Source organism: Mycobacterium seoulense, from assembly GCF_010731595.1.
Classification (GTDB): domain Bacteria; phylum Actinomycetota; class Actinomycetes; order Mycobacteriales; family Mycobacteriaceae; genus Mycobacterium; species Mycobacterium seoulense.
In genome coordinates, this window is record NZ_AP022582.1 from 3,492,674 (window position 1) to 3,605,741 (window position 113,068).

Annotated in this window: 112 protein-coding genes, 5 tRNA genes and 2 pseudogenes (2 of these 119 cut by a window edge); 64 read left to right on the plus strand and 55 right to left on the minus strand. The window is 66.8% G+C overall.

Annotated features, from left to right (window positions below; genetic code table 11):
* The 4 genes in view from G6N37_RS16070 to G6N37_RS16085 are tightly spaced (at most 57 nt apart) and all read right to left on the minus strand, a layout consistent with a single transcriptional unit that may run on beyond the window.
* Nucleotides 1-666, minus strand: partial view of an enoyl-CoA hydratase/isomerase family protein gene (locus G6N37_RS16070; protein WP_163681822.1) — the 5' portion only. Its footprint begins 102 nt before the window's first position; 666 of the gene's 768 nt are visible here — the first part of the coding sequence; it begins with the start codon at nucleotides 664-666; its stop codon lies off the left edge, out of view.
* 57 nt (nucleotides 667-723) lie between these two features.
* A complete protein-coding gene (locus tag G6N37_RS16075; protein ID WP_163681824.1) occupies nucleotides 724-1,812 on the minus strand; it encodes an acyl-CoA dehydrogenase family protein in 1,089 nt (362 codons plus the stop codon).
* On the minus strand, nucleotides 1,799-2,704 hold the full coding sequence (locus G6N37_RS16080; protein ID WP_163681826.1) for an acyl-CoA dehydrogenase family protein: 906 nt from the start codon (nucleotides 2,702-2,704) through the stop codon (nucleotides 1,799-1,801). The genes G6N37_RS16075 and G6N37_RS16080 overlap by 14 nt, the downstream gene beginning before the upstream one ends.
* A complete protein-coding gene (locus G6N37_RS16085) occupies nucleotides 2,682-4,085 on the minus strand; it encodes a class I adenylate-forming enzyme family protein (RefSeq protein WP_163681828.1) in 1,404 nt (467 codons plus the stop codon). Before G6N37_RS16085 ends, G6N37_RS16080 begins: the two co-directional genes overlap by 23 nt.
* A gap of 123 nt (nucleotides 4,086-4,208) precedes the next feature.
* Between G6N37_RS16085 and G6N37_RS16090 the strand changes: the two genes are divergently transcribed.
* Genes G6N37_RS16090 through G6N37_RS16100 form a run of 3 tightly spaced genes read left to right on the plus strand, consistent with a single transcriptional unit; the run spans nucleotide 4,209 to nucleotide 6,151 of the window.
* Complete coding sequence (locus G6N37_RS16090) at nucleotides 4,209-4,544, plus strand: 2Fe-2S iron-sulfur cluster-binding protein (protein WP_163685105.1); 336 nt, start codon at nucleotides 4,209-4,211, stop codon at nucleotides 4,542-4,544.
* 23 nt (nucleotides 4,545-4,567) lie between these two features.
* A complete protein-coding gene (locus G6N37_RS16095; RefSeq protein ID WP_163681830.1) occupies nucleotides 4,568-4,882 on the plus strand; it encodes a DUF4286 family protein in 315 nt (104 codons plus the stop codon).
* A gap of 3 nt (nucleotides 4,883-4,885) precedes the next feature.
* The gene (locus tag G6N37_RS16100) at nucleotides 4,886-6,151 is read left to right on the plus strand and encodes an amidohydrolase family protein (protein WP_163681832.1); all 1,266 of its coding nucleotides are present in this window, start codon (nucleotides 4,886-4,888) and stop codon (nucleotides 6,149-6,151) included.
* A gap of 69 nt (nucleotides 6,152-6,220) precedes the next feature.
* On the opposite strand, the gene G6N37_RS16105 is transcribed toward G6N37_RS16100, so the two are convergent.
* Nucleotides 6,221-7,114 (minus strand): SDR family oxidoreductase, encoded by an 894-nt coding sequence (locus G6N37_RS16105; protein WP_163681835.1) that lies wholly within the window; start codon nucleotides 7,112-7,114, stop codon nucleotides 6,221-6,223.
* A 165-nt stretch (nucleotides 7,115-7,279) separates the two neighbouring features.
* Between G6N37_RS16105 and G6N37_RS16110 the strand changes: the two genes are divergently transcribed.
* A complete protein-coding gene (locus tag G6N37_RS16110; protein WP_163681836.1) occupies nucleotides 7,280-8,182 on the plus strand; it encodes a LysR family transcriptional regulator in 903 nt (300 codons plus the stop codon).
* 40 nt (nucleotides 8,183-8,222) lie between these two features.
* Here G6N37_RS16110 and G6N37_RS16115 read toward each other — a convergent pair whose 3' ends face one another.
* The 7 genes from G6N37_RS16115 to G6N37_RS16145 form a co-directional block, all read right to left on the minus strand.
* Nucleotides 8,223-9,263 (minus strand): CaiB/BaiF CoA transferase family protein, encoded by a 1,041-nt coding sequence (locus G6N37_RS16115; protein WP_163681838.1) that lies wholly within the window; start codon nucleotides 9,261-9,263, stop codon nucleotides 8,223-8,225.
* The gene (locus G6N37_RS16120; RefSeq protein WP_163681840.1) at nucleotides 9,260-10,216 is read right to left on the minus strand and encodes an LLM class F420-dependent oxidoreductase; all 957 of its coding nucleotides are present in this window, start codon (nucleotides 10,214-10,216) and stop codon (nucleotides 9,260-9,262) included. The genes G6N37_RS16115 and G6N37_RS16120 overlap by 4 nt, the downstream gene beginning before the upstream one ends.
* On the minus strand, nucleotides 10,201-10,632 hold the full coding sequence (locus G6N37_RS16125; RefSeq protein ID WP_163681843.1) for a cobalamin-dependent protein: 432 nt from the start codon (nucleotides 10,630-10,632) through the stop codon (nucleotides 10,201-10,203). The genes G6N37_RS16120 and G6N37_RS16125 overlap by 16 nt, the downstream gene beginning before the upstream one ends.
* Nucleotides 10,632-12,209 carry a methylmalonyl-CoA mutase family protein gene (locus tag G6N37_RS16130; protein WP_163681845.1) on the minus strand — a complete coding sequence of 526 codons (1,578 nt, stop codon included), beginning with the start codon at nucleotides 12,207-12,209 and terminating at the stop codon, nucleotides 10,632-10,634. Before G6N37_RS16130 ends, G6N37_RS16125 begins: the two co-directional genes overlap by 1 nt.
* 94 nt (nucleotides 12,210-12,303) lie before the next feature.
* Nucleotides 12,304-13,116 (minus strand): methyltransferase domain-containing protein, encoded by an 813-nt coding sequence (locus tag G6N37_RS16135; protein ID WP_163681847.1) that lies wholly within the window; start codon nucleotides 13,114-13,116, stop codon nucleotides 12,304-12,306.
* Between the two features lie 56 nt (nucleotides 13,117-13,172).
* Nucleotides 13,173-13,874 carry a M15 family metallopeptidase gene (locus G6N37_RS16140; protein WP_163681849.1) on the minus strand — a complete coding sequence of 234 codons (702 nt, stop codon included), beginning with the start codon at nucleotides 13,872-13,874 and terminating at the stop codon, nucleotides 13,173-13,175.
* Between the two features lie 42 nt (nucleotides 13,875-13,916).
* On the minus strand, nucleotides 13,917-14,516 hold the full coding sequence (locus G6N37_RS16145; RefSeq protein WP_232075041.1) for a TetR/AcrR family transcriptional regulator: 600 nt from the start codon (nucleotides 14,514-14,516) through the stop codon (nucleotides 13,917-13,919).
* Nucleotides 14,517-14,577: 61 nt separating this feature from the next.
* Between G6N37_RS16145 and G6N37_RS16150 the strand changes: the two genes are divergently transcribed.
* Nucleotides 14,578-16,287 carry a CocE/NonD family hydrolase gene (locus G6N37_RS16150; RefSeq protein ID WP_163681851.1) on the plus strand — a complete coding sequence of 570 codons (1,710 nt, stop codon included), beginning with the start codon at nucleotides 14,578-14,580 and terminating at the stop codon, nucleotides 16,285-16,287.
* Between the two features lie 37 nt (nucleotides 16,288-16,324).
* Here the strand turns inward: G6N37_RS16150 and G6N37_RS16155 are convergent.
* A tRNA-Phe gene (locus G6N37_RS16155) sits at nucleotides 16,325-16,389 on the minus strand.
* Nucleotides 16,390-16,562: 173 nt separating this feature from the next.
* On the opposite strand from G6N37_RS16155, the gene G6N37_RS26650 reads away from it, so the two are divergent.
* Complete coding sequence (locus tag G6N37_RS26650) at nucleotides 16,563-18,077, plus strand: rolling circle replication-associated protein (RefSeq protein WP_163681853.1); 1,515 nt, start codon at nucleotides 16,563-16,565, stop codon at nucleotides 18,075-18,077.
* Nucleotides 18,078-18,106: 29 nt separating this feature from the next.
* On the opposite strand, the gene G6N37_RS16165 is transcribed toward G6N37_RS26650, so the two are convergent.
* Entirely contained in the window at nucleotides 18,107-18,592 is a 486-nt protein-coding gene (locus tag G6N37_RS16165) for a hypothetical protein (RefSeq protein ID WP_232075045.1), read from the minus strand.
* Nucleotides 18,593-19,505: 913 nt separating this feature from the next.
* On the opposite strand from G6N37_RS16165, the gene G6N37_RS16170 reads away from it, so the two are divergent.
* From G6N37_RS16170 to tcmP, 5 genes are all read left to right on the plus strand, one after another.
* A complete protein-coding gene (locus G6N37_RS16170; RefSeq protein ID WP_163681855.1) occupies nucleotides 19,506-20,009 on the plus strand; it encodes a helix-turn-helix domain-containing protein in 504 nt (167 codons plus the stop codon).
* A gap of 30 nt (nucleotides 20,010-20,039) precedes the next feature.
* Complete coding sequence (locus tag G6N37_RS16175; RefSeq protein WP_163681857.1) at nucleotides 20,040-20,639, plus strand: PIN domain-containing protein; 600 nt, start codon at nucleotides 20,040-20,042, stop codon at nucleotides 20,637-20,639.
* Nucleotides 20,627-21,298, plus strand: a complete 672-nt coding sequence (locus G6N37_RS26295) for a hypothetical protein (protein WP_232075046.1) — start codon at nucleotides 20,627-20,629, stop codon at nucleotides 21,296-21,298. Before G6N37_RS16175 ends, G6N37_RS26295 begins: the two co-directional genes overlap by 13 nt.
* Nucleotides 21,270-24,494 (plus strand): N-6 DNA methylase, encoded by a 3,225-nt coding sequence (locus G6N37_RS16180; RefSeq protein ID WP_232075049.1) that lies wholly within the window; start codon nucleotides 21,270-21,272, stop codon nucleotides 24,492-24,494. Before G6N37_RS26295 ends, G6N37_RS16180 begins: the two co-directional genes overlap by 29 nt.
* Nucleotides 24,495-24,602: 108 nt before the next feature.
* Nucleotides 24,603-25,721, plus strand: a complete 1,119-nt coding sequence (gene tcmP / locus G6N37_RS16185) for a three-Cys-motif partner protein TcmP (protein ID WP_163681858.1) — start codon at nucleotides 24,603-24,605, stop codon at nucleotides 25,719-25,721.
* Here tcmP and G6N37_RS16190 read toward each other — a convergent pair.
* Nucleotides 25,718-26,464 (minus strand): DUF5131 family protein, encoded by a 747-nt coding sequence (locus G6N37_RS16190; RefSeq protein WP_163681860.1) that lies wholly within the window; start codon nucleotides 26,462-26,464, stop codon nucleotides 25,718-25,720. The two genes, tcmP and G6N37_RS16190, sit on opposite strands and share 4 nt — an antisense overlap.
* 438 nt (nucleotides 26,465-26,902) lie before the next feature.
* On the opposite strand from G6N37_RS16190, the gene G6N37_RS16195 reads away from it, so the two are divergent.
* Nucleotides 26,903-27,100 (plus strand): hypothetical protein, encoded by a 198-nt coding sequence (locus tag G6N37_RS16195; protein ID WP_163681863.1) that lies wholly within the window; start codon nucleotides 26,903-26,905, stop codon nucleotides 27,098-27,100.
* An 8-nt stretch (nucleotides 27,101-27,108) separates the two neighbouring features.
* Here G6N37_RS16195 and G6N37_RS16200 read toward each other — a convergent pair whose 3' ends face one another.
* The 3 genes from G6N37_RS16200 to G6N37_RS16210 form a co-directional block, all read right to left on the minus strand.
* Entirely contained in the window at nucleotides 27,109-28,068 is a 960-nt protein-coding gene (locus tag G6N37_RS16200) for a hypothetical protein (protein ID WP_163681866.1), read from the minus strand.
* Nucleotides 28,065-29,705 carry a hypothetical protein gene (locus tag G6N37_RS16205; protein ID WP_232075051.1) on the minus strand — a complete coding sequence of 547 codons (1,641 nt, stop codon included), beginning with the start codon at nucleotides 29,703-29,705 and terminating at the stop codon, nucleotides 28,065-28,067. Before G6N37_RS16205 ends, G6N37_RS16200 begins: the two co-directional genes overlap by 4 nt.
* A gap of 182 nt (nucleotides 29,706-29,887) precedes the next feature.
* Nucleotides 29,888-30,316: an NUDIX hydrolase gene (locus G6N37_RS16210; protein WP_163681868.1), complete on the minus strand. Its 429-nt coding sequence runs from the start codon at nucleotides 30,314-30,316 to the stop codon at nucleotides 29,888-29,890.
* A 94-nt stretch (nucleotides 30,317-30,410) separates the two neighbouring features.
* On the opposite strand from G6N37_RS16210, the gene G6N37_RS16215 reads away from it, so the two are divergent.
* The 6 genes from G6N37_RS16215 (at nucleotide 30,411) to G6N37_RS16240 (ending at nucleotide 34,740) form a co-directional block, all read left to right on the plus strand.
* Nucleotides 30,411-31,190, plus strand: a complete 780-nt coding sequence (locus tag G6N37_RS16215; protein ID WP_163681871.1) for a GntR family transcriptional regulator — start codon at nucleotides 30,411-30,413, stop codon at nucleotides 31,188-31,190.
* Nucleotides 31,191-31,290: 100 nt separating this feature from the next.
* The gene (locus tag G6N37_RS16220; RefSeq protein WP_163681873.1) at nucleotides 31,291-31,713 is read left to right on the plus strand and encodes a plasmid replication, integration and excision activator; all 423 of its coding nucleotides are present in this window, start codon (nucleotides 31,291-31,293) and stop codon (nucleotides 31,711-31,713) included.
* On the plus strand, nucleotides 31,710-33,032 hold the full coding sequence (locus G6N37_RS16225; RefSeq protein WP_163681875.1) for an FtsK/SpoIIIE domain-containing protein: 1,323 nt from the start codon (nucleotides 31,710-31,712) through the stop codon (nucleotides 33,030-33,032). Before G6N37_RS16220 ends, G6N37_RS16225 begins: the two co-directional genes overlap by 4 nt.
* Nucleotides 33,025-33,345, plus strand: coding sequence for a hypothetical protein (locus G6N37_RS16230; protein WP_163681877.1), 321 nt, complete (start codon nucleotides 33,025-33,027; stop codon nucleotides 33,343-33,345). The genes G6N37_RS16225 and G6N37_RS16230 overlap by 8 nt, the downstream gene beginning before the upstream one ends.
* A gap of 4 nt (nucleotides 33,346-33,349) precedes the next feature.
* Entirely contained in the window at nucleotides 33,350-33,586 is a 237-nt protein-coding gene (locus tag G6N37_RS16235; RefSeq protein WP_163681879.1) for a helix-turn-helix transcriptional regulator, read from the plus strand.
* A complete protein-coding gene (locus G6N37_RS16240; RefSeq protein ID WP_163681881.1) occupies nucleotides 33,586-34,740 on the plus strand; it encodes a site-specific integrase in 1,155 nt (384 codons plus the stop codon). Before G6N37_RS16235 ends, G6N37_RS16240 begins: the two co-directional genes overlap by 1 nt.
* 38 nt (nucleotides 34,741-34,778) lie before the next feature.
* Here the strand turns inward: G6N37_RS16240 and G6N37_RS16245 are convergent.
* The 3 genes from G6N37_RS16245 to G6N37_RS16255 all read right to left on the minus strand — a co-directional run bounded on the left by G6N37_RS16245 (nucleotide 34,779) and on the right by G6N37_RS16255 (nucleotide 35,060).
* Nucleotides 34,779-34,855, minus strand: a tRNA-Phe gene (locus tag G6N37_RS16245).
* A gap of 26 nt (nucleotides 34,856-34,881) precedes the next feature.
* A tRNA-Asp gene (locus tag G6N37_RS16250) sits at nucleotides 34,882-34,958 on the minus strand.
* A 29-nt stretch (nucleotides 34,959-34,987) separates the two neighbouring features.
* Nucleotides 34,988-35,060: transfer RNA gene (locus G6N37_RS16255), tRNA-Glu, on the minus strand.
* A 122-nt stretch (nucleotides 35,061-35,182) separates the two neighbouring features.
* Between G6N37_RS16255 and G6N37_RS16260 the strand changes: the two genes are divergently transcribed.
* Nucleotides 35,183-35,255 (plus strand) — tRNA-Lys (locus tag G6N37_RS16260).
* Nucleotides 35,256-35,286: 31 nt separating this feature from the next.
* On the opposite strand, the gene G6N37_RS16265 is transcribed toward G6N37_RS16260, so the two are convergent.
* Nucleotides 35,287-36,186, minus strand: a complete 900-nt coding sequence (locus G6N37_RS16265; protein ID WP_163681883.1) for a class I SAM-dependent methyltransferase — start codon at nucleotides 36,184-36,186, stop codon at nucleotides 35,287-35,289.
* A 94-nt stretch (nucleotides 36,187-36,280) separates the two neighbouring features.
* Between G6N37_RS16265 and G6N37_RS16270 the strand changes: the two genes are divergently transcribed.
* Genes G6N37_RS16270 through G6N37_RS16280 form a run of 3 tightly spaced genes read left to right on the plus strand, consistent with a single transcriptional unit; the run spans nucleotide 36,281 to nucleotide 37,466 of the window.
* Nucleotides 36,281-36,781 carry a nucleoside deaminase gene (locus tag G6N37_RS16270; protein ID WP_163681885.1) on the plus strand — a complete coding sequence of 167 codons (501 nt, stop codon included), beginning with the start codon at nucleotides 36,281-36,283 and terminating at the stop codon, nucleotides 36,779-36,781.
* Between the two features lie 44 nt (nucleotides 36,782-36,825).
* The gene (locus G6N37_RS16275; RefSeq protein ID WP_163681891.1) at nucleotides 36,826-37,221 is read left to right on the plus strand and encodes an ArsR/SmtB family transcription factor; all 396 of its coding nucleotides are present in this window, start codon (nucleotides 36,826-36,828) and stop codon (nucleotides 37,219-37,221) included.
* Nucleotides 37,222-37,265: 44 nt separating this feature from the next.
* The gene (locus G6N37_RS16280; RefSeq protein ID WP_163681893.1) at nucleotides 37,266-37,466 is read left to right on the plus strand and encodes a zinc transporter Slc39a7; all 201 of its coding nucleotides are present in this window, start codon (nucleotides 37,266-37,268) and stop codon (nucleotides 37,464-37,466) included.
* A 6-nt stretch (nucleotides 37,467-37,472) separates the two neighbouring features.
* Here G6N37_RS16280 and G6N37_RS16285 read toward each other — a convergent pair whose 3' ends face one another.
* Entirely contained in the window at nucleotides 37,473-38,522 is a 1,050-nt protein-coding gene (locus G6N37_RS16285) for an oxygenase MpaB family protein (RefSeq protein ID WP_163681895.1), read from the minus strand.
* 67 nt (nucleotides 38,523-38,589) lie between these two features.
* On the opposite strand from G6N37_RS16285, the gene G6N37_RS16290 reads away from it, so the two are divergent.
* From G6N37_RS16290 to phoU, 5 genes are all read left to right on the plus strand, one after another.
* Entirely contained in the window at nucleotides 38,590-39,195 is a 606-nt protein-coding gene (locus G6N37_RS16290; protein ID WP_163681896.1) for a TetR/AcrR family transcriptional regulator, read from the plus strand.
* Between the two features lie 151 nt (nucleotides 39,196-39,346).
* A complete protein-coding gene (locus G6N37_RS16295; RefSeq protein ID WP_163681899.1) occupies nucleotides 39,347-40,369 on the plus strand; it encodes an acyl-ACP desaturase in 1,023 nt (340 codons plus the stop codon).
* A gap of 6 nt (nucleotides 40,370-40,375) precedes the next feature.
* Nucleotides 40,376-41,509 (plus strand): tRNA dihydrouridine synthase DusB, encoded by a 1,134-nt coding sequence (gene dusB / locus G6N37_RS16300; RefSeq protein WP_163681901.1) that lies wholly within the window; start codon nucleotides 40,376-40,378, stop codon nucleotides 41,507-41,509.
* A gap of 220 nt (nucleotides 41,510-41,729) precedes the next feature.
* Nucleotides 41,730-43,760 (plus strand): LCP family protein, encoded by a 2,031-nt coding sequence (locus G6N37_RS16305; protein WP_163681903.1) that lies wholly within the window; start codon nucleotides 41,730-41,732, stop codon nucleotides 43,758-43,760.
* Between the two features lie 58 nt (nucleotides 43,761-43,818).
* Entirely contained in the window at nucleotides 43,819-44,484 is a 666-nt protein-coding gene (gene phoU, locus G6N37_RS16310) for a phosphate signaling complex protein PhoU (RefSeq protein ID WP_163681905.1), read from the plus strand.
* 19 nt (nucleotides 44,485-44,503) lie between these two features.
* On the opposite strand, the gene pstB is transcribed toward phoU, so the two are convergent.
* The 5 genes and pseudogenes from pstB to G6N37_RS16335 form a co-directional block, all read right to left on the minus strand.
* On the minus strand, nucleotides 44,504-45,280 hold the full coding sequence (pstB, locus tag G6N37_RS16315) for a phosphate ABC transporter ATP-binding protein PstB (protein WP_083168241.1): 777 nt from the start codon (nucleotides 45,278-45,280) through the stop codon (nucleotides 44,504-44,506).
* Nucleotides 45,281-45,466 (minus strand): annotated as a pseudogene (locus G6N37_RS16320) (phosphate ABC transporter permease PstA); the annotation flags it as partial.
* A 45-nt stretch (nucleotides 45,467-45,511) separates the two neighbouring features.
* On the minus strand, nucleotides 45,512-46,636 hold the full coding sequence (pstS, locus tag G6N37_RS16325) for a phosphate ABC transporter substrate-binding protein PstS (protein ID WP_372514695.1): 1,125 nt from the start codon (nucleotides 46,634-46,636) through the stop codon (nucleotides 45,512-45,514).
* Between the two features lie 166 nt (nucleotides 46,637-46,802).
* Nucleotides 46,803-47,708 (minus strand): mycothiol synthase, encoded by a 906-nt coding sequence (gene mshD / locus G6N37_RS16330; RefSeq protein ID WP_163681907.1) that lies wholly within the window; start codon nucleotides 47,706-47,708, stop codon nucleotides 46,803-46,805.
* Nucleotides 47,705-48,481: a winged helix-turn-helix transcriptional regulator gene (locus G6N37_RS16335; RefSeq protein WP_163681909.1), complete on the minus strand. Its 777-nt coding sequence runs from the start codon at nucleotides 48,479-48,481 to the stop codon at nucleotides 47,705-47,707. The genes mshD and G6N37_RS16335 overlap by 4 nt, the downstream gene beginning before the upstream one ends.
* 176 nt (nucleotides 48,482-48,657) lie before the next feature.
* Here G6N37_RS16335 and lmeA point away from each other — a divergent pair, with 176 nt between their 5' ends.
* The 8 genes from lmeA (at nucleotide 48,658) to G6N37_RS16370 (ending at nucleotide 56,359) form a co-directional block, all read left to right on the plus strand.
* Complete coding sequence (lmeA, locus tag G6N37_RS16340) at nucleotides 48,658-49,470, plus strand: mannan chain length control protein LmeA (protein WP_163681911.1); 813 nt, start codon at nucleotides 48,658-48,660, stop codon at nucleotides 49,468-49,470.
* Nucleotides 49,471-49,555: 85 nt separating this feature from the next.
* On the plus strand, nucleotides 49,556-49,645 hold the full coding sequence (locus G6N37_RS26655) for an Ms5788A family Cys-rich leader peptide (protein ID WP_368730642.1): 90 nt from the start codon (nucleotides 49,556-49,558) through the stop codon (nucleotides 49,643-49,645).
* A gap of 112 nt (nucleotides 49,646-49,757) precedes the next feature.
* A complete protein-coding gene (locus tag G6N37_RS16345; protein ID WP_163681914.1) occupies nucleotides 49,758-50,228 on the plus strand; it encodes a DUF4395 domain-containing protein in 471 nt (156 codons plus the stop codon).
* Nucleotides 50,229-50,262: 34 nt separating this feature from the next.
* A complete protein-coding gene (locus tag G6N37_RS16350; protein WP_163681916.1) occupies nucleotides 50,263-51,096 on the plus strand; it encodes a sulfurtransferase in 834 nt (277 codons plus the stop codon).
* A 1-nt stretch (nucleotide 51,097) separates the two neighbouring features.
* Nucleotides 51,098-51,400, plus strand: coding sequence for a DUF1416 domain-containing protein (locus tag G6N37_RS16355; protein ID WP_003877205.1), 303 nt, complete (start codon nucleotides 51,098-51,100; stop codon nucleotides 51,398-51,400).
* A 144-nt stretch (nucleotides 51,401-51,544) separates the two neighbouring features.
* On the plus strand, nucleotides 51,545-52,201 hold the full coding sequence (locus tag G6N37_RS16360) for an FABP family protein (RefSeq protein ID WP_163681919.1): 657 nt from the start codon (nucleotides 51,545-51,547) through the stop codon (nucleotides 52,199-52,201).
* 83 nt (nucleotides 52,202-52,284) lie between these two features.
* Entirely contained in the window at nucleotides 52,285-54,657 is a 2,373-nt protein-coding gene (locus G6N37_RS16365) for a hypothetical protein (protein ID WP_163681921.1), read from the plus strand.
* A 145-nt stretch (nucleotides 54,658-54,802) separates the two neighbouring features.
* Nucleotides 54,803-56,359, plus strand: coding sequence for a sensor domain-containing protein (locus G6N37_RS16370; RefSeq protein WP_163681923.1), 1,557 nt, complete (start codon nucleotides 54,803-54,805; stop codon nucleotides 56,357-56,359).
* 260 nt (nucleotides 56,360-56,619) lie between these two features.
* Here the strand turns inward: G6N37_RS16370 and G6N37_RS16375 are convergent, their stop codons facing one another.
* On the minus strand, nucleotides 56,620-57,492 hold the full coding sequence (locus tag G6N37_RS16375; RefSeq protein WP_163685112.1) for an aminodeoxychorismate lyase: 873 nt from the start codon (nucleotides 57,490-57,492) through the stop codon (nucleotides 56,620-56,622).
* 95 nt (nucleotides 57,493-57,587) lie between these two features.
* On the opposite strand from G6N37_RS16375, the gene ygfZ reads away from it, so the two are divergent.
* Both ygfZ and G6N37_RS16385 read left to right on the plus strand, forming a co-directional pair.
* Nucleotides 57,588-58,682, plus strand: a complete 1,095-nt coding sequence (gene ygfZ, locus G6N37_RS16380) for a CAF17-like 4Fe-4S cluster assembly/insertion protein YgfZ (RefSeq protein ID WP_163681925.1) — start codon at nucleotides 57,588-57,590, stop codon at nucleotides 58,680-58,682.
* Between the two features lie 144 nt (nucleotides 58,683-58,826).
* Nucleotides 58,827-59,012: a DUF3073 domain-containing protein gene (locus G6N37_RS16385; protein WP_163681927.1), complete on the plus strand. Its 186-nt coding sequence runs from the start codon at nucleotides 58,827-58,829 to the stop codon at nucleotides 59,010-59,012.
* A gap of 55 nt (nucleotides 59,013-59,067) precedes the next feature.
* On the opposite strand, the gene purM is transcribed toward G6N37_RS16385, so the two are convergent.
* The 3 genes from purM to G6N37_RS16400 all read right to left on the minus strand — a co-directional run bounded on the left by purM (nucleotide 59,068) and on the right by G6N37_RS16400 (nucleotide 62,288).
* Entirely contained in the window at nucleotides 59,068-60,162 is a 1,095-nt protein-coding gene (purM, locus tag G6N37_RS16390) for a phosphoribosylformylglycinamidine cyclo-ligase (RefSeq protein WP_163681929.1), read from the minus strand.
* 71 nt (nucleotides 60,163-60,233) lie between these two features.
* Entirely contained in the window at nucleotides 60,234-61,760 is a 1,527-nt protein-coding gene (gene purF / locus G6N37_RS16395) for an amidophosphoribosyltransferase (RefSeq protein WP_163681931.1), read from the minus strand.
* Between the two features lie 138 nt (nucleotides 61,761-61,898).
* Nucleotides 61,899-62,288 (minus strand): sterol carrier family protein, encoded by a 390-nt coding sequence (locus tag G6N37_RS16400; protein ID WP_163681933.1) that lies wholly within the window; start codon nucleotides 62,286-62,288, stop codon nucleotides 61,899-61,901.
* A gap of 19 nt (nucleotides 62,289-62,307) precedes the next feature.
* Between G6N37_RS16400 and G6N37_RS16405 the strand changes: the two genes are divergently transcribed.
* Entirely contained in the window at nucleotides 62,308-63,522 is a 1,215-nt protein-coding gene (locus G6N37_RS16405; RefSeq protein WP_163681935.1) for an MCE family protein, read from the plus strand.
* On the opposite strand, the gene G6N37_RS16410 is transcribed toward G6N37_RS16405, so the two are convergent.
* From G6N37_RS16410 to G6N37_RS16420, 3 genes are read right to left on the minus strand one after another with little or no spacing between them, the layout of a single operon-like run.
* On the minus strand, nucleotides 63,504-64,139 hold the full coding sequence (locus G6N37_RS16410) for an Rv0804 family intramembrane glutamic endopeptidase (protein WP_163681937.1): 636 nt from the start codon (nucleotides 64,137-64,139) through the stop codon (nucleotides 63,504-63,506). The genes G6N37_RS16405 and G6N37_RS16410 overlap by 19 nt on opposite strands.
* Before the next feature lie 18 nt (nucleotides 64,140-64,157).
* Nucleotides 64,158-66,455: a phosphoribosylformylglycinamidine synthase subunit PurL gene (purL, locus tag G6N37_RS16415; protein ID WP_163681939.1), complete on the minus strand. Its 2,298-nt coding sequence runs from the start codon at nucleotides 66,453-66,455 to the stop codon at nucleotides 64,158-64,160.
* 49 nt (nucleotides 66,456-66,504) lie between these two features.
* The gene (locus G6N37_RS16420) at nucleotides 66,505-66,852 is read right to left on the minus strand and encodes a VOC family protein (protein ID WP_163681941.1); all 348 of its coding nucleotides are present in this window, start codon (nucleotides 66,850-66,852) and stop codon (nucleotides 66,505-66,507) included.
* A gap of 251 nt (nucleotides 66,853-67,103) precedes the next feature.
* Between G6N37_RS16420 and G6N37_RS16425 the strand changes: the two genes are divergently transcribed.
* A complete protein-coding gene (locus G6N37_RS16425; RefSeq protein ID WP_163681943.1) occupies nucleotides 67,104-67,553 on the plus strand; it encodes a nitroreductase family deazaflavin-dependent oxidoreductase in 450 nt (149 codons plus the stop codon).
* Nucleotides 67,554-67,621: 68 nt separating this feature from the next.
* Nucleotides 67,622-67,969 carry a DoxX family protein gene (locus tag G6N37_RS16430; protein WP_232075053.1) on the plus strand — a complete coding sequence of 116 codons (348 nt, stop codon included), beginning with the start codon at nucleotides 67,622-67,624 and terminating at the stop codon, nucleotides 67,967-67,969.
* A 14-nt stretch (nucleotides 67,970-67,983) separates the two neighbouring features.
* Here G6N37_RS16430 and G6N37_RS16435 read toward each other — a convergent pair whose 3' ends face one another.
* Nucleotides 67,984-69,243 (minus strand): M18 family aminopeptidase, encoded by a 1,260-nt coding sequence (locus G6N37_RS16435; protein ID WP_163681947.1) that lies wholly within the window; start codon nucleotides 69,241-69,243, stop codon nucleotides 67,984-67,986.
* 166 nt (nucleotides 69,244-69,409) lie between these two features.
* Here G6N37_RS16435 and G6N37_RS16440 point away from each other — a divergent pair, with 166 nt between their 5' ends.
* From G6N37_RS16440 to G6N37_RS16450, 3 genes are all read left to right on the plus strand, one after another.
* Nucleotides 69,410-70,420, plus strand: a complete 1,011-nt coding sequence (locus G6N37_RS16440; RefSeq protein ID WP_163681949.1) for a Dyp-type peroxidase — start codon at nucleotides 69,410-69,412, stop codon at nucleotides 70,418-70,420.
* Nucleotides 70,417-71,214: a family 1 encapsulin nanocompartment shell protein gene (locus G6N37_RS16445; RefSeq protein ID WP_163681951.1), complete on the plus strand. Its 798-nt coding sequence runs from the start codon at nucleotides 70,417-70,419 to the stop codon at nucleotides 71,212-71,214. Before G6N37_RS16440 ends, G6N37_RS16445 begins: the two co-directional genes overlap by 4 nt.
* Nucleotides 71,215-71,281: 67 nt before the next feature.
* On the plus strand, nucleotides 71,282-72,022 hold the full coding sequence (locus G6N37_RS16450) for an SDR family NAD(P)-dependent oxidoreductase (protein ID WP_163681953.1): 741 nt from the start codon (nucleotides 71,282-71,284) through the stop codon (nucleotides 72,020-72,022).
* A 14-nt stretch (nucleotides 72,023-72,036) separates the two neighbouring features.
* Here G6N37_RS16450 and G6N37_RS16455 read toward each other — a convergent pair whose 3' ends face one another.
* Nucleotides 72,037-73,740, minus strand: a complete 1,704-nt coding sequence (locus G6N37_RS16455) for an MOSC and FAD-binding oxidoreductase domain-containing protein (protein ID WP_163681955.1) — start codon at nucleotides 73,738-73,740, stop codon at nucleotides 72,037-72,039.
* A gap of 202 nt (nucleotides 73,741-73,942) precedes the next feature.
* Between G6N37_RS16455 and G6N37_RS16460 the strand changes: the two genes are divergently transcribed.
* The 5 genes from G6N37_RS16460 (at nucleotide 73,943) to G6N37_RS16480 (ending at nucleotide 78,644) form a co-directional block, all read left to right on the plus strand.
* A complete protein-coding gene (locus G6N37_RS16460; protein ID WP_163681957.1) occupies nucleotides 73,943-74,815 on the plus strand; it encodes an alpha/beta fold hydrolase in 873 nt (290 codons plus the stop codon).
* A 79-nt stretch (nucleotides 74,816-74,894) separates the two neighbouring features.
* Complete coding sequence (locus G6N37_RS16465) at nucleotides 74,895-76,256, plus strand: TetR/AcrR family transcriptional regulator (protein WP_163681959.1); 1,362 nt, start codon at nucleotides 74,895-74,897, stop codon at nucleotides 76,254-76,256.
* A gap of 139 nt (nucleotides 76,257-76,395) precedes the next feature.
* Entirely contained in the window at nucleotides 76,396-77,442 is a 1,047-nt protein-coding gene (locus G6N37_RS16470) for a zinc-binding alcohol dehydrogenase family protein (RefSeq protein WP_163681961.1), read from the plus strand.
* A 50-nt stretch (nucleotides 77,443-77,492) separates the two neighbouring features.
* A complete protein-coding gene (locus G6N37_RS16475) occupies nucleotides 77,493-78,185 on the plus strand; it encodes a haloacid dehalogenase type II (RefSeq protein WP_163681963.1) in 693 nt (230 codons plus the stop codon).
* Between the two features lie 3 nt (nucleotides 78,186-78,188).
* Complete coding sequence (locus G6N37_RS16480; protein ID WP_163681965.1) at nucleotides 78,189-78,644, plus strand: cupin domain-containing protein; 456 nt, start codon at nucleotides 78,189-78,191, stop codon at nucleotides 78,642-78,644.
* Here the strand turns inward: G6N37_RS16480 and G6N37_RS16485 are convergent.
* Entirely contained in the window at nucleotides 78,641-79,048 is a 408-nt protein-coding gene (locus G6N37_RS16485) for a VOC family protein (RefSeq protein ID WP_163681967.1), read from the minus strand. The genes G6N37_RS16480 and G6N37_RS16485 overlap by 4 nt on opposite strands.
* Before the next feature lie 157 nt (nucleotides 79,049-79,205).
* Between G6N37_RS16485 and G6N37_RS16490 the strand changes: the two are divergent.
* The 4 genes and pseudogenes from G6N37_RS16490 to G6N37_RS16505 all read left to right on the plus strand — a co-directional run.
* Nucleotides 79,206-79,379: pseudogene (locus G6N37_RS16490) on the plus strand (UTRA domain-containing protein); the annotation flags it as partial.
* A 114-nt stretch (nucleotides 79,380-79,493) separates the two neighbouring features.
* Nucleotides 79,494-79,961 carry a carotenoid oxygenase family protein gene (locus G6N37_RS16495; RefSeq protein ID WP_163681969.1) on the plus strand — a complete coding sequence of 156 codons (468 nt, stop codon included), beginning with the start codon at nucleotides 79,494-79,496 and terminating at the stop codon, nucleotides 79,959-79,961.
* A 162-nt stretch (nucleotides 79,962-80,123) separates the two neighbouring features.
* Nucleotides 80,124-80,939, plus strand: coding sequence for a lysophospholipid acyltransferase family protein (locus G6N37_RS16500; protein ID WP_163681972.1), 816 nt, complete (start codon nucleotides 80,124-80,126; stop codon nucleotides 80,937-80,939).
* Nucleotides 80,940-81,038: 99 nt separating this feature from the next.
* Complete coding sequence (locus G6N37_RS16505; RefSeq protein WP_174813842.1) at nucleotides 81,039-82,418, plus strand: WS/DGAT/MGAT family O-acyltransferase; 1,380 nt, start codon at nucleotides 81,039-81,041, stop codon at nucleotides 82,416-82,418.
* Here G6N37_RS16505 and purQ read toward each other — a convergent pair.
* The 3 genes from purQ to G6N37_RS16520 all read right to left on the minus strand — a co-directional run bounded on the left by purQ (nucleotide 82,415) and on the right by G6N37_RS16520 (nucleotide 84,121).
* Nucleotides 82,415-83,089 carry a phosphoribosylformylglycinamidine synthase subunit PurQ gene (purQ, locus tag G6N37_RS16510; RefSeq protein WP_163681974.1) on the minus strand — a complete coding sequence of 225 codons (675 nt, stop codon included), beginning with the start codon at nucleotides 83,087-83,089 and terminating at the stop codon, nucleotides 82,415-82,417. The two genes, G6N37_RS16505 and purQ, sit on opposite strands and share 4 nt — an antisense overlap.
* Nucleotides 83,086-83,325, minus strand: a complete 240-nt coding sequence (purS, locus tag G6N37_RS16515) for a phosphoribosylformylglycinamidine synthase subunit PurS (RefSeq protein WP_163681976.1) — start codon at nucleotides 83,323-83,325, stop codon at nucleotides 83,086-83,088. Before purS ends, purQ begins: the two co-directional genes overlap by 4 nt.
* Nucleotides 83,326-83,386: 61 nt before the next feature.
* On the minus strand, nucleotides 83,387-84,121 hold the full coding sequence (locus G6N37_RS16520; protein WP_179961851.1) for an ATPase: 735 nt from the start codon (nucleotides 84,119-84,121) through the stop codon (nucleotides 83,387-83,389).
* Between G6N37_RS16520 and G6N37_RS16525 the strand changes: the two genes are divergently transcribed.
* On the plus strand, nucleotides 84,098-84,736 hold the full coding sequence (locus G6N37_RS16525; RefSeq protein WP_163681980.1) for an MBL fold metallo-hydrolase: 639 nt from the start codon (nucleotides 84,098-84,100) through the stop codon (nucleotides 84,734-84,736). The genes G6N37_RS16520 and G6N37_RS16525 overlap by 24 nt on opposite strands.
* A gap of 11 nt (nucleotides 84,737-84,747) precedes the next feature.
* Here the strand turns inward: G6N37_RS16525 and G6N37_RS16530 are convergent, their stop codons facing one another.
* The gene (locus G6N37_RS16530) at nucleotides 84,748-86,415 is read right to left on the minus strand and encodes an FAD-binding dehydrogenase (RefSeq protein WP_163681981.1); all 1,668 of its coding nucleotides are present in this window, start codon (nucleotides 86,413-86,415) and stop codon (nucleotides 84,748-84,750) included.
* Nucleotides 86,416-86,463: 48 nt separating this feature from the next.
* Nucleotides 86,464-87,168, minus strand: a complete 705-nt coding sequence (locus tag G6N37_RS16535) for a DUF2334 domain-containing protein (protein WP_163681983.1) — start codon at nucleotides 87,166-87,168, stop codon at nucleotides 86,464-86,466.
* Nucleotides 87,169-87,313: 145 nt separating this feature from the next.
* Between G6N37_RS16535 and G6N37_RS16540 the strand changes: the two genes are divergently transcribed.
* Together G6N37_RS16540 and G6N37_RS16545 are read left to right on the plus strand one after the other, a co-directional pair.
* Nucleotides 87,314-88,933: a DHA2 family efflux MFS transporter permease subunit gene (locus tag G6N37_RS16540; RefSeq protein WP_232075054.1), complete on the plus strand. Its 1,620-nt coding sequence runs from the start codon at nucleotides 87,314-87,316 to the stop codon at nucleotides 88,931-88,933.
* A 340-nt stretch (nucleotides 88,934-89,273) separates the two neighbouring features.
* Nucleotides 89,274-90,905, plus strand: coding sequence for a DHA2 family efflux MFS transporter permease subunit (locus tag G6N37_RS16545; RefSeq protein WP_163681988.1), 1,632 nt, complete (start codon nucleotides 89,274-89,276; stop codon nucleotides 90,903-90,905).
* Between the two features lie 58 nt (nucleotides 90,906-90,963).
* On the opposite strand, the gene G6N37_RS16550 is transcribed toward G6N37_RS16545, so the two are convergent.
* Both G6N37_RS16550 and G6N37_RS16555 read right to left on the minus strand, forming a co-directional pair.
* Complete coding sequence (locus G6N37_RS16550) at nucleotides 90,964-93,138, minus strand: S9 family peptidase (protein WP_163681990.1); 2,175 nt, start codon at nucleotides 93,136-93,138, stop codon at nucleotides 90,964-90,966.
* Nucleotides 93,135-94,022 carry a phosphoribosylaminoimidazolesuccinocarboxamide synthase gene (locus tag G6N37_RS16555; RefSeq protein WP_163681993.1) on the minus strand — a complete coding sequence of 296 codons (888 nt, stop codon included), beginning with the start codon at nucleotides 94,020-94,022 and terminating at the stop codon, nucleotides 93,135-93,137. Before G6N37_RS16555 ends, G6N37_RS16550 begins: the two co-directional genes overlap by 4 nt.
* Nucleotides 94,023-94,085: 63 nt before the next feature.
* On the opposite strand from G6N37_RS16555, the gene G6N37_RS16560 reads away from it, so the two are divergent.
* Entirely contained in the window at nucleotides 94,086-94,706 is a 621-nt protein-coding gene (locus G6N37_RS16560) for a hypothetical protein (RefSeq protein WP_163681995.1), read from the plus strand.
* Here the strand turns inward: G6N37_RS16560 and G6N37_RS16565 are convergent.
* Genes G6N37_RS16565 through purB form a run of 3 tightly spaced genes read right to left on the minus strand, consistent with a single transcriptional unit; the run spans nucleotide 94,671 to nucleotide 98,349 of the window.
* Nucleotides 94,671-95,690: a tellurite resistance/C4-dicarboxylate transporter family protein gene (locus tag G6N37_RS16565; protein WP_163681997.1), complete on the minus strand. Its 1,020-nt coding sequence runs from the start codon at nucleotides 95,688-95,690 to the stop codon at nucleotides 94,671-94,673. The two genes, G6N37_RS16560 and G6N37_RS16565, sit on opposite strands and share 36 nt — an antisense overlap.
* Nucleotides 95,687-96,934 (minus strand): cytochrome P450, encoded by a 1,248-nt coding sequence (locus tag G6N37_RS16570; protein ID WP_163681998.1) that lies wholly within the window; start codon nucleotides 96,932-96,934, stop codon nucleotides 95,687-95,689. Before G6N37_RS16570 ends, G6N37_RS16565 begins: the two co-directional genes overlap by 4 nt.
* On the minus strand, nucleotides 96,931-98,349 hold the full coding sequence (gene purB / locus G6N37_RS16575; protein ID WP_163682000.1) for an adenylosuccinate lyase: 1,419 nt from the start codon (nucleotides 98,347-98,349) through the stop codon (nucleotides 96,931-96,933). Before purB ends, G6N37_RS16570 begins: the two co-directional genes overlap by 4 nt.
* 81 nt (nucleotides 98,350-98,430) lie before the next feature.
* Here purB and G6N37_RS16580 point away from each other — a divergent pair, with 81 nt between their 5' ends.
* Nucleotides 98,431-99,177 carry a DUF429 domain-containing protein gene (locus G6N37_RS16580; protein ID WP_163682003.1) on the plus strand — a complete coding sequence of 249 codons (747 nt, stop codon included), beginning with the start codon at nucleotides 98,431-98,433 and terminating at the stop codon, nucleotides 99,175-99,177.
* Here G6N37_RS16580 and G6N37_RS16585 read toward each other — a convergent pair.
* Entirely contained in the window at nucleotides 99,111-99,773 is a 663-nt protein-coding gene (locus G6N37_RS16585) for a TetR/AcrR family transcriptional regulator (protein ID WP_163682004.1), read from the minus strand. The genes G6N37_RS16580 and G6N37_RS16585 overlap by 67 nt on opposite strands.
* 73 nt (nucleotides 99,774-99,846) lie before the next feature.
* Here G6N37_RS16585 and G6N37_RS16590 point away from each other — a divergent pair, with 73 nt between their 5' ends.
* Together G6N37_RS16590 and G6N37_RS16595 are read left to right on the plus strand one after the other, a co-directional pair.
* Nucleotides 99,847-100,764, plus strand: coding sequence for an alpha/beta hydrolase-fold protein (locus tag G6N37_RS16590; protein ID WP_163682006.1), 918 nt, complete (start codon nucleotides 99,847-99,849; stop codon nucleotides 100,762-100,764).
* Nucleotides 100,765-100,936: 172 nt separating this feature from the next.
* Nucleotides 100,937-102,520, plus strand: a complete 1,584-nt coding sequence (locus G6N37_RS16595; protein WP_163682008.1) for a gamma-glutamyltransferase family protein — start codon at nucleotides 100,937-100,939, stop codon at nucleotides 102,518-102,520.
* On the opposite strand, the gene purD is transcribed toward G6N37_RS16595, so the two are convergent.
* On the minus strand, nucleotides 102,517-103,785 hold the full coding sequence (gene purD / locus G6N37_RS16600; RefSeq protein ID WP_163682010.1) for a phosphoribosylamine--glycine ligase: 1,269 nt from the start codon (nucleotides 103,783-103,785) through the stop codon (nucleotides 102,517-102,519). The genes G6N37_RS16595 and purD overlap by 4 nt on opposite strands.
* A 50-nt stretch (nucleotides 103,786-103,835) precedes the next feature.
* Complete coding sequence (locus G6N37_RS16605; protein WP_163682012.1) at nucleotides 103,836-104,267, minus strand: MarR family winged helix-turn-helix transcriptional regulator; 432 nt, start codon at nucleotides 104,265-104,267, stop codon at nucleotides 103,836-103,838.
* A 59-nt stretch (nucleotides 104,268-104,326) separates the two neighbouring features.
* Here G6N37_RS16605 and G6N37_RS16610 point away from each other — a divergent pair, with 59 nt between their 5' ends.
* Nucleotides 104,327-105,412 carry an aldo/keto reductase gene (locus G6N37_RS16610; RefSeq protein ID WP_163682015.1) on the plus strand — a complete coding sequence of 362 codons (1,086 nt, stop codon included), beginning with the start codon at nucleotides 104,327-104,329 and terminating at the stop codon, nucleotides 105,410-105,412.
* A gap of 9 nt (nucleotides 105,413-105,421) precedes the next feature.
* Here G6N37_RS16610 and G6N37_RS16615 read toward each other — a convergent pair whose 3' ends face one another.
* From G6N37_RS16615 to G6N37_RS16630, 4 genes are read right to left on the minus strand one after another with little or no spacing between them, the layout of a single operon-like run.
* Complete coding sequence (locus tag G6N37_RS16615) at nucleotides 105,422-105,856, minus strand: carboxymuconolactone decarboxylase family protein (protein ID WP_163682017.1); 435 nt, start codon at nucleotides 105,854-105,856, stop codon at nucleotides 105,422-105,424.
* Nucleotides 105,856-106,713 (minus strand): NAD(P)-dependent oxidoreductase, encoded by an 858-nt coding sequence (locus tag G6N37_RS16620; protein WP_163682019.1) that lies wholly within the window; start codon nucleotides 106,711-106,713, stop codon nucleotides 105,856-105,858. The genes G6N37_RS16615 and G6N37_RS16620 overlap by 1 nt, the downstream gene beginning before the upstream one ends.
* Nucleotides 106,710-107,459 (minus strand): SDR family oxidoreductase, encoded by a 750-nt coding sequence (locus G6N37_RS16625; protein WP_163682021.1) that lies wholly within the window; start codon nucleotides 107,457-107,459, stop codon nucleotides 106,710-106,712. Before G6N37_RS16625 ends, G6N37_RS16620 begins: the two co-directional genes overlap by 4 nt.
* 14 nt (nucleotides 107,460-107,473) lie before the next feature.
* The gene (locus G6N37_RS16630; RefSeq protein ID WP_163682022.1) at nucleotides 107,474-108,943 is read right to left on the minus strand and encodes an aldehyde dehydrogenase; all 1,470 of its coding nucleotides are present in this window, start codon (nucleotides 108,941-108,943) and stop codon (nucleotides 107,474-107,476) included.
* 223 nt (nucleotides 108,944-109,166) lie between these two features.
* Here G6N37_RS16630 and G6N37_RS16635 point away from each other — a divergent pair, with 223 nt between their 5' ends.
* The 4 genes in view from G6N37_RS16635 to G6N37_RS16650 are tightly spaced (each overlapping or abutting the next) and all read left to right on the plus strand, a layout consistent with a single transcriptional unit that may run on beyond the window.
* Nucleotides 109,167-109,805 carry a TetR/AcrR family transcriptional regulator gene (locus G6N37_RS16635; RefSeq protein ID WP_163682024.1) on the plus strand — a complete coding sequence of 213 codons (639 nt, stop codon included), beginning with the start codon at nucleotides 109,167-109,169 and terminating at the stop codon, nucleotides 109,803-109,805.
* The gene (locus G6N37_RS16640; RefSeq protein ID WP_163682026.1) at nucleotides 109,802-111,019 is read left to right on the plus strand and encodes a cytochrome P450; all 1,218 of its coding nucleotides are present in this window, start codon (nucleotides 109,802-109,804) and stop codon (nucleotides 111,017-111,019) included. The genes G6N37_RS16635 and G6N37_RS16640 overlap by 4 nt, the downstream gene beginning before the upstream one ends.
* On the plus strand, nucleotides 111,020-111,844 hold the full coding sequence (locus G6N37_RS16645) for an SDR family oxidoreductase (protein WP_163682029.1): 825 nt from the start codon (nucleotides 111,020-111,022) through the stop codon (nucleotides 111,842-111,844).
* Nucleotides 111,841-113,068, plus strand: the 5' portion of a protein-coding gene (locus G6N37_RS16650; protein WP_163682031.1) for a cytochrome P450. The gene runs 128 nt beyond the window's last position; only the first 1,228 of its 1,356 coding nucleotides appear in the window; its start codon is at nucleotides 111,841-111,843; the stop codon falls past the right edge of the window. Before G6N37_RS16645 ends, G6N37_RS16650 begins: the two co-directional genes overlap by 4 nt.

Here is a 113,068-nt window from a genome sequence, read left to right on the forward strand (position 1 = left end):
CGCCCGTTCCAGGTGGATGTTCAGCACCCGTTTGGTGCTTTCGACCGCCTGCTGCGGCAGCTCCAAGATCTTCTTGGCACAGGCGATCGCCTCCGCAAGCGGATCGGCGGCCACGTGGTTGGCCAGCCCGAGTTCGACGGCACGCTGCGCGCTGATGCGGGTGCCCGTGAGCGCGAACTCCTTGGCCAGCAGCAAACTGATGTGCAGCGGCCAGGTCAACGGGCCGCCGTCGGCGGCCACCAATCCCACCTGCACGTGCGGATCGGCGAGGTAGGCCTCCTCGGCGATGTAGACGATGTCGCTCAGCGCGACCAGGCTGCAGCCCAGCCCGACGGCCGGCCCGTTGACCGCGGCCACCACCGGAATTCGGCACCGCGCCATGCCCAGCACGATCTCACGTCCGTCCCGGATGGTCTTGGCGCGCAGATCGGCATCGGCGGACAGTTCCTTGAGATAGGAGAAATCGCCGCCGGCCGAAAACGCCCTGCCGGCCCCGGTGATGACGGCCGCGCGGGCGGTGGCGTCATCGGTCAGTCGCTGCCACAGCCGCGCCAGCCCGACGTGCAGGTCGTCGTTGACCGAGTTGAGCGACTCCGGCCGGTTCAAGGTGATGATCCGCAGTGGGCCGTCGGCTTGGACGTCGATTTCGGCAGGCATGTCGTACACGTCAGACTCCTTCTATGGTCGTGACCCGCTTCACCCGGGCTTCGCCCGCGCTCGCGATCACTCCGACAATCCCAAGATGCGTGAGGCGATGATGTTCTTTTGTATCTGTGATGTCCCGCCCATCACACTCTGCGCGCGGCTGTACAGATAGGCGCTGAGCAGGTCCGGATCGCGGGTCCCGGTGACCGCGAGTGCGGCGTGCCCGACGGATTGCTCGACCCAGGTCATCAGCAGCTTGTCGAGGGACCCCTCGGGCCCGTGTGAGACACCGTCGAGCTGTTCGGAGAGCCGGCGCCGCACGTGGTGGGTCAACATCTCCGACTGGACCGCCGCCCACGCGAGCTCTTCGGGAACCGGACCCTCGTTGCGCGCGAACAGGCTTCGGACCAGCTTGCCGTACCGGGCCGCGTAGCCGAGGGTGGAGGGTTCACGCTCGTGACCGACGACGGTCATGGCGACCGCCCAGCCGTCGCCGGGGGCTCCGACCATCCGGTCGGCCGGGATCTTCGCGTCGTCGAAGAACACCTGACCGAATTCGTTGGTCACCCCGTTGATCATGCGAAGCGGGCGCTGTTGCACGCCGGGCTGTTTCATCTCCAGCACGAAGGCCGACAGGCCGCGGTGGCGTCTGGCCCCGGGGTCGGTGCGAGCCAGCAGCAGGCACCAGTCCGCCACATCGGAGTAGCTGGTCCAGATCTTGTGCCCGTTCACCACATAGGTGTCACCCTCGAGGCGAGCGGTGGTGGTCAGCGATGCCAGGTCGGAACCGGCGCCCGGCTCGCTGAAGCCCTGACACCAACGTTCGGTGCCGTTGATGATACCCGGCAGGAAGCGTTGCCGCACTTCGTCATTGGCGTGCCGGCCGATCCCGTAGATCAGGTAGCCCACGCTGGGCCGCGGTGGGGCGCCGGCTCGGGCGAGCTCTTCGTCGATGATGACGTCGTATACCGGCGGCAACTCCTGCCCGCCGTACTCACGGGGGAACGACAGCCCGAAGAACCCTTCTCGGTACAACGCCTGGTGCCATTGCGCCTGGCGGGCCCAGTACTCGTCGCCGGACCCGGAGAATTCCGCTGCGTGCGCGGAGAGCCAGGATCGCAGCCGTTCCCGGAAGGTGGCCTCCTCTGGTGAGTCACGAAAGTCCAAGATCGATCTCCTTCAACGCGACGGGCCACAGCTCGGTCGAGGTCAGGGCGCGGCGCAGGTAGACGTGTACCAAGCAGTCCCAGGTGTTGCCGATTCCGCCGTGCACCTGGATGGCCGTTTCGCAGACGGTTCGGGCGGCGCGCGCGCAGTAGACCTTCGCGATCTGCGCGGCGCGGATGGCCTCAGCGGGGGCCAGCTCGTCGACCGCCCACGCGGCATGGCGCGACACGCTGATCGAACCTTCAATCAGCGCAAGGCTTTCGGCCAGCAGGTGGGCGATGGCTTGATAGGTACCGATCTGCTTGCCGTATTGTTCGCGGATCTTGGCGTAGTCGCAGGCGACGGCGTGCGCGCCCCGCGCGATCCCCACCAAGTCCGCCGTCGTCGCGACCAGCGCGAGCGCCCGCCACCGCGCCGCGATGTCGTCGGGCACCTCGCCCAGCGCCACCGGCGCTCCCGCGATTTTCGCATCCGCTCGGGTCAAATCCGCGCCATCGATCGGGCCCTGCACCTCGGCGGCCAACACCTTGCCATCGGAAAGGCTCAGGGCCCGCCGAGCGCCGCGCGCGTCGATGGCGCGGCCATCGACCGCCACCGTCGCGCCCGCACCGTCGGCTCCGACGTGGCGGGTCAGGTCGTCGGCGAGCGCCGGACCGAGAAATGGGGTGTCGACCAGTCGGCGTCCGAATTCCTCTGCGACGATGGCCAGTTCGACACCCGATGCCCCGTCGGAGCGCAGCGTTCTGAAGCCCGTCGCCGCAATTTGCTTGTCCAGGCGCGCGATCCGGCCCTTGTCGTCGAGGTCTTGGACGGCCGAGGGCCCGAGGTCGTCGGCCAGCTTGGCGGCGGCGTCGCGCAACTGTTGTTGTTCAGCTGTCAGACGTACATCCATAGCGCTCCTTCAGGACTCGGCGCAGCACCTTGCCCGAGGGCAGGCGGGGAATGTCGGGCACGAACACGACCCGGCTCACGCGTTTGTAAGAAGCCAGCCGCTGATCGACTCGGGCGGTGAGCTCGCCGGCATCCACGGGGGCGCATGTCGCCACCGCGGCGACCACCGCCTCCCCGTTGATTCCGTCGGGCACGCCGAACACCGCACAGTCTTTGACGGCCGGGTGGCCGTGCAGCACCGTCTCGATTTCGGCGGGCGCGACCTGGAAACCGCGCACTTTGATCATCTCCTTGAGGCGGTCGGTGATCCTCAGCCAGCCGTCGCGGTCGAGCCAGCCGACGTCGCCGGTCCGGTACCAGCCGTCGTGAATCACCTCAGCTGTCGCCGCGGCCGGCAGGTAGCCGGCCATCAGCGACGAAGAGCGGGCCTGGATCTCGCCGACCTCCCCCGGGCAAGCCGGCTCGCCCGTCTCCATCGAGACCACCCTCAGGTCGACACCCCGCACCGGGCGCCCGACGGTGTCCAGCCGGGCGCCCTCGACCGGATTGCAGGCGATGACAGGCAGTTCCGTGGTCCCGTAAGCCGGGACCCAACCGACGCCGGTGCGCCGTGTCACCGTCTCCGCGATGTCGGCGCTCACCGGCGTGGCCCCCCACATGATGTAGCGCAGCGAAGACAGGTCATAGGACTCCAGCGTGGGGTGAGAGGCGAGGGCCAGCGCGATGGGCGCAACCGCCATTTCCACTGTGATGCGGTCGCTTTCGATGTGATGCAGGATCTGGTCGACGTCGAACCGGGGATGCAGACGCACGCAGGCGCCGGTGCGCAGCGCGGTGAGAATGTTGAGCAGGCCGAGGATGTGCGAGGGCGGGGTGGCGATCTGAATCCGGTCGCGCGGCGTCAGCCGCAGCGCGTCTCGCCACTGCCGCACCGCCTCCGCCAGCGCCGCGTGGGTGTGCCGGACGGCCTTCGGCAGCCCGGTGGTGCCGGAGCTGAACACCAGCACGGCGTCCGATCGTGCTGGCGGCGCCGCGGCCGTCGGCTCCCCGGGCGCGATCGGCTCGTCGAGGTGCAGCATGGGCATCGCGCCGGCCAGCACCGGGTGGTCCCCGACGGCGTGGGCCGGTTCGGTCAGGGCGAGGGCGTGGTCGACTTCGGCACTCTTCCATGCCGGGCTGATCAGCACGGCCGTGGCGGCCAGCCGCCAGATCGCGAGCAGGGCGGCGACGAACTCCGGTCGGTTGGACGACATGACGGCGACGCGCTGACCAGCGGCGACACCGTCCTTGGCCAGGGTTGCGGCCCAGCCGTCGGCGAGCGCGTCGAGCTGAGGCAGGCTGAAACGCCGTTCCTCGAACACGACCGCAGCCGGCTCGGTCACGTCCCGTCCTTCCCTGACAGGCCGGGCTGACCTGACATCCCCACGCGCTTGAGAAGATCCTATCGCTCTGTGAGAATAGTATTCTCTATAGTGAAGAATGCAAGTACGGGAGGGGCGGTCGAGGTGTCAGTCGCCCGAAGCATCGAGGAGACCCCACGGGTGACAAATCCGTCAAACGGCTCCGGCGCGGGCACGGTGACCATCCACATGGACCGCAAGAAGGTTTCGGTGCCGCTGGTCCCCGGCGAGACGCTCTTGCAGAGCGCGCGGCGGGCCGGCCTGGAGCCGCCGTTCAGTTGCGAGGCGGGTAACTGCGGCACGTGCATGGCCAAGCTCGAAGAAGGCCATGCGACCATGCGCGTCAACGATGCCCTCGACGATGACGAGGTCGCCGAGGGCTACATTCTGACGTGCCAGGGCGTGCCGGACACCGATTCGGTCACGGTGCGCTACGAGTAGCGGCCCGAAGAGAGGTGGCGGCGATGGCCAAGGGAATCATGTTCGTCGAAAGCCGGCCCAGTTCGCCCGATCGCGAACAGGAGTACAACACCTGGTACGACGAAGTACACATACCCGAACTGCTGGCGCTAGACGGCATTGTCGCGGCACGCCGGCTGCGCCCGATTGACGGGCAGGGTCCCTATGTGGCCATCTACGAACTCGAAGGCGATGATCTGCAGGCCATCTTGGACAACATGATCGCCAACGCCGGACAACTGAACATGTCCGACGCCCTGCAGTTGGATCCCGCACCCATTCCGCGGCTGTTCGAGACGACCACCGAGCGCGTCGGCTAACTCATGAACGTCGATGACCTGATCCTGGTGAGCATTGACGACCACGTGGTCGAGCCGCCGGACATGTTCCTGCGCCACGTACCCGCCAAGTACCAGGACCAGGCACCCGTGGTCATGGTCGACGAAAGGGGCGTCGACCAGTGGATGTACCAGGGCAGGCCGCAAGGCGTGAGCGGGCTCAACGCCGTGGTGTCGTGGCCGGCCGAGGAATGGGGCCGTGACCCGGCGGGTTTCGCCGAAATGCGGCCGGGCGTCTACGACGTCCACGAACGCGTTCGGGACATGAACCGCAACGGCATCCTGGCGTCGATGTGCTTCCCCACCTTCACCGGCTTTTCGGCTCGGCACCTCAACATGACGCGCGAGGACGTCACCCTGGTGATGGTGTCGGCCTACAACGACTGGCACATCGACGAGTGGGCCGGGTCCTACCCGGATCGGTTCATCCCGATCGCCATCCTGCCGACGTGGAACCCGGAGGCCATGTGCGCCGAGATCCGCCGGGTGGCTTCGAAGGGTTGCCGGGCGGTGACGATGCCGGAATTGCCTCATCTGGAAGGGCTTCCGAGCTACCACGACGAGGACTACTGGGGCCCGGTGTTCCGCACGCTCTCGGCGGAGAACGTGGTGATGTGCCTGCACATCGGCACCGGCTTCGGGGCGATCAGCATGGCGCCGAACGCGCCGATCGACAACCTGATCATCCTGGCCACCCAGGTGTCGGCGATGTGCGCGCAGGACCTGCTGTGGGGTCCCGCCATGCGCAACTACCCGGACCTGAAGTTCGCCTTCTCCGAAGGCGGCATCGGCTGGATCCCGTTCTATTTGGACCGCTGCGACCGCCACTACACCAACCAGAAGTGGCTGCGGCGGGACTTCGGGGACAAGCTGCCCAGCGAGGTCTTCCGCGAGCACTCGCTCGCGTGTTACGTCACCGACAAGACGTCGTTGAAGCTGCGCCACGAGATCGGCATCGACATCATCGCCTGGGAATGCGACTACCCGCACTCGGATTGCTTCTGGCCGGACGCGCCCGAACGGGTGCTGGCCGAGCTGACCGCCGCGGGTGCCGACGACGCTGACATCAACAAGATCACCTGGGCCAACGCGTGCCGGTTCTTCAGCTGGGATCCGTTCGCGCACACGCCTCGCGAGCGAGCGACCGTGAAAGCACTGCGCGCCAACGCGATTGATGTGGACGTGTCCATCCGCTCGCGCGCGGAATGGGCACGGCTCTACCGGGAGCAGCAACTCGCCGGGCTGAGCTAACGCGGTATACACCCAGCGGCCCAACGCCTTTCGGGCCCACACCGACGACCGGATGAGCCATAGTGTCGCTCACTCGCCGAAGTAATGGCCGGCGTCGAGGTCCTCGAGCAACCCGGCGTGTTCCGGTTGCCAATCGAGCACCTTCTGCGTCAGCGCACTCGACGCCGGATTGTCCAAGGCGGCGAAGAGCGCGAGAAACCCGAAGTGGCCGGCATCCTCGGGGGCAATGCTGGCGGTCGGCACATTCAGGTGACGCCCGATCACGGCGGCGATGTCGCGGAACGGCACTCCCTCGTCGGCTACGCCGTGCAAACGCGATCCCGCGGGGGCATTTTCGAGCGCCAGCCGGTACAGATGCGCGGCGTCGAGAGTGTGGACCGCGGGCCAGCGGTTCGTCCCGTCGCCGAGATAGCCCGACACCCCGGTGTTGCGGGCGGTGTCGATCAGGTGGGTGGTGAAGCCGTGGTGGTCCAGGTTGCTGTGCACCAGCGGGGATAGCCGAACGACCGACGATCGCACCCCGCGCTCGGCCAGCGCGATCACGGCGTTCTCCGAGTCGGCCCGCGGTCCGCCGGCCAACGTGTCCTGTTCGGTTCCACGTCCACCCGTCCCCAACAGCGACAGCAGCAGCGTTCCCGAGGTGCTGACAAAGGGGCGGCCCGAACCGACGAGCGCCTCTCCCATGGCCTCGACAGCGCGCAGGTCCGCCTCGGCCGCGCCCACGAAGTCGTCGAAATCATGCTTGAAGGCGAGGTGGATGACGCCGTCGGACGCGGCGGCGGCGCCCCGCAGGCCGTCGGGGTCGTCCAGGTCGCCCCGGTGCACGCCCACGCCCTTGGCCACGAGCGCCGCGGCGGACTCGTCGGAGCGGGCCAGGCCGGTGACGTGATGCCCGGCTCCCAGGAGTTCGTCGATGACGGCCGAACCGATGTGTCCGGTCGCGCCGGTCACAAAGACACGCATGGGTGGTCCCTTCGCTTGCGTTGACTTTCGCGATATCCAGTCAATGACCACACCCGGCCAGGCGTCCAAGACCTATTCCGGATGACGCGATGCGAAATGCGCATCACCGCACATCAATGAGGGAACTTGCGGGCCAGCGCGCAGCTGGATGATTACACTGTGCGCATGGCCGACACTGCATCGCAGGTGATCGACCTGGACCTGCGACTGGTCGGGTATTTCGTGGCGGTGGCCGAGCACCGCCACTTCGGTCGCGCCGCGAACGCGCTGCGGATCGCGCAGCCGTCGCTGAGCCGGCAGATCCGCCGCCTCGAGCAGCAGCTCGGCGTCCGGCTGCTCGATCGCACGCCGCAGGGCACCCGGCTCACGGAGGCCGGGGAGGTGTTCCTGCCCCGCGCCAAGGCGCTGCTGCGAGCGGCCGCGCAAGCGGCCGCTCAGGCCCGGGCCGCCGCGCAGCCCAGCCGCATCACGATCGGGTACACGACGGGCATGATCGTCACCCCCGCGGTGCGCGAGATGCGCCGCGAGCACCCGGACGCCGAAGTGCAAGTCACGCACCTGGATTGGGGGCACGCTCTTGACGCGTTGCACGGCCATCGGGTGGACGCGGTGGTGACCCGGCTGCCGTTCCCCACCGACGGGCTGCACGTGACGGTCCTCTACGACGAGCCGCGGGTGCTGGCGGTCCCCATTGACCACCGCCTGGCGGGCCGGGATTTCGTCACCCTCGACGACATCGCCGACGAGCCGATGCCCCGAGTGCGCAACTCGGACCCGGCGTGGAGCGCTTATTGGCGGATCGACCCGAGGCCCGACGGACGGCGGGCGCCCGACGGTCCGTTCATCGACGCGCTCGAGGACAAGTTCGAACTCATCGCCTCGGGACAGGCCGTGGCCATCACGGCGGGTTTTCACGGCAACAGCCTGCGGCCCGACATCACCACGGTGCCGCTCAAAGGTGTCGACCCCTGCCACGTCGTTCTGGCGACGCGCGCCGGGGACCGCAGTCGGTTGGTCGCAGCCTTCCGCAAGCTCGCCGAGGCCCACCTCACCGGATCGCGTGGCTGAGCCCGCGCGTGAACCGTTTCACGGCCGGCCGCAGCCGCGGCTAGCCCTCGGGAAGCTCCGGCGGTGGCCGGTATTCGGGCTGGTAACCCGAAACGCGGATGGGACTCCCGACGAGGCGGAAGTCACCCGCGGTCACGACGACCCCCGGGGTCGCTTCGAGCGCCTCGGGCAGCGTCCTGACCGCCGCCGCCGGAACACCGAGCGGGTGCAACCGGCGTTCCCACCCCGCGGCGGTGTCGGTCGCCAGCATGGCCGAGACCACCGCCAGCACCTCATCACGGCGGGCCACTCGTTCGGCCATCGTCTCGAAGCCGCCGATACCCGCCTCGGTGGCAAACGATTTCCAGAAGCCGTCGTGCGTGATGAACAGCGCCAGATACCCTTGTGCGGTCGGGAACAGCTGGGCCGGAACGTAATACGAATGCGCCCCGAAGGGGCGGCGCTGCGGCTGGACCCCGTCGTTGAGGTACGCCGACGCGTGGTAGTTGAGCTGCGACAGCATGACGTCGCGCAGCGACACGTCCACTTGCCCGCCGGTGCCGGAGATGATCTTGGCCAACAGCCCCAGCGCCGCGGTCATTCCGGTGGAGTTGTCGGCTGAGGAGTAACCCGGCAGCGTTGGCGGTCCGTCCGGGTCGCCGGTCAAGGCGGCGGTGCCGACGCCGGCCTGGACCACGTAGTCGAAGGCCGGGTCGTCGCCGCCGTGCAGGCCGAATCCGGTGATCGCCACGCAGACGATCCGCTCGTTGTGCCGTCGCAGCCGCTCGTAGGTCAGGCCCAGTCGGCGGATGGCCGACGGCTTCAGGTTCACCAGCAGCGCATGGGATTCCGCGACCAGCTCACCCAGGCGTTGCTGTCCCGCGTCGGAGTTGAGGTCCAGGCAGATGCTCGACTTGTTGCGGTTGAGGCTGGCGAAGTAGGCGGGACCTACACCCCGCGAGATCTCCCCGCCGCGCGGCTCGATCTTGGTGACCTCGGCGCCCAGGTCGGCGAGCAGCATGGTGGCGTAGGGGCCGGCCAGCATGGTGCCGACCTCGAGGATGCGTATCCCCGCCAGCGGTCCGGCGGATGTCGCCGTCAACGCAATTCCGTTGCGAGCGACGCGATCATCTCGCGGGTGCGGCGTTTGGAGGCGACGAGCTCGTCCCGATTGTCGCCGATGGGCAGCAACCGGACCGACAGATCGGTCACGCCGGCGTCGGCGAAGCGGCGCATCCGGGCCAGAATCTGCTCCGCGTCGCCGGCCGCGCACAGATCGCCGACGTCGCGGGCGTCGCCGCGTTCGAGCAGGCGCTGGTAGTTGGGCGACACCTCGGCCTCGCCCAGGATGCGGTTGGCCCGCTCCTTGGCCTCGTCGACTTGTGCGGGCGCACAAAGGCATACGGGGATACCCGCGACGATTCGCGGGGCGGGGCGCCCGGCGTCCGCGGCGGCCTTGGTGATCTTCGGCGCGATATGGTCACCGATCGCGCGCTCGTCCGCCATCCACAGCACCGTGCCGTCGGCGAGTTCGCCGGCAAGCTGCAGCATCACCGGCCCAAGCGCGGCGACCAGAACCGGCATCGGGGTATCGGCCCCGATCGCCAGGGGATTGTGGACGCTGAACGAATCGTTCTCGACGTCAACCGGTCCCGGCCCGGCCATGGCGGCGTTGAGCACCTGCAGGTAGTCGCGGGTGTAGCCGGCCGGCTTCTCATAGGGCAAACCGAGCATGTCCCGGATGATCCAGTGGTGCGACGGCCCGACGCCCAGCGCCAGCCGTCCACCGGTGACGGCATGCACCGAGAGAGCCTGGCGGGCAAGGGCAATGGGGTGCTGGGCTTGCAGCGGAACCACCGCGGTGCCGAGCTCGATGCGCGAGCTGTGGGCGGCCATCAACGACACCATCGTCAGGCAGTCGAAGTCGTCGGGCACCTGTGGCATCCACGCGGTGTCCAGACCCGCGGATTCGGCCCATTCGATATCGGCGGCAAGCTTGTTCACCTTACGGGCCATATCGCCACGTTCGGCGCCGATCATTACTCCGACGCGCACTGTTCCTCTTTTTCTGCAACGGGTTCGGGGGTGCCGGTGAGCGCGCGGATCTCGCGCACCAAGTCGTCCAGCGATGTCCCGGTGGGGAATACCGCGGCGGCGCCGGCGGACAGCAGCTTGGGCACGTCGGCGTGCGGGATCGTGCCCCCGACCACGACGGCGATGTCGGCGGCGTCGGCGGCCCGCAACGCTTCGATGGTGCGCGCGGTGAGTGCCAGGTGGGCACCGGACAGGATGCTCAAGCCCACGACCGCCACGTCCTCCTGGACGGCGATCGAGGCGATGTCCTCGATGCGCTGCCGGATGCCGGTGTAGATCACCTCGAAGCCGGCGTCGCGCAGCGTGCGGGCGACGATTTTGGCGCCGCGGTCATGCCCGTCCAAGCCGGGCTTGGCGACCAGAATTCGGGCGGCCACTAGAACACCACCGGTTGCTGGAACTCGCCCCACACCGCCTTGAGCGCGGAGACCATTTCGCCGACCGTGCAGTACGCGTTGGCACAGTCGATCAGCTTGTGCATCAGATTGTCGTCTCCTTCGGCGGCACGCGATAGGGCCGCAAGGCTGGATTGGACTGCGGCCGAATCCCGTTCGGCCTTCACCTTGGATAGCCGCTTGAGCTGAAGGTCGCGGCCCTCGGCGTCCAGCTCGTACGTCACGACATCCGGTTCGGGTTCGTCGGTCACGAACCGGTTGACGCCGACAACCGGCCGGACGCCGGCTTCGATGTCCTGATGCACCCGGTAGGCCTCGTCAGCGATCAGGCCCTGCAGATAGCCGTCCTCGATCGCGTGCACCATGCCCCCGTGCCGCTCCAGGTCATCCATGATCTCGATGATGCGGGCTTCGGTGGCGTCGGTCAGCGCCTCCACAAAGTACGACCCGCCAAGCGGGTCGGCCACGCTGGCCACGCCGGTCTCGTGCGCGAGAATTTGCTGGGTCCGCAGGGCCAGGGTGGTGGTTTCCTCGGTGGGCAATGCGAACGGCTCGTCCCAGGCCGCGGTGAACATCGACTGCACGCCGCCCAACACCGCGGCCATGGCCTCGTAGGCCACCCGCACGATGTTGTTGTGGGCCTGCGGCGCATACAGCGACGCGCCGCCACAGACGCAGCCGAAGCGGAACATCGCCGCCTTGGCCGTTGTCGCCCCGTAGCGCTCCCGCACGATTGTGGCCCAACGGCGGCGCCCCGCACGGTATTTGGCGATCTCCTCGAAGAAGTCCCCGTGGGTGTAGAAGAAGAACGAGATCTGCGGGGCGAACTGGTCGATCGTCATCCGGCCCCGCTGCACCACGGTGTCGCAATAGGTGACCCCGTCGGCCAGGGTAAACGCCATCTCCTGCACCGCGTTCGCCCCGGCGTCGCGAAAGTGCGCACCCGCCACCGAGATCGCGTTGAACCTCGGAACCTCGGCAGCGCAGAACTCGATGGTGTCGGCGATCAGCCGCAGCGACGGCTCCGGCGGCCAGATCCACGTTCCGCGCGACGCGTACTCCTTGAGAATGTCGTTTTGGATGGTGCCGGTCAGCTTCGCCCGCGGCACGCCCTTCTTCTCGGCGGCCGCGACGTAGAACGCCAGCAGGATCGCCGCCGTCCCGTTGATCGTCATGCTCGTGCTGAGCTTGTCCAACGGAATGCCGTCGAACAGGATCTCGAAGTCGGCCAGGGTGTCCACCGCGACGCCGACCCGCCCGACCTCCTCGCCGAACTCCGCGTCGTCGGAGTCGTATCCACACTGGGTCGGCAGGTCCAGTGCCACCGACAGACCGGTGCCCCCTTGTTCGAGCAGGTAGCGATACCGGCGGTTGGATTCCTCGGCGGTGCCGAATCCCGAGTATTGGCGGAAGGTCCAGAGCTTGCCGCGGTACCCGGACGCGAAGTTACCGCGGGTGAAGGGGAACTCCCCCGGCTGCGGAGGCTCCGCGCTTACATCCGCCGGCCCGTATGCGGGCCGCAGCGGGATACCAGACGGAGTGTGGGCCGTATTATCCATCGATGAATAACGTACTTGCAAAAAAAGAGAATGCCAATACCACACGCTTGACCTGGTCGAATACCCACGCCGGCCGCGCTTGCGCCCCGAGGCGCTACGTCCGGCAGAGGATTTCGCCGTGAGGGATGGCGATCCAGCCGTCGGGCGCGGCCGCCCAGGCGCGCCACGCCGCGGAGATCTCCTCGAGCTGCGCCGGACCGGCGAGACCCAGATCCACCAGGTCGCGTGCGATCCGCGAGTGCAGGATCCGCTCGGCCCACATGTCGCCCCACCATTCGCGCGTCGCGGGCGTCGCGTAGCACCAGACGCTGCCGGTGGGCGTGACATCGGCGAAACCCGCCCGCTGGGCCCAGGACAACAACCGCCGCCCGGCATCGGGCTCGCCGCGGTTGGCACGAGCGGCCCGCCGGTAGATGTCGCGCCACAGATCCAGCGCGGGCAACTCCGGGAACCAGACGAACCCCGCGTAGTCGGCGTCCCGGGCCGCCACGACGCCGCCCGGCGCGCACACGCGTTTCATCTCCCGCAGCGCGCCGACGGGGTCGGCGACGTGTTGCAGCACTTGGTGCGCGTGCACGACGTCGAATGTGCCGTCCGGGAAGTCGAGGCGGTGCACGTCGGCCGTCGCGAACGACACGTTCGACATGCCACGTTGCTCGATCTCGGCGCGGGCCACGTCGAGGACGTCGGTCGACTGGTCGACGGCGGTCACCGGTCCCGGTGCGACACGCGCGGCCAGGTCGGCGGTGATCGTCCCGGGTCCACAGCCGATATCGAGCACAGACAACCCCGGCTTCAGGCGGGGCAGCAGGTAGGCCGCCGAGTCCTCCGCGGTGCGTCGCTGGTGACTCCGGAGCACCGATTCGTGGTGTCCGTGCGTGTAGGTGGCCCCGCGTTCGTCGGTCATCCCCGAAGCCTACCGACTGATTCACAGTATGAAACGTCCGTCTCACTATATGAGAACTAGTCGACGGGGACGTCGAGGATCGGGCGGTCGACCGCCGCGCCGGGGCCGTCGAAATGCCACCACTCCCCGGAATATGCCGACAGCCCGCCGTACGTCATGGCGTTCCGCAGGGAGGCACGGTTCGCCTGGGCGTCGGCGCTGACGCCCTGGGTTGCGAAAGCGTTTGCGCGCGACGAGAAGTCATCGAAGTCGGTGCCCATGTCGGCGAGGCAGAGCCCGTCCGCATGCTGCCCGGACGCGCACGGCTGCTGCGTCGTCGTGAACGTCACATCCACCGAGCGCCCCGATTCGTGGCTGTGCGCAAACTGGCCGGGGCGCGCGACCCACGCCGGGTTCGGGACGACGCTGAACATCTTGACCTGGACGTCGTGGGGCCGATAGCAGTCCCAGAACACCAGGAGGTGACCCTGCGGGCGTAGCGCGCTGGCGGCCGTCGCCAGCCCTGACGCCATCGACTGGTGCACCAGACAGCGGGCGTCGGACGGGTACAGCTGCGTATGGGTGAAGTTGTTGGTCGTCGCGTAGCGCAGGTCGATGATGGCGTCGGGGACCACATTGCGGACGTCGACGAACCCGGCCGCCCGCGCCGCGTCACTGACGGGCGGGACATCGGGGGCCGCCTGGGCGGTCCGGTCCCAGGAAACCGCGACCAACCCCGCGACGACCGTTAACGCAAGGGCGGGGTGCAAAAGACGCATCCGGTCATTGTCGCGGTTGGCCACGCCGAATCGCGCTATCCGCTAGGCGATGTCGCCCTCGACGTAGCGTTGCAGGTTCGGCGCGATCGCCGCCACCACCTGGTCGTCGGGCATCGACGCGATCGGTTCGATCTTCCAGACGTAGCGCAACAACGCGAAGCCGATCAACTGGGTGGCGATCAGCCCGCTGCGCCGCAGTCGTTCGTCCTCGTCGGCCCCCAGGCTGGAGCCGCCGATCAGGCCGCGCTCGACGATCAGCCGCAGCTTCTCTCGCGTCTTGTCTTCATGGGCGGCGGTCAGCACCACCGCGCGCAGGATCGGACCGACCTCCTCGTCGGCCCAGGTGCCCAGCACCGTGCGGATCAGTTGCCGACCCAGGTCGGCCTTGGGCGTCGCCCAGGTCGCGGCCACCGCGTCGAGCCACTTCTGCGGCGGCGTGGTGGCAGCATCGAGCAGGCCCTCCTTGGAGCCGAAGTAGTGGTAGATGAGGGCCGGGTCGACGTCCGCGGTCCGGGCGACGGCACGAATGGCCGTGCCGGCCCAGCCGTGTTCGGCGAATTCGTCGCGAGCGGCGGCCAGGATGCGCGCCGCCAGCACGCCGCGCTCGTCGCGCGGCCCCGGGGTGATCGGTCGCTTCGGCACCGTCTCACCATACCGGAAGTCTCAACTTGCGTTGAAACTAATTTCAACGTAGCGTGAAACTGTGACGACGCTCAACGGCCCGCAGACCACCGGCCGGGAATACCGGAACCTCAGCGAGCCGCGGTACGCGGCGCGCACCGACATCAACACCGCGATCAAAATGCGCGACGGCACAACGCTTTTGGCCGACGTGCACCGGCCCGATGCCGACGGTCGCTTCCCCGCACTGTTGGCCGCCTCACCGTATCCGCGGCAGATGCAGGATCTCGGCGCGCCGGCGGGGTTCGTCGAGGCCGGTAGGACGGACTTCTGGGTGCCGCGCGGCTACGTGCACGTCATCGCCAACCTGCGCGGGACCTGCGGCTCCGAAGGCACTTTCGACTTCTTCGACGCCCAGGAACGCCGGGACGTGCACGACCTGGTGGAGTGGGTCGCGGCCCAGCCGTGGTGCGACGGAAACGTCGGGATGATCGGCATCAGCTACTTCGCGATGACCCAGCTGGAGGCGGCCGTGGAGCGGCCGCCCCACCTCAAAGCGATATTTCCCCTTGCCGTGACGAGCGATCTGTACGAGGGCGCCAACCACCACGGGCTGTTGAGTTCGTCTTTCATCACACCATTTCTCGCCATGATGGGCCTGACCTCCGAGCGCAGCGACAAGCTGTGGCGCAGCAAGCCAGTCGGGTTGGCGCGGCGCGTGCTGAACAGTCCGGGCGTGCACAAGAAATTCGAGACCATGAACGGCGAGGCGGCGGTCACCATGCTGCGACAGCTGCTCAGGCTGCCACACAATCCCCACCCGTGGGACGAACTGTGGCAGGAGGCAGCGGTCAAGCACCCGACGCGCGACGAGTGGTGGCAAGAGCGAAACCTGTTGCCGCTGCTCACCGAAATCGACATCCCGGTCTACCTCGGGTGTGACTGGCAGAACGTGCCGTTACACCTGCCCTCGACGTTCGCCAGCTGGAGCGGGTTGTCGCACAACACACGCGTGCGGATGGGCATGCTCGGCGAGTTCGGGCTCACCTGGCCATGGGAAAGCATGCACATCGAGGCGCTGGCCTGGTACGACCATTGGCTGAAGGGCCGCGACACCGGGATCACCGACGGGCCGCCGATCCGCTACTTTTTGCCCGGCGCCGACGAGTGGCGAACCGCCGACACCTGGCCGCCGTCACAGGCCCCGCATCGCGAATTGGCCCTGCGTGCCGACGGCGGTCTGGACGCCGACGAGGGTGATCCGGGCAGCCGCGAATTCATGGTGTTGGGCTCCGGCCTGGGCCGCGTCAAACCCAGCGAGGTCGACCCACCGTCGAGACTGGCCTGGACCAGCGCGGTGCTGAGCCAGGACATCGACGTCGTCGGCGACATCGAGCTGCGCCTCGTCGCGTCGGCGACGGCGATCGACACCGCCTGGATGCCGATGCTGCAGGACGTGGCCCCCGGCGGGGGAACGACCGATGTGACCGCGGGCTGGTTGCGCGCCAGCCTGCGCGAGGTCGACGAAGCGGCCAGCCGCCCCGGCGCGCCGGTGCTGCCCTGCCGCAACCCGCAAGCGGTGCCGCTCGGAGAGGATGTCGAGTACCGAATTCCGTTGGTCCCCAACGCCCGACGGTTCAAGGCGGGCCATCGCATTCGCCTGACGCTGACCAGCGACGACCAGGACCCCTCGGTGCCGGCGATCATGAACTTCCGGCATGCCGGCGTCGGTACGTCCAGCCTGAACACGGTGCGCTCGTCGTCGCGGCTACTGTTGCCGGTGCTCGGGTAGCTAGCGCCCCAGGTGAGCAGGGAAAGCGCTTGCACGGTGGCCAGGGGCGGGATCGAACCGCCGACCTTCCGCTTTTCAGGCGGACGGGATAGCTACTGAACTGCGGTTTATTTGGGGCTGTGCGCCGTATACGCCGCATTGAGCTGCGCTGACGTATTCAGGCTGTCCGGCGAACGGACATAAACCGGACACGGTGCTTGCACTCCTGACCAGGAGCTTCAGCGCTGCCGTTTGCGTTATGGGCAGCTTCGAGGCTCCGGGGAGCAGGCACCCCAATGCCCAGAATCGCATCATCAGCCACCGGACCGACAACGTCGACGAACGGCGCGACAACCGCATCCGAACAGCCGCCATGCAGGCTCGGTTCTGCCGGCGCCTCGGAGGACGGGAGGGCGCGAACGCCCGAGGCCGTCAGGCCGCAGGGCGGGAGAGCGCCAGCGGTCGGCCGTACGTCAACCGAGGCGCCGAGCCTCAACCCGGCCACTGCCGGCGGGCTTGTTATATGTGCCGAAAATGTCCGCAAGTCGGTTGACGACGGGATCGCGACCGGCGAGCTGCGGGCGATCGACGCACTGGGGCTGCGGTTCCCGAGTCCCGAGATGGTCGCCGCGGCTGCGGCATTATTCGAGCCAGCGCCACCGTGGGCGGCTGGTCCTGGGCGTCGCGGGGTCGAACCTGAGTCCGGACGGTTCCGCATCAGTGTCGGTCCTGGCGTGGTGCGGCTCGGGTGGACCAATCCAGTCCGTGCCGAAAAGACCGCCGAACGGGCGGTGGGTCATCACCAACGCGACGTTGACGACGCCAAGTTCCATGTCCGGAATGAACTCAAACACAATGCCGGGCACGGTGGTCAGGCCGTCGTGTCTTCGACACGACGGAGTCCTGCGGACAGCGACCGAGCTGGTACCTGCGGTGTCATCACAGAGTGGTCCAGGAAATCACGATCGTCGATGTGCCGTACTTTCGCCGAGCTGGACTACAGCCCGTTGGTGGAATCTGGCCGCGTCCCCGCTATGGTCACACTCACTTATCCCGGGCACTGGGAGGTCGTCGCCCCGCATGGAGCCAGCGTCAAGCGGCACATGGTGTTGTGGCGCAAACGCTTTCAACGGGAGTATGGCGAACCCGCTCGCTACATCTGGAAATTGGAATTTCAGCGGCGCGGTGCACCCCACATTCACCTATGGATGGCACCTCCGATGTCGCCCGGTCGATCAGGCCTGGGCTTCTCTCAGTGGCTGTCCGAAGCGTGGTCTCTGGTCGTTGACCATCCCGACCCGGTGCAGAAAGCTCGCCATCGGCTCGCCGGAACCGCCATCGACGTGCGCAACGGGCTGAAAGCCTGCGACCCCAAGCGGCTCGCCGTCTACTTCACCAAGCACTCATCACCAAACCTGAACGGCGACAAGGAATACCAGCACGTAGTGCCCGAATTGTGGCGGCGGCCCGGCTGCGGCCCCGGCCGGTTCTGGGGTGTGTACGGACTCAAGAAGGCCATCGCTGTCGTCGAAGTCGCCCAGGATGCGTACCTGGCTGCTCGGCGGATCGTGCGACGCTGGTCACGTAGCCAGGCAGTGTACGGCGATTCGGCCAGCCGCTTCCCTACTGCCATGGTGCCGCGCAAGGCCACGCTCCTGGTCCCGCGCGTCAACCGCGATACCGGCACTGTGACGTACCGGCGGGTCCGCCGACGACGAACGCTCTGCAATCAAGGCGGCCTGGCCGGCGGATATGCCCTCGTGAATGACGGTCCAGCGTTCGCCGTCAAGCTTGCGCTCGCAATCACGTAGGCGCCGACCTCGTATTGGCCGCGCGATGCTTACCTCCAGCGTAAAAATGTCTGGACGACGCCTTTCAGTTCGGCGGTCTTGTCCTTGGCGGCACCGGTTAGATCGATTGCCCTGTCCTTGACCGCGTCGGCCAAATCCGTGGCCTTGCCCTTGGCTGTCGCGGCGCCCTCTGTTCCCGTTGCCCGCACTTTGTCCACGGCTTCGCCCACGGCCTGGCGCCACCGCTTCGCATCGGTGGCCGCGTCGTCCGACTCGATGCCAAGGCGGTCGCGAAAAGCCACCACACCCGTCGCAATCTCGTTGCTCGACCGCACGGCCGCAGGTGCGTCGCGTGGATTGAGCAGTACTTTGGAATTCGCGTTGCGGACCGTCTCGTTCATTTGGGTCAGTAAGCGGGCGGTGCTGCTCGAGATGAGGTCCAGCCGCTTCTGACGGGCCTCAGTCAGCCCCAGCCGGTGACTGTTGAGATCCTCGGGAGCGGAATCGAGCACCCGATCGAGTTCCAGCACGGCCACCCCCGTCGTGGAGCTGGAAGCAGCGCGCGATGACCGCCAGCCACTCGCGCACCTTGGGCTCGGCCTCCTTGCTGGCCTTGGCAATCTTGCCGAGGTCGGCCTTCTTCTCCAGAGTCTCGGCGATGGCGTCAAGTTGGCGTATTGCGTACGCCTGCGTCCGCGCGAGCACCAATGAGCCCGACTGGATCTTCGACCAAGTGATCTCCGAAACCCGCCCGACCTGGTCGCGCACGGCGAGCGCTTCCTCTATGACTAGGCCGGCGCACCCTGACGGGACGCGAACTATCAAGAAGCTACCCGCGCCGGCGTCGCTGGACGGCATTCTCATAACGCCGCGGACTCGCTGGCCACGGAATTCAGCTCAGCGCCTGTGAAACCTGATTCTTTCGGGTGTGGCGATACGGCGAGTACGGATCTTAGGGTTTGAACATGGCCTCTCCGTCACCACATTCCAGTCCACTGCAACGACGACCGCCAGCCTGGCAACGTTGGGTGCTTAATGCACTGCACGGCTTCGACAGGCGCATCATCGACGACTGGGCAGCGCTTATGAGCAACCACCTCCAACGGTCCGGTGGTGCCACCCCAATGCGGACCGCTCAATACACCGTCGATGCGCTGCTCTACGTGGACAGGCTTCGGTCAGCGACTGCGGTGCTTGCTTCACACGGCAATCCTGCAGGGCGCCACCAACTGGCCGATGCCGCTCTCGACTTGAAGTCTGCTGTCGACGGCTTATGTGAAGCACGAGACCAGCTATTGAAAGCTGCTGGCGCCGAACGGGTTACCTACGATTAGCGTCGGGAAATCGACATTGTGACGCAGACCCCGGCGCCTGCCACCTTTTCGTAACTTTCGTAACTATGCTACGATCAGTCGCGTTCCGAGGGTGAGGTGAAAGGAAGTGAGACCCATGAGCACCGCCTCCGCGGAGATTGTCAGCCCGGTTCCGGCCGATGCCGATGGGCTTGCCGATGTCCTGAGCTTCATCGAGGCGCACGAAGCCCGTCACGGGACCTCTCCTGAGCCTGCATTCTTCCTGTCCGGTGCGAGCGAACACGATCGCGTCGAACTGACCGAACAGCTTCACGAGGTCCTCAAGCGTGCCGTCCACGCCCTCAGCCACGGCCAGTCGATCAGCATCCTGACCCGTGACCAGGAAATCTCCACCCAGCAGGCCGCCGAGATCCTCGGCCTGAGCCGCCCCACGGTGGTCCGCCTCATCCAGAACGGCGAGTTAGACGCGCACGTGCCCGGCGCGGTCCGACGCAAGCTGCGGCTTGCTGATGTCCTTGCCTACCGCGAGGAACTTCACGCTCGACGCAACCAGTTCATCACCGAGAGTTCGGCGGAGTTCGCGGACGCCGACGCCGACGAGGTCGCCGAGTTACTCGCCGAGGCGAAACGCAAGCGTTGACCGTCGGCGGCGTCTGAAAGACTCGCCCACGTGTATCGCGCTGTCCTCGACACCTGCGCCCTCGTGCCGAGCCTTCAGCGTGACTTCCTGCTGCAGTTGGCCACCGAGGAGGCTTACGCGCCCATCTGGGGATCTGGGATTCTCTTCGAGCTGGACTACATACTCGCCGGCCTGCACGACAGGCGCGGGATCAGCGATAGCGCAAGGCGCCGACAGCACCTTTTCGACCAGCTGAAGCAGGCGTTTCCGGGCTCAGAGGTTCACGCACCCAAAGACCGCGAGTACAGCTACGGACTCAACGATCCCGATGACGGCCACGTCGCCCACGCGGCGATCATCGGCAAAGCCGACGCCATCGTCACCGACGATCGCCGGGCCGGGTTCAGCACAGCCGGCGTGCTCGCGGAGGCCGATATCGAGACTGTGCACCCACATCAGTTCGCAGCCAACACAGTGTCAGCGCACCCGCATGCAGGAGTACGGGCGTTGCGAGAGATGTCGAATCGCCGAACCAACCCGCCGCAGACCCCGGAACAGATCCTCGACCTGCTGGTGACACAGCACAACATGACCGAGGTCGCCGAGATCCTGCTGCCGCTGCTGGCGGAAGACACCCGGTGTCCCGGCTGACCAACCTCGATCAACTTCACACGACTGAAATTGACACGCCGAAGACCGGACAAATCAAACTATCCACCGAGTGCATGACCCGTGCCTATGCAGGTAGAACGTGTGGCCAGAGCCGGGATCGAAGCGGGTACGAACTCAAACTCGACCCGGTTGCGTCCAGCAGAGCGGTGTACCGGGACCGAACCCTGCTCACCGCCCTGCGCCAAGGCGCAGGACTTCACTACGTCAACGGCACGAACGGTGTGAAAGATCTCGACGTGTACACCTTCTACGCGGCGGACCCGAGCGTCGGGTATCCATACCGCCGCGGAGGTGTCGAGGACTTCGGAGAGTCAGAGCACGGCCGGCACCCCGACGAACACGAGTTCGTCGGACGGCGTGTGAACCTGCTCGGCCGGACCCTCCAAGGTCGGCCTTCAGCCGATCCCGTAGCCGCTGTACGCAGCTATCTCCTTGCGGGCGCCACGGCGACCGCCAAGGAGCTCGCCAAGAAGGCGGTGGTGGCGATCGATCCGGGGAGTGAGGTTCAGCCAGGTGGTGTGGCCCGTGCTATGAGAGCTACTGCTCCGGCCCCGCCAACGAACACGGTGGAGCACGGAACCGTTCCCTCGTCGGGTGCGTCTAGCAGGTATGGAGGAGTACGCAGAGGAACTGGCTGAACTGGTCTCGCCCGACGCCGCCGCGATGGAGGAGGACGATCTGGTCCAGATATCGGCGCCCCTTCCGCAACTCGCCGCTCCAGAGCAAAGCGCCGAGCTTCGTGGCCCTTACGCTGCGGAGGTGACCTCGCCACACCTGGACCAGATCGTCGCTCGACTAGCAGCGCAAACCAGCAGACCCGAAGCAACGACGCAGGCGGACATCTACGCGCTGCTCACCCAGGCCGACATCGGACTAGGAACCGATGAGGTGGCGACGATGGAGGCCCAAGTCGGCGACGGGACCCGCCGCCGGATCGATGTCGAGATCGGCCAGTGCGTCATCGAGGTCAAGAAGAACCTGCACGCCGCGGACCTCGCAGCCGCTGAAGAGCAGCTAGCCGGATATGTCGCCCAGAGGACCCAGGCGCTCGGCCGGTACGTGGGCATCCTCACTGACGGCCGCGAATGGAGGCTCTACCACCTCGACAACGGCGCGCTGGAACTGGTGTCCACCCACACGCTCAGCGTGCAGAACCCGGACAGCGATGAACTCCTCGTCTGGCTGGAATCGGTGATGTCCACACTGAGCGCCATCCAGCCCGTTCCCGAAGAGATCGAGCGGCGGCTCGGCGCCGAGTCGCCGGCACACATGCTCGACGCCGCCGAGCTGCAAGCCATCTACGATGCCAACAAGGACGACAACGAGGTCCAGCTCAAACGCCAGCTCTGGGCGAAGCTGCTCCGCGCGGCACTCGGCGAAGACTTTGTAGACAGCGAAGAGCTGTTCATCAACCACACCCTCCTGGTAACCACCGCCGAGTTGATCGCCCACGCCGTCCTCGGCTTCGATGTCGGTCCGACCGGCACACTCACCGCACGGGAGATCACCAGCGGCGCCGAGTTCGCCAACGCCCGCATTCGAGGTGTCGTGGAGGCCGACTTCTTCGACTGGGTCACCGACACCCCGACCGGCGAGTCGTTTGTCCGCAATCTGGGGCGGCGAGTATCTCGATTCGATTGGCGCACCGTCGAACACGACGTGCTCAAGGTGCTCTACCAGTCCGTCATCACCCAGGAGACCCGCGAGAGTCTCGGCGAGTACTACACCCCCGACTGGCTCGCCGACCGCATGGTGCACGCGTTCGTTACCGACGCGTTGAATTCGGTGGTTGCCGACCCCAGCTGCGGCAGCGGCACGTTCCTGTTCCACGCCGTGCGGCACTTCCTCGCCGCCGCCTCCGAAGCCGGTATCGACATCGACGACGCGGTGCAGCAGGCCACGCACCACGTTGTCGGCATCGATGTGCACCCCGTCGCTGTGACCCTTGCGCGCGTCACCTACCTGCTCGCATTGGGGCGCGAGAACATCACCTCCGGCGGTCGGAAGGACCTGACCGTGCCGGTCTATCTCGGCGACTCGATTCAGTGGCGCCAGGAAGCCGACATCTTCAGCAGCGAGGCGGTCCGAGTACGCACCGACGAGGCCGACATCGCGGGCGGCAGTGGACTGTTCACCCTGGACCTCCTGTTTCCGCGCAGCGTGCTGAAGAACGCCACCGAGTTCGATTACCTAGTTTCCGACATGGCTGATCGAGCGCTGGTTACCGAACCCTCCAATGCCGGGAAGGCGGTCCTACCCGTCCTGAAGAGTCGGGGCATCGCGCCCGATGGCAAGGACGGAAAGATGCTCGCCGAGACCTTCTCGAACCTATGCACCTTGAGAGCCCAAGGCCGCAACCATATTTGGGGCTACTACGTCCGAAACCTGATCCGTCCCCTCTGGCTGGCCGAACCCGACAACCGGGTGGACGTCCTGATCGGCAACCCACCGTGGCTGCGCTACAACAAGATGACCGGCCCGATGCAGGTACAGTTCCGTGCCCTGTCACGGGAGCGCAACCTGCTCACCGGCGCTCTGGGGGCGTCGGGCCGCGACCTTGCGACTCTCTTCGTGGTCCGCGCCGTCGAGCTGTACCTACGCCGTGGGGGCGAGTTCGCGTTCGTCATGCCTCACGGGGTCTTGAGTCGCAGCCCCCACACCGGTTTCCGGAGCGGTGACTGGCGCAGCGATACCGGCAACCACCTCACGGTCGAGTTCGGTGAAAGCTGGGATTTGAAGGGCGCCGACACCGCAACGGGCTTCCCCATCCCGTGCTGTGTCGTCCACGGGAAGCTCTCGGAGTCGATCGGCAAGATGCCCGCGACCACCCTTGCGTGGGCGGGGCGGTTGTCTCGCGCCGACGTCCCGTGGTCGGTGGCATCGGAGAAGCTCACCACCGGTCCCTCGGCGGTGCGGGTCCTCGACCACGGTGTCGTGGTGCCGGAGAGCCCGTACAAGGAGCGGTTCCGCCAGGGCGCGATCATCGTACCTAAGGTGCTGCTATTCGTTGAAGATGCACCAGCCGGACCACTCGGACCGGGTGCGGGCCGTCGCGACGTCACCTCTGCGCGCAGCCGCCTGGAGAAGTTGCCGTGGAAAGACTGCGATTCGCTTCGAGCGAACGTGGAGACGCGCTTCATCCACCCCATCTACCTCGGGGAACAGGTTTTACCCTTCCGGACGACCGAACCGAAGGAAGCAGTTCTACCGATCACCAAGACCTCAATCATGTCCGCAGATGAAATCGAGCTCCACGGAGGTTTGCAGGCGTGGTGGTCCGAAGCCGAGACGGTGTGGGAGCGGCACCGACCAGCGCGTGAGACCAAGCCGCTGCGCGAGCGAATGGACTACCACGCGCAGCTCTCCTCGCAGTTACCCATCGCGCCGACCAGAGTCGTCTACACCGCCTCCGGTAACACGATTGCGGCGGCCATCGTCCGTGATGATCGGGCGGTCATCGAGCACAAGTTGTACTGGGCTCCGTGCCTGGTCGAAGGAGAAGCCCACTACCTGACGGCGATTCTGAACTCCGCTCCGATCCTTGCCAATGTGCAGCCGCTACAAGCGGTGGGGCTGTTCGGACCCCGCGACTTCGACACGCACTTGTTCACTGCGCCGTTCCCCACATATGACGATGAGGTGAGTCTGCACGTTCAGCTGGCCGAGCTCGGTAAGCAGGCCGAGACCGAAGCCGCCACGGTTGACATCAGCGGCGCCAACACGTTCCAGCAAGCCCGGACCAAAGTCCGCGAACACCTGACGGATACCGGCACCGAGGCTGCCATCGTCGAGGCGGTGACCGAGCTCCTTCTCACAGTGGCCGCCGAATCCTGACTCACGGGATTTCCGGCCCGTGCGCGGCCGAAGAGCATCGCACGGCGCGGCTAGCTGGCCTTGTCTGCGCCGCTGGATACGCTCCACCTTGACGGGGAGGAGCATCACGTGACACGCAAGGAGGAACTGCGCAAGCAGGTGGACTACCCGTCGGACCCGCACACCCGCCTCAAGCACGCCTTCTACCGTCGGTACATCGCGTGCTGGATGGGCAAGGTTCTGCAGGGCAGGTGGGCCAAGCCGGGAACGATCATCGACGGATTCGCCGGTTCCGGGATGTACTCCGATGGCCTCGACGGCAGCGCGATCATGATTGCGAAGCTGTTCCGCGAACACATCTGCCGCCCGAACTTCGAGCCGCTCACCTACGTGACGAACGACCTGGACCCCCGCCGCTGCGAAGGCCTGGGCGGGCGCATGAAAGCTCTTCCGGCAGACGACCGGATCCATCACGTACCGGTCGGACCGAAGAAGTTCGAGGACATCGTTGCCGACGTGCGGACGCAACACGCTCCACCGGGAACACAGACTCTGTGGATTATTGACCCCTACGGACTGAAGCAGATCCCGTGGTCCATCGTCTCGGAGATCGTGAAGGTGCCCAAGAACGACGCCGTGATCACGTTCATGGCCGACGAAGCTCACCGGTACCGCACCAACCCGGCGATGGTCTCGGTGATGAACGGCCTCTACGGCGACGACTCGTGGCAGACCATTCCCGACGGTCTCAGCACAGCGCAGTCCAAGGCCGCGCTCGTAAAGCTCTATTGCGACAAGCTGGAAGCGCTCGGATGCCACGCCTCATCGTTCGACGTCGACGTCGCACGCCGGTACACCCGGTACTCGCTGATCTTCGCAACTCATCATCAGGCGGGCCTCGAATGCTGGAACTCCGCCAAGTGGTCTGCGGACCCCACGAGCGGCCGCGGGGCCAGCGCCGCTACGGCGTTTCAGCCGAGCCTGCTTGAACCCGACATAGAGCCCTTGATCGACGACTTCCGGAAGCGCGTCGGTATTCACGACTTCACCGAACTGGTCAACCAGGCGCAAATTCTCGGTCACACGGAACCGCACGTGCGCAGCGCTCTCGACGAGCTGTTCCGGGAAGGGCTTGTGGTCCGGCTGTCTCCCGCCGAGACGCCGAAAAAGGCACCGTGGCCAGCCACAAGCCGTATCCGAATCTTCGAGGCGGGACCGGATGACGGAGGAGACGTCATCGAGGCTTAACCCGTTGCCGCGCTGGGCATCTCATCCCACAGCTGCCCTTCGAGTTCTCGGCCGGCGGCCTTTGGGGTGCGGCCGCCCCACTGCTTGAAGAAGAAGGGGACCTCGGCCTCGGTGCACGCATCACGGATGCCCTGCGCCCACGACAGCTGCATAGGCCGGTACCGCAGCCCGCTCTCGCCGCCGGCGATCACCCAGCCGATGCCGGTGAGGTCGATCCCGTCGAGCGGCCCGAGCAGCGGCTCACACGACAAGAAGCGGACGGCGGCTGGCACCTCGCGGAGATGGTCGACGCGCGGTAGCGCGTCGGCGTTCTCCACCGATACGCCCATCCAGAGGTTGTCCGGCCAGTCCAGCTTGTCAGCCACCCGCCGCAGCCGCAGGCTCCGCTTCGTGAGCACCTGGTAGGTGTGCTGCGGGGTGTCACGGCAGACGTCGAACACGTCGCGGATGAAGTCGATCGGCACGCGGGCGTGGAACAGGTCGGACATCGAGTTGACGAACACGACGCGGGAGTTGCGCCAGCGCCGCGGTTCGTCGAGGGCCTGCGGGTGGACCGTGATGCCGAACCCGGGGCCGGAGGTGCGCGGGTCGCCGTCCTGCTGGTACTTCGCTGAGCCCATCGCCTTGAGGCGCTTGGCCAGGGTCATCGCGTAGCAGTGGTCGCAGCCGGCGGACACACGGTCGCAGCCGGTCACGGGGTTCCAGGTTGCCTCGGTCCACTCGATCGCCGAACGGTCCGCCATCGCACGCTCCCCTCAGCTGCGGATTCTTGCTGTCGCCGCCACTCTATGGTCAGGTACCGACGAGTCGCACAGGGCCATTGTTGCCGGTGTGTCGGGAGTGGCTCGCGCGCGGGTGTCGGCACTGTATTCGGTGGGGTTTCGAACCCAAAGGTGTGAGCGGCACGTCCGTGTCTCTCACACCTCAAGGAATCAGGAGAGCCAAGCCATGGCGATCTGCGGATACTGCAACCATCCCGGCTACCACGTCCAGTTCCTTCCACTGGGCGTTGGGCCCTCCCAGCGGTGCGGGGACTGCCCGCGCTGCCAGGAGGAACCGGACCCGAGCACGGAGCGGTAGCTGAAGGTGCTGACCCCGGGTTCGATCGATCGGTCCCGGGTTCGGCGGGCAGTCTTCGTCATGGAGGCGGCTCTGCACCCCCGCCGCGTAGCGTCCGCCACATGAACCAAAAGAAGACGAGCGGTACCGACCTCAAGACGGTGTTCCCGGAGGTGGACCGTGCGGCGCGCACCCTCATGTACACGCTGGCCTCAGCTCTCGCGTCCGACTTCGATGAGGCGCGGCGACTCGGTTGCACGGACCTCCTGCTGATGACCACCAACGTCGTCACCCACCGCGGCGGCGATCAACACCGCTGAACTCGGGCCTACTCCCCGAACAATTCCGCCGACCACGCTATGACGGTGGGTTCGAAACGCTCGGGGAGATGCGAACCTTCCGGTCGTGCGGCGCCTGGCGCACGGGACGCGGCCTCGAACAGGCACACCGCGCACTCAGCCATATTGAGCGTCACAGCGAGGGCGTCCGCGGTCAAAGGGAACACCGTGCCACTGCGGCCGTAATCCGTCATCCACTTGTAGCCGTGGATGAAGCTGGAGCCGTAGGAGTAGAACTGCCGGGCAATGTTCTCCACACCGCTGTTGGCGATCTCGCCATCGTCGTGTGCCGGTACGTGGGAGTCGACCCACTGCGCCGACTCCCGGATCATCTTCGTGAACGGCGGAGTCTTATCGAAGGTGTAGGCGGCCTTCGCCGCGTCCAGCATCGCGTTGTACTTGCGGCGGTGCTCCGCGTTCTCCACGAGCATCTGCTTCGGGTAGCGGGACGCGCGGGCGGTCTCGTCCTGTTCACCGATCACCAGGAACCGGCGCCGCTGCTCCAGCTGCTCCATCTCCTCGGCCATGCACCGGTCCCTGCGGACTTCGCGATCAGGGTCGCCCAGCAGCCAGATGGTCAGCGCCGCGCACTCCATCGCCACCCTGCAGAGTTGGAAGATCTCAGTGACGTGCGGCTGGCGGTGCGACTTGCGTCGGGCCACCAGAATCCCGACAGTGTGCAGACTCTCCGCGGCGCTCATCGCGGGGAACAACGCGTGCTCGGTGACGGCATGCGGTCCGGCCAACGTCAATGGATACGCCGCGACGAAGGCCTCGTCGTCGAGGGCGAGTTCGCTCCCCGGTTCCGCGGTACGCGGGTGCAGCCCCCACTGGAAAAGTTCACCGGCACGCTCACCTCGTTGATCGATGCGCGTCAAGACCCCGTTGTTGGCGAGGTTGAACAAGGCCTCGGCTTGCTCAGCGTTCAGGCCTAGGTTCGGGATGCTCATGCGAATACACGGTACGAGCTGCCCCGACAGCCCCGGCCGACCGACTCAAACCCGTGGAGCATTCGGCGACTGCAGCGGTCACACGTCTGGCCACGCGAACAGCGACCGGTAGAACAGTTCCCGCTCGTGGGCTCGGGTTCAGTCGCACCGGGCGGTGTCTGCACGCAGCCGAGGATCGCATGTGGAGCGGCCGCCGCCAGCAGCTTGTTCCGCAGGATCAACTCCGTGAACGCCTCGATCAGCCCCGTACCGGCGCTCATCAACGTGACCGCGGCCGTCGCCAGATCGGCGACAGTCGACTTGGCGCCGAACACCGCGGTGGGGTCGGCGCGCCAGACACCGAGACTGTCGTAGTGGTCCTGCGTCAGCTTCGGGTTGGCGCCGGGAAGCAGGTCTGGCATCGCGTCGAGGTCCAGGGCGATGTTCCTCGCACTGCCGTAGCCGCGTCCTGGATGCAGATCAACCGGCAAGATTCCGTCGTGGATGTGGTTGCGGAGCACCTTGCACACCCCGGCGTAGGCGTGCAGCCGTTCGACCTCAGCGAGAGCGTCAGCCGGGTACTCCCGCGCCAGATGTTCGGTGACGTAGCCGCCGGTGTCCAGCGAGAACCGAAAGTTCTTCGGGTTCCGGGTGGGGTCGATCAGCAGCAGGAAGCGGCGGCCGTAGATGTCGAACGCCGCGGCGAGGTAGAGCAGCTGCCGGTCGAAAGCCTCCGCCGCGGCTTCCACGACATCGGCGCCGCGCTTGCCGCCGATCGGATTCGACAGGACCGCGAGTAGTTGATCGAGGGCTCGGGTGGCGCGCGAGAGGCGGACGCGGATGGAGTTGACCGCCGCTGCGAGGTGGATGTCACCCGTCCGCGGCGCGATGATCAGGTGCAGGCAATCGAAGTACGGCATCCGAGCTCCGACGCCCCAGTCGTAGAAGTTCTTGATCGTCGCCGTCGATTCCGTCTGCTCCCACGACCCACCACCGACGAGGCCACCCCGGCGCACCTGCACCACCGGCTTGTTGGTCATGCGCAGGTGATGCCCGATCAGCGCCACCGCGTCGTCCGGGGTGACGCTCAAGACGATGTCGTTGTCCGCGACATCGCAGCGGCCGACGGTGGGAGCCGTGGTGACGATCGCGTCGATATCGACCGCGGCCGCGGCCGCCGCGTATGCCGCTGCCCGGTTCCGCTGCTCAAGGGTGAGGGGCTCCGCGTCGGGGGTGGCGAGCTGCTCGTCGAGCTGTTGGTACACGGGGAAGAAGTGCGCTGTGCTCCATCCCCACTCCCCTTCGGTCTCTGTCGTCACTCGGAACTGCACCGTGTCGAGATGGCGCGAGGCCTCCTCGACAGCGGTGAAGCCGATCTGCCGGACGATCGGATCGTTGAGGACCCGCGCCCACGCTTCGGGAACTTCGGTGCACTTGGGCACCAGCAGCTGGATGTCGAGCTCGTCCCGGCCGAGGAACGTGGAGAAGGTTCCGGCGGGTGGTTCGGGGACGGCGGTGACGTCGATCCCGAGACGCAGCGGCCGAGTGGCAGGCCTCAGCGGGTAAAGAGGTAGGTGCTTGTCGTCGTTCTTAATAGGAGGGCGCACGTACCGCATGAAGCGGTGGTTGGGCTGGCTCTCCGGGAGCGCAATCGTCACAGTCGCCAGAGTCGCATGGCGGGGTGACAACAGCCCCGGGGAACCGCTCGGCGCGTCGTCACACTGAATCCCTTCTCCGTTACGGGGAATCGGCGTTATAGAGAATCGGCGAATGTGGCGTGAGGTGCGTGGTACGTGTCCCGGTGCCGTGGAATCTGAACTCACACGCAAACAGACAGAGTTCACCGGATAATGAGATCGACCCCATCATGCGCCCGCGACTGAGGCGCTTCCTCGAAGGCATCCAACACACGCACTCCAAATGCCGGCACCATAGCTGATTGCGCTTCTTCCTTTGTCATCCAACGGATTTCACGAGCTTCTTCGGTCGCGCGCGGCTCACCCTTAGCTGGCCGACAGCGATATACCAGCGCCACGATTCCGTGGCTCAAATTCTTATAGACCCCAGTGAGGCGTTCGACAGCGACCTCCAAACCCGTCTCTTCCAGCACCTCGCGCTGGACACCCGCCTCAAACGATTCGTCGAGCTCCAGGACGCCGCCGGGCGCCTCCCAGTGGCCGTTGTCGTCCCGTTTGATGACTAGGACACGGCCGTCGTCACGGACAACGATGCCAGCGACGCTGACCGAGTGCTTCGGTGTGGTTGGCATGCGAGACTCCATCCTCCGGCCCGGACTCCGATAGTGACATGGGCGCGTTGGTTACCTAGACTAGTCGGCTAGACATGTAGGGGAAGGCGCTCAGTTGCTGCAACTTGGCCAGATCGACCGAGCGGACGATAAGCCGCCGTATCGGCAGATCGCCACCATGCTGCGCCAAGCCATCATCTCTGGCCAGCTAGAGGCAGGTGCACGCTTGCCCTCCGAGGCCGCGTTGATTGAGCATTTCGGAGTCGCCCGGATGACAGTCCGCCAGGCAGTGCAGGAACTGCGTTCCGAGGGATTGGTGATCTCCGAGCACGGTCGGGGCGTCTTCGTGCGGCCCGCTCCCCCAATTCGGCGGCTTGCATCCGATCGCTTCGCACGTCAACATCGCGCAGGCGGTAAGGCCGCATTCACCGTCGAGGTCGAAAAGTCGGGCTACATGCCACAGGTCGACAACATCACTGTGACACGCGGGAAGCCGAATCCGACTGTCGCCGAACGTCTTCGGTTGACCCCAGACAACGATGTTGTCATCCGATCACGGCGATACCTCGCCGACGGACGCCCCGTCGAAACCGCGATCTCATACATTCCCGCCGCCTTCGCCGAGGGCACCAAGATCGAACAGACCGACACCGGCCCTGGCGGCATTTACGCGCGGCTCGAAGAAGCCGGCCACACACTCGCTCGATTCACCGAGGAAGTCGGCGCACGGATGCCCACCCCCGAAGAACGCCGCGCCTTGCAACTTCCGGCAGGGGCGCCCGTCCTGACGGTGGTTCGGACGGCCTACGACACTAATGACGTGGCGGTCGAGGTGTGCGACACGGTGAAGGCGGCGTCGGCCTACCTGCTGGAATACGACTTCTCAGCGCGCTGAAACCTCGCGAAACGACCAAATGCGGCGCAACGCTTGACTTACTCCTCTAGACGACTAGGTTAAATAGTCATCTAGTCGAACACACTCGAAAGGTTTAGCGATGTCCATTCCCAAATGGCTCCAGATCGGCCACGACCAAGTCTTCTCCCTCGGCGCGTTCCTCGTATCCGAGGTGACGCCGATGATCGACTTCGACAAGTCCTCAGGCGAGAACCGCGTGCAGGCGAGGGACCGTAACACTGGTTTGCCGATGTGGCAGGTCGAAGTGCTTGACGGTGATCCGGCCGCACCGAAGCGCAGCCGAACGGTGACGGTCAAATTCGCCGCACCAACGCAGCCGTCTGCGCCCACCAATTCCAGCGGAACACCTTTCACCCCAGTGGTCTTCGAAGGCTTGATGGCTTTGCCGTATATCGAGCGGTCCGGCGATTTCTCTCGGATCGCGTGGTCGTTCCGCGCCTCGGGTATGACAGCGCCAGGCAAGCCTTCCGCTGGGTCGAACTCGGGTCGGGTGTCGGCATGAATCCTGATCCGTTCGCGCCGGTCGATCCCGACACCCCGCTGCGGTTCGACCACGTGCTGCACTTCCTCACCAGCTTCGTCTTGTACGCGGCGGTCATCGTGGGCGTCATTGCCGTCGGTCTCGTTTACTGGCGCCTGCACTCGCCGGAAACCTACGAGGAACGGTTCGCGACACCTGCCCGGCTCATGCGCTGGCGCCTCTGGGCACACCTCTCGTGGCAAAAGCTGTGCAAGCGCTGCGGCTTGTCCACCTCCGAGCAGGTCATGCGCCGCGACAAAGAAGGACGACAGGTCTCGTCGACGCGTTGGTTTCATCCAAAGCTGTTGGGAACAATCGTGTCGCACACCAGCCTTCGTCTGACGGTGCGCGCCAGGATGGGCCAGACCGTCGAAGACTTGGAGCGTGCCGTCCCAGCGATCCGCGACGCTGCGGGCGCACACTCCGCGCGGTCGGTCGTCGTCTCTCCCGGGACGCTTCGGATCGAGCTGGTCATGCGAGAACAGCTGTCGACGGTAGGTCACGCGGCACCGCCGACAGCAGTGACAACGACACGAGTCGCACTAGGGCGATGCGAGAATGGCTCAGCCTGGAGTCTGCAATTGAGCGGCCGGCACACCCTCACTGTGGGCTGCTCAGGCTCAGGCAAAGGCTCGATCTTCTGGGGCATCGCCTGTGGCCTCGGTCCTGCTGTCGCCGCCGGTGTGGTTCGCCTGGTGGGAATCGACCTGAAATACGGCATCGAATTGTCGGTCGGCTCTGATCTGTTCACGAAGATCGCCACCACGGAAACCGATGCTGTGGAAACCCTTGCCGCGCTGGAGAAGTTGATGGACCAGCGCGGGCAACGTATGGCCGGACACTCACGCCAGCACAGCGCGACTCATGATACGCCGTTGGTGGTGCTCCTGATCGACGAACTCGCCGGTCTGACCAACTACTTGTCCGATCCGGCCATGTGCAAAGCGGCCACAGCATCGTTGTCGCGGATCTTGTCCAAAGGCCGGGGCCTGGGGATTGTGGTGGTCGCGTTCGTACAAGATCCCCGTAAGGAAATCATCCCCATGCGGGAATTGTTCACCCAGACCATCGCGCTGCGGCTGCGTTCACGCGACGAAGTCGCGATGGTGCTCGGCGACGGCATGGTCGACAAAGCGCCCGCGCATCGAATCAGCCCCAACCAACCCGGTACCGGCTACATCATCGCCGAAGACGGACAGGTGACCAAGGTGCGATCCGACTTTTGGAGCGATGACCAAATCCGCGCCACTGCAAAGCGATACGGCCGAGCACGCACACCCGGAGGGAAGCGCGATGAGTGACGACTGGGCTATCTTCGAACTACCCGGCCAAGATCAAATGGCCCGGCATGCAGAAGCTTTGATCCACCGTGCCGACCTCGTCCGCAGAGACGGATGGGACCAATACCGGCACATCTGGTCGTGCGGCGAAGTCATCGGCACCGCTCTGATCTTGGGTGACCATGCCGAACTCCAGCGATGCAGCGAGACAACGGATTCCGCATTAGAGCGGTGGGCATATGACCTGTGGGGTATCACCGGCGGTCAATCCGACGTCGATGCCGGATTACAGCGCACCCGCGCCTGGTTCGACTCGATCCGTGCAACGAGGTGAAGCGATGGTCACTCACGGACTCCGGGAAGCCCTCGTCGCCGCAAGCAACTTCCCTGAGCTGCTAACCGCAGAGCAGGTCTCAGCCTTGCTCGGCGTCTCGGCCGCGACGCTCAACCGTTGGGCCGCGCTCCGCGAAACCACCGGCGAGCAGATCGGCCCGCCGTGCTACACCTTGTCGGAGCGGGTGCGCCGATGGGACTGCGCGGAAGTAAGGTCCTGGCTCAAGCAGGTGCGTCGGTAATGGCCGGCAACACCCCTCGCGGCATCCGCAAGCGCCTCAACGCCGCCGGGGAGCCTCGCTACCAAGTCCGCTATCTGATCCGTGACCCCGATGCGCCGTCAGGCTGGGTGGAAACGTCAGCCACGTTCCCGACCCTGCGTGAGGCGAAGGCGTTCAAGTCCGAACGTGACAACGAGGCCGCACTCGGCGCCCGCCGGTTCGACCCGCGCCTGGGCCGTACACCGCTGCAGCGGGTTTGGACGCAATTCTCCGAATCCAAGAAGCCGGCGGTGTCGCCGAAGACCTGGAGTGGCTACACCCAGCACTGGGATCTGCGCATCAAACCGCGGTTCGGGCACGTGCCGGTCGACGAGATCAGCCGCGGCGACGTCCAAGCCTTCGTTGACGGCCTGACGGTCGGCCCGTGGGCGAAGGTGTCCACGCTGCGCCTGCTGCGGTCGATTCTCGACGTCGCGCACCAAGACGGCCGAATCCACCGCAACCCCGCCCTCGGCGTCTCAGCGGGTCGCATTCCCGAGCGAGAACGGCACCGATACCTGACTGCTCAGGAAGTCCAGACGCTCGCCACAGCGTGCGGCGACCAAGGCGACGTCGTGACGATCCTCGCCTACACCGGCCTGCGCTGGTCCGAACTCGTCGGCCTCCGCGTCAAAGACGTGGACCTCGTAGCCCGTCGCCTCTACGTCAGACGGGCGGCGCCAGAAGTCGAGGGCCACATCGTCATCGGGCCTCCGAAAACCCGGGCCGGCATCCGAACCATCCCGCTCCCCCAAGTCGTCGTCGACATCCTCAAGGGCCGCATCACCGGCCGGGACGCCGACGAGCCCGCCATAACGTCACCCAATGGCGCGATGCTGCGCTCCAACAACTGGCGCCGACACACGCACTGGAACAAAGCCGTCAAAACGACCGAACTGGCCCCGCTGACCATCCATGACCTACGCCATACCTACGCCAGCCTGGCTAGGAAATCCGGCGCTGACCTCCGCTACGTGCAGAAGACCATGGGCCACTCAACGCCGACCGTGACCGCGAACATCTACAGCGACCTCTACTCGGACGAGCTGGACCAGGTCGCAACGAACCTCGATCAGCTTCATGCGACCGAGATTCATGCACCGAAGACCGGACAAGAACCGGACAAAGAAAACTGACAATCGAGTGCAAGACCCGTGTCGATGCAGGTAAAGAATGGTGGCCAGGGCCGGGATCGAACCGGCGACCTTCCGCTTTTCAGGCGGACGCTCGTACCGACTGAGCTACCTGGCCGGAAGGCATGAACTGCCTCGCCGAGTTGGCGACCCTGACGGGACTCGAACCCGCGACCTCCGCCGTGACAGGGCGGCGCGCTAACCAACTGCGCCACAGGGCCTTGCTGCTGCTTCGCGTTACCGCGTCGCGTACCCCCAACGGGATTCGAACCCGTGCTACCGCCGTGAAAGGGCGGCGTCCTAGGCCACTAGACGATGGGGGCCAGAACCGAATCACTCCGGGGTACTCGCAACGTGGTTTCGTTAGGAGCCACGTCAGCTTAGGTCACCGCGGGCCCAATCCTCAAACGAGCCGCGTTTTGGGTCCAAGTATCCTGTGTCTTCGGCCCCTATAGCTCAGTTGGTAGAGCTACGGACTTTTAATCCGCAGGTCCTAGGTTCGAGTCCTAGTGGGGGCACCGAAGCGTTTTTGGCCTCGGCGGCTGGCGCTCATCGGCCGAGCACCGCGCTGCTGTAGGTGACGTCGGCGAAGGCTTGGGCGACCTCGTCGTCGGCGTAGACGAACCCGTTGGCGGCGTGCAGTTGGGCGACCGTCTGCGACGAGGTGCGCCAGCCCCGCTGGCCGAGGTGGTCGACGATATGGCTGCGCTCGCCGTGATAGACGAGGTCGTTGAAGTCGACCTCGAACCCGAACTCGCGCATCCGGTCGTGATGCGCCCGCCAGCGCGGATCGGCGAAAACGGCGGTGTCGGGGACGAAGTCGAAGGCCAAGCGGCTGCCCGGGGCGCTCAGCGCGGTGATGTTGTCGAACAGCGCGTCCTGCGCCGCCTCGGGCAGGTACACCAACAGTCCCTCGGCGCTCCACGCCGACGGCGCCTGCGGATCGAAACCGGCGTCGCGCAGCGCCGTGGCCCAGTCGTCGCGCAGATCGACGGCGACGGCGCGCCGCTCGACGGTCGGCTCGGCGCCCAGTTCGTTGAGGGTCAGGGTCTTGAACTCGATCACCTCCGGCATGTCGACCTCGTAGACGACGGTGTCGGCCGGCCATGGCAGGCGGTAGGCGCGCGCGTCGAGCCCCGAGGCGAGGATCACCGCCTGACGGATCCCACTGCGGGTTGCTTCCAAGAAGAAGTCGTCGTAAAACCTTGTGCGACAGGCCATCCCCCGTGCCATTCGCTGCGGGTCGAACTCGGAAGTCCCGCCGGCCGGGATCTCGCCGTTCACCAGCCGGACGTAGACGTCGATCCCGACGGCTCGCACCAGCGGGGCCGCGTAGGGGTCGTCGATCAACTTCGCGTCGGAGGACAGGGCCCGCTGGGCCGCGACCATCGTCGCCGTCGCCCCCACGCTCGTCGCCAGATCCCAACGATCTCGATCGGTGCGCGCCATCGTGCTCCCTCATCCCGATTCACAAACTTAAATAGACAATCTAGTCAGTATCACAGGGCCGATTCCCGGCGCCGGCGGGATTACTCTCCGACCTATGACCGAGTTCGCCCAGCGGACGATCGAGCTGGCCCGCCGAAACGTCGCGGAGGGCGGGCGCCCGTTCGCGACGGTGATCGTCAACAACGGCCAAGTCCTCGCCGAAAGCGCCAACAAAGTGGCCCAGACCAACGACCCGACCGCGCACGCGGAGATCCTGGCCATCCGCGAGGCCTGCATGAAGCTGGGCACCGAGCACCTCGTCGATGCCACGATCTACGTGATGGCACACCCGTGCCCGATGTGCCTGGGCTCGCTGTACTACTGCTCCCCCAAGGAGGTGATCTTCCTGATCACCCGCGAGGCCTACGAGCAGTACTACCTCGACGACCGCAAGTACTTCGAGGTGTCCACCTTCTACGACGAATTCGCCAAGAGCTGGGACCAGCGACGCCTGCCCATGCGCTACCAACCCCACGAGGGTGCGGTGGACGTCTACCGGTTCTGGAACGAGCGCAACGGCGGCCGGCCCCGGTCCACGACCGTCCCGTCGGCCTGAACACACCCGTTGGCAGGGGTGTCCCGTCTCATTATTATTTGCGTATGCACGCAGATAGCGGCGCAGGCCGGTTGCCGGACGACCAGGTGAGACTGGTCGTCGAGGTCTTCCGGATGCTGGCCGACGCCACCCGGGTGCAGGTGCTGTGGTCACTCACCGACCGCGAGATGTCGGTCAACGAACTCGCCGAGCACGTGGGCAAGCCGGCACCGTCGGTCTCCCAGCACCTGGCGAAACTGCGGATGGCACGCCTGGTCCGCACCCGCCGGGAGGGGACCACGATCTTCTACAGCCTGGAGAACGACCACGTGCGTCAGCTCGTCATGGATGCGGTCTTCAACGCCGAGCACGCCGGCCCGGGCGTGCCCGGTCACCACCGCAGGGATGGCGGACTGCAGGCCGTCGGCGGGTCGAGGCCCGGCCGAACCGGCACCAAGTGAAAAGGGACGCAACACAGCGCATTCGACGTCAGGAGACGGCACCGATGACCGAGCAGCACCCCCACGACGCGCCCCACGCGCACGAACACGAGCATGGCGGCGTCACCCACGCGCACGCGCACACCGCGCACGAGCACCAGCACGTCGAGCACGAACACACCCACACCCACGCCGACGGCACCGAGCACAGCCATCGGCACGTGCATCAGGCGGGCGTGGAGGACGTGCACGGTCACGCGCACTAGAGGGCACTAAACCTGGGGGCAGTAGTGGCTCGGGTCGCCGCGCCGGTCGAGCGGCGGCAGATTGCGTGCCGGTGTCTGCGGCAGCGGCGCGTCGGCCGGGATGCGCCCGGATGCGCGGTCGAGGCCGGCCCGGGCCCGCGGGTGCTTGCGGTACCTGGGGGGCACAAACGCGAAGACGAGCCGCACGAGGTTGCCGAAGCGCCGGTGCAGCCACTCGTCGCGGTCGGTCCACTGAAAGCCCAACCGTTCGCGAACGGCCGGGTGATATAAGCCGACCGTGAGCCAGACGAAGAACGGCCGCGATAGCTTGGTCAGGCCGCCCCACAGCCAATCCGGGAGCCAGGGAGCGATCGGCAGCTTGTCATATATGGTCAGATCAAGCACGGCCCGCGTCGCGTAATTATCCTCTAATACGTTGCGGCACATGTGATCCCAGTAATCCTGAAATTCCTCCCAGGTCTTGGGCACCGGGCGCATGCTCATGCCGTACATCCGGTACCACTGAATGTGTTCGTCGAAGAGTTGGCGCTTGTCGGCCTCGGTCAGGCCGCCGCCGAAGCGTTCGGCCACCAGGATTGTGCCCATGAAGAAAGTGGAGTGTGCCCAATAAAAGACGTCGGGATTCAACGCGTGGTACCGACGCCCCTGGTCGTCCACACCCTTGATGTCGGTGTGGTAGTCGCGAACCTCGGCACCCGTCGTCGGAGCCCGGTCGCCATCGAAGACCACCCCGCCGATCGGGTACAGCGACCGCATCACCCGCGGCAAGGGTTCCCGGAAGAAGGTCGAGTGTTGCTCCACAGCGGCGCCCAACTGCGGGTGCATGTTCTGCATGGATCCCGCGAACGGGCCCTGCAGCATGCCGCGCCAATCACCGAAGTACCGCCACGTCAGCGAATCGGGCCCCAGCGGGATCGGTGGTGCGTCATAGCCCATGGGCGACACCGGGCAGCCAGCGGCGACGCCGGCCGAGGGGTCCGTCTCAGCCGTGGTGGCCGAAGCGCCGCACGCGACGTCGCTGGTCGATGGGCGGGGTACGGACGTATGTTGAGTCACTGTTGGATTCCTGTAGGTATCTGCAAAACTGACTACATGCGTTGTCAGTTTCAAGCTTAGGAGCGATGTGCAGTCCGGTCAACGACGGGGCCGTTGGACCGGCGTCCCCTTGGGGGATCGCCTCACCCTCCGTCGCGAGAACCTCATCGCCGCCGGTGTGCAATTGCTCGGCGGCGACGGTCGGCCCGCGCTGACCGTGCGTGCGGTGTGCCGCAAGGCCGCGCTGACCGAACGCTACTTCTACGAAAGCTTCTCCGACCGTGACGAGTTTGTGCGCGCGGTCTACGACGACGTGTGCACACGCGCGATGGATGCCCTCACGTCGGCGAACACCCCGCGGGAAGCCGTCGAAAAGTTTGTCGAGCTGATGGTCGACGACCCGGTCCGCGGCCGCGTGCTGTTGCTCGCGCCGGCGGTCGAGCCGATGTTGACCCGATCGGGCGCGGAGTGGATGCCCAACTTCATCGAACTGCTGCAGCGCAAGCTGTCCCGGATCGGCGATCCGGTGTTGCAGAAGATGATCGCCACCAGCCTCGTTGGCGGACTGTCGAGCCTGTTCACCGCATATCTCAACGGACAGCTCGGCGCGACGCGCAAACAATTCATCGACTACTGCGTCAACATGCTCTACATCACGGCGGCTCCGTACGTGCCCGCCCCCGAACTGGGGTAGTGCGGCCCCGGTTTATCGCCCGCCCCGGAGCGGCAAATCTCAAGACCAATGGCATCGAACCGTTATGCGGCGCGCGGCCGAGCAGCTTGATGCTACTGAGGTACACAGATATATTGACTGCTACCCATCGACACAGATAACCGGAGGCCCTATGTCAGCCGAGCTGACAAACCTACAGCTGCTGCACGAGCTCGAACCGGTGGTCGAGAAATGCCTCAACCGGCACGAGAGCATGCACAAGAACTGGAACCCGCACGACTACATCCCGTGGTCGGACGGCAAGAACTTCTACGCACTGGGCGGGCAGGACTGGCACCCCGAGGAGAGCAAGCTCTCCGACCTCGCCCAGGTGGCGATGGTGCAGAACCTGATGACGGAGGACAACCTGCCGTCATATCACCGCGAGATCGCGATGAACTTCGGCCTGGACGGCCCGTGGGGCCAGTGGGTCAACCGGTGGACCGCCGAGGAGAACCGGCACGGCATCGCGCTGCGTGACTACCTGGTGGTGACCCGCGCGGTCGACCCCGTCGAGCTGGAGAAGCTGCGCATCGAGGTGGTGAACCGGGGCTTCAGCCCGGGCCAGAATCAGCAGATCCGAGCCGACCTGTTCGCCGAGAGCCTGTTCGACTCCGTCATTTACGTGACCTTCCAAGAGCTGGCGACCCGGATTTCGCACCGCAATACCGGCAAGGCGTGCAACGAGACGATCGCCGACCAGCTGCTGGCGAAGATCTCAGCCGACGAAAACCTGCACATGATCTTCTACCGCGATGTCAGCGACGCCGGGTTCTCTGCGGCGCCCAACCAGGCGATGAAGTCCCTGCACAAGGTGCTGCGCAATTTCCAGATGCCGGGCTATCAGGTCCCGGAGTTCCGGCGCAAGGCCGTGTTCATCGCGGTCGGAGGGGTCTACGACCCCCGCATCCACCTCGACGACGTGGTCATGCCGGTATTGAAGAAGTGGCGCATCTTCGAGCGCGAGGACTTCACCGGTGAAGCGGCGGCGATGCGCGACGACCTCGCCCTGCTGATCAAGGAACTCGAGCAGGCCTGCGAAAAGTTCGAGATATCGAAGCAGCGCCAGCTCGACCGGGAAGCCCGCACAGGCAAGAAGACCACGGCGTTCGAGCTGCACCAGACTGCGGGCAAACTGGTGATGAGCCGCCGGTAGTCAGCCTTGCGCATCGGTCCCATCACGCTCGCCAGCCCGGTGGTGCTGGCCCCGATGGCGGGCGTTACTAATGTTGCATTCCGGACCCTGTGCCGGGAACTGGAGCAGTCGAAGGTCGGCACGGTCAGCGGGCTCTATGTCTGCGAGATGGTGACGGCGCGCGCTCTCGTCGAGCGGCACCCGGTCACCATGCACATGACCACCTTCGCGCCGGACGAGTCGCCGCGCTCGTTGCAGCTCTACACCGTCGATCCGGCCACGACCTACGCCGCCGCCAAGATGATCGCCGACGAGGGGCTGGCCGACCACATCGACATGAATTTCGGCTGCCCGGTGCCCAAGGTCACCAAGCGCGGCGGCGGGGCGGCGCTGCCGTACAAGCGACGGTTGTTCGGCCAGATCGTGGCGGCGGCCGTGCGCGCGACCGAAGGCACGAAGATCCCGGTGACCGTCAAGTTCCGCGTCGGTATCGATGACGAGCACCAGACGCACCTCGACGCCGGCCACATCGCCGAAACCGAGGGTGCCGCCGCCGTCGCGCTGCACGCCCGCACGGCGGCGCAGCGCTACTCCGGCACCGCCGACTGGGAGCAGATCGCCCTGCTCAAGCAGCACGTGCGGACGATCCCCGTGCTGGGCAACGGCGACATCTACGACGCCAGCGACGCCTTGACGATGATGGCCACCACAGGATGCGACGGCGTCGTGATCGGCCGCGGCTGCCTGGGCCGACCTTGGCTTTTCGCCGAGCTTTCGGCCGCGTTCACCGATAGCCCGGCCCCCGCCCCGCCCACGTTGGGCGAAGTCGCCGACATCGTCCGCCGGCATGGCCAGTTGCTGGCCATGCACTTCGGCGAGGACAAGGGCATGCGCGACATCCGCAAGCACATCGGCTGGTACCTGCACGGCTTTCCGGCCGGCTCCGAGCTGCGCCGGGCGCTGGCGATGGTCAGGACGCTCGACGAACTCGATTCGCTGCTCAGTCAATTGGACGCCACCGTCCCGTTCCCGGACGCCGCCAGCGGCCCCCGGGGCCGGCAGGGTTCACCCGCCCGGGTGGCATTGCCCGAAGGCTGGCTGAGCGACCCCGACGACTGCAGCGTCCCGGCGGGCGCCGACGTGATGCACTCCGGCGGCTGACGACCGCTCGAAATCGCGTCCGGACCGATAACTCAGTACGATGTGGACCTTGCTGCATTGCGCGTTCGTGGGGCGGATCGGTAACGCGCCGCCGCCCGAGGGCGACAAAGGAGTGCGACCCACGGGTGGCACGAGCCGCAGCGCTGACAACGCCGGGCGCCGGGCCGACACCGCGCACGGACACGGACATCCGCATCAGAGCTTCGGAGGCCGGTAGGACATGAGTGACGCCGAGGGCGACGCCACTCCTGACGTTCGGCACGCGGCGTTAGGCGCCGCGCCCTGGGAGCGGTTCTCGGAGCCGCCGTCCGACTACAGCCTTCACTTATGGCAGACCGACACCGCGGTCGAGCCCGTCGCGCCTCGAGCAGCCGATGACAACGACTCCGGATGCCATACGGGGGGCGGGGTCAGCGTCGCCGACCTGATCGCGAAACTCGGTGCCCCGGCGACGGGCCGGTCCACTCACCGCCGTGCCGAACCGGAGGCCGAACCCGCGGACGACGCCGCATCGGGCCTGCCGGTGGAGCTGCAAGAGACTCAGGTGATCGAGGACCTGGCGTACTCGCTCGACGCGGTCTCGGAACTCCCCGACCTCGGCGCCGCTGACCATCCGCACCGCGACGGGTCCGCATCCGGCGTGACGCCCGACGCCGTCGCGCGCACGACGGGTCGACGCCACCGGCCGATGCTGGTGGCCGCGCGCTCGCTGGCGGCGCTGCTCGCCGTGCTGGCCGTCGTCATGACCGGCGGGGCGTGGAAGTGGAGTACGTCGAAGAACGCACGGCTCAACACCATCAGCGCCCTTGACCCGCAGTCGGACGACATTCGCGACCGCAACGGGCAATACGGGGACGAAGACTTCTTGATCGTCGGCCTCGACTCCCGCGCCGGCGACAACGCCAACATGGGCGCCGGCAACACCGACGACGCGGACGGCGCCCGCTCGGACACCGTGATGCTGGTCAACATTCCGGCCAACCGCAAACGCGTGGTGGCGGTGTCGTTCCCCCGTGATCTCGCGATCACCCCGATGCAGTGCGAGGCGTGGAACCCGGACACCGGTAAGTACGGCCCCCTCTACGATGCGAAGACCAAGACCTGGGGCCCGAAGATGGTCTACACCGAGACCAAACTGAACTCGGCATTCGCCTTCGGCGGCCCGAAATGTCTGGTGAAGGAAATCCAGAAGCTGTCCGGCCTGAGCATCAACCGATTCATCGCCGTCGACTTCTCCGGGTTCGCCAAAATGGTCGATGCCCTGGGCGGTGTCGAGGTCTGCTCGAAAACCCCACTGCACGACTACGAGTTGGGCACGGTCCTCGAACACGGCGGCCGCCAAGTCCTGGACGGCAGCACCGCCCTGAACTATGTGCGAGCCCGGCAGGTCACCACCGAAACGAACGGGGACTACGGCCGCATCAAACGCCAGCAGTTGTTCTTGTCGTCGCTGCTGCGGTCGTTGATCTCCGAGGACACGCTGCTCGACCTCAACAAGCTCAACAACGTCGTCAACATGTTCATCAGCGACACCGTCGTCGACAACGTGCAGTCGAAGGACTTGATCCAACTGGGCCAGTCGTTGCAGGGGATGGCGGCCGGTCACGTCACCTTCGTGACCGTGCCGACCGGCGTCACCGACCAGAACGGCGACGAGCCGCCGCGGATGGCCGACATGCGCGCGTTGTTCGACGCCATCATCAACGACGATCCGCTGCCTGAGGAAAACGACCAGAACGCAAAGAATCTGGAGACCTCCGACGACAAGTCGGGGCAGACGAAGGCGCCCGCGACCAAGAAGGCGCCGGCCCCCACGCCGGCCCCCGAGGCCCGACACGAGCAGGTCACCACGACCACGCCGGGCGACGTCACGGTGCGGGTGTCCAACGCCACGACGCAGAGCGGCCTGGCCGCCACCGCCACCAGCCAGCTCAAGCGCGACGGCTTCAACGTGATGACGCCGGACGACTATCCGAGTGCGGTGAACACGACGACCGTGTTGTTCTCGCCCGGAAACGAGCAGGCGGCGGCGACCGTGGCGTCGTCCTTCACCAATGCGAAGGTCCAGCGGGTTTCCGGCTACGGGCAGGTGGTGCAGGTGGTGCTCGGGCCTGACTTCAAGGCGGTCGCCACTCCCCAGCCGAGCGGCTCGTCGATCAGTTTGCAGATCGAACGCGGTTCTGGCAGCGCCCCACCCAAGCTGCCCGAGGACCTGACCGTCACCAACGCCGCCGACACCACCTGCGAGTGAGCGCATTTGGCGGCGCTGCGGCCCCCATTTTCGGCGCCGAGAACGTAGGCTTGGCGATATGCGGACCGCCTACCATGAGCAGCTTTCGGAGTTATCCGAGCGCCTAGGCGAGATGTGCGGGTTGGCGGGCGTCGCCATGGAGCGGGCCACCCAGGCGCTGCTGCAAGCGGATCTGGTACTGGCCGAGCAGGTGATCTCCGATCACGAAAAGATCGCCGCGCTGAGCGCCCAGGCCGAAGAAAGCGCCTTCGTGTTGCTTGCCTTGCAGGCGCCGGTCGCCGGTGATTTGAGGTCCATCGTGAGCGCGATTCAGATGGTGGCCGACATCGACCGGATGGGCGCGCTGGCCCTGCACGTCGCGAAGATCGCTCGCCGCCGGCATCCCCAACACGCGCTGCCCGAAGAGGTCAACGGCTACTTCGCCGAAATGGGCAGGGTCGCAGTCGAATTGGGCAACAGCGCGCAAGAGGTGGTGATGTCGCGCGACCCGGAGAAAGCCGCCCGGATCCGCGAAGAGGACGACGCGATGGACGATCTGCACCGCCATCTGTTCTCGGTGCTGATGGACCGCGAATGGAAGTACGGTGTGGCGGCCGCGGTCGACGTGACCCTGCTGGGCCGGTTCTACGAGCGCTTCGCCGACCACGCCGTCGAAGTGGCCAGGCGCGTCATCTTCCAGGCGACCGGCAAACTGCCCGAAGAGGAAACGAATCCCCCCTCGTAGTAGGCGAAAGCACGTCCAGCTAGCCGAAGCGGCCGGAGATGTAGTCCTCCGTGGCCTTCTGGCTGGGGTTGGAGAAGATCTTCTCGGTGTCGTCGACTTCGATCAATCGACCCGGCTTTCCTGTTGCTTCCAGGTTGAAGAACGCGGTGTAGTCGCTGACCCGGGCGGCCTGCTGCATGTTGTGGGTGACGATGACGATCGTGTAATCCTGCTTCAACTCACTGATCAGCTCCTCGATGGCCATCGTCGAGATCGGGTCCAGCGCGGAGCACGGCTCGTCCATGAGCAACACGTCGGGTTGCACGGCGATGGCCCGCGCGATGCACAACCGTTGCTGCTGCCCCCCGGACAGTCCGCCGCCGGGTTTGTCCAACCGGTCCTTGACCTCATCCCACAGGTTTGCGGCGCGCAGTGAGTGTTCGGATGTCTCATCGAGCAGCTTGCGGTCGCGCACGCCCTGCAGCTTCAAGCCGGCCACCACATTGTCGCGAATTGACATGGCGGGGAACGGGTTCGGTCGCTGGAACACCATCCCGATCGCCCGACGTACACCGACCGGGTCTACACCGGGGCCGTAGATGTCTTGGTCGTCGAGAAGCACGCTGCCCTCGACCCGGCCGCCGGGGATGACCTCGTGCATCCGGTTCAGCGTGCGCAGCACGGTCGTCTTGCCGCAACCCGACGAGCCAATGAACGCCGTTACACTGCGGGGCAGAATCGACAGCGTCACATCCGCGACCGCTTTGAACGACCCGTAGTAGATGTTGACGGCTTTGAGGTCCAACCGCTTGGCCACTTAGTGCTCCTGCCTACGACGTTTCGGCGCCATGTTGATGGTGGCGATCACCAGGATGAGGGTTCGGGCGGCACCCCACAACCGATCCGTGGGGACCGGGTTCAGGCCGGCGCTGGTCTGCTTCTACATCATGCCAGGCAGCCTTCCCATGAGTCCGACCACGATGTCGATGTTCATGGGCTGCGCGGCTAGCGGGTTTGGGGTGATCCATGCGATCCCGGGCCCATCTGGTCACTGCAGCGCCTCGATCGCGGCAACCAGCCGGTCTTTGACCTTGGCGGGCAGGGGGACGTAGCCCGCCGACGGAAGATCCGTCTGCCCCCTGCCGGCGGCCACGGTGAGGAACGACTTGATCGCTCCCGAGGTGTCCGGATCGGAGCCCTTCGAGCAGACGATCTCGTACGTCGCCAGCAGCAACGGGTAGGAGCCCGGCTCCTGGGAGGAGTACATCGGGTTGAGGTCGAGCACCAGGTCATTGCCGTCGGCGACGAAATCGGCCGCCTTCACCGCGTTACCGGCCGTCTCGTTGGTAAGCGGGACTACGACGCCCTTGTTGGTCGCGATCCGGGCGTAGGGCATCGCGGACTGGTCGGCAAACCACTTCTCGACGTATCCGATGGCTCCCGGGGTGGCCCGCACGGCCTGAACGACCCCGGCCGATTTCGGGGCGCCCTCGCCCACCCCGCCCTGAAACACGGTGCCCACGCCTTTGGTCCAGCTCTGCGGTGCGGCGGCCGTCAGAAATTTCTGCAGGTTGTCGGTCGTTCCGGACGAGTCCGCTCGGTAGATCGGCGTGATCTTCGTATCGGGCAGCACGACGCCGGGATTGAGGGCGGCCAGGATCGGGTCGTTCCACGCCGTGATCCGTCCGCTGAGGATCTTGGCCAACGCGTCGCTGCTCACCACGAGCGCCGGGACTTCGGCCAGGTTGTAGACCAGAGCGATCGGCCCGAAGACCAGCGGCAAGTCCCACGCCGGGTTTCCGTCGCAGCGGGCGGCGGCCGGACCGATCTGGTCGGCGGCCAGCGGGGAGTCGGTGCCCGCGAAATCGACGTGGCCGGCGATGAACTGCTCGCGGCCCGCGCCCGAACCAGTCGGGTTGTATGACACGCTCTTGCCCGGGCAGTACTGCCCCCAGAACTGGTTGAACAGCGCCATCGCATTCAGTTGAGCCGTCGACCCTTCCGCCGTGAGCTTGTTCTTGCCGCCGCATCCCGCCGTGCCCGTGGGCCCGGACAGGGCTGCCGGTGACGCCCCCCGGCGGTTCTGATCGCTGTCACAGCCCGCCAGCGCGCCGCTCCCGACTGCCGCGACCATCAGCGCCGCCAGCGCCCTGCCTCCCCTGTCGAGCCTCACCGATCCCGCTTCCTGACCCATTCGGACCCGCGTGTGCGCCGCCGGCCATCTCCCAAGAGGTTGCCGGGTCGCGGCGAAAATATGCTCCGACGCGGCCCGCGGCAACATTTCATTAGCAAACGCAGGTGAACGGGCGGGGATACCGGCCGGCCGCCTGCGGGCCCGGTCACTCGGGAGCGGCCGCGTAGGCGGTGTCCACGCTGTAGGTGCTGAAGCCAAGGCGCTGGTAGGTGCGCACCGCGGCGACGTTGTCGGACTCCACGTAGAGCAACACGGTCGGGTCGGGCGAGCCGGCCAGCCTGCGCGCCAATGACTCGATACCGATGGCCGTCAACATCCGCCCCATGCCGCGTCCCTGCGCCGCGGGGTCGACACCCACGACGTAGACCTCCCCCAGGCCGGGCTGATCGGGATGCACCTTGGTCCAGTGGAAGCCCAGCAGCTTGCCCGTCCGATCGGCTTCGTCGAATGCGAGGAACAATCCGGCCGGGTCGAACCATGGCTCGTTGCGCCGCTCGGCCAGCTGGACTTCGGTCCAGCCGCCCTGTTCGGGATGGTCGGCGAAGGCGGCGTTGTTGACGCGCAGGAGCTCGGCGTCATCGGTCGCGCCCGCGTAGGTGCGTACCCGCACGCCGGGCACGGGGTCCGCCAGGTCGTGGGCGCCACGCAGCGTGCGTCGCATCTGCAGCAGTTCACGCACCGGGACCAGACCCAGCGCGGAGGCGGTGGCCCGGGCAGGCTCGAGGGTGCCGTGTGCCCAGAACCGGTTGCGACCGGCCGTCTCGGCCAGCGCCGCACGGGCCAGCGCCGTACCGAGCCCGCGCCGCCGGACCCGCGGGTGGACCACGAGTTCGGCCATTGCGGCATCTGGATCGCGCGACAGATTGAGGTAGCCGACGATCTCGTCGGCCTCGCTGATCGACAGGTGCCCGGTGCGGTCGTGCGCGAGCTCGCGCAGCACCTGCTCGCCGACGGGCGCCACGCCATCGAATTCCGTTGCCGCGCTGACGAGTTCGCGCACTTGCCGCTGCTCGTCCGCGGTCAGCGTCGAGCGCCACGCGGGCGCGGTCACTGACTGCGTAGGGGGTCGCCCAGGGGCTCTTGCAGATCCTCGGAGTCGGACTCGACGTCGTCGGCGGCTTCGTCCTCAGCGGGATCCGCGAGCGGCGCGCGGCCGCGGGCCGGCCGGACGGCCTTGTACCCGACGTTGCGCACCGTGCCGATCAATGCCTCGTACTCGGGGCCAAGTTTGGCGCGCAGTCGACGCACGTGCACGTCGACCGTGCGGGTGCCGCCGAAGAAGTCGTATCCCCACACCTCGTGCAGCAGCTGGGCGCGGGTGAATACGCGCCCGGCATGCTGGGCCAGGTACTTGAGCAACTCGAACTCTTTGTACGTCAGGTCGAGCGGGCGGCCCCGCAGTCTCGCGGTGTAGGTGCCCTCGTCGATCACCAGCTCACCCAGGCTCACTTTGCCCGCGCTCTCCTGGTCGGCCAGCCCGCCGCGGCGGCCGACCACCAGCCGCAGCCTGGCGTCGATCTCGGCGGGGCCGGTGCTCGGCAGCAGGATCTCGTCCAGCCCCCAGTCGGCGCTGACCGCCACCAGGCCGCCTTCGCTCACCACGGCCAGGACGGGGACCGACCGGCCCGCGGTGCTCAACAGCCGGCAAAGGCCGCGCGCCGACGACAGGTCGGTGCGCGCGTCCACGAGCACGGCGTCCGCCGTCCCCGCTTCGAGCAACGAGGACGGCTCGGCCGGCGCCGTCCGGATGGTGTGAGGAAGCAGCGACAGCGACGGCAGGACCGGGTCGGGATGCAGCTCCGAGGTCAGCAGTAATAGCTCCAACTAGCCCCTCCAGCTCGGGGGAACGGCATCTTCACAAATCGCAACGCAACAACGCGTTAGTTGCCAGGTCATCTAACGATAACTTGCCACCTGCCATTTTTGCGTGGCGACGGCGCAGTGTGAGCCCCGCCACCCGGGCGGGCCGGCGGACGGCGAAGAGACGGTTACGCGACAATATGCGGGTGCGCAGGGTGCTGATCGGGCTGGCGGCCGCGGCAATCGCCGTGGCCGTGGTCACACTCGGCGCGGTCGCGGTCGACTACGGGAGCAGCATCTACGCCGAATACCGGCTGTCGTGCAGCGTGCGCAAAGCGGCCAATCTGAGGTCCGACCCGTTCGTCGCCATCGTGGCATTCCCATTCATCCCGCAGGCGATGCGTGGCCACTACAACCAGGTGGAGATCAAGGCCAACGCCGTCGACCATGCGACGGTCGGCAAGGCCACGCTGGAAGCCACGATGTACTCCGTCGATCTGGCCCACACGTCCTGGTTGATCGGACCGGACGCGAGACTGCCGGTGGGCAAACTGGAGAGCCGGATCATCATCGGCTCGACGCACCTGGGCAGATACCTGGGCATCAGCGACTTGATGGTCGAGGCGCCGGCCAACGAAACCAATACCTCCACCGGCGGCGTCACCGCGTCGGGCATCTCCGACAGCCATGGGCTGGTGTTCAGCGGCACCCCGCATTCGGCCAACTTCGAGCACCGGGTCAGCGTCTCGGTGGACCTCTCCATCGCCCCGGAAGACCAGGCGACGCTGGTGATCACGCCGACCGGCGTCCTGACCGGGCCGGACACCGCCGACCAAGCCGTCCCGAACGACAAGCGGGACGCGGTGCTGCGCGCCTTCACCGCCCGGGTGCCCAACCAGCGGCTCCCGTTCGGAGTGGCGCCGAAGACCGAGGGGGCGCGCGGCTCCGACGTCATCATCGAGGGCATCAGCTACGGGATGACCGTCAACCTGGACGGCTTCAAGCAGTCGTGAGCCCGTCAGCCCCCCGGGCGTGTGCGCGCCGCGAGGCAACCGCCGCTGATTTGATCGTTGTCCGTCATTCGGTAAGCTTGCCGACGTGCTAGCCCGCCTTGAGCCCCTGCTCACCCAACGCCGCGCAGTCGATCTGTGCCGCACCGCGGGCTGTTGCTGTCGCTGTAGCTGCTGAGTCGCGCGCGTTTTCGCGTAGCACTCGGAGCAGCCCGGAACGTTACCGTGGCTCGTCTCCCGTCGTTCGTTCCCAAAAGCACAATGCAACAGGCTTATCCAGGAGTAGTACCGTGCCGAGCAACAACACCACCACCCAGCCAGACACCGTCGACGTCCGGGGCCCCAGGTTCGCCGCCTGGGTGACCACCGCGGTCCTGGTGATCACGCTCGCCGCGTCCGCCGCCAGCCCGGCGTCGGCGGCGGTCATCCTCGGCGTGCAGGCCGTCATCTTTGCCATCGGCGCCGTCGGCGGCCCGCGCAAGCACCCCTACGGGCGGATATTCGCCGCCGTCGTGGCGCCCCGGCTGGGCCCCGTCGCGGAGCGCGAACCGGTCGCACCCCTGAAGTTCGCCCAGCTCGTCGGCCTGATCTTTGCGCTTGCCGGCGTCGCCGCGTTCGCTGCCGGTGCCTTTCTGATCGGCGTCATCGCCACCGCCGCCGCGCTCACCGCCGCCTTCCTCAACGCCGCATTCGGGATCTGCCTGGGCTGCCAGCTCTATCCGCTGGTCGCGCGTTTCCGAGGCGCCGCGCGCACCACATGACCTGTTCATAGAAAGCGATCGAAAGGATCCCCGCATGGCACGCTCCGACGTCCTGGTCTCCGCGGACTGGGCCGAGAGCAATCTCGACGCCCCCGGTGTCGTCTTCGTCGAGGTCGACGAGGACACCAGCGCATACGACACCGGCCACATCCCCGGCGCGATCAGGCTGGACTGGCGTTCCGACTTGCAGGACCCCGTCAAGCGCGACTTCGTCGACGCGCAGCAGTTCTCCAAACTCCTCAGCGAGCGTGGCATCTCCAACGACGACACCGTGATCCTCTACGGCGGCAACAACAATTGGTTCGCCGCCTACGCCTACTGGTACTTCAAGCTGTACGGCCACGACAAGGTCAAGCTGCTCGACGGCGGCCGAAAGAAATGGGAACTCGACGGGCGCGCTCTGTCCGGCGACACGGTTAGCAGGCCGGCCACCTCGTACAGCGCCGCCGCCCCGGACAACAGCATCCGGGCGTTCCGCGACGAGGTGATCGCGGCCATCAACGCCAAGAACCTGGTCGACGTGCGTTCGCCCGACGAGTTCTCCGGCAAGATCCTGGCGCCGGCGCATCTGCCGCAGGAGCAGAGCCAGCGGCCCGGCCACATTCCCGGGGCGATCAACGTGCCCTGGAGCAAGGCCGCCAACGAGGATGGCACCTTCAAGTCCGACGAGGAGCTGGCCAAGCTCTACGCCAACGCCGGTCTGGACGGCAACAAGGAAACGATCGCGTATTGCCGGATCGGGGAGCGTTCGTCGCACACCTGGTTCGTGCTCCGGGAATTACTCGGCCACAAAAACGTCAGGAACTACGACGGAAGTTGGACGGAATACGGCTCCCTGGTGGGTGCCCCGATTGAGTTGGGAAGCTGATATGTGCTCTGCCCCGAAGCAAGGAGTGACGTTGCCGGCCAGCGTCGACTTGGAGAAGGAAACGGTGATCACCGGCCGAGTCGTCGACAGCGATGGCCAGGCGGTTGGCGGCGCCTTCGTCCGCTTGCTCGACTCGTCGGATGAGTTCACGGCCGAGGTCGTCGCGTCGGCGACCGGCGACTTCCGGTTCTTCGCCGCCCCGGGGTCCTGGACGCTGCGCGCCTTGTCGGCGGCCGGTAACGGGAACGCCGTGGTGACCCCGTCGGGCGCGGGCATCCACGAGGTGGACGTCAAGATCGCCTGAGACCCCGCTGCCCCGACCGGCATCTCACGCGACGAATAGACTGGTCCCCGTGGTGCTGTTCTTCGAGATCATGCTGGTCGCTTCGGTTGTGGTGATCTCATGGTTTGCGCTGTACACGCTGTACCGGCTCATCACTGACGAATCGTGACTTCTGACGAACCATTGAGTTCGGCGAGCTCCGGCGATCGCGCGGTGGCCGCCGCCGCGGAGCGCGCCAAACTGACCGCCGGCCGCAATATTCCCGCCTTCGACGACCTGCCGCTTCCTGCCGACACCGCCAACCTGCGGGAAGGCGCCAACCTGCACGACGCATTGCTGGCGCTGCTGCCGCTGGTCGGTGTGTGGCGCGGACACGGCGAGGGCCGTGCTCATGACGGCGATTACCGGTTCGGCCAGCAGATCGTGGTCTCGCACGACGGCGGTGATTACCTGAATTGGGAATCCCGGACGTGGCGGCTCAGCGACACGGGTGAATACCAGGAACACGGGTTGCGCGAGACGGGGTTCTGGCGCTTCGTCGACGATCCCGACGACCCCAGCGAATCTCAGGCCATCGAGTTGCTGCTGGCCCATTCGGCCGGCTACGTGGAACTGTTCTACGGCCGGCCGCGTACCCAGTCGTCGTGGGAGTTGGTGACCGACGCGCTGGCCCGCAGCCGATCTGGCGTACTGGTCGGTGGCGCGAAACGGCTCTACGGCATCGTCGAGGGCGGCGACCTGGCCTACGTCGAGGAGCGGGTGGACGCCGACGGCGGCCTGGTTCCCCACCTTTCGGCGCGGCTCTCGCGGTACGCCGGCTAACCGCCGGCCCGCTCGTTCGACCTCCAAGCGGCCGCCTCAGGTGTCATCATGTGCGTGCAATCACGATCTAAGGAGGTCGGTGGATGCGTCGTAGTGTGACGACGTCCCCTCCTGCCCGCCGCATCGCGTCCGTCGTCGGCCTACTTCTTCTTGGCTATCTGTGCCTTCTGGCGCTGCGGCCTTCGACCAGGGACGCCTTGCCGGCGTGGTTGAGGTGGTTCGGTCAACCCGGGTCGGGACCCACGCTGTTGGTGACGTTGGCGATCCTGGCTTTTTTCGTGATGGCGTTTCGATCGGCCGGCGCCGGCCGCACGACAGGTATCTCATTCACCGTTATCGCGGCCTTGATCAGTTTGACCGCCGTACTCGGCCTCAGCTCCTTTTGGTCTTGTCACGACGCCAACCATCCGGCGTTGTTCACCCCGCTGATGGCGACCGCCTCGTTGGTCAAAGGCAGCACCGGCGACTACTCGCTGGGCGGACGCCCTTGCCCCACGCCCACCCCGATCGCCCTGGAAGTAGCCCGGGTGACCGCCCTGGCCGCGATCTTCACCGGATTGGGTGGGGTTGTCATAGCAGCCTTCCGGTCCCAAGTGGACCGGTTACGAGCGAACCTCGCAGACTCCGTCACCGCCGTCGTCGGCATCGATGACGACACCCAGTCAATGATCAGCGGGATCGCGCAGACGTTGGACCGGCGCAACACCTTGGTGGTCATCACCAACGCGGGCGACGACCACGTAACACGGGCCCGCAGGCAGGGCGCCCGAGTGGTCCTGGTGGATTTCAGCACGCCATCCACGCTGGTCTCGTTGCGCCTGTGGCGCCACCTCGCGCGGCTCTACCTGATGGCACCCGACCCGGCGATCAATCTACTGTGGCTTGACCTGATCGGTCGTCGGCTCGCCGAGGTCGGCCACAAGCAGCGGTTGCCGCTCATCGTGCGCATGGATGACCCCTGGCTCGCCGAAGCGTGGCGCACTCAGCAATTTGGGGGATCGGACACCCGGTGGGCGGCCGATGTCGTCGGTAAGTATGAGGTGACCGCCGGCAGGTTGTTGGACGGCATCATTGAAGCCAAGACCATTCGGCGGGTATTCGTCTGTGGCACTTCACAATTGACTCTGGCGCTGTGCGCGGACCTGACCCGCCGCGCTCTTGAGCGTGACTTCTATACCCCGCCGGATGCGGTGTCGTTGCCGGCGCTCACCCTCGTCGAACGCGACGCCGATGACTACTTGCGGGATCACGAATTTCATCGCCAGCAGGCCGGTTTCATGTCGGATGGACCGGAAATCGATGCAGTAACGGAGATGCCAACAGTACCCACCATGCTGCGTTTGATCGGCGATGCCAACCCCGCCACGAGCGCCGTGATTTTGGTCGACACGCAGCAGGCTGCGACTGCCAGCAGGCTGGCTGCCCGCTTCCCCGAGATGCCGGTGTACACCTCGGATCTCAACACCAACCTGGCCGACGACGCGATCCAGGTCGTGGGAAGGTTGCAGTCCTATTCCCTGGTGCTGGACAGTCGCGAGGGCCGAGTCCAGGACGCCTGGGAGCGCGCGGCGAGGCTGATTCACGAGCGCTATGTGTCAACGATCGACCCGGGGACACCCCGGTCCCCGGCCGCGATGCCGTGGGAGGACCTTAATGAGTTCTACCGCGGATCCAATCGGCGCCAGGTACGCAACGCCTTATGGATGGTTGAAAAAATCGCTGGGCACACCTGGAATACGTGGGGCAGCCCACCGGCGCAGCTTTCCGGCAACGACATGGCGGGATTGCCGCCGTTGGAGCAGCTTTCTCTGATGGGCTTCGACCACGACTCAGCGATGAGCATGGCGCGGGCTGAGCACGAGGACTGGTGCCGCTATTACCGCCACAACGGCTGGAAGTACGGATCGCCTCGCGATGATTCGCACAAGATCCACGACAAGCTGGTCGACTGGGCGGTAGTGGAAAGCACCCCAGATTTGCTCAATGCAGCGATCCGCAGCTTGGCCGCTACCTTGTGGAGTCTGCGTCAACTGGGCTTCCGGTCGCGCCCGATGTGGCAGACCTTCACCCGGGTCGGGACGGTCACCGCTGAGCAACGCGACGCCCCGTGGACGTGGACATCGGATTCCGGGCACACGATGCGCGCCAACGCCGGTGACTGGGCGGTCCACGAAGACGGAAAGATCTGGTCCGTGCGCGACGACATTTTCCGCGACACGTACGAGCCGGCGGGTGATGGGAAATGGCAACGCAGTGGCTGCGTTCAGGCGCGGCCCGCGCAGGCCGGTGAAACCATTGACACCCTCGAAGGCCCCGCGACTGCGGCCGACGGCGACTGGGTCGTACGCGGGGAGGCCGGCGAGCAATGGCCCGTCCCCGCCGACGAATTCGCGCGCCGCTATGCCGAATTCCGCCCGCCCCAAGAAAGCCGCGTTTTGGATCGCGGAAAGCAATAAGCGTCTGACGCGTTATCGACTCGAACGGAGCCGAATTGGCCATCCTGAGTTGGGCTCGCACTGATACGGTATCGGCGCATGTGATACCGGTCGCATGCAGGCTATGGCCCATTTCGTTCGCTCGGCCTCACCCTAGGAGACTGTGATGGCGCTGTTTGTCAGCTACTCGAGCCAGGACAGGTCAACGGTCGATGCCCTGGCGGCGGCGCTGCGGCGCGCCCAACAGCAAGTTTGGTTCGACCAAGAGCTAGGCGGCGGCGACTCGTGGTGGGCCAAGATCCTCGAGCAGATCCGTGCCTGCGACCTGTTCCTCGTCGCGCTCTCAAGCAACTGGTTGCAGTCCAAACCGAGTCAGTCCGAGCTGCGCTACGCGCAGGCTTTGAACAAGCCGATCCTTCCGGTTCGCATCGGCGACATAGGCAGCATGCGCGTGAATCCACTTGCGGCGTTGCAGATCATCGACTACCGGAACCCGACCGTTGACGCCGGCATCCAGCTGGTCACCGCCGTGCACTCGCTCACCGCTAAGCCTCACCCCTTGCCGGACCCGCTGCCCGACGAGCCGCCCGTGCCGTTCGGCTACATAACGCGGTTGGGCAACATGCTCGCCGAGAAGGAGCTCAGCCCGCAGCAGCAGCTGCAATTGTTGGTCGAACTCAGATCCGGACTCGACGAGGACGGCGACGACCCCAGCGCCCGCAGCGACATCGCCCAACTTTTGCGCATGATGCGCCTGCGACACGACGTCACGTATCGCACCCGAAACGACATCGACAACGTGCTGGCGTCGATCGAGTCCGATCAGCAAGCTTCCGCTTCCGGCGCGTCGACAACACCCGCCGCCAGGTCGCAGACCGCACCGACCACCCCGGCGCGACCGGCAAGCGACGCCAGCGCACCGAGCACGGCCGGTGGCGGTCCGGCCGCAACCGGCGGATCCAAGAACCGGCTGATCATCATCGGCGGCGCCGCCCTGGCCGTCATCATCGCGATCGTGGGGACGGTCGTTTTCCTAAGCCAGGGGTCGAGTTCCAAAAAAACGCCGGCCGAGACCCGCGGTGCGGCGCCGGGCGGCCCCGCCGGGACAGCCGCGCAGATGGCGCCCGCTGAGGGCGCACCCGGGCAGTCGGCACCCGCACCGGGGGGGAGCGGGCGTCTGGACGCAATTCTGCTCAGCGCGAAGCAGGTGAACAGCATCATGAACCCGCCCACATTGATACAAGTCGCCGACGACCAGACGGCCACGCGGCTGCGTCCAGACGAGAGTCTGTCCAACCCGGCCTGCTTCGGTGCGTTTGATCCGATTCGCGAGTCCGCCTACGCGGGCTACAACCCCAAGGCCGTGCTCGGACAAGGGCTGGATACGCAGGACAGCAGCTACCGGGTTTACCAAGCCGCGGTCAGCTTCCCGACCCCCGCACAAGCCCAGGAGTTCGTGACCGCCTCTGCCGGCAAATGGAAGGCGTGCAATGGGCTAACCGTCAAGTTCAACAACAAAGCCAACTGGACCTTCGGGAACGTGACCGAGGCTCCGTCGAGGATCACGCTGTCGCGCGCGCCGGGAGATCCGAGCCGGGCGAGCTGCGAGCGCGTGCTGAGTGCGGTGTCCGACGTGGTCCTCGACGTCATGGCTTGCGAAGTGGGTGTCCACGGCCAAGGCGGACAGATCACCGATCAGATGGCCGCCAACGTCACGCAATAGCGGCGCCCAGGCGTCGACCGGCCCCGGACATGGAGCGGCCCCCGAGCAAGGCTCCTGGTTGGACAGACCGGAAGCTCGGGGGCCGGGTGGCTACGGGGAATTCGCCAGCGCGCGTATATCGCCGGCTCTTCGAAAGCCACTGCTGCTAGCGCGCAGCCACCTCACATGTCCATGAAGCTATCAATTTCGCGGACCACCTCCCTTCTTGTGTACGGCCGACCGTACCCGCGATTCGGCAACCCGACAACACAATTCAGCGCTTAGCGATCGCTGAGGATCGCCGAATCGACCAAGGAGGCGAATTCCGCGGCCATAGCAGACCGAGGCAGCGGCCGACCGTCGAGCGTGTGCACGCGGGCGGCCAACGTCATACTCGAGACCAGCCAGATCCCTTGCGCGGCATTGAGATCGGCGAGCCGCAACGCGCGATAGTCGCAGTCGTAACCCTTTGACCTCGCCACCTCGAAAAGGGCCTGCTGCGTGGTGCCACGCAAAATCGGATACCACGGCGGAGGCGTCAGCAGGCACAGGTTCCCGCCCTCTCCCGTTCCGGCATCGGTCGCGATCACCACCGTCGAGCGCGGGCCCTCCAGGATGTAGCCGTCCGAGCTGACAAAGATCACGTCACCGGCACCCTGCCGGGCGGCATGACGCAAGGCGGCCATGTTGACCGCGTAGGACAGCGTCTTGGCCCCGGCCAGCAGCCACGGCATCGCGTCGGTACCGCCGGCGGCCAGCCCGCGGTCCAACGTCACCGCGGCCAGCCCGTCACGCCGAACGGCCGTCACTCGTTCGGGGACAGCGGTGACCATGACATAGGCCGTCGGCGTCGTGCCGCTCTCCCGGCCGCGGCTGTAGATCAAGCGCATCGCGCCCTCGTCAGCGGTCCCCGCGACCCACTGCCGGGTGGCCAGGCCGATCGCATTGCGCCAGGCGGGCAGTTCCGGCCCGGGCAAATCCATCAGCCTGGCCGACTGGGCCAGCCGCTGCAGATGGGACTCGACCAGACAGGGCCTGCCGTCGCGGACCAACAGCGTTTCGAAGACGCCGTCGCCGCGAACCGCCGCCAGGTCGTCGGCGTGCAGCAGCGGGATATCGGGCGGATGGACCGCTCCGTCGAGCGTGACGATCACACCCCGCTGGCCTGCCATGGAGGTAAAGCCTAGCGGCGAGCGTGCGGCGGGCCGCGGTCGCCGACGCGATGCACCGAAATCCGTAGAGTTGACGTGTGTCTGCAGTACCCGCACCCCAAGCAGGGCCCGACGCGGGCGCCATTTGGCATTACGGCGACCCGCTGGGCGAACAGCGCGCGGCCGAAACCGACGCGGTGGTGGTGGACCGCTCGCACCGGGCGGTGCTCACCCTGACCGGTAGCGACCGCCAGAAGTGGCTGCACAGCATCTCCACCCAGCACGTCAGCGACCTCCCCGAGCGCGCCAGCACGCAGAACCTCAGCCTCGACGGCCAGGGCCGCGTCGAGGACCACTGGATCCAAACGGAACTCGGCGGCACCACCTACCTCGACACCGAACCGTGGCGCGGCGAACCGCTGCTGGACTATCTGCGCAAGATGGTCTTCTGGTCCGACGTCGCCCCGGCGGCCGCCGACCTGGCGGTGCTCTCGCTATTGGGTCCGCGACTGGCCGAGCCGGCGGTGCTCGACGTGCTCGGCCTGGACACCCTGCCCGCCGAGCTGACCGCGATTCCGGTCGCCGGCGGTGGCTTTGTGCGGCGGATGCCCGGCGCCCCCGCGGGCCAGATCGAACTGGACCTGCTGGTTCCCCGCAGCGCGTCCGCCGGCTGGCGGGAGCGTTTGGTGCAGGCGGGCGTGCGGCCCGCGGGGGTGTGGGCCTACGAGGCCCACCGGGTCGTGGCGCTGAGACCGCGGCTGGGCGTCGACACCGACGAACGCACGATTCCGCACGAGGTTGGGTGGATCGGCGGGCCCGGCGAGGGGGCCGTCCACCTGGACAAGGGCTGCTACCGGGGGCAAGAAACCGTCGCGCGGGTGCACAACCTCGGGAAACCGCCCCGGATGCTGGTGCTGTTGCACCTCGACGGCTCGGTGGAGCGGCCCTCGACGGGTGACCCGGTGCTCGCCGGCGGTCGCGCCATCGGCCGCCTTGGCACCGTGGTGGATCATGTGGACCTCGGGCCCGTGGCCCTCGCGCTACTCAAGCGCGGGGTGCCGGCCGACACCGAACTGGCGACCGGCCCGCAGGCCTCGGTGGCCGCGGTGATCGACGCCGATTCGCTGCCGTCGACCGAGCAGATCGGTGCGGGACGGCTGGCCGTTGAACGGCTGCGGGGCGGTGCGAGATAATCGTCGATGACGTCCGCCACAGCGGCAGGGGGGACCGACGCCCAACCGTAAGGCACGGTAAACTGTCGGCAGGACAATAACGACACCAGTAGATCGGAGCCGCCTGATTCGGGCCGCTCCGTTATTGCGCGAGGGGGTTCCCCCATGGGCCGCGGCCGGGCTAAGGCAAAGCAGACCAAGGTTGCTCGAGAACTCAAATACAGTTCCCCGCAGACCGACTTCCAGCGGCTTCAGCAAGAGCTGGCAGGGTCGGATGCCGGAAACTCCACCGAACTGGAGGACGACGGCGTCGGCGACTCCTGGGACGACAGCGACGACTGGCGTCGCTAAGGCTCGCCCGGCTGTGCCGGTGCGGTCCGTTTCGGCACCGCGCTAGCCCGGATCTCTAAAAGCGCGGGTGTTGCCCGACGAGCGTGGCCCGCGGGCCCTCCTTACCGCCTTTGCCGACCGTTCCCAGCACCCAGCAGTCCAGGTGGCGTGCCGTCAAGATGGCCAGCGCGCGGTCGGTGTCCTCGGGCGCGACTACGGCGACCATGCCCACGCCCATGTTGAACGTCTTCTCCATCTCTTCCCGCGTCACCCGACCGCGCTGGGCGATCATGGCGAAAACCGGTGCGGGCGTCCAGGTTCCACGGTCGATCTCGCCGACCAGGCCGTGCGGGATGACGCGTTGCAGGTTGCCCGCCAGCCCGCCCCCGGTGACGTGGCAGAAGGTGCGGACATGGGTTTCGGCGGTCAGCGCCAGGCAGTCTTTGGCGTAGATCCGGGTGGGTTCCAGCAGCTCCTCACCCAGGGTTCGGCCGAACTCCTCGACATAACCGGCCAGGTTCATCCGGTCGATCTCGAGAAGCACCGCGCGGGCCAGCGAATAGCCGTTGGAATGCAGGCCGGAGGAACCCATGGCGATGATCGTGTCGCCGGGTTTGACCCGATCGGGCCCCAGCACGTCGTCGGCCTCCACGACACCGACACCGGTCGCCGAGATGTCGTAATGGTCGGGTTCCATCAGACCGGGATGCTCGGCGGTTTCGCCGCCCAGCAGCGCGCAGCCGGCGCGCACGCATCCTTCGGCGATACCCGCCACGATCGCGCCGAGCCGTTCCGGCACGGTCCGGCCCACCGCGATGTAGTCCTGCAGGAACAGCGGCTCGGCGCCGCAGACCACGAGGTCGTCGACCACCATCGCGACCAGGTCCAAGCCGACGGTGTCGTGCTTGTCCATCGCCTGCGCGACCGCCAGCTTGGTTCCCACACCGTCGGTGGAGGCCGCGAGCAGCGGTTCGCGGTAGTCGTTGCGCAAAGCGAACAGCCCCGCGAACCCGCCGAGGCCGCCCCGCACCTCGGGCCTGGTGGCCCGCGTCGCCAGCGGCTTGAACATCTCGACGGCGCGGTCGCCGGCCTCAATGTCCACCCCGGCCGACGCGTAGGTGATGCCGTGGCTGCCCGGGTTTCGTCCGGGGCTTTTTCCGGGATCCGTCATCGCGATAAAGGCTACCGGGCGCCGCCGACCGCCGTTATCAAACGTCTTGGAACGGGCGCGTCGGACGTCCGTCAGTGGACGATGGGGACTTCGTCGGGCGTCAGCTCGTCGAGCCCGGCTCCGCGCGCGGCGTTGGTGAGCATGTGCTCGATGACGTTCTTACCCAAGGCCGTCTCCTCGGGCAGCTCGATCGGATACCTTCCGTCGAAGCAGGCTGTGCACAGCCGCGACGCGGGTTGTTCGGACGCCGCGACCAGGCCGCGCAGCGAGATGTAGCCGAGGGAGTCGGCGCCGATGGCGTGCCGCACCGCTTCGAGCATTTCCTCTTTGTCCTGTACGGCATTGGCGATCAGCTCGGCCGGCGACGGGAAGTCGATGCCGTAGAAGCAGGGCCATTTCACCGGCGGCGACGCGATGCGCACGTGGACTTCGACGGCACCGGCCTCGCGCAGCATGCGCAGCAGCGCGCGCTGGGTGTTCCCGCGCACGATCGAGTCGTCGACGACGATGAGCCGCTTGCCGCGGATGACCTCGCGAAGTGGGTTGAGCTTCAGCCGGATACCGAGCTGGCGGATGGTCTGGGACGGCTGGATGAAGGTCCGCCCGACGTAGGCGTTCTTCATCAGGCCCTGCCCATACGGAATGCCGGACTCTTGCGCGTATCCGACCGCGGCGGGAGTGCCCGACTCCGGGACTCCGATGACCAGGTCGGCGTCGACTTGGCATTCACGGGCCAGGCGGCGACCGATCTCCACCCGAGTGGCGTGCACGGACCGACCGGCGATCGTGCTGTCCGGCCGCGCCAGGTAGACGTACTCGAAGACGCAGCCCTTGGGCGTCGGGTTGGCAAAACGCGTGGACCGCACCCCGTCGGCGTCGATCGCCAGTAGTTCGCCCGGCTCGATATCGCGCACGAACGATGCACCGACGATGTCCAGGGCCGCCGTTTCGGAGGCCACCACCCAGCCGCGATCCAGCCGGCCAAGCGAAAGCGGCCTGACGCCGTGGGGATCACGGCACGCATAGAGTGTGTTCTCGTCCATGAAGGTCAGGCAGAACGCGCCGCGCACGGTGGGCAGCAGGTCCAGGGCCGCCTGCTCGAGGGTGGAATCCGCCGCGCCGTGGGCCAGCAGAGCGCCCAGGATGTCGGAGTCCGTCGTCGCCGGCGCGGGGCAGCGCCGAGCGATCAGCCCGGCGTCACGGGCGCGGGCGGCGAGTTCGGCGGTGTTGACCAGATTCCCGTTGTGCCCCAGCGCGACACCGGTGCCGGCGGCGGTGTTGCGGAACACCGGCTGCGCGTTCTCCCACGTCGTGTCGCCCGTGGTGGAGTAGCGGCAATGCCCGATGGCGACGTGGCCCGGCATCGCGGCGAGCGTCTGCTCGTCGAACACCTGGCTGACCAAGCCCAAGTCCTTGAAGACGAGAACCTGTGATCCATCGGCGACGGCGATGCCGGCGGCCTCCTGCCCGCGATGCTGCAGGGCGTACAAGCCGTAATAGGTGAGTTTTGCGACATCCTCGCCCGGGGCCCAAACCCCAAATACACCACACTCTTCACGAGGCGAGTTCAGGTCCTGCTCGGGTTCTCGGACGGTCACGATTGGGCGGCTCCCTGGGGAACGGTTGGTGACGTAACGGAGTCTACGGGTCCGACGCCCGCGACCACGAATCAACAGCGCGTGTTGCGCGCTGAAAATTCCCGCGCGGGACCCTAAACCTGCAGTTCAGCGTTATATTCAGCTGACATCGAACAAGGGCAGACAGTGTTCGATGTCACCGGCCCGAGAGCCCGAGAGACTTATCGCACCGACGTCCCTGGCCTCGGGGAACGACAAGAGTCCGGCAGCCAGCAGCAGCCACGTCCGCGGATCTGTCTCCACCACGTTGGGCGGCGTGCCGCGGGTGTGCCTGGGCCCCGCGATGCACTGCACCGCGACGAACGGCGGAATGCGCACCTCGACGCTGGCGCCGGGCGCCACGGCGGCCAGCGTGCGGGCGGTGAGCCGGACGGCGGTGCCGAGGCTCTCGCGGTCGGGCGCGGGCCGGGATTCGTCGCGCAGCCAGTCCGCGACGGCCAACACAGCCTGCCGACTCTTTGCCGGATCGGCCTTTTGACGGGCGGCCATACCCTAGGGTCTCAAACTCATGGAGCGTCGTCGCCTGCGGCGCGGGCCACCGCACAAGGCCGTCGGGCTCGTGACGGTGGCCGTCATGGGGTTGGTCGGGTCGCTCCTGTACCTACAGTTCCGGGGTGACCTCACACCGACGACCAAGCTGACCATGGTGGCAGCGCGCGCCGGCCTGGTGCTGGATCCCGGCTCCAAGGTCACCTACAACGGGGTTCAGATCGGCCGGGTGGACCGCATTTCCGAGACCACCCGCGACGGCAAGCCGGCCGCCAAGCTGGTACTGGATATCACCCCGCGGTACCTCAAGCTGATCCCGGCCAACGTGGCGGCGACGATCAAAGCGACAACGGTGTTCGGCAACAAATACGTCGCGTTGAGCTCCCCGCCGCAGCCTGCGGCACAATCGATCGCGCCGGCGGCAGTGATCGAGGCGACGGCGGTGACGACCGAGTTCAATACCGTTTTCGAGACCCTCATGTCGATTGCGGAGAAGGTCGACCCGGTCAAGGTGAATCTGACGCTCAGCGCGGCCGCGCAAGCCCTGACCGGGTTGGGCGACAGGTTCGGTGCATCTCTGGTCAACGGCAACACGATCCTCGACGACGTGAATCCGCGGATGCCCGAAATCCTTGCCGACGCCGCGCGATTGGCCGCCCTCGGTGATGCCTACGCCAGCGCGTCGCCGGACCTGTGGGACGCGCTGGACCACGCGGTGACCGCGGCGCGCACGTTCAACCGGCAGCAAATCGATCTGGACGCGGCGCTGCTCGCGGCGGCCGGGCTCGGCGGCACGGGCGCCGACGTCTTCGGACGCGGCGGTCCGTACCTTGCGCGTGGCGCCGACGATCTGGTCACCCCCAGCCAGCTGCTCGACGAGTACAGCCCGGAAATCTTCTGCACCATACGCAATTTCGACGAGGTCGGACCCAGGATCCACAACGCCCTCGGCGACAACGGCTACTCGCTGGGCGCGCACGCGGCGGGCGCGATCGCCGGGGCACCCAATCCCTATATCTGGCCGGAGAACCTGCCCCGGACCAATGCCAGGGGCGGTCCAGGCGGGCGGCCGGGCTGCTGGCAGACGATCACCCGGCAGTTGTGGCCGGCGCCGTTTCTGGTGATGGACACCGGCGCAAGCATGGCTCCCTACAACCACTTCGAACTTGGCTCGCCGCTTTTCGTCGAGCACGTGTGGGGCCGCCAGTTGGGCGACTACACGATCAACCCGTGACGTCGCACGCTCAGTGCGGCGATCGCGCCGGCCTCGTTGATGGCCAAGTGCGCGAGCATGGGCGCGGCGAGGCTACCCGAACGGTCCGCCAGCCAACCGAAGAGCCAGCCCGCGAGGCCGGTCACCAGCACGGTGCCCACCACCGGCGCACCCGCCGCACGCGCGTCCGCGATGTGGGAGAGCCCAAAGCTTGCCGCCTGCAACAGCCTTCCGCCGGAGGTGCCGAACGCATCCGCGGCGGCGGCGGTCAGCGCCGCGCGGAACGCAGCCTCCTCCGACCAGACGGTCCCTACCGGGATCTGCAGCAGCAGCCAGCCGGGCGTTGAGCCGGGCGGCTCCCGTTCTGCCATGGACGCCCGCACCAACGGCACCGCCGTCGTCGCGGCGATCGCGCTCACCGCCGCCGCGGCGGTCGCCGAACCCAGCCGCAGCCCCGCCCACAGCCGCGGCGGATGTAAGCCCAGCGATGCACGCGTCGCGAGCACCAGCAGGCCGGCCGCACCGGCCTGCACCGTCGTCCGCCAGGCCGTGGGCAGCCGGGGGCCGACGAAGCTCCACCCGACCAGGCCGGCGGCTAAAGTGATCGATTGCGTCCGGCGAAATCCGCTGTCGCCCATGAGATTTGTCGCTACGGCTCATCCGAAGAGGCGCGGCAGCACCGCCTCGGACGTCTCGCGCAGTTCCGCCAGCGACACGGTGAACAGGCCCTGAACCTCCACCGCGTCGGAGGCCTCATCGACGACGCCGATGCGCACCGCGGGCAGTCCGCGTGCCTCGCACATCGCCCGGAACCGGCTCTCCTCGGTGCGGGGCACCGCCACCAGGACCCGGCCCGCCGACTCGGAAAACAACGTCACGAACGGATCGGCGCCCTCGGGAAGCACGATGCGGCAACCGGTTTCGCCGGCCAGTGCCGTCTCGACGATCGCCTGCGCGAGCCCGCCTTCGGACAGGTCGTGCGCCGCCGACACCAACCCGTCGCGGGAGGCCGCGCTCAGCACCTCGGCCAGCAGCTTTTCGCGCGCCAGGTCGACCGCGGGCGGCAACCCTCCGAGATGGTCGCCGGTCACCTGCGCCCAGATCGAACCGTCGAACTCGTCGCGCGTATCGCCCAGCAGCATCAGGGTCTCGCCCGGCTCGGTGCCCAGCCCGGTGGGGATGCGCCGGGCGACGTCATCGAGGACGCCGAGCACGCCGACCACCGGCGTGGGCAGGATCGCCGCCGACCCGGTCTGGTTGTAGAAGCTGACGTTGCCGCCTGTCACCGGAATGCCAAGCGCCGCACACCCATCGGCCAGCCCCCGCACCGCCTGCGAGAACTGCCACATCACCCCGGGATCCTCCGGGGAGCCGAAGTTGAGGCAATTGGTCACCGCGACCGGGGTGGCGCCGGTGACGGCGACGTTGCGGTACGCCTCGGCCAGCGCGAGTTGGGCCCCGGCGTAGGGGTCGAGCAGCGTGTAGCGCCCCGACGCATCGGTCGACAGCGCGATGCCGCGGCCGGTGGTTTCGTCGACGCGCAGCACGCCGCCGTCGGCGTGCTCGGCCAGCACGGTGTTGCCGCGCACGTAGCGGTCGTACTGTTCGGTGATGAAGGCGCGGCTGCACAGGTGCGGGCTGCCCAGCAGGGCAAGCAAAGTCGCGCGCAGCTCCTCCCCCGTCGTCGGTCGCGGCAGGCTCGTCGATCGGTCGGCGTTCAGGGCGTCCTGCGACTCGGGCCGCGTGACCGGCCGCTGGTACACGGGGCCCTCGTGCGCCACGGTGCGCGGCGGCACGTCGACGACCGTCTCGCCCCGCCAGGTGATTCGCAACCGGTCTCCGTCGGTGACCTCGCCGATCACCGTGGCCAACACCTCCCATTTGCGGCACACCGCCAAGAAGGCGTCGACGTTCTCCGGCGCGACCACGGCGCACATCCGCTCCTGCGACTCGCTGCAGAGCACCTCCGCGGGCGTCATGTCCTTGGCGCGCAGCGGGACGGTGTCCAGCTCGATCGCCATACCCCCGTCCCCGGCCGACGCCAATTCTGATGTGGCACAGGATAATCCGGCTCCACCAAGATCCTGAATGCCGATCACCAGGCCGGCCGCATAGAGCTCGAGGCAGCACTCGATGAGCACCTTCTCCATGAAGGGGTCGCCCACTTGCACCGACGGCAGCTTCTTGCGGGATCCCTCGCTGTCGAAGGTGTCCGACGCGAGCACCGAGACCCCGCCGATGCCGTCGAGCCCGGTGCGCGCACCGAACAGGATGATCTTGTTGCCGGTGCCCGAGGCGAACGCCAGGTGCAGGTCCTCCTGGCGTAACACGCCCACGCACATCGCGTTCACCAACGGATTGCCGGCGTAGCACGCATCGAAGACGGTCTCGCCGCCGATGTTGGGCAGTCCGAGCGAGTTGCCGTAGCCGCCGATGCCGCGGACCACCCCGTCGACCACCCGGCGGGTGTCGGGCGCGTCGGCGGCGCCGAACCGAAGCTGATCCATCACCGCTACCGGTCGGGCGCCCATGGCCATGATGTCGCGGACGATGCCCCCCACGCCGGTCGCCGCGCCCTGGTAGGGCTCGACGTAGGAGGGGTGGTTGTGGGATTCCACCTTGAAGGTGACGGCCCAGCCGTCGCCGATGTCGACCACGCCGGCGTTTTCGCCGATCCCGGCCAGCATGCCGGCACGCATGGCCTCGGTGGTGGTCTCACCGAAGTAGCGCAAATGAACCTTCGACGATTTGTACGAGCAGTGTTCGCTCCACATCACCGAGTACATCGCCAGCTCGGTGTCGGTGGGTCTGCGGCCCAGGATCTCGCGGATCCGCTCGTACTCGTCCTCTTTGAGGCCCAGCTCGGCGAACGGCTGCGGCTGGTCGGGGCTGGCAGCGGCGTGCTCGACGGTGTCGATCGCCTGGGTGCGGGCGCTCGTCCCGGAGACAGTCACGCCAGACAGTCTAGGGCGACGCCGCGATCGCCGTGGGGTCGCCGCGTGGCTATTGACCGACGATGCAGAAGACGTTGCCCTCGGGGTCTGCCAGCACCACCCAGCGAAAATTGTCGCCGAACGTGTGGCGGCCGACCTCGGTGGCCCCGGCTGCCGTCAGCCGGGCCACCTCGGCATCGACGTCGGCGGCACCGAAGTCGAGGTGCACGCGGTTCTTCCCCGGCGTGGGATCGGGCACCTTCTGGAATCCGAGCCGTGGTCCTTCCGACAAGCTCACCGCGGTGAACTCGCCGGCGAGCAACTCCTGCGTCGTGCCACCGAACTGTTCGGCCCACCATCCGGCCAGTGTCGCGGGATCGCGGCAGTCGAAAGTGATCATCTCCACGTTGAGTGCCATACCGCCAGACCTTAGGCCCCAGGATGGCTCCGGCGAAAAGGAATGCCCGCATCGCCCGTGGCGAAAGGTTACGCACGACACGTAACTTTCTGCGCCGCCGATCCGTCCTTGGTTACGGGCTGCTCATGGGAGCCGCCACACGCCGTCACCGAACGTCGGCGAGAGTGCATGTCGGCCGGCGGCCGGCTACTTCGGTGACGAGTTACACAACCGATTCGGCAACCACCGCACCGGATTACGAAGGAGAACTGATGTCCACCCCGACACCCCCTCGCTGGCTGAAGCCGATGAACAAGCTCATGATCGCGATGCAAAAGCTGGGCGTACCCACGGGGCCGCCCATGGTCTTGACTGTGCCCGGCCGCAAGACAGGCCGACCGCGCAGCACGCCGATGACCCCATTCACTCTGGATGGAGGGCTCTACGCCGTGGCGGGCTTCCCGGGTGCGGATTGGGCACGCAATGCGCGTGCCGCCGGCGCCGGAACCCTCCGCAGGGGCCGAAAGACACGGCGGGTCAGGATCATCGAGTTGACCGCCGAGCAGGCCCGCCCGGTATTGCGGGAATATCCGATTCGAGTGCCGGTCGGAGTCGGCTTCCTCAAGCGCTCCGGCATGGTGCGTCAAGGCACTCCCGAAGAAGTCGAGGCGCTGGCCGGCCGGATCGCCGTGTTCCGATTAGACCCCGTCGCGGCGACCTGACACCAACCACGCCCACATCCGATCGACCATCCAGGGAGACCAGCGCCGTGTACACCTCATACCTTGTCGTGACCATCATCGCCATCGTTCTCAACGGATTCTCCGGCGTGAGCGCGCTGGTCCACTTCGCGCCCATCATTGCGCCGATGCGACGGGCCGGGGTGCCGCTGTCCTGGCTGAGGTTTCCCATCGGCACACTGAAAACCCTAGGCACCCTTGGGCTTATCGTCGGACTCTGGGTTCCGGCCGTCGGCATCGCCGCCGCTGCGGGGCTCACCGTCTTCTTCATCTGTGCGATGTACACCCACGTGCTCGCCAACGATATTTCCGGCCAGTTCGCATTAGCCGGGTTCTTCTTCGCCCTCAACGGCGCAACCTTCGCGCTCGCCGTGATCACTCACCGCGCCGTCATGTAAACGGCAGGCAGGCCTCAGGGTTCGGGCGAAAAGAACGCCCGCATCGCCGCCGAGTAGGCGGACACGTCGTGAGCGCCCATCAACTCGCGCGCCGAGTGCATGGCCAGCTGCGCGGCACCCACGTCGACGGTGGGGATCCCGGTGCGGGCCGACGCCAGCGGTCCGATCGTCGACCCGCACGGCAGATCGGCGCGGTGCTCGTAGCGTTGCAAGGGGACCCCGGCCTGTTCGCAGGCCAGGGCGAAGCCCGCGGCCGTGCGTGAGTCGGTTGCGTAACGCAGGTTGGGGTGCACCTTGAGCACGGGTCCGGCGTTGACCTCGATGAGGTGGCCGGGCTCGTGCCGCTCCGGATAGTTGGGGTGGGTGGCGTGCGCCATGTCGGCCGACGCCAGCAACGAGTCCGGCAGCCGGCGCAGGAAATCTTCCCGGGTGCCGCCGGCCGCCAGGACGATCCGCTCGAGGACGGTGCCCAGCAGGTCGGACTGGGCGCCATGGTCCGATGACGAACCGACCTCCTCATGGTCGAAGAGCACCAGCACCGGCAGGGGCCCCCGCGGCTGGGTGTCCAACAAAGCCTCCATCCCCGCATAGCAACTGGCCTGGTTGTCCAGCCGGGGCGCGCTGAGGAGGTCGGCGCCGGCGCCGACCACCGTCGATGGGGTGAGGTCATGGGTCATCAGGTCGGCCGCCAGCACGGCGGTCGGCGCGACACCGGCGCGTTCGGCGACGAACTCGAGGAACGATTTCGTTTCGGCGCCGGCGCCCCAGACCGCGTTGACGTGGCGCTGCGGGTCGAGCGTCAGCGATTTGCGGTCCTCGGCCAGGTGGATGGCCAGCTGGGGCACCCGCAGGATCGGGTCGTCTATCCGGACGAGCCGATGCTCGACTGCGGCGCCGACACGCACCGACAACCGTCCACTGATGCCGAGGTCGCGGTCCAGCCAAGAGTTGAGCCACGCTCCGCCGTACGGCTCCAGCGCGACCACCCGCCAGCCGGCGACCAGCCGATCCGGATGCTGCTTGACCCGAAGGTTCGGGCTGTCGGTGTGCGCGCCGACGATCCGGAACGGGCCCTCAGCCGCCTCGGAGTTCCAGGCAACCAGCGAGCCGGCCCGCACCGTGAAGTAGCGCCCCCGTTCGCCCGGCCAGCGCTCGCCCTCACTGAGTTCGGTGTATCCGGCGGCGGCCAGCCGCGCGGCCACCGTCGCGCAGACATGAAACGGCGACGGAGAAGCGTCGATGAAATCGCAGAGGCCTGCGGCGCTGGCCGACATGTTCAACATCATGGCTGTCGGCGCTCGACGTCGCCACGCTAGGTCCGATTGCGCGGCTCCTTCCTCGCGCACTTCCGGCGCTCGACGTCGCCACGCTAGGTCCGATTGCGCGGCTCCTTCCTCGCGCACTTCCGGCGCTCGACGTCGCCACGCTAGGGTCAGCAGAGTGCCCCACGTCCAGCCGCAGCCGATCCTCGAGCCGTTGACGCCGGCGGCGGTCTTCCTGGTGGTGACCATCGACGACGGCGGGGAAGCCACGGTTCATGACGCACTGCCCGATATTTCCGGGCTGGTGCGCGCGATCGGTTTTCGCGAGCCGCCGAAACGGTTGTCGGCCATCACCTCTATCGGCTCGCAGGCATGGGATCGCTTGTTCACCGGCCCGCGTCCCGCCGAGTTGCACCCGTTCGTCGAACTGAAGGGCCCGCGGCACACCGCCCCGGCCACGCCCGGGGACCTGCTGTTTCACATCCGGGCCGAGAGCCTGGATGTGTGTTTCGAACTCGCCGACCGCATTCTGAGGTCGATGGCCGGTGCCGTCACCGTGGTCGACGAGGTGCACGGATTCCGCTACTTCGACAACCGCGACCTGTTGGGCTTCGTCGACGGCACCGAAAACCCCGACGGCCAGCTTGCCGTCAGCGCGACCGCCATCGGCGCCGAGGATCCCGAGTTCGAGGGCTCGTGCTACGTGCACGTGCAGAAGTATCTGCACGAAATGGATTCATGGAATTCGCTTTCGGTCAGTGAGCAGGAGCTGGTGATCGGCCGCACGAAGCTGGAAAACCTCGAACTCGGCGACGACGAAAAGCCGGCCAACTCCCACATCGCCCTCAACGTCATCACCGACAACGACGGCACCGAGCTGAAGATCGTTCGGCACAACATGCCGTTCGGTGAACTCGGCAAGGGCGAGTACGGCACCTATTTCATCGGCTATTCCCGCACGCCGCAGGTCACCGAACAGATGCTGCGGAACATGTTCCTCGGGGATCCACCCGGCAATACCGACCACATCCTCGAATTCTCCACCGCGATCACCGGTGGCCTGTTCTTCTCCCCCACTGTCGACTTCCTCGACGATCCACCGCCACTGCCCGCAGTGCCGGCGGCGGAAACGACTGCCGCACAGGACGGCTCACTTTCCATCGGCAGCCTGAAAGGAACCACTTTATGAACAACCTCTACCGCGACCTCGCCCCTGTCACCGAAGCCGCCTGGCGCGAAATCGAATTGGAGGCGACCCGAACCTTCAAACGCCATGTCGCCGGCCGCCGGGTGGTCGACGTCAGCGAGCCCGGCGGTCCGGTCACCGCAGCGGTCAGCACCGGGCGCCTGATCGACGTGGCATCACCCTCCGACGGGGTAGAGGCTCATCTACGGGCGAGTAAGCCCCTTGTGCGCCTGCGTGTTCCGTTCACCCTATCGCGCTACGAAGTCGACAACGTCGAGCGCGGTGCGCAGGACTCGGACTGGGACCCGGTCAAGGCGGCCGCCAAGAAGCTGGCGTTCGTCGAGGACCGCGCAATTTTCGAGGGCTACGCCGCCGCGTCGATCGACGGCATCCGCACGTGCAGCTCGAACAAGCCGCTGACCTTGCCGGCAGACCCCCGCGAGATCCCGGATGTCATCACCCAGGCGATCTCCCAACTGCGGCTGGCCGGCGTCGACGGTCCCTACTCCGTCCTGCTATCCGCCGATGTCTACACCCGGGTGAGCGAGACCACCGAACACGGATATCCGATCCTCGAGCACATCGACCGGCTGGTTCCCGGGGACATCATCTGGGCACCGGCCATTGACGGCGCATTCGTGCTCACCACGCGCGGCGGCGACTTCGACCTGCAGCTCGGAACCGACGTGTCGATCGGTTACACCAGCCACGATGCGGACACCGTGCAGCTGTATCTGCAGGAGACACTGACATTCCTGTGCTACACCGCCGAGGCATCCGTCCCGCTGAGCTCGTAGGAATAAACCGTGGCGGCCCGCTGCTGACGGGGAGGCAAGTGAACTTCTCTCCTGGAGGCAGGGTTCGATGGCAGCAACAATGGCCGGCTCCACCGCGCTGGTGACCGGGGCCACGTCAGGGATCGGCCGAGCGATCGCGCTACAACTCGCGGAACGCGGAGTCGAGGTGGTGGTGCACGGCCGCAGCGCCGAACGCGGCGCGAAGACGGTCCGCGATATCGAAAATGCCCGCGGCAAAGCGCGTTTCGTCGCGGCCGACCTCAACGACGGCGACGACGTGCGTCGCCTGGCCGCCGAGGCCGGACCGGTCGACATCTTGGTCAACAACGCCGGCATCTACCGATTCGGCGCGACCGCCGACACCGACGAAGCGACGTTCGACGATCACGTGAATGTGAACCTGCGCGCTCCTTACATTTTGGTCCAGCAGTTGGTACCGGGAATGGCCGAGCGTGGCACGGGCGCGGTCGTCAACGTGAGCACCGTTGCGGCCTCCGTCCCGGCGAGTGGCGCGGGCATCTACGGCGCGACGAAGGCCGGACTGGAGTCGCTGACGCGCGTGTGGGCGGATGAATTCGGCGGATCGGGGGTGCGAGTCAACGCGATCGCGGTCGGCCCAACCGACACTCCCGGTTTGGCGGCCCTACCCGGTGTGTTGGAGGCGGTGGCGGGCACCACCACGCTGGGCCGGCCCGCCGAACCGGCCGAAATCGCCAGCGCGGTCGTCTTCCTCAGCTCCCCCGACGCCAGCTACGTCAACGGCGCGGTGGTGCCCGTGACCGGCGGTCAACGCGCAATCGCCGCCTGAAGCATCGGCTTTCGCTACAGGTCGAGCGCGAGCTCGGTCTCTGGAGCGGCCGAGCAGATGAGTACGGTCCCCTGCTCGGGCGGCTCCAGCGGCTGTTGCACGTAAGTGGTGCTCCCCGCAACGATCCCCGTGACGCAGACGTGACAGACGCCGCTTCGGCAGGAGAACCGGGTGGGCACGTCGCAGGCTTCCGCCAGGTCGAGGATGCTTCCATACCGGGATGACCAGTTGACCGTCAGGCCGCTGCGCGCGAAGGTGATTGGCGGGCCCAACCCCTGGACACCTACCGGGGGATGCGGCGGCTTGCGAGGGGCACCGTCGACGATGCCGGGATTGATCGGTGGCAGGGCGCCGAACAGCTCGCTATGGATTCGGTCGGGGTCCAGTCCGCCAGCGGCGAGTGCGTCGCGCATGTCGGTCATGAATTGGGTTGGGCCGCAGAGGTATGCCGTTGCGTCGGTCGGGATACCCAGCGCCGCGATGGCCGCTCCGTCCGGCCGGCCCTGTGTCTGTGTGTAGAAGACCGACTGCCGCGCACTCGGCAAGGATCCGATCAAGGTGGCGACCTCGGTTGCGAACGTTTGCGTTTCGCGATCGCGGGCGGTGTGCAGCCACCAGATGTCGCGGGCGCTGCCGGCCGCCGAGAGCGCGTGCAGCATGGCCAAGACCGGCGTGATCCCGATTCCCGCCGAGATCAGCAACACCGGACCGCCACCATCGGTGAGGCAGAACTCGCCCCGCGGGGCGGCCGCCTCAACGACCGAACCCGGCTCGACGTGGTCGTGCAGCCATCGACTCACCAGGCCACGGCTTTCGCGTTTGACGCTGATGCGGTAATACCCCGCGGCGGGGTCTCCCGAGAGGGAGTAGCTGCGCACCGGTGCGGGCGTGCCCGCGCCGGGCACTCGCACCGTGAGGTATTGGCCGGGAATCGGCGCCGGCAGGGCGACATGGTCGTCGGCCTCAAGCCGGATGGACATCACCTGTGGGCTTTCCCGGCGTATCGCGCTGACGCGTAAGGGGCGAAACCCGTCCCACGCCGGCGGCGCGCCCGGAAGCCGGGGCGTCGATCCCTGGTGCGATTCGAGCATGCCCCGGAACGATTGCTGCCAGCCCGGGCTGAGCGCGGGGACATCGACGATCTTGCGGAGTCGGTCAACGTCGCGGTTCGGCAGGTACAGCAGCGCGTCGACGTCGGCGACGCTGAGCTCGTGGCGACCACGGCGGGTACGCACGATGTCGTCACCGGCGCGGACCCGCCCCTCGGTGATCACCCGAAAGTAGAAGCCCGGGCGCCGTTGGGAAACAAGCAGGTTCGGCATCCTGGGCTCGTTCAGGCGCATTCCGACACGGAAGCAAGTGACGCGCGGCTGGGTGACTTCGAACTCGGCCTCACCGATCCGGTAGCGGTCACCGATGCACACATCGTCGTCGGGTAGCCCGGTGATCGTGAAGTTCTCCCCGAAGTGGCCGGGCACGAGGTCGTCGCGGCCCAGGTACTTCTTCCAGAAGTCGTACGACTCGGTCTGGTACACCATGACGGCACGCTGCTCACCACCATGACCGCCGAGATCACCCTGGCCGTCGCCGTCGACGTTCAGCCGTCGCACCGTGACCGGTCCCTCGACCGGCGCTTTCCAGATCCCCGTGTAGACGGTCTTGCCCCGCCACTGCACGTTCTGGGGCAGCCCCACGTTTACCGAAACCAGCTTGCCCACCGCGCCACCTCCCCGGGCCCTTGATTGGGAGGGCTGACCCAGAGTATGCCGCCCCGCCCGTAGTGCCACAAGAGGCGGGCCTATCGCGCAGCGCCCGTCTCGTGCATACTGGGTTACACAACCCAAAATGCCCGCGCGGCGATTTCCATGAACGTCGGCCGAACGCCGCGCGGCGTGCGAGGGCGAGATTCAGGAGGAACTCATGCCCGCTGTCCATCATCGCTACGCCACGGTCGAGGGTCACCGACTATTCTTCCGGCAAGCGGGCGACCCAAACGCACCCGCGCTCGTGCTGTTGCACGGCTTTCCGACCAGCTCCTACATGTTCCGGCATCTGCTGCCGACACTCGCGGACCGCTATCACGTGATCGCACCGGACTATCTGGGCTTCGGGCTTTCCGACGCGCCGTCCGTGCAAGAGTTCGACTACACCTTCGACGCCCTGACCGACCTCGCCGCCGGATTATTGCGCACGCTCGGTATCGCCAGATACGCAATCTACGTCCAGGATTACGGTGCGCCGATCGGTTGGCGGCTGGCGCTGCGCGACCCTTCGGCGATCACGGCGATCATCACCCAGAGCGGCAACGGTTACGACGCGGGATTCGTCGACAACTTCTGGAAGGTCGTGTGGGCCTACCACCGCGAACAAACGCCCGAGACCGAGGCCGCGGTACGGCAGTTCCTCACGCTGGACGCCACCCGGTGGCAATACGTCACCGGCGTTCCCGACGAGACCCTGGTCGATCCCGAATCCTGGCATCACGACTACGCGCTCATATCGCGTCCGGGCAACGACCTGGTGCAGCTGAAGCTGCTGCGGGACTATGCAACCAACGCGCCGCTCTATCCGCGCCTGCACGAGTACTTTCGCGCCCGCCAGGTGCCCCTGCTCGCGGTGTGGGGTCGCGGCGATGAGATATTCGGCCCAGCCGGCGCCGAGGCGTTCGCGGACGACCTCCCGGATGCCGAGATCCGACTGCTCGACGGCGGGCACTTCCTGCTGGAGTCCGCGCTGGACGAGGCCGCCGAATTGATCCGCCGCTTCCTCGCCAAGGTTGACATGACCGCTTGACCGGGACCGCCGGCGCCTCCGGCGCATCATTGGGTTGGATATCCCATAGTTCGGGGTGCGCGCGAGTTAGCCTGACGCGATGGCCCATCCCGATGTTCAGGACGAACCACGGTTGACCCCCAAGGGGCGTGCCACGCGGGACCGCATCGTGGCGGCGGCCGCCCAACTGATCGTCACCGAGGGACTGTCCGCCTCGAACATGGAGAACGTACGCAGGGCGGCGTCGGTCAGCGGTTCGCAGCTCGCCCATTATTTCGCCGACAAGAGCGCCCTCATTCGCGCGGTGATCCGGCGTCAGATCGGCGTGGTTCTCGACTTTCACCGGCAGCCCAAGCTGGGCGGTCTGGCTTCGTTCGCCGACTTCGAGCGGTGGATCGACCTCAATCTGCGGTACCTCAGGCGCATCGGATATTTCGGCACGCCCACCTATCACGCCCTTGCCGCGCAGCTGGCGAAGTCCGACGATGCGACACGCGAAACGCTGGCGGCCGGCTATTGGCAGTGGATCGACCTCCTCGAGGCGGCGATCCAGCGAATGAAAGATGACGCCACCGTGGTCGCTGAAGCCGACCCGCGAAGACTGGCCATGGTGATCGTCGCCGCCCATCAAGGCGGTGGCACCTTGGCTTTCACCTACCGCGCGGAATGGCCGCATGCCGACGCCGTCCGCTTCGCGATCAACTACCTGCGCGGCTTTGCCACTGATCCCGACGAGCGGGTTGCCAGGCCCGCCCGGCGGCCTCGGCGCCCGGGCAAGGGCCCCGAGCGAACTGACGACAGCCCAACACCTTTTACCCGCAAGGGACAGGCGACACGCGCGCGCATCGTCGAGGTCGCCGCCCGTCTGATGTTCGAGCGCGGCGTCGCCGGCACCAGCATCGAGCAGGTGCGACGAGCGGCCGGGGTCGGCGGCTCACAGATCGCGCACTACTTTCAGGACAAGCGCGAGCTGACCCGCCAGGTGATCGCCGCCCGCCGCGAAGACGTACGGGCCTTCCACACTCAGCCACCGCTGGGCGCCCTCGACACCCTCGACGCCCTCCAGACGTGGGCCGACGCCTGCGTCGCCGACGTCGACGCCGTTTACCGCTTGGGAGGCTGCGTCTACGGCTCTTTGGCGGGGGAATTGATCGACGCCGACGACGAATTGCACGACGATCTCTCCGCCGGTTATGACCAGTGGATCGAGCTTTTCAAGACCGGCCTTGCGGCCATGCGCCGGCGCGGTGAGCTGCGCCCCGACGCCGACCCGCGCCACCTGGCGGTATCGCTTGTCGTCGCGCACCAGGGCGGTGCGATGTTGACATACGCCACCGGGGATCCGGAACCTTTGCGGGCCCCAGTCAACGCCGCCGTCGACTACGTGCGCGCCTTCATGACGCACGCCCGCAAGAGCAGATCCGCTCCGCCGCGCCGCCGCGGCCCGTCCCGAGCCACGTGACGTCACCACCCCACTAGACAGATTGGGACACGTAGCCCATAATAACTGGGTCAGCTGACCCATTACGGGCGGACGCTCTCCGGCTCCGTTCCGCACATCCAGAGATGAATGCCCACTCGGCATTTGGGAGGAGCTTCAAGTGTCGACCACCGAAGCGCCCCAGCTACCCACCGCGCCCGCGGTCGTGCGCGAGCGGCCCGGCGGCGAATCCATGCGTGCCGTCATCCTCGAGGGGTTCGGCGGGCTGGACAGCCTCGTCTACGCCGATATTCCGAAGCCGCTGCCCAAGCGCGGCGAAGTGGTCATCGAGGTCAAGGCGTTCGGCGTCAATCACGCCGAGATGCACATGCGCCGGGGGGAATGGGCCGAAGCCGCCGAAGTCAGCGGCATCGAATGCGTCGGTGTCGTCGACTCGTGTCCGGGCGGCGAGTTCCCCGTGGGCGCCAAGGTGGCCGCGTTGATGGGCGGTCTGGGCCGTACCATCAACGGCAGCTACGCGCAGTACACCCGTGTACGCGCGGCCAACGTCGCGCTCATCGAATCCGAGCTGCCCTGGGCGGATTTGGCGGCGCTGCCCGAAACCTATGCGGTCGCGTGGACCTGCCTCTTCCGCAACCTCGACCTGCAGGCTGGACAAACCCTGGTGCTGCGGGGCGCGACCTCATCGCTCGGGCAGGCCGCGCTCAAGCTGGCCGTGGCCGCCGGCGCGCGCGTCATCGCCACCGCGCGAAGCCGTGGCCGGTTTTCCATGTTGGAGGAGCTGGGCGCCTCCCGCGTCGAATTGGAACGGCGCGACCTGGCCGGCCATCTCCCGGAGGCGAAGCAGGTGGACGCCGTACTCGACCTGGTCGGCAACAGCACCATTCTGGACTCCCTTGACATGCTGCGCCGCGGCGGAACGGCGTGCCTGGCGGGATGGCTGGGCGGACTCGACCCCATCGGGGATTTCAATCCGCTGTTGCGCATGGCCAGCGGTGTTAACTGGAACTTCTTCGGCAGCTTCGTCTTTGGGGTTCCCGGCTTTCCGCTGTCGGACGTGCCGCTGCAAGACATCGCGCGACAGGTCGCAGAGGGCACCCTGGAGGCCAAGCCGTCTCGCGTCTTCTCCTTCGATGAGATACGTGAGGCGCACCGGGTGATGGAAGCGGGGGAGGCCGGCGGCAAGATGGTCGTCGTGATGCAGTGAGCGATAACCGTCGGGGTCGTCAGGCCACTGAAGAAGATCGAGGCCTAGCCGTGCACAAACCGTCCGTCCTGGTTTTCGACGTCAATGAGACGTTGATCGACATTGATTCCCTCGCGCCGCTTTTCACTGAGTTGTTCGACGATGAGCGGATACTTCGCGAGTGGTTCGCCCAGCTGATCATGTACTCGATGTCCGCGACCTTGACGGAGAGCTATGTGAACTTCTCCACCCTTGCCCAGGGCGTGCTGCGCATGGTCGGCGATATTCACCACGTTCACGTCTCCGACGATGACCTGCTCCGCCTGAAGACCGGACTACTCACCATGCCGGCACACCCGGATGCCGCGGAAGGGCTGGCCCGGCTGCGAGACAAAGGATTTCGTCTCGTCACGCTGACCAATTCACCGCCCAACCCGGACGGACCCACCGCCCTGCAGAGTTCCGGGCTGGCCGGGTTCTTCGAACGACAGCTGAGCGTCGACGCCTGCCAGGCCTTCAAGCCGGCGCCCGCGGTCTACCGGTACGTATGCGAGACACTCGGGGTGGCACCTTCCGACTGCATGATGGTGGCCGCGCACGTGTGGGACACCCTCGGCGCCCAGAATGTCGGCTTCAGTGCGGCGCTCATCACGCGTCCCGGCAACCCACCGCTGCCGGTCGAGGGGCTGGCCCAGCCGAATCTCGTGGTGGCTGACATGCATCAGCTGGCCGAGGAACTCACCGAGGGATGGCGCCATAATTGACGCATGGCCACCGCAGACGGATTCCACCCGGACTTCGACGAGAAAACATCGAACACCACCCGCAGCCGGGTGCACCACATCAAGGCGTCGGAGATCAGCTCCGACACCGCCCAATCGGACGGGCTTCGACGCTTCGCCGCGCTGAGCGGCTCGTCGGTCGGTGCCGAGAAGCTCTGGATGGGCGAGACACATGCATTGCCGGCGACCGCGTCGTCCAACCACCATCACGGCGACTCGGAAACCGCCATCTACGTGCGCAGCGGCCACCCGGAGTTCGTCTTCCACGACGGCGCACAGGAAGTGCGCATCTCAACGTCGCCCGGGGACTACATCTTCATCCCGCCGTATCTGCCGCACCGCGAGGAGAACCCCGACCCGACCACGCCGGCGGAGGTGGTCATCGCGCGCAGCACGCAAGAGGCCGTCGTGGTGAACCTCCCGGCGCTCTACCCCCTCTAAAGCGTTCCGTAAACCGCGATTTCGACTAGATTCCCATCGACGTCGCGGCAGTAGTGCGAGGTCATCGGGCCCAGCGCGCCGGTTCTGGTCACCGGTCCCGCGACGATCTCCGCCCCGCACTCCACCAGGTGGGTGCGCACCTCGTCGGGGCTGCTGCAGGTGATGAAGCACAAGTCCTGGGAACCGGCCAGCTCGACCGAGCCGGTGACCCAATCCGGATCGTGGGCCAGTGCCCCGACCGGTCGAAGGTTGAGTTTCTGCTCCCCGAACCGCAGCGCGATCCGCGCGGACGGCCCGAACGTCTCCCTCCGCATGCCGAGCACCCGCTCGTACCACGCCGCAGTCGCCTCCACGTCGTTGCAGTTCAGCACGACATGGTCGATTCGTTCCACCGCAATCCCCACCGTCGGCCCTCCTGTGCTGCGCGAAAAGCATTCGCCGCCAGAGTAATCCGAGCATCGGGGACGACGGTCGCCGGGCGTGGGCTCAAACCTGCTTTACCCTCCCGGCAACCAGACGTTTTAATGCGTCTTATGACCACCCGAGCATTGGACCTCGAGGCCCTTGGGCGCCCCCGTGCTGGTGCTCGAACGCATCAGTTTCGGCAAGGGCGACAAGCCCCTCGAGGTCGTCGAGTTCCACTATCGTCCCGAGCGGTACCGGTTTTCGGTAACGCTGCCACGGACCATGCCGGGTCCCGGCGCCGGGATCGTCGAGCGGCGTTCGACCGACTGACTTAGCCGGCTGACCGACCCTGCCCCGGGCACTCAGCCGATTCTCAACAGATTCTTCGGTGACTCATGGCTTGTCTCCCAGCATCCGCAAAGCCACTGGCCGCAGCATATTTTCATGACGAACGAGCCCATGTGCGCGAGCCTTGTCGAGCGGTACCTGCGCACCCGCGGGCGACGCTATTTCCGTGGCCACCACGATGGCGAATACTTCTTCGTCACCAGCGCCCACCCGCGACGCCTGCACGTCCACCTCGAGATCTCGCCCGCGCACGGCGATGTGCTGATCATTCGGGTAAGTCCCGGCTGCTTCTTTCCCGCCACCGAGCGCCCCTGGCTGGTGCACTTCTCCGACACGTGGAACCGCGACGAGCGGGAGGTGACCGCGATCGTGCACGGTTCGTCCGATCCGCAGCGGATCGGCGTGGTGGCGCGCCGGTCCCATTGGATTCGGCAGAACGTTTCCTTCGAAGATTTCGCCGCCTTCGTCGACCGCACGATGACGGACGCGACGGAACTCTTCGCCGTCTTGCGCCCGGGCGTCGAGCTACCGACGGTCCATCCGTTGCTGCGCGACGCCGGCTGACCCCAGGACCCCCCGAATTCTCCGCGGGCCGCCCGACCTTACGAGCAAACGAAAACGGTATTCTCTAATTCGGAGAGTAGAATTTGCGGGGCCGGGGAGGTTTGAGAGCTAAGTCACACCGGCAATCAGTAGCAAAGCGCGGGAACACGACAGCGGGGAGCCATGACGGGCAGCGGCAATGAGGTGGCCGACAACCACGAGACCACCAAGTGGGACCCGGCCTTCACCGAGCAGGTCAGCAAGACCCTCGGACCGATCATCAAGCGGTGGTATCGGGCCGAGGTGCGCAACATAAGCAATGTCCCGTCGTCCGGGGGAGCGTTGGTGGTGTCCAACCATTCGGGCGGCATGCTGACGCCGGACGTACTGATCTTCTCCCCGGCGTTCTACGAAGAGTTCGGCTACGACCGCCCGGTCTACACGCTGGGCCATTACGGCCTGTTCATGGGCCCCCTGGACGGCTGGCTGCGCCGCCTCGGGGTCATCGAGGCCAGCCGTGAAAACGCCGCCGCGGCCCTGCATTCCGGCGCCGTGGTGCTCGTCTTCCCCGGGGGCGACTACGACTCCTACCGGCCCACCTTCAGTGCCAACACCATCGACTTCAACGGACGCACCGGCTACGTGCGGACCGCCATCGAAGCCGGGGTGCCGATCGTCCCCACCGTCTCGATCGGCGGGCAGGAGACCCAGCTCTTCTTGACCCGCGGCAACTGGCTGGCGCGCAAGTTGGGGCTGACGAAGGCGCGCATGGACATCTTGCCGGTGAGTCTCGGGTTCCCCTTCGGCCTGAGCGTGATCTTCCCGCCGAACCTCCCGCTACCCGCCAAGATCGTCACCGAGGTGCTCAAACCGATCGACGTCATCGCCCAGTTCGGCGAGGATCCCGACGTCGACGAGGTCGACGCCCACGTGCGCGGGGTCATGGAATCGGCACTCAAGCGACTGGCCGCCCAGCGCCGGCTGCCCATCCTCGGCTGAACCGGCAACAACCGATGGCTTGGGCCTCGATACCATGCGAAAACATCCGCAGCACAAGCTGATTCCAAGCGTCCTGGCGTCGGCGCAGCGAGGTGGCGGGTGAAAAGGCTCAACGGCATGGACGCGATGCTGCTCTACAGCGAAACGCCCAACCTGCACACGCACACGCTGAAGGTGGCGGTCATCGACCCCTCCGACCCGGGGTTCGGTTTCGAGGCCTTCCGCCGTCACGTGCGCCGGCGGCTGCACCTGCTGGAGCCGTTGCGCTACAAGCTCGTCGACATCCCCTGGCAGCTTCACCACCCGATGTGGCAGGAGGACTGCGGGGTTGACCTCGACTACCACCTGCGTCGGGTGCGGGTGCCCGCGCCGGGCGGGCGACGAGAACTCGACGCCGTCATCGGCGAGGTTGCCTCGACCCCCCTGGACCGCAGCCGCCCGCTCTGGGAGTTCCACTTCGCCGAGGGCCTCGCCGGCGGCCGGTGCGCGTTGATCGGCAAGGTGCACCATGCGCTGGCCGACGGCGTGGCCTCCGCCAACCTGCTGGCCCGCGCGATGGATCTGAAGGATGCACCGGCCGACGAGCGCGACAACGACGAGGCGGGGACCACCGCCTCGACCGCCGACCTGCTGCGGGCCGCCGCACGCGATCACGCCCGGCAGATCGCCGACCTGCCGGGGCTGGTCAGGGACGCCGCCGTCGGGCTGACCCGGGTTCGTCGCCGGTCCAAAGAACGCGGTGGCCATCCGGATCTGGCCGATACCTTCGATGCACCGCCGACCTTCCTGAATCACGTCGTGTCGCCCCGGCGGCGGTTCGCCAGCGCGACGCTGTCGCTGGCCGACGCCAAGGCGACGGCCAAGGCGCTGGGCATCACCGTTAACGACCTCATACTGGCGACGGTCGCCGGCGGCCTGCGCACGCTGTTGTTGGCCTATGACGGCGCGGCCGACCGGCCGCTCATCGCGTCGGTGCCGACGGCCACCGACAAGTCGGACCGCATCACGGGCAACGAGATCAGCGGTCTGATGATCTCGTTGCCGGTCCACGTCGCCGCTGCCGCCGAGCGGGCGCGGCTGGTGGCACTGGCGACCCGAATCGCCAAAGAAGACCACGAGATTCTCGGCCCGCAGCTCTACGGCCGACTGATGGCCTACCTCCCGACGGCCATTGCCCCGGCGGCGTTCCGCTGGCTGGGGCGGCGCGACGCGCCGAACAAGCTGATGAACGTGGCGGTCTCCAGCGTGGTGGGCCCCCGCGAACGCGGCCACTTCGGGGGCGCGACGGTCAGCGAGATCTACTCGACCGGCGTGTTGTCCCCGGGCGCCCCGGTCAACATCACCGTGTGGAGCTACGTCGACCAGCTCGGCGTAGCCGTGCTCACCGACGACCGCACGTTCAACGACCCGCACGAGGCCACGGATGCGATCAGCGCGTCCTTCGCGGAATTGCGCTCCGCCGCAGGCATTTCCAGCTAGACCGAAAGTACCGCGTCCAACACCGAATAGAACAGGCCCAAGCCGTCGTCGGACGGGCCCGTCAACGCCTCGATGGCGTGCTCGGGATGCGGCATCAGTCCGACGACACGACCGTTGGCGGAGCTGACGCCGGCGATGTCATGCAGCGAACCGTTGGGGTTGTCGTGGTAGCGGAACACCACCCGGCCCTCGCCCTCGAGTTCCTCGACGACGTCCGCGGGGGCGACGTAGCGGCCTTCGCCGGATTTCAGCGGCACCAGCAGGTCCGCGCCGGGCTCGAAACGCGACGTCCATGCCGTCGACGTCGACGCCACCCGCAGCCACACGTCGCGGCAGACGAAGTGCAGGCCGGCGTTGCGGGTCAGCGCGCCGGGGAGCAGCCCGGCTTCACAGAGCACCTGAAACCCGTTGCAGATTCCCAACACCGGCATGCCCCGCTGCGCGGCGGCCACCACTTCGCCCATCACCGGGGCGAACCGGGCGATCGCCCCCGCCCGCAGGTAGTCCCCATAGGAGAACCCGCCGGGCACCACCACGGCGTCGACGCCCTTGAGGTCGGCGTCGGCGTGCCAGAGGCTGACCGCGTCGGCCCCGACCCGGCGCGCCGCCCGGGCGGCGTCGACGTCGTCCAGGGTCCCGGGGAAGGTGATGATGCCGATTCGTGCCGTCACCGGGGCTCCCGGCTGATCGTCCAGTCCTCGATCACGGTGTTCGCCAACAACGTTTCCGCTATTTCGGCGAGCACCGAATCGTCGACGGTGTCGTCCACTTCGAGTTCGAATCTCTTGCCCTGCCTGACATCTGAGATCCCCGGATGACCGAGGCGGCCCAGCGCGCCGACGATCGCCTGACCCTGTGGGTCGAGAATCTCCGCTTTGGGCATCACATGAACGACTACCCGGCCCACCGGCGCTCCTCCTCAGGTCTGTTTCCGCGCCAACTCTACCGGCGAAAGTGCAGCCCGACCGCTACGGGCACGAGGCAATGTAGGCCTCACACAGGGGCGCGGTCATCGCGTTCAGCACCGGGTCGTCGGGCATCGCCGGCCACGCGACCTGCGGCGGCCCCGACGACCAGAGGGTCAGCTCGCTGATCGTGCTGCTCGCCGGGTGGGCGACCAGGTAGGTGTGCATGACGACCGGACCGCTGATCACGGCGGCCATCCGGTTCGTTTCGTCGCTGGTGATCGACGGTGACTGCTGCGGCGCCCGCTGCTGGCAGGACCGCAGCGCGCCGACGGCGTTGCCGAACACCGACGCGGCGATGGCGCCGCCGCTGGCGGTATCGCCGCGCCAGTGCAGGATCTGAGCCTGTAGCTGCCACTGCCCGTCGGGGTGGGTCACGGTGGCGCGTGCCACGACCGCCGAGTCCCGCGGGTCCCGCGGTACCGGGGGCGTGGCGCACAGTTCCTCGAACCGGAATCTGGGGCCGGGCGTCGCCCCGGTCACTTGCGCCGCCAGGCCCGCGAGCGCCGGCCAACCGTAAACCGGGTTCAGCGGCACGGCGCGGCCCTGGATCCACGCGGAGTCGGGAATCTGGTCGCACACCGGCGGGCAGGCCTGCGGCTCGGCGTGCCCGGGAACCGCGACGATGAAAGCCATCGCGAAGCCGCCGACCACCACCATGGTCGCCAGGATCACCCGCATCGGCCTCACTCCCGTCAGGGCACAATCGTAATCATGCAACTGACCCATTTCGGCCACTCCTGTCTACTTGCCGAATTCGACCACACCCGGGTGCTCTTCGATCCTGGAACCTTCGCGCACGGGTTTGAGGGCATAACGGGGTTATCGGCCATTCTCATCACCCACCAACACCCCGACCACGTCGACGGCACCCGCCTGCCCGCTTTGCTCGAGGGCAACCCGGATGCCGCGCTCTACGCCGACCCGCAAACCACCGCCCAGCTCGGCGCGCCTTGCCAGGCGGTGCACGTCGGTGACCAGCTACGGATCGGTGAACTGACGGTTCGCGCCGTCGGCGGCAAACACGCCGTCATCCACCCGGAAATCCCTGTGATAGAGAACATTTCGTTCCTGGTAGGCGATGCTGATCATCCCGCCAGGCTGATGCATCCCGGTGACGCGCTGTTCGTGCCCGACGAGCCGGTCGACGTCTTAGCGACACCGGCGGCGGCCCCGTGGATGAAGATCTCCGAAGCCGTCGACTACCTGCGCGCGGTGGCACCGGTGCGCGCGGTGCCCATCCACCAAGGGATCATCTCCCCGGATGCGCGGGGCATCTACTACGGCCGGCTCACCGAGATGACCACCACCGATTTCCAGGTGCTGCCCGAGGAGGACGCGGTCACGTTCTGACCGCACCCGGCCTAGGCGATGTCGTCGGCGACGCCGCGGCCGGCGGCGCGCCCCGAAAAGATGCAGCCACCAAGGAACGTACCCTCGAGGGCGCGGTAGCCGTGCACACCACCCCCGCCGAATCCGGCCACCTCGCCGGCGGCGTACAGGCCGTTCAGGGGTGTGCCGTCCGTCTTCAGAACTCGGGCAGCGAGATCGGTCTCTATGCCACCCAACGTCTTTCGGGTCAGGATATGCAACTTGACCGCGATCATCGGCCCCGCCTTCGGATCGGTCAGCCGGTGCGGTGCCACCACCCGGCCCAGCCGGTCGCCCAGGTAACCGCGGGCGGCGCGGATCGCGGTGATCTGGCCGTCCTTGCTGAACTTGTTGGCCACCTCGCGGTCACGGGCGGTCACCTCGGCCTCCACCGTGGCATAGTCCAGCGGCACCACGCCGGGCAGCTTGTTCATCGCGGTCACCAACTCCCGCAACGATTTCGCGCTGACGAAGTCCACTCCCCGGTCGACGAACGCCTGCACCGGCCCCGGCGGCCCAGAACGCGCGCGGTTACGCAGCAGCTCGCGCAGGCTCTGCCCGGTCAGATCGGGATTCTGCTCCTGTCCGGACAGGGCGAATTCCTTTTCAAAGGTTCTGGTGTTCAACACAAACCAGGTGTAATCATGCCCGGATTTGGTGATGTATTCCAACGTGCCGAGAGTGTCGAACCCTGGGTAGAGCGGCACCGGCAACCGCTTGCCGCTCGCATCGAGCCACAGCGACGACGGCCCGGGAATGATGCGGATGCCGTGCAGCGGCCAGATCGGGTCGTAGTTGGTGATGCCCTCGGTGTAATGCCACATCCGGTCCGGGTTGATCACCCGCGCGCCGGCCTGCTGGGAGATGCCGATCATCCTGCCGTCGACGTGGGCGGGCACCCCGCTGAGTAGCTGCTCGGGTATGCGGCCCATGCGCTTGGGCCAGTTCCTGCGCACCAGCTCGTGGTTGCCGCCGATGCCGCCGCTGGTGACGATCACCGCGGGTGCACGGAACTCGAATTGCCCCACGGAAGTTCGTGACGACGCCACGCCCCTGGGTACGGCCGAGGGTTCCAGCACGGTGCCCCGGACGCCGGTCACCGCGCCGCCTTCGACGATCAGCTCATCAACCTGGTGGCGGTGCGCGAAGCGCACCGTCGAGCGGTCCCGCAGCTGACGGGCGAAGATCTCAACCAGGGCGGGCCCGGTGCCCCAGGTGATGTGGAAGCGGGGCACCGAATTTCCGTGTCCCTGTGCGTCATAGCCGCCGCGTTCGGCCCAGCCCACCAGCGGGAAGATCTTCAGCCCCCGGTCACGCAGCCAACGGCGTTTCTCCCCCGCCGCGAAATCGACGTAGGCGTGCGCCCATTGGCGTGGCCAGTAGTCCTCGGGCCTATCGAACGCCGCGGTTCCGAGCCAGTCCTGCAAGGCGAGCTCGTGGCTGTCGCGAATCCCCAGCCGTCGCTGTTCGGGGCTGTCGACGAAGAACAGACCGCCGAACGACCAGAAGGCCTGCCCACCCAGGTTGGCGCTGCTCTCCTGGTCGAGGATCAGCACCCGCAGGCCCCGGTCCACCAATTCGCACGCGGCCACCAAGCCCGCGAGTCCGGCCCCGACGATGATGGCGTCGGCGCCGAATCCCGCGGCCGAAGAATCGCTCATGTCGGACCAGGGTAATGCCCGTGGCGGGCGAGCTGAGGTGATGCTTGGTCAGGCCGCGTCGAGAATCGCCTTGTCCCGCCGCCAACGGTAGACGGTCGGTGCGCAGCCGTGCATCAACGACAGGTCGACGGCATCCACCATCGCCTGCAGCGGGCCGGGTTTGCGGAGGTGACGGGCGGCCACGGCGACCCGGACCACGCCGCCGCGGCGGGCGATCCGCTCGGCGGACAGCACCACCATCCGGCACCACCACGGTTCGGTGAGGAAGCCTTCGCCGATGCCCAATACGCGGGAGCGCACGGTGGAGTGCCGAACCAAGTCGGTGATGCCGTGCAGGTCGGCGAGCATCCGAAAACCGTTGTCCGGCAATGCCTTGACGACACCCGGGGACACCACCCATCCGGGTGCCGCAAACAGCCGGGTGCGCAACCCGAGGTGCTCGAGCACCCGGTCCGCGGCCATCAGCCGCAGATTGGCCTCGTGGGCGCGCAGGATCGCGAATTCACCGCGGCGCTTCTTGGTGGCCGCGTCGTCATAGCCGTGCAGCACGATGGCGTCGCCGCCGGAGCGCCGGTTGGTCAGCCATTCGACCGTGCGCGGGTCCCGGTCGAGTCGATAATCACCGCTGAGCCGTGGTGCCACCAACAGCGACACCGGGACGCTGCGGGCATCCATTTGCGCGCAGAACGCCTCGACGTCGGACAGGGTGCGCTCGCCAATCCCTGAGACCGAGACGATCAATTTTCCAGCCACACCCGCAGTTTGACGATCTCAGGTGTCGGAATGGTGAAGGACACGCAGACGGCAGGCGTATATCGCTGCCGCGGAGCCGCAGGTCCCGGCGATCTGCGCCACACGGTAAGGGCCTGCGGGCGGCGGCGGCGAGAATCGGTTCGATATGCTAAGCAACGCCATGGATCAGGCCCCGTACGCAGCGGCCGACATTCCGCTGCCCTACGACCCCGCCCCGCAGCTGGGCGAGGGTGAGCGGGACTATCCCGACAAGCTCGACGCCGGCCTGTTGCGGATTTCCGGCGTGTGCATCCTGGCCACGGTGATGGCGATCGTGGACGTCACCGTCGTCAGCGTCGCCCAGCGCACCTTCATCGACCAATTCGCTTCCTCGCAGGCCGTCGTCGCATGGACGATGACCGGCTACACGCTGGCGTTGGCGACCGTCATACCGATCACCGGGTGGGCGGCCGACCGGTTCGGCACCAAGCGACTTTTCATCGGCTCCGTGCTGGCCTTCACGCTGGGTTCCCTGCTGTGCGCGCTGGCCGCAAACATCTTGCAGCTCATTGCCTTTCGCGTTATCCAGGGTGTCGGCGGCGGCATGCTGCTGCCCCTGAGCTTCATGATCTTGACCCGTGAAGCCGGCCCGCGACGGCTCGGTCGCCTGATGTCGATCCTGAGCATCCCGATGCTGCTCGCCCCGATCGGTGGCCCGATCCTGGGTGGCTGGCTCATCGACGCCTCCAGCTGGCGGTGGATCTTCCTGATCAACCTGCCGCTCGGGCTCCTGACCATCGCGCTCGCCGGGATCATCTTTTCCAGGGACCACCCGGCGCGGTCGGAAACCTTCGACCTCGTCGGGGTGCTGCTGCTGTCACCCGGGCTGGCGATCTTCCTGTTCGCGGTGTCGTCGATTCCGCATTGCGGCACCGTTGCCGACCGCCGCGTGCTGATACCGGCGGCCATCGGCCTGGCCTTGATCGCCGGGTTCGTCGCCCACGCCTGGCGCCGCGCCGATCATCCCCTCATCGATCTGCGGTTGTTCGGCAATCCGGTGCTCACCCACGCCAACGTGACGATGCTGGTGTTCGCCGCGGCGTTCTTCGGCGCCGCGCTACTGCTGCCCAGTTACTTCCAGCAGGTGCTGCACCTGACGCCGATGCAGGCGGGTCTGCGCATGGTTCCCCAGGGACTCGGCGCCATGCTGACCATGCGGCTGACCGGGCCGTTGGTGGACCGGCAGGGGCCGGGCAAGATCGTGCTGGTCGGTATCGCGCTGATCACCGCCGGCCTGGGCACCTTCACCGTCGGCGTCGCCAGGCAGGCCGACTACTTCCCCACGTTGCTGATCGGCCTGGCGATCATGGGCCTCGGCATGGGATGCACCATGATGCCGCTGTCCGTCGCCTCCGTGCAGGCGCTGACCCTGCACCAGATCGCCCGCGGAACGACGCTGATGAGCGTGAGCCACCAGGTCGGCGGATCGATGGGGACCGCGCTGATGTCGATGATCCTGACCAATCAGTTCAACCGCAGCGACAACATCGTCGCCGCGAACAAGCTGGCCGCCTTGCAGCAGAAAGCCGCCGTGACCGGGGTCCCGGTCGATCAGTCCGCGATACCCCAGCAAGCGCTGGGCACAAATTTTTGGGCCAACGTGGTGCACGACCTTTCCCATGCCTACACGGCCGTATTCGTGATCGCGGTGGTGTTGGTGGTGTCGACGATCATTCCGGCGTCCTTTCTGCCGAAAAAGCCGGCGAGCCAAACATTGGGTCAATAGCGGAGACGATCCAGCGCGGCCGGTGGCAGTTAGTGGGGTGCGTAGCGCGCAATCGGTGAAGGTCGCGAGCGGCCGGGTGATGCTTTGCTGGGCCGCCCTGGGCAAAAGGCCGTCCCCGACGGCGGCTACAGGTCTTTGGATGCCCGGACCACCGCTACGACACCGCGCTCGGCTCGTCGACTTTTCCGGTGGCGCCAAGATTTCAGCTGTCTGCCGTACCGACGAGTGCGCGAGCGGTTCGTCGCCGGACCTGCCACCGGAAACGCCTCCGTCCAGCGGCTCTTAGCTCCGGACGGAGCCAAACGCCTAAAAGCGTCGGCGGGGGGGTATTGAAATGGCTATGCTCGGCGACACGATGCAGAAGGCCTATTCGAGCTTGCCCGACTCACCGGTGCCCACCGCGGACGTCGGGGAGTCCCGCGACGTCGCCGCCAGCGACTACCCCGACAAGCTCGACGCCCCACTGCTCCGTATCGCCGGGGTTTGCGGGCTGGCCTGCATCATGGCGATAGTTGACAACACCGTCGTCGCCGTAGCGCAACGAACATTCATCGATCAGTTCAAGTCCACCCAGGCCATCGTCTCGTGGACCATGGCCGGCTACATGTTGGCGTTCGCGACCGTAATTCCCATAACCGGGTGGGCGGCCGATCGGTTCGGCACCAAGCGACTCTTCATGGGCGCGATTCTGTCGTTCGCGCTCGGTTCGCTGCTGTGTGCGGTTGCGCCAAACATTTTGTTGCTGATTATCTTTCGGGTCTTGCAAGGCATTGGCGGCGGAATGCTCTTGCCGCTCAGCTGGATGATCTTGACGCGCGAGGCGGGCCCAAAGCGGGTCGGCCGCCTGATGGCGGTCGGAGGGATTCCGATTCTGCTCGGCCCAATCGGCGGGCCGATATTGGGTGGCTGGCTCATCGACACCTACGGCTGGAAGTGGATTTTTCTGGTCAATCTGCCAATGGGGCTGGTTACTTTCGTCCTCGCGGCAATCCTGTTCAGGAAAGACCGCCCAGCCCCGGCGGAAGCGCTCGACGTCGTCGGCCTGCTGCTGTTGTCGCCTGGCGTGGCGATTTTCCTGTGTGGTGTGTCATCCATCCCCGGACGACACACGATTGCCGACCCCTTCGTGCTGATACCAGTGTTTGCTGGCCTGGCCCTCATCACCGCGTTCGTCGTGCATGCCTGGTACCGAACGGACCATCCGCTCATCGACCTGCGACTGTTCAAGAATCCGGTCGTTACCGAGGTCAACGTGACGCTGCTGGTCTTCGCCGCCGCCTCGGTTGGCGCCACGCTGCTCATACCTAGCTACTTCCAGCTCGTGTTGCACGAGACGCCCATGCAGGCTGGGTTGCACTTGGTGCCGGTCGGACTGGGTGCGCTGATTACCCTGCCGCTCGCCGGGGCGTACATGGACAAATATGGGCCAGGGAAGATCGTGCTCATCGGCCTCCCGGTAATGGCAGTGGGCCTGGGTATCTTCACCTGGGGAGTGGCTAGGCAGGCTCATTATTCGCCGATGCTGCTTGCGGGGCTGACGATCACGGGCCTTGGCGTGGGCTGCACCACCACTCCGCTCTCCGCGGCGCTCATGCAGTCACTCGCTCCGCACCAGATCGCCCGGGGTACCACGCTGGTAAGCGTCAACCAGCAGCTGGGCGGTTCAGTAGGGGCCGCTTTAATGGCAGTAATTCTGACCAATCAGTTCACCAGCGACGAAACCCTCGTTGCCGCGAGCAAGCTGGCATCACTTCAACAAGAAGCCGACAAACGCGGGATACCGGTTAATCCGTCGGAGATCCCACGACAGACCCTCTCCCCTGATTTCGGCAGCCATGTGATGTCCACCCTCTCCCACGTGTACACGTTGATGTTTGCGCTGGCCGTCGCCCTGGTGGCGTTCACGATCATTCCAGCGGCCTTTCTGCCCAGAAAGCCACCGATCCTCCTGCTCGATGCAGAGCCGGAGTAGCCGTCGACAGCATTGCGCTACCACCGGGCGGCGTACTTAGTAGCTGCCCCGTTCGCGATTACCGCTGCGGACCGCCTCCGCAACCTTCTTCCAGGCCGCCGCCATCGCGGCGGCCGGAGGCGACAGCTAGCAGCCACGCGTACTGGAATGCGGTTTCCTGCCAGGCCTTGTAGCGGCCACTCACGCCGCCGTGCCCGGCGTTCATCTGGGTCTTGAGCAGGACCGGACTACCGTTTCCGTTGGCGTGCCGCAACGCGGCCACCCACTTGGCGGGCTCCACGTAGTAGACCCTGGTGTCGTTGAGCGAAGTCATGGCCAGAATGGCCGGATACCGCTTGGCCGCAACGTTCTCATACGGCGAATAGGACTTCATGTAGAAGTAGACGTCCTTGTCCTCCAACGGGTTTCCCCATTCGTCCCACTCGGTCACGGTCAGCGGCAAGGAGGGATCGAGGATGGTGGTCAGTGGGTCGACGAACGGGACCTGCGCAAGGATCCCGGCGAAGAGATCCGGCGCCAGGTTGGCGACGGCACCCATCAGCAGGCCGCCCGCGCTGCCACCCAACGCCACCAGTTGCCCGGGCCGGGTGACGCCGGTGTCGACCAAGTGCCTTGCCACCGCGACGAAGTCGGTGAAGGTGTTCTTCTTCTCCAGCAGCTTGCCGTGCTCATACCACGGCCGGCCCATCTCCCCGCCACCGCGGACGTGGGCGATGGCGAACACCATGCCGCGGTCCAGCAGCGACAGCCGGGCGATGGAAAAGCTGGGATCGGTGCACATCTCGTAGGCGCCATAGCCGTAAAGCAGCGCGGGCGCCGGAAATTCGATACTGACGCGGTGCACGATGGACACCGGGATGCGGGCGCCGTCGTCGGCGATCGCCCAATCACGCCGCTCGACGTAGTCGGCGGTGCGGTAACCGCCCAGCACGGGTTGCTCGCGCAGCAAGGTGCGTTCGCCGGTGGCGAAGTCGATGTCGTACACCCGGGCCGGGACGACGAGCGACCCCGCTCTGATCCGCAGCTTGGGCGCGTCCCAGTTGGGGTTACCGGCGGGGCCGGCGGACATCAACTCGGAGTCGAACGTAATCTCCTCGGGCTCAGCGTAGTTCCCCGCGGCATCGATGTCCCACACCTGCAGGCGAGGCAACGCCTCCCGCCGATAACTGACCACCAGATGGCGGGCGAAGGCGTCCACGCCGTCGAGCCGCACGTCGTCACGGTGCGGGATCAGGGTGCGCTGCTGGGTCGGGTCGCTCACCGGCGCTTCGGTCAGCGTGAAGTTGACCGCGTCCTCGTTGTGCAGGATCAGGAATCGGTCCTGGCCACCGACCACCGCGTGCTCGACCGCGTACTCGATGCCTTCGCGCCGTGGCAGCACGACGGTGAACCGTGCGTGCGGATCGGCGGCGTCGGCGTACCGGTACTCGGAGGTGATGGACGAACCCGATGCGATGAAAATGTAGGCCTCGCTACGCGTGAGCCCCACGCCAAGCCAAAACCGTTCGTCTGCCTCGTGATACACCAGCTCCGACGACTCGCCGGAGCCCACGCGGTAGCGCCAAACCTTGTCGGGGCGGTGGGCCGCATCCAGAGTCAGGTAGTACACGGTGCTGTTGTCGGCAGCCCAGGTCGCGCCCGCGCCGATGTCGGCGATCTCGTCGCCATACAGCTCGCCGGTGCGCAAGTCCTTGAAGCGCAACGTATAGCGTTCGTCGCCGACGACATCGACCGAATAGGCCAGCAGATTTCCGTCCAGGCTTACCGTGGCGGCACCGAGCGCGAAGAATTCGTGGCCGTGCGCCTCGGCGTTCGAGTCGAGCAGGATCTGCTCGCCGGGAATCTCGGTGTCCTCCTCCAGGATCGGCGGATCCCAGTCATCGGGATCGCTCACCGGGCAACGGCACTGGACCCGGTACTGCTTACCTTCGAAGGTGCGGGCGTAATACCACCAGTCGCCCTGCCGCGTCGGCACCGATAGGTCGGTCTCCTTGGTTCGCGCCTTGATTTCGTCAAAAATCTTTTGCCGCAGCGGTTCGAGATCAGCCGTCATCTCATCGGCGTAGTCGTTCTCCGCCTCGAGATAGGCGATGACATCGGCATCGGACTTGTCGCGCAACCATTCGTAGGGATCGATGAAGACGTCTCCGTGATGCTCGCGTCGGGTCTCCTGCCGCTTGGCGACGGGTGGTACCGGCGGTATGTCCAGCTTGCCGGCGCGGGCTTCCGTCATGCGCCGATCCAATCGCCAAAACGCAAGCCCGAAATGCGTTCGTAGGCATCGATATAGCGGTCCCGGGTGGCGTCGATGATGTGGTCCGGCAGTGGTGGTGGCGGCTGCGAGCCGTGGCGGTCCCAGCCGGACTCGGGGCTGGTGAGCCAGTTACGGACGAATTGCTTGTCGAAACTCTTCTGCACCACCCCGACCCGGTAATCCTCGGCCGGCCAGTATCGCGAGGAGTCGGGAGTGAAGATCTCGTCGGCCAGCAGCAGGTTTCCGTCGCGGTCGGTGCCGAACTCGAACTTGGTGTCGGCGATGATGATTCCCTTCGTCAGGGCATGATCGGCGGCCTGAACATAGATCTCCAGCGTGCGGTCGCGCAGCTGGTTGGCGCGCACCCCGCCCACCAACTCGATCACCCTGTCGAACGAGATGTTCTCGTCGTGGTCCCCCAGCGCGGCCTTCGTCGCCGGCGTGAACAGCGGTTCGGAGAACTTGCTGGCCTCGACCAAGCCGGGCGGCAAGGTGATGCCGCAGACCTTGCCGGTCGCCTGATAGTCCAACAATCCCGACCCCGTGAGGTACCCGCGCGCCACACACTCCACCGGGAGCATGTCCAGCCGCTGCACCACCAATCCCCGGCCCAGGACCTCATCGGGGATGCGCGGGTCGTCCGGCGGCCCGGCCAGGTGGTTGGGCGCGTCGACGAGACCGAAGAAGAAGACGCTCATGGCGGTCAGGATGCGGCCCTTGTCCGGGATGGTGCTGTCGAGGACGTAGTCGTACGCCGAGATCCGGTCGGTCGCGACCAGCAGCAGATGTTCGTCGTCGACACGATAGATCTCGCGTACCTTGCCGCTTGCCAGGTGCTGGTAGTCGGACAGTGCAGGGCGCATCGGGCCAGCCTATCGGGCACCTCGGAAGGGCACATGCGTCGGTAGCTGTGCTGGGATCGAGACATGACACCACGGTTGCTGCCCTACTCCACCAGGCCAGGCCGACTGATGGCCCAGCTCCTCAGCGATTTCGCCGTCATCATGTGGACGGGGCTGTGGCTACTCGTCGGCCTGGCGGTTTACGACGCCGTGTCGACGATCGCCGAGGCCGGCAGGCAGGTCGAGAGCGGGGCGCACGGCATCGCCGGCAATCTGGCGTCCGCCGGCCACGGCGCCCAGCGCATCCCCGTGGTGGGGGACGCGATCAGCAAGCCGCTGAACTCCGCGAGCCAGGCGGCACTGGACCTTGCGGGCGCGGGCCACGACCTGGACTCCACCGCGAGCTGGCTGGCGGTCCTGCTCGCGATGGCCGTCGTCGCGGTCCCGATTCTGATGGCCGACGTGCCCTGGCTCCTGCTGCGGCTGCGGTTCTTTCGGCGCAAACTGACGGTGAGCGCCCTGGCCGCAACCCCGGCCGGCGAGCAGCTGCTGGCCCTGCGGGCATTGACCAACCGGCCACCGGGTCAGCTCGCCGCGGTCAGCGGGGATCCGGTCGGCGGGTGGCGCCGGGAGGACCCGGTCACCATCCGGGCCTTGGCCGCGCTCGAGCTACGGGCGGCGGGCATCTCGATTCGCGCGGTGTAGCAGCGCGCGGCCGAGGAGCAGCAGCCCGGCGACGACGACAACGAGCCACGCCGCCAACGCATCCCAGAAGAAGACCAGCGACACCGTCGACAACGAGCGGTGGCCGGTCTCGGCCGCCATGGCGTAACTGGCCGCGGAATACATGCCCAGCGGGAAGACGAACGCCCACCACACGCCGGCGAAGTGCAGCATGTTGGGACGCCGGCTGATCCGGTGCAGGCCGAAGTACATCAGCGGCGGGATCCACAAGGTGGCCACCAACCACGTCATGACGGTGACCGTGCGCACCGGCCCGGCCAGCCAGTCCGGAGCCAAAGCGTGGATGTCGTCACCGGCCAGCGTCGCAATCGCCATGCCGCCCATCAGGATCCAGGTGTCCGGCTCGAACCCGTCCCGGTCCTGTCGCTCGTTGACGACGCGCCAGAGGATCAGCCAGGTCATCAGCCCATAGATGACGATGGCCGCGACCCACACCGCCACGGCCACGGCGAGCCACCAGCGGTGACCGGTGTGGTAGGCCGCGCGCGCGATGACGATCGCCAACCCGGACGTTCCCACGCTGCCCAGCTCCCAGGCCCCGTGGGCATGGTCGCGCAGCGTCGTCCACCGGCGCGCCATCATGTTCCGCGCAGTGAGCCCGATCAGCACCAGCCAAGAACACAGCCCCACCGCCCCGAGCCCCCGCAACACCCACACGTTGGACTGCAAACGGGTGTCGATGACCGCGCAGGCCGCGACGAAGGTGAACAACCGGAGTGTGACATCGGGATTCGTCAGATCCCAGCGCGACATCCGGCGCCTCCCGACGGCGGTCGTAGCCACCAGGATCACCAGGAAGACCAGGCCGGCGGAGGCGAGAACGCCCAGCGTGTCACTGATCAAGCCATAACCGTGGTGGCGTCCCGCGATCGACAGGATCCCCGTTGCCATCACCGCGGCGAAGACGTCCGGCGTCGGCTCGACACCGGAGCGCCGAAGCCTCACAGCTCCTCGAGGAGTTCCACGACCAGGTGGCGGATGCCGGTGTGCCGATTACTGCGGGCCCATTCGACCGGCCGTACCACCCGCACGGCGCCGAACCGGGACAACAGTTCCTCATAGAGCACCCGCAATTCCAGCCGGGCCAGGTTGGCACCCAGGCAATAGTGCACGCCCTGACCAAAACCTAAGTGCGGGTTCGGCTTCCGCGAGATATCGAATTCATCGGCGCGCTCGAACACGCTGGGGTCGCGGTTGGCCGAGCCCTCCCAGATTTGAATCTTCTGTCCCGCCTCGATCGACTGCCCGCCGAGGGTGACGGCGCGGGTGGCGGTGCGTCGCTTGGACGGTGACGGCGACGTCCACCGCACGATCTCCTCGACGGCGGTCGGCAGCGCGTCGAGATCCGCACGCAGCGCCCGTAGCTGCTCGGGGTGTTCGGCCAGCGCCAGCAACCCCCCGGCGACCGCATTGCGCGTCGTCTCGGCACCGGCGCTGAACAGCAGGCTGAAGAACAGGTAGAGCTCGAGGTCCGACAGCGACGGCGCATCCGCATCGTCGACCATCGCGTTCGCGACGACCGACAACATGTCGTCGGTCGGCTCGGCCCGCTTGGATGCGATCAACTGCTGGCCGTACTCGTACATCCGCGATCCGGCCTCTTCCACCGACAACTGGGAAAGCGATGCCTTGCGTGAACCGCCGAAGTCGAACTGCGGCTCGATGGCCTCGAACAGCCAATGCCGTTCGGACTCGGGCACTCCCAGCAAGATGCAGATCATCTGCATGGGCAGCTCCGCGGCGATGTCGACCAGGAAGTCGAACGGTTCACCGGGCACCACAGCATCCAGCAGCCGTCGCGCCCGCGTCCGCAGATCGTCTTCGACCAGCCGGATCATCCGCGGCGTCAGCCCGGAGCTGACGAGCCGCCGGATCTGGGAGTGCCGCGGGTCGTCCATCATGTTGAGCACCTGACCGGCGATGGCCAGGTCCTGCAGCAGCGTGCCGCCGTATGGCCGCCCGCCGCCGGTGACCGATGAGTAGGTCACCGGATCCTTCAGCACCTCAAGCGTTTCCGTGTACGTGGCGACCGACCAGAAGCCCTCGCCGTCGGGGGTGTTGTCGGTCGGCTCGTGCCAGTACACGGGAGCCTCGCGCCGGTGGATGGCGAACAGATCGTGCGGAAAACCGTTGGCAAAGTTGTCGAGATCGGTGAAATCGATCCCCGTCAGCTCGCCGGCGAGGGTCACAGGATCGCGCCCGGGGCGTACTTGGCGGCATCCGGGTAGCGGCTCACCAACGCGTCGACCATCGCGGCCACCTCGTCGACCTGGTCACCGGCGGCACCGATGAACGCCTGCTTGTCGGCCAGCGCGGCGTCCAGCGCCGCCCGGTCCAGCGGCAGCCGCTCATCTGCGGCCAACCGGTCCAGCAGGTCGGGTTCGGCGCCGTGTTCCCGCATGGCCAGCGCCGTCGCGACCGCGTGTTCGCGGATCACGTGGTGCGCGGCCTCGCGCCCCATGCCGGCGCGGACCGCGGCGATGAGCACCTTCGTCGTGGCCAAGAACGGCAGGTAACGATCCAGCTCGCGGGCGATCACCGCGGGATAGGCGCCGAACTCGTCGAGCACGGTCAAGAACGTCTCGATCTGCCCGTCGACGGCAAAGAAGCTGTCCGGCAGGGCAACTCGGCGCACGACCGAGCAGAATACGTCGCCCTCGTTCCACTGCGCGCCGGCCAGTTCGGCGGCCATCGAGGCGTAACCGCGTAGCACAACCTGCAGCCCGTTGACCCGTTCACAACTGCGGGTGTTCATCTTGTGCGGCATCGCCGACGAGCCGACCTGGCCCGGGGCGAATCCCTCGGTGACGAGCTCGTGCCCGGCCATCAGCCGGATCGTGTGGGCCATCGACGACGGGCCGGCGCCGAGCTGAACCAGAGCCGAGAGCACGTCATGGTCGAGCGAACGGGGATACACCTGTCCGACGCTGGTCAAAACGGTTGCGAAGCCGAGGAATTGGGCGACGCGTCGCTCCAGTTCGGCCAGCTTGGCCGCGTTGCCGTCCAGCAGGTCCAGCATGTCCTGGGCGGTGCCCATCGGGCCTTTGATGCCGCGCAGCGGGTAGCGGTCGATCAGCTCGCGCAGCCGGGTCAGCGCGATCAGCGTCTCTTGCGCGGCGGACGCGAACCGCTTGCCCAACGTGGTGGCCTGCGCGGCGACGTTGTGGCTGCGCCCGGCCATCACCAGGTCGCGGTACGTCACCGCCCGCTCGGCAAGCCGCGCCGCAACGGCGATCCCGTGCGAGAAGGTCAGTTCCAGCGACCGCCGGATCTGCAGCTGTTCCACGTTCTCGGTCAGGTCACGGCTGGTCATGCCCTTGTGCACGTGCTCCTGACCGGCCAGCGCGTTGAACTCTTCGATGCGGGCCTTGACGTCGTGACGCAGCGCCCGTTCACGCTCGGCGATCGAGGCCAGATCGACGTCCTCGAGCACCCGCTCGTAGTCGGCGATGGCATCCTGCGGAACGTCGACCCCGAGCTCCGCCTGCGCCCGCAGCACCGCCAGCCATAGCCGGCGCTCCGCGACGACCTTGGCCTCCGGCGACCAGATCGCGACCATTTCCGCGCTGGCGTACCGGGCGGCCAGGACGTTCGGAATGCTCACAGACATAGAGCTTACGATCGGCATCCCGCACTGACCGGCTTGCGGTCACATTGACAGCCTGCGGCGCCATACCCTGGGCGGGTGTACTTCGCCGGCGTCGATCTGGCCTGGGCCGGGCGCAACCCCACCGGGGTAGCGGTCATCGATGCGGCGGGCCGCCTCGTGCACATCGCAGCCGCCGGGGACGACGCCGGGGTGCTCGCCTCGTTGGCGCCCTACGTGCGGGGGCATTGCGTGGTGGCGTTCGACGCGCCGCTGGTGGTGAAGAACCCGACCGGTCAGCGTCCCGCCGAGGCGGCACTCAACCGCGACTTCCGCAGGTTCGAAGCCGGGGCCCACCCGGCCAACACCGCCAAACCGGAATTCGCCGACGGCGGGCGCGCGGCGCGATTGGCGCGGGCGATGGGGCTCGACATGGACCCGCGGTCACCGGCTCCGCGCCGCGCCGTCGAGGTCTACCCGCACCCGGCGACCGTGGTGTTGTTCCAGCTGGCCCGGACGCTCAAGTACAAGGCGAAGCCCGGCCGCGATGTCGACCAGCTCAAATCGGAGCTGCTCTTGTTGATGGACGGCATCGAAAAGCTCGCGCACGCCGCGGTGCCGTTACACGTGACCGGTCACGACGAGTGGCTTCGGCTGCGCAACCGCGTCGCCACCGCCCAGCGGAAAAGCGAGCTGCGGCGCGCCGAAGACCCGGTCGACGCCGTCGTCTGCGCCTACGTGGGCTGGTACGCCCACCGCTGCCCGGCGGACGTCACGATCTACGGCGACTTCGCCACGGGGTACATCGTGACGCCGTCGCTGCCCGCCGACCGGACGGGCCGCTGATCAACGGGCGCAAGCACGTCGATGAGATCGACCACCGTCCCCAGGGCCGCCGCGTGCGGATCGCGACCCTCCACCAGGGCGGACACCACGCAGCCGTCGACCGCACAGATCAGCGTGCACACCAGCTCGATGTGCACCGTGCGGCCCGATCGCTCGATGGCCTCGGCCACGGCCTCGGCCCGCTGGCGCAGGCTGCGACGCATGGTTTCGCGCAACGCGGGCAGCCGGGTGCACGCGATGTGCCGCTCGTAGCGCGAGATCAGCTGGTCACTGAGTCCCGGGCTGGACACATCTCCGACCAGCAGGTCGACCAGTACCTCGGCGATGGTTTCGGGTCCGCGACGCCGGCGCGAGAGAGCGGCAACCCGTGACCGCAGCTGCGCCACCTCGATCATCGCGATGTGTTCGACAGCGCGCGTGATCAAATCGTCAAGGGACGAGAAGTAATACGTGGTAGACGCCAACGGCAATCCGGCCCGCCGAGCGACGGCACGGTGTCCCACCGCATCGAAGCCGCCTTCGGCAAGCAGCTCGGCGGCGGCGCTCACCAGCGCATACCGTCGACGTTCTCCCTTGGGAGTAACTGCTGCCGTCACGAGTAGCCATCGTGCCAGTCAAAGTGGTACTGCATTGCCATTTCGCCCAAACGGCCCGCCAAACCAACATGGCATGATGGCCCGCATGCCCGACTTGAGCCGCCGCGCCCTGCTGGGCCTCGGCGCCGGCGCCGCCGCGGGCGCGGTGGGCACATATGGGCTCGACATCCTGTTCAAGCCGCGTCCATCTCAGGCCCTGCCGCTGTCACCGGCCGACACCCCGGCGCCGCTGGCGCCGCCGCCGACCGCGCCCCTCGAGCCCGCTCCGCCGGGACAGCCCGCACCCACCATGGTGACGGGTTCCTTCGTCTCGGCGGCGCGCGGCGGGATCAACACCAACTGGGCAATCGCGCGCCCGCCGGGCCAGACCAAGGCGCTGCGACCGGTGATCGCGCTGCACGGCAAGGGCAGTGACGCGTCGACGGTGATGGCCGGTGGTGTCGAGCAGGGCCTGGCGCAGGCCGTGAACGCGGGGCTGCCGCCGTTTGCGGTGGTCGCCGTCGACGGCGGTGGCAGCTATTGGCACAAGCGGACTTCCGGTGAGGACAGCGGGGCCATGGTGCTCGACGAGCTCATTCCGATGCTCGGCGGCCAGAACCTCGACACGTCGCGGGTGGCGTTTCTGGGGTGGTCGATGGGCGGCTACGGCGCGTTGTTGCTCGGCGGTCGGCTGGGCCCGGCACGCACCGCGGCGATCTGCGCCGTCAGTCCCGCGCTGTGGCTCTCCCCCGGTGCGGCCGCGCCGGGCGCGTTCGACGGGCCCGACGACTTCGCGGCGAACTCGGTGTTCGGGATGCCTGCGCTGGCGTCGATTCCGATCCGGGTGGACTGCGGCGACAGCGATCCGTTCTACGCCGCGACCAAGCAGTTCATCGCGCAGCTGCCCCATCCCCCGGCCGGGGGTTTCTCCCCCGGCGGGCATAACGGGGAGTTCTGGAGCTCGCAGCTGCCGGCCGAGCTGACTTGGATGGCGCCGCTTCTGACGGCCTGAGGCCGCTCGTTGTGCGCCCGCGTCACGCCAGTCACTCCGGCACCAGCAGACGGGCACCCTGCGAATCGAGAACTTGCTATCGCCTGCGATATCAAATTCGCGGCGGCCACAATGCCTTTCGCGGGACGGGCTTCCCTTGGGCCCGCTCGATGCCTCGTGCGACGATCGCAGGGTGACCGCACCTTTCGATTGGGACTTCCCGTACGCCTGGCCGCGCAAGCCGGTGCTGGCGGACAACGTTGTGTGCACGTCCCAACCGCTGGCTGCCCAAGCGGGCCTTCGGATGCTCGCCGACGGGGGCAGCGCGGCGGACGCGGCGATCGCCACCGCGATCGCCCTGACGGTGGTGGAGCCGGTGTCCAACGGGATCGGCTCGGACGCGTTCGCCATCGTGTGGGACGGCCGCCGCCTGCACGGGCTCAACGCGTCCGGCCGCTCACCCGCGGCCTGGACACCGGAATACTTCGGCGGCAACGCCGTTCCCGCGGTCGGCTGGAACGCGGTGACCGTGCCCGGCGCGGTGTCGGCGTGGACCGAACTGCACGCCAAGTTCGGCAAGCTCCCGTTCGAAAGGCTCTTTGAGCCTGCAATCCGCTACGCCCGCAACGGCTTCCCGGTCTCGCCGACGGTCGCGGAGCAATGGGCGGCACAGATCCCCCTGTTCGAGAAGCAGCCCGGTTTCGCCGGAGCCTTCATGCCCGCCGGGCGCGCGCCGAAACCCGGCGAGCGGTTCAGACTCGCCGACCAGGCCGCCACACTCGAGGAGATCGCCGCGACCCGCGGTGAGTCGTTCTACCGCGGAGAGCTGGCCGCCCACCTCGAAGCGCACGCGCTGGCCAACGACGGTGCGATGCGGGCCAGCGACCTCGCCGCCCACCGCGCCGACTGGGTCGGCACCATCAGCGGGGGCTACCGCGGTTACACCGTGCACGAGATCCCGCCGAACGGCCACGGGATCGTGGCGCTGGTCGCCCTGGGAATCCTGGCGCACTTCGACATGGCCTCGTTCGCAGTGGATTCCGCCGACAGCGTGCACCTGCAGATCGAAGCGGTGAAGCTGGCCTTCGCCGACGCACAGGCCTACGTCGCCGACATCGAGCACATGGCGCTGCGCCCCGAACACCTGCTCGATGACGACTACCTGAGGCGACGCGCGGCCCTGATCGATCGGGCGCGGGCAAAGCCGGCGTCGGCGGGCGCGCCGAGCGGGGGCACCGTGTACCTGACCGCCGCCGACGCCGCGGGGATGATGGTGTCGATGATCCAGTCGAACTACATGGGATTCGGATCGGGTGTCGTGGTGCCGGGCACCGGCATATCACTGCAGAATCGCGGGGCGAACTTCGTTGCCGCCGAGGGTCATCCGAACCGGGTTGGGCCGGCCAAACGCCCCTACCACACGATCATCCCCGGCTTCGTCAGCAAAGACGGTGCCCCGGTGATGAGCTTCGGGGTGATGGGCGGAACGATGCAACCCCAGGGCCACACGCAGCTGATGGTGCGCATCGCCGACCACGGCCAGAATCCGCAGGCCGCGTGCGACGGCCCGCGGTTCCGCTGGGTGCAGGGCACGCAGGTCGCCTGCGAGAAGGGATTTCCGCCCTCGACACTCGACGAGCTTCGACGCCGCGGACATGACCTGGTTGCCGTGGACGACTACAACCAGTTCGGCAGCTGCCAGGCGATCTGGCGTCTCGACGGCGGCTATTTCGCGGCGAGCGATCCCCGCCGCGACGGCCAGGCCGCGGGGTTCTAGACGCTGATCTTGCCCTCCGCCGCCAGCAGCGCGATGTCGCCTCGAAAGTGGCTGCCGGGCAACCGGATAGACCGCATCAGTTCGTAGGCCCGCGCCCGCGCGTCGGCGAGGTCGGCGCCGGTGCCCACCACCGACAGCACGCGGCCGCCCGACGAGACCACCTCGCCGTCGTCGCGCCGCGCCGTGCCCGCGTGCAGCACCCCTTCGGCTTCCGAGCCGGCGACCACGTCCCCGACCCGGGGGCGACCGGGATAGTTCTCCGCCGCCAGCACCACCGTGACGGCCGCACCGTCGCGCCAGCGCAGCTCACCGAAGTCGCTCAGCTTGCCGGCGCCCGCCGCGTACAGCAGCTGCCCGAGTGGTGATTCCAGCAGTGCCAGCACCGCCTGGGTCTCGGGATCGCCGAACCGGCAGTTGAATTCGACGACGGCCGGGCCGTTGGCGGTGATCGCCAATCCGACGTAGAGCAACCCGCAGAACGGGCTGCCGCGCCGAACCATTTCGGCCGCAACGGGTTCGACGATAGTGCCGACGATGTCCCGATACAGCTCGTCGGGAAGCCACGGCACCGGCGCGTAGGCGCCCATGCCGCCGGTGTTGGGGCCGGTATCGCCCTCGCCGACACGCTTGAAGTCCTGCGCGGGCAACAGCGGCACCACGGTTTCGCCGTCGACGACGCAGAACAGCGACACCTCGGGTCCGTCCAGGAACGACTCGAGCAGCACCGGGTGGCCCGCCTCGAGCAGTTCGGCCGCGTGCGCCCGGGCGACGCTGCGGTCCGCCGTCACCACCACGCCCTTGCCGGCGGCCAGCCGGTCGTCCTTCACCACCCAGGCCGGGTCGCCCACCGGTGGCCCGAACCGGTCCAGGGCGGCATCCAAATGCGCCGGGCTGTCGACGGTTTCGCTGGCCGCCGTGCGCACGCCGGCCGCGGCCATGACCTCTTTGGCGAACGCCTTAGACCCTTCGATCCGGGCGGCGTCCTTGCCGGGCCCGAAGCAGACGATGCCGGCGGCGCGCAGGGCGTCGGCCACGCCGAGCACCAGCGGCACCTCGGGGCCGATAACAACCAGATCGGCCCGGACCTCGCGCGCCAGGGCGACGACGTCGGAACCGGAGGTGATGTCGATGTCGTGCTGCTCGGCGACCCGGGCGGTGCCGGCGTTGCCGGGAGCGACGATTAGGCCCGTGACCTGTGGGTCTTTCCGGAGCGCCAGCAGCAGCGCATGTTCTCGGGCACCCGAACCGATCACCAGGACTCGCACGACACGTCAGAGTAGCCCGGGCAAACGCCGGATGCCTACGGCACCCGCGTTCACAGAATTCTTTCCAGCAGATTCTTGAGGTCTTTTCGCTGCCCGGCAGTGAGGCGTCCGAGTCGCTTGTCGAACTCGGCGGAGAGCAGCGCCAGCCCGTCCGTGGCGGCTTTGCGCCCCGCCGGGGTGAGCAGGAGTCGATGGCGCCGCAGATCGGAGGCGTCGATCTCGCGGCGCACGAAGCCCGCGGCCTCGAGCCGTTTCAGGTAGACCGTGACCGTCGCCTTGGGCATGCTCAAGGTGGCCGCCAGTTCGGCCGGGTAGGGGTGCTCGTCGATCTCGGCGAGCAGGAACAACTCCTTGGATTCGAGCCCCAGCGCACAGATTTCGGCCTCGGCGCACGAGATGACCGACAGCAACACCCGGTAGTTCAACGACCAGATCTTGGCCGCGTCGACCGCTGGCACCGACTTGCCAGATCGTTCAGGCATTAACTAGTTTAGAATCGAACAAACGCATAATCGGACAATCTACCAGGAAGGCGGCCACCATGCCCCTGGATCAGTACGTGACACTCGGACGCTCCGGCCTGCGCGTGAGCCCCCTGTGCCTGGGCGCCATGACGTTCGGCGAGGACCTCGGCTGGGGCACCAGCGTGGAAGAGTCCCAACAGATCATCGATCGATACACCGATCTCGGCGGCAACTTCATCGACACCGCCAACTTTTACACGCGAAGCCACTCCGAGAAGATCATCGGCGACCACATCGGGCGCGACGCCGGCCGCCGGGATCGCCTGGTGATCGCGACCAAGTTCAGCGGCAACCTGTACCCGGGCGATCCCAACGGCGGCGGCTCGGGCCGCAAGTCGCTGATCAACGCCTGCGAAAACTCGCTGCGGCGTCTGCAAACCGACTACATCGACCTGTACTGGCTGCACATCTGGGATGCGAACACCCCGATCGACGAGACGATGGCGGCGCTCGACGATCTCGTCCGCACGGGCAAGGTGCGCTACATCGGCGTCTCGGACACCCCGGCGTGGAAGATCGCCCAGGCCAACCTCATCGCCCGGTTCCGCGGCTGGTCGAGTTTCATCGGCCTGCAGGTCGAATACTCGCTGCTGGAGCGCTCCATCGAACAGGAGCTGGTTCCGATGGCGTCCGAATTCGGCCTCGGCATCACGCCGTGGTCGCCGCTCAAGGGCGGCGTGCTCAGCGGCAAGTACACCCGGGCCAACGCCGGCCGGCAGGACTCCGGTCGCGGCGCGATGGTTGACGCCTTCCTCGACGACAAGGCCTACGCCGTTGTCGATGAACTCGAGCTCATCGCCAAGGCCCACGGGACGAACGTCGCCAGCGTCGCGCTGGCCTGGGTGCGCGCGCAGCCTGGCGTCTCGTCCGTCATCATCGGGGCGCGCAGGCTCTCGCAACTCGACGACAACGTCCTCGCCGTCGACGTGGGCCTCAGCGCCGACGAACTGGCCCGGCTCGACGCGCTGACCAAGCCGAAGTTCGGGTTTCCGAACAACATGCTGGAGATGGCGCCGGGCATTCTCAACGGCGGGACGTCGGTCAACGGCGTATCGGGGCCGATCTCTGAGTACGTGATGCCCGAAGGCGGGCGACCTTACTGACCTCTCGCGTCAGTCCTTGTCTCCGGAGTGCATCTTCAAGGCGGCGTCCACGTTGGCCTTCTTGTCCTCCCCGGTGCCCTTCGCCGCGGCCTTCTTGCGCTTGGCGACGACGGCGTCGACGGCGCCGTTGAGCGCCGACCCCAGCGGGAACCCGAGGTAGTGGGTGAGGAAGACGGCCATCTCCTTCAGCTCGGTCTCGGTGAGCTCCCCGTTGAGCAACGCGGCGTTGATCTGGATCTCGGCCAGATCGCGTTTTCCGACCGCGGTCACCGCCGTCAGCGTCATGATGCGCTTGTCGCGCATCGACAATCCCGGTCGCGTCCAGATGCTGCCGAACAGGTGGTCGACGGTGAGGTCGAAGTACGCGTCGCCCTCGATGTTGGGCATTTCCCAGCCGTAGACCTCGTTCATCTTCTCGAGGCCCTTGCGGCGAAGTTCGTCCATCACGCCTCTTTCTCTGTGTGTGGCACCCCGAGGCCGTCCGCCAGCCTTTCATACGCCAACCGGGCCAGCGGCAGGTCCACCGACACCGCATCGCCCAGGGCCAGCGCCAGACTCAGATCTTTTTCCCCGAGGCCGCGGGTGTGCATGAAGGGCTGGTACAGGAAATGTTCTGGCGCAAGGTCCTTCATGTCGTCGCGAACCATGATCGCGCCCGGCCCGCCGGTGAGTGCGTCGGTGTGGCGCACCACCCGGCCCAGCGCCTGCAGATCCAGGCCCGCCGCCTCGGCCAGCTTCATGGCTTCACAGGCCGCGGCGTACGACGTGAACGTCAACATGTTGCGGGCCAGCTTCATTCGCGTCCCCGCGCCGGGCTCGCCGGCGTGGATGACCACCGCCGCCCAGTGCTTGAACGCCGGCTTGATCCGCTCGTACACCTCGCGGTCGGCCCCCACCATCGTGGCGAGCTCACCCTTCGCGGCTGCGGCCGCGCCCCCGCTCACCGGAGCGTCGACGACATGGATGCCCCGTGGTTTCAGCTCGCTGGCCAGTTCCGCGGCCGTGGTGTCGCTGATGGTCGAGTGGATCGCGATGACCGTGCCGGGCTTGGCGTGAGCCGCCAGTTCACCGACGACCTCGCGGACCTGCGCATCGTCCAACACGGTCACATGGATGATGTCGGCGGCGGCGACATCGGCGACGCTGTCGGCCAGACCGGCGCCCTTCTCGGCCAGCGGCGTCATCGCCTCGGTGCGAATGTCGTAAACGGTCACCCCGCCGGGCCATTCGGTCATCTTTGTGGCCATCGGGGCACCCATGTTGCCCAGCCCGACGTAGCCGAGCGTCGCGTACTCAGTCATGACCGGATTATCTGCCCGCCGTCAACGTTGAAGATCTGCCCCGTGATCCACGATGCCTCGTCGGAGAGCAAGAACAGGCACATGCCGACGAGATCTTCGGGAGTTCCCATGCGGGACAACGGAAGGCCCTTGACGATGTCGGCGACCATCTCCTGTGGGGTGGTGGTTCGGTTGGCCTCGGTGTCGATGGGCCCTGGCGCGATCGCGTTGATCCGGATGTTCTGGCCGCCCAGCTCGCGCGAGAGCTGTTGGGTCAGCCCGTTCACGCCGACCTTGGCCAGGCCGTAGTAGTTCGAGTACAACCACGCGGCGGTGGACGACTGGTTCACGATCGCCCCGCCGCCGCGCTTGGCCATCTTCTTGTAGACGGCGCGGGTGCACCACAACGCGCCGTCGAGATTGACGCTCATGAACTTCTTGTAGTACTCGGGGTCGATGGTGAGCAGGAAGTCCAGCTTCATGCCGCCGAAGATGGCCGCGTTGTTCACCAGGTAGTCGATGCCGCCGAATTCGGCCAGCGCGCGATCGGCCATCGCCTTGGCCGACGCCGGGTCGGACACATCGACCGGAACGCTCAGGGCCGTGCCACCGTCGGCGACAATCTGCTTGGCCACCGCCTCGGCCGCCTCCGCCTTGATGTCGGCCACCACGACCGCGGCGCCCTCACGCGCCAACGCCTCGGCGTACGCCTGACCGATCCCGCCGCCGGACCCGGTGACGATGGCGACTTTGTTCTCAAACCGCATGCTCTCAAGCTCCTCTAGTTAACCGCTGTCGCAATGGTCTTGATTTCCAGGTACTCCTCGAAACCGGCCAGACCCATCTCCCGGCCGTTTCCGGACTGCTTGTAACCGCCGAACGGCGCATCGGCCGAATACCACACGCCGCCGTTGACATTGATCGTCCCCGCGCGGACCCGCGCGGCCACCCTCGCCGCCCTGTCCGGGTCGGCGCCGAACACGGTGCCCGACAACCCGTATGGCGAGTCATTGGCAATGCGCACGGCGTCGTCGTCACCGTCGTGCGGAATCACCGTCAGGACCGGTCCGAAGATCTCCTCGCGCGCGCAGCGGGCGTCGTTGCCCAGCCCCGCGATCAGGGTGGGCTCGATGAAGAAGCCGACGTCGCGGTCGGCCGGCCGGCCGCCTCCGCACGCGAACGTCCCGCCCTCGGCGATCGCCGAGTCGAGATAGCCCTGTATCCGATCCCGCTGGCGCGCCGAAATCACCGGTCCGCAGATGGTTCCGGGGTCGGTGGGGTCGCCGGCCTTGATGCCGCCCATCGTCGCGGCCGCGATGGAGACGGCTTCGTCATACCGCGCCCGCGGCACCACCAGCCGGGTGGTGATCGCGCATCCCTGCCCGGCGTGCATGCACACCGAGAACCCGGCCACGCCCACCGCACCGCCCAGGTCCGCGTCGTCGAGGACGATGAACGCCGACTTGCCACCCAGCTCGAGGAAGACCTTCTTGATGGTGGCGGCGCCGTCGGCCATCACGCTGCGACCGGTGGCCGTCGAACCGGTGAACGAAACCATGTCCACCCGTGGGTCTTTGGCCAACAATGCGCCCACGCTGTGGTCGCTGGAGGTGACGATGTTGATGACCCCGGCCGGAAAGTCGGTGTGCTCGGCGATGAGTTCCCCCAGCACGGCGGCGCACCAGGGGGTATCCGGGGCGGGCTTGAGGACGACGGTGTTCCCGGCGGCCAGCGCGGGCCCGATCTTGGCGAGGTTGATCTGGTGGGGAAAGTTCCACGGGGTGATGGCGCCGACGACACCGACGGCCTCGCGGGCGATGGTGCGCCGGGTGGGAATTCCCATCGGTGACGCCAGGCCGAGATCCTGGTTGTATTCGTAGGATTCGGCGGTGTCGGCCGCGAACGCCAGGTCGTTGACCGGGACTTCGAGCTGGGCAATGCCGGTGAGCATCCGCGGCGCGCCGACTTCGGCGATGGTCAGGTCGCGCAACTCTTCGAGGTGCTGCTGCATCGCCTCGCGCAGCTGCCGCACGCACCGGACCCGCAGCTCGGTGTTGCGCGACCAGTCCGTCTCGTCGAACGCGCGGCGCGCGGCGTCAATGGCCCGACTCATGTCGTCGGCGTCGGCATCGGCTGCGGCCCCGAGCACTTCCTCGGTCGCCGGGTTGATCGTCGGGAAGGTTCCGGCGCTGCCGGGCGACATCTTGCCGTCGATGAAGAGTGCACTCACGCCGTCGGCCAACAGGGCCATCTCCCGCTCCCATCTGTGCGGACCAAATCGAGCACGCGAATTTCACTGGACATTTCAATGGACAGTTGTCCGATATTATCCGATCGAACCATAGCTTCCTGGCCGCCGGCGCTGCAAGGCCCGATCTCGCCGAACACGGCGGGACACCAAAAAACAGCACTTTAAACGGCATGTTCGCCGATCGGGCTTGCTTCCGGTCGAGTCGGTCGGATAGCTTGGACATGTGTCCAGCGATGCACTGGTGACGATCACGTCTCAGGCCGAGCACCCGACCGGTCGGCCCGCGCGCAACCGCCGCCAGGAGGAGACCTTCCGCAAGGTGCTCGCGGCGGGCATCGACACGCTGCGGGAGAAGTCCTACGGCGACCTGACGGTGCGCGCGGTGGCGGCCCGCGCCAAAGTCGCCCCGGCCACCGCGTACACCTACTTCTCGTCGAAGAACCATTTGATCGCCGAGGTCTACCTGGACCTGGTGCGACAGGTCCCCTACTTCACGGACGTCAACGACCCGATGCCCAATCGGGTGGAACAGGTGTTGCGGCACCTGGCCCTGGTCGTCGCCGACGAACCCGAGGTGAGCGCCGCCTGCACGACGGCGTTGCTCAGCGGCGGCGCCGATCCCGCGGTGCGGGCCGCGCGGGACCGGATCGGCGCGGAGATTCACCGCCGCATCACGTCCGCCATGGGCCCCGACGCCGACCCCACCGCCGTTTCCGCGCTGGAGATGTCCTTCTTCGGTGCGCTCGTTCAGGCCGGCAGCGGCGAATTCACCTACCGCGAGATCGCCGACCGGCTGGCCTATGTGGTGCGGCTGATCCTCACCAGCGCGGGAGAGACAAGCCAGGAGACAACCACCGAATGACCGTTCACGCCGGCGACCACGAATTGGTCCTCGATCCCTACGACTACGACTTCCACGAAGACCCGTACCCGTACTACAAGCGCCTTCGTGATGCAGCCCCGCTGTATCGCAACGAGGACCTGAAATTCTGGGCGTTGTCGCGACACCAAGACGTGCTGCAGGGTTTCCGCAACAGCACAACGCTGTCCAACAAGTACGGCGTCTCGCTGGATCCGGCCTCGCGCGGCCCGCACGCGTCCAAGACGATGTCGTTCCTGGCGATGGACGATCCCGCCCACCTGCGACTGCGGACGTTGGTGTCAAAAGGATTCACGCCCAGGCGAATTCGGGAGCTCGAACCGCGCGTCACCGAGATCGCCACGCAGCACCTCGACACCATGCTGGAAAGGGCGAAAGACGGCACGGTCGACTACGTCGACGAGTTCGCCGGGAAGCTGCCCATGGACGTCATCTCGGAGTTGATGGGCGTTCCCGAACCGGATCGGGACCAGGTGCGGGCTTGGGCCGACGGGGTGATGCACCGCGCGGAGGGCGTCACCGACGTGCCGCCGGAGGCTGTCGAGGCCTCCATCAACCTGATCGTCTACTACCAAGGGATGGTGGCCGAGCGGCGCAAGAAGCTGACCGACGACCTGACCTCGGCGCTGCTGGAAGCGGAGATCGACGGCGACCGGCTCACCGATGACGAGGTGCTCGGCTTCATGTTCCTGATGGTGATCGCCGGCAACGAGACCACCACCAAACTGCTTGCCAATGCCGCGTTTTGGGGCCACAAGAACCCCGATCAGCTGACACCGGTCTACGCCGACCTGTCGCGGGTGCCGCTGTGGGTCGAGGAGACCCTGCGTTACGACACGTCCAGCCAGATACTGGCCCGCACCGTGTCCGGGGAGCTCACCCTCTACGACACCACGATTCCCGAGGGCGACGTCTTGTTGCTGTTACCCGGTTCGGGCCACCGCGACGAGCGGGTTTTCGACAACCCGGACGACTATGTGATCGGGCGTGAAATCGGGCCCAAACTCCTGAGTTTCGGTAGTGGCGCACACTTCTGCCTGGGCGCGCATCTCGCGCGGATGGAAGCCCGGGTCGCGCTCACCGAGTTGTTCAAGCGAATCCGCGGATATGAAGTGGACGAGGCCAACGCCGTCCGCGTCCACTCCAGCAATGTCCGCGGATTCGCTCACCTACCGATGACCGTGGAGGTCCGCTGAATGCCCCGCTTTGACCCCCTACCCGAACGCCGGCCGGCGATCGTCGCCGGCGCCTCGTCCGGCATCGGAGAGGCCACCGCCATCCAGCTCGCGGCACACGGCTTCCCGGTCGCCCTCGGCGCCCGCCGGGTCGAGAAGCTCAACGACATCGTCGGCAAGATCAACGCCGAAGGCGGCGAGGCGGTCGGATTCCACTTGGACGTCACCGACCCCAACTCGGTCAAATCGTTTGTCGCGCAGTCGGTCGACGCGCTCGGCGACATCGAGGTACTGGTGACCGGCGCGGGTGACACCTACTTCGGCAAGCTCGCCGAGATCACCACCGAGGAGTTCGAGTCGCAGCTGCAGATCCACCTCGTGGGCGCCAACCGGCTGGCCGCCGCCGTGCTGCCGGGCATGCTGGAGCGGCAGCGTGGGGACTTGATCTTCGTCGGCTCCGATGTGGCCCTGCGTCAGCGGCCGCACATGGGCGCCTACGGCGCCGCCAAGGCCGCGCTCGTCGCGATGGTCACCAACTTTCAGATGGAGCTCGAAGGCACCGGCGTGCGGGCATCGATCGTGCACCCCGGTCCCACGAAGACGTCGATGGGCTGGAGCCTGCCGGCCGAGAAGATCGGCCCCGCGCTCGAAGACTGGGCCAAGTGGGGCCAGGCTCGCCACGACTACTTCCTGCGTGCGGCGGACCTGGCGCGAGCCATCACGTTCGTCGCCGAAACCCCGCGCGGTGGCTTCGTCGCGAATATGGAACTTCAGCCGGAGGCCCCGTTGGCCGACAAGAAAGATCGCCAGAAACTCGCGCTCGGCGAAGAGGGGATGCCGTCATGACAACTACCGCTATCGTCCCGCGGGTCTCCGGGGGCGAGGAGGAGCACGGCCACCTCGAGGAATTCCGCACGGAACCAATCGGTTTGATGAAGCGCGTCCGCGAAGAGTGCGGCGACGTGGGCTGGTTCCAGCTGGTCGACAAGCACGTCATCCTGCTCTCCGGCGCGGGGGCCAACGAATTCTTCTTCCGCTCGGCGGACGAGGAGCTGGACCAGGCCGAGGCGTACCCCTTCATGACACCGATCTTCGGCAAGGGCGTGGTGTTCGACGCCAGCCCCGAGCGGCGCAAGGAGATGTTGCACAACTCCGCGCTGCGCGGCGAGCAGATGAAGGGCCACGCCGCCACCATCGAGGGCGAAGTCAAGAAGATGATCGCCAACTGGGGCGACGAGGGCGAGATCGAGCTGCTCGACTTCTTCGCCGAGCTGACCATCTACACCTCGACCGCCTGCCTGATCGGGCTGAAGTTCCGCGAGCAGCTCGACCACCGGTTTGCGGAGTACTACCACATGCTGGAGCGCGGCACCGACCCGCTGTGCTACGTCGATCCGTACCTACCGATCGAGAGCTTCCGGCTGCGTGACGAGGCGCGCGTCAAGCTCGTCGCCCTGGTGCAGGAGATCATGGACCAACGGCTGGCCAATCCGCCCAAGGACAAGGCCGACCGCGACATGCTCGACGTCCTGGTCTCGATCAAGGACGAAGAAGGCAATCCCCGGTTCTCCGCCGACGAGGTCACCGGGATGTTCATCTCGCTGATGTTCGCGGGGCACCACACCAGCTCGGGGACGTCGGCCTGGACGTTGATCGAGCTGATCCGCCATCCCGACGTCTACGCCGAGGTGCTGGCCGAGCTCGAGGAGCTGTACGCCGACGGCCAGGAGGTGAGTTTCCATGCCCTGCGGTCGATTCCGAAGCTGGACAACGTGGTCAAGGAGACCCTGCGACTGCACCCGCCGCTGATCATCCTGATGCGGGTCGCCAAGGGCGAGTTCGAGGTCGAGGGCTTCCCGATCCACGCCGGTGACTACGTCGCGGCGTCCCCGGCGATCTCGAACCGCATTCCCGAGGACTTTCCCGATCCGGACGCGTTCAAGCCCGATCGCTACAACAAGCCCGAGCAGGCCGACATCGTCAACCGGTGGACCTGGATTCCGTTCGGTGCGGGGCGACACCGCTGTGTCGGCGCCGCTTTCGCCCAGATGCAGATCAAGGCGATCTTCT

Bases quoted from the DNA above. Each gene is read 5' to 3' on its own strand.
- G6N37_RS16555 (WP_163681993.1), bottom strand. From the start codon at position 94,022: ATGCGCCCTGCACTGTCCGACTACCAGCACCTGGCAAGCGGCAAGGTA.
- G6N37_RS16615 (WP_163682017.1), bottom strand. From the start codon at position 105,856: ATGGACGAACTTCGCCGCAAGGGCCTCGAGAAGATGAACGAGGTCTAC.
- G6N37_RS16105 (WP_163681835.1), bottom strand. From the start codon at position 7,114: ATGCGTGTCTTTGTGACCGGCGCGACCGGACACATCGGTTCGGCCGTC.
- G6N37_RS16230 (WP_163681877.1), top strand. From the start codon at position 33,025: ATGAGTGACGACTGGGCTATCTTCGAACTACCCGGCCAAGATCAAATG.
- G6N37_RS16195 (WP_163681863.1), top strand. From the start codon at position 26,903: ATGAACCAAAAGAAGACGAGCGGTACCGACCTCAAGACGGTGTTCCCG.
- G6N37_RS16480 (WP_163681965.1), top strand. From the start codon at position 78,189: ATGGCCACCGCAGACGGATTCCACCCGGACTTCGACGAGAAAACATCG.
- G6N37_RS16450 (WP_163681953.1), top strand. From the start codon at position 71,282: ATGGCAGCAACAATGGCCGGCTCCACCGCGCTGGTGACCGGGGCCACG.
- G6N37_RS16110 (WP_163681836.1), top strand. From the start codon at position 7,280: ATGGCCGACACTGCATCGCAGGTGATCGACCTGGACCTGCGACTGGTC.
- G6N37_RS16545 (WP_163681988.1), top strand. From the start codon at position 89,274: ATGCTCGGCGACACGATGCAGAAGGCCTATTCGAGCTTGCCCGACTCA.
- purM (WP_163681929.1), bottom strand. From the start codon at position 60,162: ATGACGGATCCCGGAAAAAGCCCCGGACGAAACCCGGGCAGCCACGGC.
- G6N37_RS16220 (WP_163681873.1), top strand. From the start codon at position 31,291: ATGTCCATTCCCAAATGGCTCCAGATCGGCCACGACCAAGTCTTCTCC.
- G6N37_RS16080 (WP_163681826.1), bottom strand. From the start codon at position 2,704: ATGGATGTACGTCTGACAGCTGAACAACAACAGTTGCGCGACGCCGCC.
- phoU (WP_163681905.1), top strand. From the start codon at position 43,819: ATGCGGACCGCCTACCATGAGCAGCTTTCGGAGTTATCCGAGCGCCTA.
- G6N37_RS16540 (WP_232075054.1), top strand. From the start codon at position 87,314: ATGCTAAGCAACGCCATGGATCAGGCCCCGTACGCAGCGGCCGACATT.
- G6N37_RS16625 (WP_163682021.1), bottom strand. From the start codon at position 107,459: ATGCGGTTTGAGAACAAAGTCGCCATCGTCACCGGGTCCGGCGGCGGG.
- G6N37_RS16495 (WP_163681969.1), top strand. From the start codon at position 79,494: ATGACGAACGAGCCCATGTGCGCGAGCCTTGTCGAGCGGTACCTGCGC.
- G6N37_RS16365 (WP_163681921.1), top strand. From the start codon at position 52,285: ATGCGTCGTAGTGTGACGACGTCCCCTCCTGCCCGCCGCATCGCGTCC.
- G6N37_RS16460 (WP_163681957.1), top strand. From the start codon at position 73,943: ATGCCCGCTGTCCATCATCGCTACGCCACGGTCGAGGGTCACCGACTA.
- G6N37_RS16355 (WP_003877205.1), top strand. From the start codon at position 51,098: ATGTGCTCTGCCCCGAAGCAAGGAGTGACGTTGCCGGCCAGCGTCGAC.
- G6N37_RS16405 (WP_163681935.1), top strand. From the start codon at position 62,308: ATGGAGCGTCGTCGCCTGCGGCGCGGGCCACCGCACAAGGCCGTCGGG.
- G6N37_RS16295 (WP_163681899.1), top strand. From the start codon at position 39,347: ATGTCAGCCGAGCTGACAAACCTACAGCTGCTGCACGAGCTCGAACCG.
- G6N37_RS16420 (WP_163681941.1), bottom strand. From the start codon at position 66,852: ATGGCACTCAACGTGGAGATGATCACTTTCGACTGCCGCGATCCCGCG.
- G6N37_RS16630 (WP_163682022.1), bottom strand. From the start codon at position 108,943: ATGGCCCTGTTGGCCGACGGCGTGAGTGCACTCTTCATCGACGGCAAG.
- G6N37_RS16590 (WP_163682006.1), top strand. From the start codon at position 99,847: ATGATGGCCCGCATGCCCGACTTGAGCCGCCGCGCCCTGCTGGGCCTC.
- G6N37_RS16270 (WP_163681885.1), top strand. From the start codon at position 36,281: ATGACCGAGTTCGCCCAGCGGACGATCGAGCTGGCCCGCCGAAACGTC.
- G6N37_RS16640 (WP_163682026.1), top strand. From the start codon at position 109,802: ATGACCGTTCACGCCGGCGACCACGAATTGGTCCTCGATCCCTACGAC.
- G6N37_RS16280 (WP_163681893.1), top strand. From the start codon at position 37,266: ATGACCGAGCAGCACCCCCACGACGCGCCCCACGCGCACGAACACGAG.
- G6N37_RS16465 (WP_163681959.1), top strand. From the start codon at position 74,895: ATGGCCCATCCCGATGTTCAGGACGAACCACGGTTGACCCCCAAGGGG.
- G6N37_RS16275 (WP_163681891.1), top strand. From the start codon at position 36,826: ATGCACGCAGATAGCGGCGCAGGCCGGTTGCCGGACGACCAGGTGAGA.
- G6N37_RS16525 (WP_163681980.1), top strand. From the start codon at position 84,098: ATGCAACTGACCCATTTCGGCCACTCCTGTCTACTTGCCGAATTCGAC.
- G6N37_RS16240 (WP_163681881.1), top strand. From the start codon at position 33,586: ATGGCCGGCAACACCCCTCGCGGCATCCGCAAGCGCCTCAACGCCGCC.
- G6N37_RS16225 (WP_163681875.1), top strand. From the start codon at position 31,710: ATGAATCCTGATCCGTTCGCGCCGGTCGATCCCGACACCCCGCTGCGG.
- G6N37_RS16140 (WP_163681849.1), bottom strand. From the start codon at position 13,874: ATGCGTCTTTTGCACCCCGCCCTTGCGTTAACGGTCGTCGCGGGGTTG.
- G6N37_RS16190 (WP_163681860.1), bottom strand. From the start codon at position 26,464: ATGGCGGACCGTTCGGCGATCGAGTGGACCGAGGCAACCTGGAACCCC.
- G6N37_RS16445 (WP_163681951.1), top strand. From the start codon at position 70,417: ATGAACAACCTCTACCGCGACCTCGCCCCTGTCACCGAAGCCGCCTGG.
- G6N37_RS26650 (WP_163681853.1), top strand. From the start codon at position 16,563: ATGCCCAGAATCGCATCATCAGCCACCGGACCGACAACGTCGACGAAC.
- G6N37_RS16610 (WP_163682015.1), top strand. From the start codon at position 104,327: ATGCCCCTGGATCAGTACGTGACACTCGGACGCTCCGGCCTGCGCGTG.
- G6N37_RS16130 (WP_163681845.1), bottom strand. From the start codon at position 12,209: ATGGATAATACGGCCCACACTCCGTCTGGTATCCCGCTGCGGCCCGCA.
- G6N37_RS16605 (WP_163682012.1), bottom strand. From the start codon at position 104,267: ATGCCTGAACGATCTGGCAAGTCGGTGCCAGCGGTCGACGCGGCCAAG.
- G6N37_RS16435 (WP_163681947.1), bottom strand. From the start codon at position 69,243: ATGTCGGCCAGCGCCGCAGGCCTCTGCGATTTCATCGACGCTTCTCCG.
- G6N37_RS16560 (WP_163681995.1), top strand. From the start codon at position 94,086: ATGACACCACGGTTGCTGCCCTACTCCACCAGGCCAGGCCGACTGATG.
- G6N37_RS16350 (WP_163681916.1), top strand. From the start codon at position 50,263: ATGGCACGCTCCGACGTCCTGGTCTCCGCGGACTGGGCCGAGAGCAAT.
- G6N37_RS16385 (WP_163681927.1), top strand. From the start codon at position 58,827: ATGGGCCGCGGCCGGGCTAAGGCAAAGCAGACCAAGGTTGCTCGAGAA.
- G6N37_RS16135 (WP_163681847.1), bottom strand. From the start codon at position 13,116: ATGACCGACGAACGCGGGGCCACCTACACGCACGGACACCACGAATCG.
- G6N37_RS16180 (WP_232075049.1), top strand. From the start codon at position 21,270: ATGGAGGAGTACGCAGAGGAACTGGCTGAACTGGTCTCGCCCGACGCC.
- G6N37_RS16265 (WP_163681883.1), bottom strand. From the start codon at position 36,186: ATGGCGCGCACCGATCGAGATCGTTGGGATCTGGCGACGAGCGTGGGG.
- G6N37_RS16645 (WP_163682029.1), top strand. From the start codon at position 111,020: ATGCCCCGCTTTGACCCCCTACCCGAACGCCGGCCGGCGATCGTCGCC.
- G6N37_RS16210 (WP_163681868.1), bottom strand. From the start codon at position 30,316: ATGCCAACCACACCGAAGCACTCGGTCAGCGTCGCTGGCATCGTTGTC.
- lmeA (WP_163681911.1), top strand. From the start codon at position 48,658: ATGCGGGTGCGCAGGGTGCTGATCGGGCTGGCGGCCGCGGCAATCGCC.
- G6N37_RS16410 (WP_163681937.1), bottom strand. From the start codon at position 64,139: ATGGGCGACAGCGGATTTCGCCGGACGCAATCGATCACTTTAGCCGCC.
- G6N37_RS16100 (WP_163681832.1), top strand. From the start codon at position 4,886: ATGAACGTCGATGACCTGATCCTGGTGAGCATTGACGACCACGTGGTC.
- G6N37_RS16620 (WP_163682019.1), bottom strand. From the start codon at position 106,713: ATGACTGAGTACGCGACGCTCGGCTACGTCGGGCTGGGCAACATGGGT.
- G6N37_RS16400 (WP_163681933.1), bottom strand. From the start codon at position 62,288: ATGGCCGCCCGTCAAAAGGCCGATCCGGCAAAGAGTCGGCAGGCTGTG.
- G6N37_RS16530 (WP_163681981.1), bottom strand. From the start codon at position 86,415: ATGAGCGATTCTTCGGCCGCGGGATTCGGCGCCGACGCCATCATCGTC.
- G6N37_RS16425 (WP_163681943.1), top strand. From the start codon at position 67,104: ATGTCCACCCCGACACCCCCTCGCTGGCTGAAGCCGATGAACAAGCTC.
- G6N37_RS16170 (WP_163681855.1), top strand. From the start codon at position 19,506: ATGAGCACCGCCTCCGCGGAGATTGTCAGCCCGGTTCCGGCCGATGCC.
- G6N37_RS16305 (WP_163681903.1), top strand. From the start codon at position 41,730: ATGAGTGACGCCGAGGGCGACGCCACTCCTGACGTTCGGCACGCGGCG.
- G6N37_RS16370 (WP_163681923.1), top strand. From the start codon at position 54,803: ATGGCGCTGTTTGTCAGCTACTCGAGCCAGGACAGGTCAACGGTCGAT.
- G6N37_RS16200 (WP_163681866.1), bottom strand. From the start codon at position 28,068: ATGAGCATCCCGAACCTAGGCCTGAACGCTGAGCAAGCCGAGGCCTTG.
- G6N37_RS16550 (WP_163681990.1), bottom strand. From the start codon at position 93,138: ATGACGGAAGCCCGCGCCGGCAAGCTGGACATACCGCCGGTACCACCC.
- G6N37_RS16500 (WP_163681972.1), top strand. From the start codon at position 80,124: ATGACGGGCAGCGGCAATGAGGTGGCCGACAACCACGAGACCACCAAG.
- G6N37_RS16235 (WP_163681879.1), top strand. From the start codon at position 33,350: ATGGTCACTCACGGACTCCGGGAAGCCCTCGTCGCCGCAAGCAACTTC.
- G6N37_RS16095 (WP_163681830.1), top strand. From the start codon at position 4,568: ATGGCCAAGGGAATCATGTTCGTCGAAAGCCGGCCCAGTTCGCCCGAT.